Raw genomic sequence first — 109,810 nt, 5'->3', positions numbered from 1 at the left:
GCGGGTGGCGGCTCCGCTGCTGGCCCGCAGCCTGGTCAGAGCGCCATCGCTTGGGCGCGGCGCGTGACCTCCTTGCCCCGGTTGCCGTGCAGGGCGTCGATGGGGGTGCCGGGCAGGGTCTCGTCCTCGGTGAACAGCCACTCCAGGATCTCCTGGTCGCGGTACCCACCGTCGCGGAGCACGCTGATCAGGCCGGGCAGGCCCTTGAGCACCCGGCCCTCCTCCTCCAGGAAGATCTCCGGCACGCTCACCACGCCGTTGCGCCACACCGCGAACATCGCGCCGTCGCGGAGCAGCTGCTCCACGCTGGTGCGAGGTCGGTTGAGCTTCTTGGCCACGTCGGACAGCTGCAGGACCGGGACGTCAGGATCGAGGACGTCGTCCAGGTAGGGAATCGCGCTCACGACCACCACGGTAGCGGGCGGTGTCCGGCGGCTCGTCGGCCCGTCCGTCGCCGGTGCTGGGACGGGGCGCGTGGAACCGCTCGCAGGCAGGTCCGTCGCTACGATTGGCTCGCTCCCACCGGTCTACCCGGGACCCTCCCAGCACCACCCCGTGCCCCCTGACAGACCAGATTGAGGTGTTGACGAAGTGCGCAGCAGCGGCTCCGAACTGCTTGGCGTGCTGCTCGACGGGCGCTACCGCATCGACTCCCCGATCGCCCACGGTGGGATGTCCACGGTGTACCGCGGCGTCGACCTGCGGCTGGACCGCCCGGTGGCCATCAAGGTGATGGCCCCGCACTTCGCCGACGACCCCGCCTTCCTGGCCCGCTTCGAGCTGGAGGCCCGCTCGGTGGCCCGGCTCAGCCACGCGGGGCTGGTGGCGGTGTACGACCAGGGCCGCGACGACGGCCACGTGTTCCTGGTGATGGAGCTGGTGGAGGGCGGCACGCTGCGTGGCCTGCTGCAGCAGAACGGCGCGCTGTCGGTCCCGGTGGCCTTCGCGGTGATGGAGCCAGTGCTGGCTGCGCTGGCCACCGCCCACCGGGCCGGCCTGGTGCACCGCGACGTCAAGCCGGAGAACATCCTCATCGCCGAGGACGGGGCGGTGAAGGTGGCCGACTTCGGGCTGGTGCGCGCTGCGGCTGCCGCCGGGGTCACCGCCAACAACGGCGTCATCCTGGGCACCGCCGCCTACCTCTCGCCCGAGCAGGTCTCCCCCGGCACCGCCGACGCCCGCAGCGACGTCTACTCCACCGGGATCCTGCTCTACGAGATGCTCACCGGCACCCCGCCCTACACCGGCGACAGCGCGCTGTCGGTGGCCTACCAGCACGTCAACAACGACACGTCCGCCCCGAGCCTGCGGGTGCGTGGGCTGGCGCCGGAGCTGGACGACCTGGTGCTGCGGGCCACCCGGCGCGACCCTGCCGCCCGCTTCGTCGACGCCGGCCAGATGCTCGCCGAGGTGCTGGAGCTGCGTCGCTGGCTGCACGTCCCCTCGGTGCGGGTGCCGCTGCCCCAGCCGGTCAGCCCGCACGCGGTGGGCGTGCGTCCCCCGGTGCCTGCTGTCCCTGCCAACGGGACTGAGGGGGCACCCGACGAGCCCACCGTGCCCGCCCGGCGGACCACGGTGATGTCCGGCGCGATGCCAGGGGCCACGTCCACCCGCGGCTATCCGCGCACCGGCTCGGCGGCCATGGAGGTGCCGGTCAACGACAGCGAGTACTCCTTGCTGCGCCAGCGCGGCCGCCGGGTGGCGCTGGTGTGGGTGCTGGTGGTGCTGCTGCTGGCGGTGGCGGTCGGCGTCGGTGGGTGGTGGCTGGGCTCGGGCCGGTTCACCACGGTCCCCAACCTCACCGGCCTGTCCCACGGCGAGGCCCAGCAGGTGCTCGAGGACGTGGACCTCAAGGCCGAGGCACGCGACGGCTACGACAACACCGCCCCCATCAGCCAGGTGCTCGCCGCGCGACCGGCCCCGGGCGCCAAGGTCGCCAAGGGCTCCACCGTGGTGCTCACCGTGTCCCTGGGCCGGCCCGTGGTGCCCACCATCGTCAGCGGCACCATCTCGGCCGCGGTCAGCGAGCAGCTGCGCCAGCACGGGTTGCTGCCCGTGCTGGCTCCCGGCGCACACAGCGAGACCGTGGCCGAGGGCGGCCTGCTGCGGCTGAGCCCCGAGCCCGGCACGGTGCTCACCGTGGACGCGCCGGTGCAGGTGACCCTCAGCCTCGGCCCGCCGCCGGTGCGGGTGCCCGACGTCGCCGGTCGCAGCGCCGAGGAGGCCACCGCCGTGCTCGGCGACAGCGGACTCACGGTGGGCGGCACCATCCCGGTGTACAGCTCCGCGGTGCCGGCCGGGTCGGTGGTGGGCTCCGAGCCCGCCGCCGGTGCCGAGTCGCGACGCGGGTCGGCGGTCACCCTGCAGGTGTCCAACGCCCTCTCCGTCCCCGACGTCACCGGCACCTCCCCGGCCGAGGCCACCGCCCGGCTGAGCGCCGCCGGCTTCGCCCCCGTCATCGGCGCCACCGTGTTCGACCCCGCGGCCGACGCAGGCTCGGTCGCCTCCACCGTCCCGCCCGCGGGCACGCTGGTCGACCCGACGACGCCCCAGGTGCAGGTGCAGATCTCCGACGCCGTCACGGTGCCCGGCGTGCGCGGGCGCACGGTGGACAGCGCCCGGGCCGCGCTGGCGGAGCTGGGGCTGCGGGTGAAGGTGCAGCAGCTGGTGCCCTTCGACGGGTCACTGGTGGTGGGGCAGTCCGCCGAGGGCGGCAGCCGGGTGGCCCCGGGCGCCGAGGTCACCATCACCGCCCTGCCCTGAGCGGGAAACCCCGCCCTGAGCTGGCGCCCTGCCCGAGCTAGGCGGCCTTGCGGTCCCAGCTGTCCTCGAGCATGCGCGGCTTGCAGGCGACGTAGCCGCCCACCAGCAGCACCGCCACGGCGCAGCCGAGCATGCTGAACGGCAGCCCCCACCCGCCGGTGGCCTCGTGCAGCAGGCCGAACAGCAGCGGGCCCAGGCAGGCCACCGTGTAGCCCACGCCCTGGCTGAACCCGGAGAGCGCGGCCGAGCCGGCCGGGGTGCGGGTGCGCAGGTTGATGAGCGTGAGCGCCAGCGGGAAGGTGCTGGGGCCCAGACCCACCAGGCTCACCCAGAGCAGCGGCAGCTCCATCGGCGCCAGGTACAGGCCCACGTAGCCCACGGCGAAGAAGGCGGCGCAGAGCACCACGATGAAGTACGGGTTGGCCACCCGGGTGGCCAGCACCGGCATGGTCAGCGCACCCACCAGGCCCAGCGCGGAGAACAGTCCCACCATGTTGCCGCCCAGCTCGGCGCTGCCGCCGGCCTCGGTGAGGATCTTGGGGATCCAGGTGAACATGGCGTAGGTGTTGAGCGAGGTCATGCCGAACATCGCGGCCATCCCCAGGCCCACCGGTGAGCGCCAGGCCCGGCCCTCGGCCCGCACCACCGGCAGCCCGTCGTCCCCCGTGCCGTCACGCCCCCGCCTGCCGCGCTCCAGCAGCAGCACCGCCGTCCACGGCACCGCGGCGGCCAGCGCCACCAGGGTCCAGGAGCCGGTGGACACCCGCCAGTCGCTGGCGTTGGCCAGCGGCACTGCCACCAGCGCGGGCAGCACGGTGCCCAGCTGCAGCACGGTGATGTAGACGGTGCTCAGCCCGCCCACCCGGTCGGGGAAGTAGCGCTTGACCAGCGGCGGGATCACCACGTTGCCGATCCCCATGCCGCCCAGGGCCACCGCGGACAGCGCCAGCAGCACCAGGGTGTCGCCGGCCAACGAGCGGGTGAAGGTGCCGATCGCGGCCATCGCCATGGCCACCAGGGCCACCTGCTCCAGGCCGATGCGGTGCACCAGTGCCGGGGTCAGCAGGCCGAACACCGCGAAGGCCAGCGTGGGCAGCATGCCCAGCACCCCCGCCACCGACGGCCCGAAGCCGAGGTCGTCGCCGATCGGGTCCAGCAGCGGGGTGATCGAGGTGACCGCGGTGCGCAGGGTGAACGCCGCCAGCACGATGCCCAGCAGCACCAGGACGCGCCCCGCCCACAACGGCTTGGGGTGAGCGGCCGCCGGCCCACCTCCGGGTGTGCCCGGGCCCTGGGTGGCGCTCCCCTGCCCGACCGCTGTCATCACTGTTCTCCGCTTCTGCTGCTCGTGCTGCTCGTGCTGCTCGTCTGTGCTCGTCTGTGCTCGTCTGTGCTCGGCCACCTCTGGCGACGCGCCGGTCAGCTCCCCCACGCACGAGGGCACCGGCGCGCGTGCGCCGGTGCCCTCGTGGGTGCTGGTGACCAGGTGGGTCAGTCGCGCAGCATCTCCGCCACCAGGAAGGCCAGCTCCAGCGCCTGCTGGGTGTTCAGCCGCGGGTCGCAGGCGGTCTCGTACCGACCGGCCAGGTCAGCGTCGGAGATGTCCTGGGCGCCACCCATGCACTCGGTGACGTTCTCGCCGGTGATCTCCAGGTGGATGCCGCCGGGGTGGGTGCCCACCCTGCGGTGCACCTCGAAGAAGCCCTGCACCTCGTCCACGATCCGGTCGAAGTGCCGCGTCTTGTAGCCCGACGCCGACTCGTGGGTGTTGCCGTGCATCGGGTCGCACTGCCAGATCACCTGGTGGCCGGTGGCCTGCACCTTCTCGATGATCGGCGGCAGGAGCTCACGAACCTTGGTGTTGCCCATCCGGGAGATCAGCGTGAGCCGGCCCGGGGTGTTGTGCGGGTCGAGCCGCTCCACGTACTCCACGGCCATCTCCGGCGTGGTGGAGGGACCGATCTTCAGCCCGATCGGGTTGGCCACCAGCTCGGCGAAGGCGATGTGCGCCCCGTCCAGCTGCCGGGTGCGGTCGCCGATCCAGAGGAAGTGCGCCGACAGGTCGAACAGCCGCGCGTTGGCGTCCGGCTCCACGTCGCGCTCCAGGCGGAGCATGGCGCGCTCGTAGTCCAGCACCAGCGCCTCGTGGCTGGCGAAGATCTCGGCGGAGTGCAGCGACGGGTCGCTCACGCCGCAGGCGTCCATGAAGCGCAGGCCGCGGTCGATCTCCTCGGCCATCGCCTCGTAGCGGGCGCCGGCGGGGGAGTTCAGCACGAACTCGCGGTTCCAGTCGTGCACCTTGTGCAGGTCAGCCATCCCGGCCGCGGTCAGCGCCCGCACCATGTTCATGGCGGCGCTGGAGTTGGCGTAGGCGCGCACCAGCCGCGACGGGTCGTGGCCGCGGACAGCCTCGTCGGCCACCAGCGAGTTGATCATGTCGCCGCGGTAGGACTTCAGCCCCAGCGCGTCGATGTCGGACGAGCGCGGCTTGGCGTACTGGCCGGCGATGCGGGCCACCTTCACCACCGGCATGGAGGCGCCGTAGGTGAGCACCACCGCCATCTGCAGCAGGGTGCGGATGTTGCCGCGGATGTGCGGCTCGGTGTTGTCCGCAAAGGTCTCCGCGCAGTCACCTCCCTGCAGCAGGAACGCCTCGCCCCGGGCTACCTGCGCGAGGCGCTCGTGCAGGTTGTCCACCTCGCGGGAGACGGTGATGGGCGGCACGCTCTCGAGCACCTTGCGCATGGCCGCGGCCTGGTCGGCCGGCCAGCTGGGTTGCTGGGCAGCCGGGCGGGCCAAGGCGTCATCGAGCTTGGCACGCATGGCCTCCGACAACGGGGGAAGCTCGGGCAGCGTGTCGATCGGCACGTCGACGGTCCAGTTCACGCGGTCAATCCTAGGTGTTCGCCTGCGGCGCCTGCCGAGCGGTCAGGTACGCCTCGATCGCCCGGAAGCGCTGCAGGTTGTGCCGGGCGTCCGCGAGCGCGTCGTGGGCGTCGTCCGGGGCCTTGGGCAGCTCGGGGCTGCCGGAGTCCTCCCAGAGCTGGCGCAGCTCGCGGGTGAACCGCGGCAGCGCCCTCGGAAGGGCGGGCATGGCCCCCCACAGCTGGCACAGGGCCACGTGGTCGTAGGCGGCGATCCAGGCCCACAGCTCCGGGGAGTCCTCCGCGGTGAGGAAGGCCAGCAGCTCCTCGCGGATCTGGGCCCGGCTGCGCCACAGCGGCGAGGAGGGGTTGGGCAGCTTGGGCAGGACGTTGGCCCGCACCCACTTGCCGGCCTTGTCCGGGTTGAACTCGGTGGACACCGCGTAGTACTCGCGGCCGTCCTCCGCCGCCACCCCGATCGACACCAGGTCGATGGTGGTGCCGTCCTCGATGAACTCACAGTCGTAGAAGTAGCGCACCGCGACAGCCTAGGGCCGCTCGCTGGACCCGGGATCCACCTCGGGCACCAGCCCGGTGCCCGGGGCGTCCCCGGGGCGGGCTGACCGGACCGTGCTGGCGTAGACGTCCACGTACTCCTGGCCGGACAGCCGCTGCAGGGCCTGCATCACCTCGTCGGTGGCGGCCCGCAGCACGGCCGGGTCGGCGTGCCCGCCCGCGTGCGGCGAGAGGTCGATCGGCCGGCCCAGCGTCACCACCACCCGGGCCGGCCGCCACATCCGCGAGCCGATCGGGTTGACCCGATCGGTACCGGTCATGGCTACCGGGATCACCGGCACCCCGGCCTCCAGCGCCACCTGGGCCAGCCCGGCCTTGCCCCGGTAGAGGCGCCCGTCGGGTGAGCGGGTGCCCTCCGGGTAGATCCCCAGCACCGCGCCCCGGCGCAGCAGCTGCAGCGCGGTGGCCAGCGCCGGCTGCGCCGCGCGCAGGCTGGAGCGATCCACCGGCACGTGGCCGACGCCCAGGAAGAACCACCGTCTCAGCCGACCCACCAATCCCGGGGTGGTGAAGTACTCGCTCTTGGCCAGGAAGCTCACCCGCCGGGGTACCACCAGGGGCAGGAAGAAGGAGTCGGCGACCGCGAGGTGGTTGCTGGCCAGGATCACCGGGCCCTCCGCCGGCAGGTTCTCCAGACCCCGCACCTGGGGCTTGCAGGTCACCCGCAGCAAGGGCCCCAGCAGGACGTGCTTGGTGAGCCAGTACAGCATCGGCGACCCTCTTTCAGCTCCCGCCCGCGTGCTCCAACCCTAGCCAGGCACCACCCGTCCGAGGGGCGAGCCGCTGCGGCCAGCCCCTCGACCGCCGGTCGTGCCACCATGGTGAGGTGCCCCTCCCCCCCGGCGCCGAGCCGCTCGTCCCTGCTGGTCGCCCCAGCTCCGCGGTGGTGCCGTCGCGCCAAGGGTCCACCGTCACCATCGTCGACGTCGACCGCGCGCAGGAGGCGAGCCAGCGATGAGCACACCGGACTCCGCAGGAGGAGAGCGCGAGGAGCGCGACAAGGACGCCGCCGAGATCGACGCCGCGTTCGCCGAGCTGGTCGCGGGCTGGGACGCCGAGCCCAGCTGGGAGCAGGCCGAGCGGGAGGCGGGCGCCGCCACCGCCCGCTCGTCGACCGCCCCGAGCACCGACGAGCGCACCACCGACCCGGACGAGGACGACCCGCAGGGGCACGGCCCGGCGGGGGCCGAGCCGAGTCCGGCCGAGCCCGAGCAGCCCGGCGTCGCCACCACCGAGCCCCCGGTGAGCCGGCCGGCGCCGGTGGTCCGGCCCGACGAGCTGGACCTGGAGGAGGACGAGGGGCACTACGAGCCGCCGGAGCCGCCGCCCATCCCGCGCCCGCACGGGGCCGGGCTGGGAGCGTTGGTCCTGCTGGCCATCGGGGTGGTGCTGCTGTTCATCCCCGGCGTCATCGGCCTCACCGACTCGGTGGGCTTCCCGCTGGGGCTGCTGGCCATGGCGTCGTCGCTGTTCTGGATGTTCCTGCTGCTGCGCGACGGCCCGCCGGTGGACTCCGGCTGGGACGACGGGTCGCGGATCTAGCGCACTCCCTGGGTCAGCGCGCTCCGGGCACCGATGGGGTGACCACGGCACGCGCCAGCTCCGCGGCGCCCACCAGGCCCGCGGCGTGGCCGGTCTGGGCGGTGCGGATGCGGGCCGGCGGGCGGTGTCCGGCGCCGGTGACCCGCCGGGCGTAGTGCTCGCGAGCCGCGTCCAGGAACAGCGGCGCCGACACGCTGACGCCGCCACCGACCACCACCAGGTCAGGGTCGTAGACGTCGCCCACCACGGCCAGGCCCTCCCCCAGCCAGCGGGCCAGGTCGTCCACCGCGGCCACTGCCACCGGGTCCCCGTCGCGGGCGGCCATCATCACCCGACGCCCCGTCAGCGAGTCCGGCTCGGCGGCGGCCTCCCTGGCCAGCACCGACGACCGCTGGGGATCGGCCGCCAGCAGCTCCAGCGCGGTGGTGGCCAGGGCCGTGCCGCTGCAGTAGCGCTCCCAGCAGCCCCGCTTGCCGCACGGGCAGGGACGCCCGTCGGGCACCACCCGCAGGTGGCCCAGCTCCGGCGCCACCCCGTGCGCGCCCCGAAACAGCCGGCCGTCCAGCAGCAGGGCGGCCCCGATCCCGGTGCCCAGGGAGATCAGCAGCACCACCCGGCCGCCCCGGGCGGCGCCAAAGCGGTGCTCGGCCCAGGCAGCGGAGTTGGCGTCGTGCTCGAGCACCACCGGCAGCCCGAGGCGCTCGCTCATCCGGGCGGCGACGGGAGCGTCGCGCCAGGGCAGGTGCGGAGCGAACAGCACGGTGGCGTTGTCGGGGCTGATGAACCCGGCGACGGCCAGGCCCACGGCGTGCACCTCGTGGCGGGTGCGCAGCTCGGTGACGGAGCGGGCCAGCGCGGCCTCCAGCGCCGCGGACGAGGCGGGGGTGGGGGCGTCGACGCTGTCCAGCACCTGTCCGTGCACGTCCACCACACCGGCCCGGATGTTGGTGCCGCCCACGTCGATCCCCACGGTGAGCAGGCCCAGCTCCCCCACTCCAGCGCCACCCACGGTCAGCGCCACCGGCCGCTGTCGACCACCGGGATCTGCTGCACCCGCGGACGGGTGTCGGCCGTCGCCCCCGGGCCGGGCGCCTCGCTCGCCGGGGCGGGTTCGCCGGCGTGCTCGTGCTCCTCCACCAGCAACCGCACGGTGCTGAGCCAGGCCAGGCCCTGCTCGGACAACCGGCGCAGCAGGTCGGGGCGCTCCCCCCGCAGCGCAGCGGCTGCCGCGCACAGCGGGCACCACCCGCAGTCGGGGGCATCCGACTCTGCGGCCTCGGTGGTCTGCGCGCGCAGCCAGGGGCCGAGGCGGTCCAGCAGCGCCTCCAGCAGGGCGCGCAGCTCGGCGAGGGTCTCCTCGGCGTCCAGGTGGGGCGGGCTCACTCGAGGGGTCACTGCATCCACGTCTCTGGGTCGGGGCGGAACCGGACCAGCAGCCCGGTGGGAGTCAGGTCGGCGGCCACGGCCACGCAGCGGCGCAGCACCGGGGGCAGCGGCATCCGGCGGCGCTGCCCGGCCACGGTCACCAGCAGGTCGTCGTCGATGCGCCCGAGCTGCACCGAGGAGGCCTGCACCAGTGGGAGCGGCAGCTCCCAGCGGTACACCGAGTCCAGCCCGGAGCCGGACTCCCGGAGCACCTGCGGCGCCGCCACGGTGGCACTCGCGGAGTCGAGCACGTCGGTGTCGCGGTAGACCTCGGCCGCCAGCTCGGCCAGCTGCGGCAGGCCCACCGGCTCGCGGGCCTGGCAGGGCACCGCCTGCACGCCGGCGTCGGGCAGCTCGACCTCCAGCGCCGCCAGCACCGCCGCCTGCTCGGCGCAGCGGGTGCGCAGCCACTGCAGGGCGGGATCGGCGGCGACGTCGGCACCGGCAGCGCCCGTCGGTGCGGGCAGCACCTGGTTGGCCAGCACGCGGTCCACCCGCAGGCCGTGCAGCGCCAGCGACGTCACGGTGCGCCGGGTCTCGGCCAGCACCACGCGCTCGGGCGTGAGCACCAGCCGGACGGTGGTGCGCTCGGGGTCGGCCAGCAGGGCGCGCACCGTGCGGGTGGACTCCTCCAGGCGCTCCACCGCGTCCACCAGCCGGGCCATGCGCGCGCCACCGCGACCGCCGAACGCGCCGTAGGTGAGCCGGCGGTGGCGGGGCCACACCCGCTCCAGGTAGCCGCTCACCGCCTCGGGCAGGGCCAGCATCCGCAGCGTCTCGGCGGTGGGTCCGCAGTCGAGCACCACCACGTCCCACCTCCCGCTGTCGGCCTGGCGGCGCACCTCGGCCAGCGCGAGCAGCTCCTCCACGCCGGGCAGCACGCTCAGCTCCTCCGGCTCCAGGCCCGCCATGCCGGTGTCGGCGGGCAGCGCCGCGCCCACCAGGGCACCCAGCTCGGCGCGCAGCGTCACCCACTGCTGGTCGAGCAGCGCGTGCGCGTCCAGCTGCATGCCGGCCAGGGCGCCGTCCACCTCGGTGGGCTGGGAGCCCAGGGGCACGTCCAGCGCATCGGCCAGGGAGTGCGCGGGATCGCTGGAGACGACGAGGACCTTCAGCCCGGACTCGGCCAGGCGAACCGCGCTCGCCGCGGCCAGGGTCGTCTTGCCCACGCCGCCCTTGCCGGTGAACAGCAGTATCCGCACGTGACTCCCCCCAACCGGCGACGTGGCACCCGGCGCAGGTCCCAGCAGAAGCCCCGACCCTACCGGCCGGTGCCGGTTCAGCCCTCTACGCGCTTCTTGAGCTCCTTGAGAGCGGTGTCGGTGATGACCTTCTCCGCCTTGCGCTTGAACATGCCGATCATCGGGATGGCGAGGTCCACCGCCAGCGAGTAGGTCACCTCGGTGCTCTCGCCGCGCGGGCGCAGGGTGTAGGACCCCTCCTGCGCCTTCTGCATCTGACCCTTGACCAGCTTCCAGCTCACCGCGCAGCCGTCCGGCGCCCAGGTGTAGGTCAGCTCGTAGGTGTCCTTGACCATGCCGGCGTCCAGCTCGAAGCGGACGTGCGAGCCGCGGCCGTCGTCGCCACGCTCGAGCACCTCCACGACCTTCACCGCCTGGGCCCACTCGGGGTAGGCCTCGAAGTCGGCGATCACGGCCATGACCTGCGCCGGTGGCGCGTCGATGACGATGGACTGAGTTGTCTTGTCGGCCACGGCGCTGAGGCTACCGCTTCACCACGAGCGTGGGACCGCTCGGCTGGGCCGGGCCGGCGCTGCCCGCGGGCGCCTCACCTGCTGCTCGCCCCGCCTCCAGCTCGGCCTTGAGCTCGAAGGCCAGTGCCTTGGCCCGCCGCCGGCGCGCCTGCGCGGCCGCGAAGATCTCCTCCGGCGCGGCGTCGGGCACCTCCGCCCGCAGGAAGTAGTGCAGCACGGTGCCGTCCAGCACCGGCTCCAGCCACACCTCCATGCTGCCCTCGACGGCACCGCTGACCCGCCAGCGCAGCCCGGCCGGGCCGCGGTCGTCGTGCAGGTGCAGCGACAGCTCGGGCCACCAGCGTCGCCAGCGCTGCCGCGGAGCCAGCGCCGCAGCCACCTGAGCAGGGGCTACGGCCAGGAACGTCTCGTCCACCACGTCGAGGGCACTCACGCACACAGCGTCACACACCGACGCAAGAACCAGCCAGTCGCCAGACGCACACGATAGGTTGACCACACGATAGGTTGACCAGAGGTAACAGGCACTTGCCTGACTGAGCAGCCCAGCTCCACACCTGACCGGAGGCACTTCGTGCGTGAGTACAGCGTCCCTTCCAACTACTCCGTCGACGACAGCGCCAGCGTGGCCGCGATGGTGTTCTCCCACGCTGAGAGCTATCCAGACACGGTGATGTTCCAGCGCCGGGTCGGTGGCGAGTGGACCGACGTCACGGCAGCGGAGTTCGCGGTGCAGGTGACCGCGGTGGCCAAGGGACTGATGGCCTCGGGCGTGCAGAAGGGCGACCGGGTGGGACTGCTCTCGGCCACCCGCTACGAGTGGGAGCTCATCGACTTCGCCATCTGGACCGCCGGCGCGGTGACGGTGCCGATCTACGAGACCTCCTCCGCCGACCAGGTGCAGTGGATCCTCAGCGACTCCGCCGCCGTGGGCATCGTCTGCGAGAACGCCAAGCACCGCGCGATGCTCAACACCATCGAGGCCGAGTGCCCCGACCTCGCGCACACCTGGCAGATCGAGGGCACCGAGGCCCACGTCCTGGAGGGCTCCGGCTCGGCCGCCGTGGAGGCCCTCACCCAGGCCGGCGCCGGCATCACCGACGACGAGCTGCACGCGCGCCGCCGGGAGGTGGTCGCCGACGACATGGCCACCCTCATCTACACCTCCGGCACCACCGGCCGCCCCAAGGGCTGCATCCTCACCCACCGCAACCTGCTCGCGGAGTCCGACTCGGCCACCTCGGTGTTCGCCAAGCTGATGCACCCCGGCCAGCGCACCCTGCTGTTCCTGCCGCTGGCTCACGTCTTCGCCCGGGTCATCGCCGTGGCCAGCTTCGAGAAGCGCGTGGTGCTCGGCCACACCGCCGACGTGAAGAACCTGGTCAACGACCTCGGCGTGTTCAAGCCCGACTTCGTCCTCTCGGTGCCGCGCGTGTTCGAGAAGGTCTACAACACCGCCCGCCAGAAGGCGCACTCCGGCGGCAGCCTCAAGGGCAAGATCTTCGAGGCCGCCGACGCCACCGCGGTGGCCTACAGCGAGGCCCAGTACACCGGGGGCCCGAGCCTGGCCCTCACGGTCCGCCACGCCGTGTTCGACAAGCTGGTCTACGCCAAGCTCAAGGCCGCCCTCGGCGGGCGCTGCAACGCCGCCATCGTCGGTGGTGCACCGCTGGGTGCCCGGCTGGGCCACTTCTTCAGCGGTGTGGGCGTGCCGGTCTACGAGGGCTACGGGCTCACCGAGACCACCGCGGCCCTCACCGCCAACGGCCCCGGCGCCCAGAAGATGGGCACCGTCGGGCGCCCCATCCCCGGCTGCGCGGTGCGGGTGGCCGAGGACGAGGAGATCCTGGCCACCGGGGACGTGGTGTTCTCCGGCTACTGGCACAACGAGCAGGCCACCAAGGACACCTTCGTCGACGGCTGGTTCCGCACCGGCGACCTCGGCTCGCTGGACTCCGACGGCTACCTGACGATCACCGGCCGCAAGAAGGAGCTGATCGTCACCGCCGGCGGCAAGAACGTGGCGCCCGCCGTGCTGGAGGACAAGCTCCGCCAGCACCCGCTGATCAGCCAGTGCATGGTGGTGGGCGACCAGAAGCCGTTCATCGGTGCGCTCATCACCATCGACCCCGAGGCGTTCCCGGACTGGCTCAAGGCCCACGGCAAGCCCGCGGACACCGACGTCGCCAGCCTGGTGGAGGACGTGCAGCTGCTGGCCGACATCGAGGGCGCGGTGACCAACGCCAACAAGGCGGTCTCCCACGCCGAGGCCATCAAGAAGTTCCGCATCCTGCCGGTGGACTTCACCGAGGACACCGGTGAGCTGACCCCCACGCTCAAGCTCAAGCGCAACGTGGTGGCCAAGTCCTTCGCCACCGACATCGAGAGCATCTACACCACGTAGCTCGCCGCGGTCTGGCCGACAGCCCAGGCCGCCCCGCCGCCAGCACAGCGCCCCCGCGACCGACGTCGCGGGGGCGCTGTGCTGTGCCTGTCCCGGGGGCGCTGTGCTGTGCCTGTCCCGGGGCCGCTGTCCCCTGGCGCGGTGGGCTCAGCCGTCGATGAGGGTGCGCAGCCGCTGGGACAGCCGGTCCCAGCGCCAGTGCTCCGCCGCCCAGGTGCGCCCGGCCGCCCCCATCCGCGCGGCGAGGTCGGGGTCGGCCAGCAGTCCGCCGACGGCGCGGGCCAGCTCGTCCACGTCGCGCCCGTCCACCACCCGCCCGGTCTGTCCGTCCAGCACCGTCTCCGGGGCACCGCCGGAGCGTCCGGCCACCACCGGCAGCCCCGAGGCGGAGGCCTCCAGGTACACGATGCCCAGCCCCTCCACGTCCAGCCCCGCGCCGCGGGTGCGGCAGGGCATGGCGAAGACGTCGCCGAAGGTGTGGTGGGCGGCCAGCTCGTCGGCGGGCACTCCCCCGGTGAACACCACGTCCTGGGCCACCCCGGTGGCGGCGGCCAGCTTGTGCAGGGTGTCGGAGTAGGGGCCGCCGCCCACCAGCACCAGGGCGGCGCCGGGCACCTGCCGCTGGATCTGGGGCAGCGCGCGGATCAGCATGTCCTGCCCCTTGCGCGGCACCATCCGGGACACGCACACCACCACCGGGCGCTCCCCCAGCCCGTAGCGGGCGCGGAGCTCGGCGCGCGCGGCCGGGTCGGGCTGGAACACGGTGGTGTCCACGCCGGAGGGCAGGTGCTCCAGCGCGGCGCGGGGACCGAACGCCGAGGCGAAGCGCCCGCGGGTGTAGCGGCTGACGTAGGTGACGACGTCGGCGCTGTCGCCGATGCGGCGCAGGGCGCTGCGGGCAGCGGGCAGCATCGACCAGCCCACCTCGTGGCCGTGCGTGCTGGCCAGCACCCGCTCGGCGCCAGCCGAGCGCAGCGCCGGGCCGAGCAGCGCCAGCGGGGCCGCCGCGCCGAACCACACCGCCGAGCACTGCCGGTCCACCAGCAGCCGGCGAGCCCGAGCCAGCACGTCGGGGGTGGGCAGCATCAGCGTCCCGGGGTGGCGCACCACCTCGAAGGGCTGCTCGGCGTCGAAGCGCACGTGCGAGTCGCCCCGCCAGGACGGGGCGTAGACCACCAGCTCGTCGGCGGGCAGGTGCTGGGCGAAGGTGTGCAGGTAGGACTGGATGCCGCCCGGTCGTGGGGGAAAGTCGTTGGTCACCACGAGTGTCCGGCGCATCCTGAGCAGGCTAGTCCAGCGCCTGCTGCAGCCAGCGGCCCCACTCGACCAGCAGGGCGCCGAGCGAGACGCCGAGCACCGGCTGCACCGCGGCGTCGATCTCCGCGGTGGAGGGAGCGGGTAGTGCAGCGACGGCGAGGTACACCCCGCGCAGCGCGTCCTCGCCCCGGGTGGCGGCCAGGAACACCGCGAACGACCACGACAGCTGGTAGGCCAGCTCCACCTTGGCGCCGCTGGTGGTGGTGGCGAACTGGGTGTCCACGGGCAGGCTGTCCGGTGGGCCCGCCGAGCGCACCACCGCGGCCACGGCGGGTGCGCCGTCGGACAGCGAGACCCCACTGGCCCGGTAGCCGACGTAGTCGGCGAAGCCCTCGGCCAGCCACACCGGGGCCTGGGCGCTGGTGGCGGCCCGCGCGGCCACGTGGGTGAGCTCGTGGCGCAGCACCACCCGGCGCGACAGCGGGGTGAGCCGGCTCAGCGTGGCCGGGTTGAACACCACTCGCTGGCCACGGACGGTGCCCGCGGAGCGGTCGATGTTGTCCGCGATGGAGACTGCGGCAATCTCCCCCTCGGCGAAGTCCGGGCCCACCAGCGCGCGCAGCTCGTCCTGGTGGTCTGGCAGGAAGACCGCGGCGCGCTGCTGCCAGCCCGGCCCCCAGAAGTCGGTGACCGCGGCGACCGCCGGGCCGAGCTCCTTGGCCAGCAGGTCGAGGTCGGCGGCCCGGCTGGGGTGACCGAGCACCACTCCCTGGGGCACCACCCGGGCGATCACCGGGCCGAAGTCCCACAGCCCGCGCCAGGTGCTGCGGCCGTAGCGGTCGGCGGCGGTGTCGCTGACCAGCCGCCACACGTCCCCGCGGCGGGCCAGCACCACGCCCACCGGGCGGGTGGTGCTGGCGGCGTCCGCGCCGGCGATGGCGTAGCGCAGCACCACCGGTGGCGACCAGACCTCGTCGGCGCCCAGCCGCGCGGTCACTGCGGGGTCGACGGTGGGCACCGCCTCCTCGGTGATGTCGTAGCCCCAGTCGGCCAGCGGCACCTGGGTGAGGTTGGCGGCCCTGCGGGCCTCGGCGGCAGGGAAGCCGACGTCGGCACCCGTGTCGAACAGGGTGGCCAGCAGCGCGGAGTCGTTGCTGCGCACGGCGACGGCCCACTGGTCGAGCAGCTGTTGCACCGCCTTCTTGCGCGCGGCCTGGCTCGCCGCGGGCGGCACTGCGTTCTGCGAGGCGGTGGTGGTCAGCGGTGGGGCACCGGTGGTGCTGGGCCCGGACACTCCCGCGTCCCGCGACGTTGGGGTGTCCGACCGCAAGGCCACGACGGCCGCGGTGATCACCAGGACGAGCACGAGCGCCGCCAGCAGGACGCGCGGCAGCGCACGACTGCTCATCGGTCCAGCCTAGGACACCCCGTCGTCGTGGCGGGGTGTCCGTTCCGGTGGCCCGCGCGGATCAGTGCAGCGGAGTGATCAGTAGCGGCGAGCACCGGTGTAGGGCATGTTGCCCATCGGCGCGACCTTGACGGGCTGGCCCTCGGTGGGGGCGTGCACCATGTTGCCGCCGCCGGCGTAGATGCCCACGTGCGAGACCGGGCTGTAGAAGAACACCAGGTCGCCGGGCTGCAGCTGGTCGCGGGAGACCGGGGTGCCGCCGCCGGCCTGTGCTGCGGCGGTGCGCGGGATGGCGGTGCCGGCCTGGCGGAAGGCCCACTGGGTCAGCCCGGAGCAGTCGAAGGAGCCGGGGCCGGTGGCGCCGTAGACGTAGGGCGAGCCGAGCTTGCTCATCGCCGCCTGCAGGGCGGTGGCGCCACGACCCGAGCCGGCGGACCGGGTGCTGGCGACCGCGGGAGCGGCCGGGGCGACGGCCCCGCCGCGAACGGCCGCAGCGGGAGCCGCGGGCTGGCTGGCAGCCTCCGCGGGCGGCGTGACGGGGGTGGTGGGAACCGGGGAGACGAAGCCCGCCGGGACGATGGCACCGGCGTAGCGCACCCGCTCGGCCTCGGTGAGCGAGGCCAGCTTGGCGCGGACCGCGGTGGACCGGGTGCTCAGCTCGTCCTGCTTCTTGCGCAGGTCCGCCTGCACCAGGGCGGCGGCGTCGGCGGCGGCCTTGGCGGCGGCGTCAGCCGAGCGCGCGTCGGTGGCGGCGGTGGCGGCCTGGGCGGAGGCGGCGGAGAACTTCTGCACCCGGTCGTTGGTGTCCGCGGCCAGCACGTCCAGGCCCGACATCTGGTCGAGCAGGTCCTGGGGCGACTCGCTGATCATCAGCGCGGACAGCTTGTTCAGGCGTGCGCCCTGGTAGGAGGCGGAGGTGAGGGCGTCCACGGTGCCGCGGAACTGCTCCTGCTCCGACTGCGCCACCCGGAGGCTCTCCTGCGCGGAACCCAGCCGGGCCTCGGCGTCGACCCGCTGCGATTGCTTGGCGTCCAGGTCGACCTGCGCGCCCAGGAGCTGCTCGTTGACCACCTCGGCGTCGTGGCCCAGCCGGGCGAGCTCCTGCTCAGCCTGGGTCGCGTTGTCGGGGAGCACCGGGTCGGCGCTGGCCGGGGTGGCCGACATCGTGGCGATGGCCACCGCGGCCATTCCGGCGGCGAGGACGCCACGAACAGTGCGTGTGCGGGCCGTACGAGCTCGAGCTAGGGACGCCACAGGGCGAAGTCTCCTTGTATCCGTTAACCGCCTACCGAGTTAGCTGACGGGTTCGGACTGGACACAAACAGCCCTACAGCGCGGTCGCCCGTGACGGCGGCGAGCTGATTCACCCCGGAGAACTGGGTTCCCGGCTCGACTCCCCGACGGGTCGACTCGGCGGTGACCCCCAGTGCAATCCTCTTGAGACCGCTAACCCCTGGAAGGTCTCGGCCAGGTTACGGAATGGACATCCCCCGTGTCTACTGTGACCGTTTCGAGACGTGGGTGGCGTCGCTCAGCGGCTCGCCACGTCGAAGGTCATGCCGGCGCGGCGCAACCTGTCGAGCAGGGCGGTCCCCATGGCGCTGGCCGGGGTGAGCACGCCCGCCGCTGCAGGCAGCTGCGCGCGGTCCAGGGCCAGGCACAGCGCGCTCTCCCCCATCATCATCGCGGTCGCGGCGTAACCGGGATCACCCTGCGCGGCGACGGTGCACACGTACCGTCGACCGGTGGTGGTGCGGGTGTGCACCTCCATCCGGAAGTAGCCGTTGCGCTGCGCTCGCTCGGACGGGCCGCTGCCGGGGCTGGGCAGCACCCGGTCGAGCACCCAGCGGGCGGGGCCGAACATGAGCCCGGCCGCAGCACCCCAGGTGCCGCCGGCGATGGCCAGCGCAGCACCGGGTGAGACCACTGAGTCGCCGCAGCCGATCACCTCGCGGTAGCGGAGCGTGCGGCCGTAGGCCCAGCCCTGCAGCGCGTTGCTGCGCCGCACGATCCGGGTGTTGTACTGCGCCATGACGAACGGGGCCGTCCAGCCGCCCACCTCGGGGTCGCGGCGCACGAAGGCCTGGTCGGCCTCCTCGCCCAGCTGCGGCTCGGCGGCGCGGTCGGGGCTCATCGCGTAGGGGTCGGCCACGTGCTCGGCCAGGGACGGGTCGGTGCGCACCACGTCCACCTGGTTGCGCAGCGAGTCGATGGTGCCGCCGCTGAACCCGCCGCGGGCCGCCTTCACCACCAGCGTGGTGTCGGTGAGCTCGCCGGCGCCGTCCGCGCGGACCTGCTCGTGCAGGCTGAGCACACCGAGGTCGGAGGGGATGGAGTCGAAGCCGCAGGAGTGCACGATGCGGGCACCGGTGCGCGCCGCCACGTCGTGGGCGGCGGCCATGCTGTCGCGGACGAAGAGCACCTCGCCGGTGAGGTCGACGTAGTCGGTGCCCGCGGCGGCGCAGGCGCGCACCAGGGGCAGGCCGTACTTGGCGTAGGGCCCCACCGTGGTGGCGACCACCCGGGCGGCCTGGGCCACCCGGCCCACCGCGTCGGCGTCGGCCGCGTCGGCCACCACCAGCGGCCAGCTCTGCGCGGCCGGGCCCAGCCCCGCGCGAGCCGACTCCAGCCGCTGCAGGGAGCGACCGGCCAGGCCCACGCGCAGGTCCGCCGGGGCGTGCTCGGCCAGGTAGCGGGCCACGAGCTTGCCGACGAAGCCGGTGGCTCCGAACAGGACGACGTCGAGCTCCCGGTCCCCGGCGGGCTGCACCGGGGCTTCCGGCGCGGCCGGCTCGGTGGGTGCGGTCGGCTCGGTGGGTGCGGCCTGCTCGGACGGCTCAGTGGGCTCGAGGGGCTCGTGCTCGGTGTCTGCCATGCCGACCACCCTAGGGGGACAGGGCGAGCCGCCGCTGCCTCCACGAGGCGGCTCAGCCCGCGCGGCGGTCCGGCGCCGGCGGCGGGTCCTGGGGCACCAGCCGCAGGCGGGGCACCATGCCGGCCTCGGCCAGCACCTCCATGGCCCGCTGCTCCTCGGCCCCGATCTCCACCGCGCTGCGAGCGGGCAGCCCGGTGGTGGCCGTGGCCGGCGCAGGGAGCCCGGGGTGGCCCAGCAGCACGGAGATCACGCAGTCTCCGCACGCGAGGTCGCGCACCGCACACGTGTCGCAGTCGATCACCATGGTCCTGCTCCATCTCGCCGAGCGGTCGGGTGGCTCCTGACCGGCCTCGGCGCGGACGCTAGGGGCGGGCACCGACAAGAACCCGTGCTCAGCGGGCCAGCCACTCCAGGAGCACGTCCGAGGCGACGCTGTGCGCGCCCATCGCCCGCACCGACTCGGCCACCTCCCGGTCGGAGCTGGCCACCACCACCGGCCGGCCCTCCGGCTCGGCGGCGGTGAGCTCGCGGATGACGTCGTCGGCGATCACGCCGTCGGCGCTGAAGACCACCCGCACCCCGCGCGCCCACACGTGCCCGCCGCCGGAGACCACCGCCGCGCCGTCGAACACCACGGTGACTTCCGCCCGGGTCTGGGCGGCCAGCAGCGCCAGCGAGCGCACCAGCCGGTCGCGCTGGGCGATCAGCGTCAGCTGCGGGTACCCGGTCTTGCTCACGTTGTAGCCGTCCACCAGCAGGTGCACCTCCGGCAGCCGCAGCGCCCGGTCCAGCGCGCGCTCGTCGGGCAGCACCCGGCCGGGGGTGCGCGGCCGAGCGAGGGCGGCGGCCACCTGGTCGGCCGGCAGCACGCCGCGGGCGGTGGTCTGCGGGTAGATGCCCAGCTCGGAGCGCAGGCCCTTGCTCACCCCGGTGAGGGTGTCCAGCAGCAGCCGCAGCCGCACGTCGTCGGCGTTGCGGGCCTCCCCCGCCGCCAGCCGCGCCTGGTCGCGCTCGCGCTCGGCCCGCTCGGCCCTGGCCTGCTCGGCCGCCAGCCGCGCCTGGTCGCGGGCCCAGTCCGCGCGCACCTGCTCCAGCTCGGCCGCCACGCCCTGGGCGCGGCCCTGCTGGGTGGTCGAGGCGACCGCGGCGGCGTCCAGGGCCTCCCGCAGGCGCTGGCCCTGCTGGCGCAGCCGCGCGCGCAGCCGGGTCACCTCCTCCTCCAGCGCGGGGGCGGGGGCGGCGGCAGTCGCCTCCCGTGCCTGGGCCAGCTCGGCCGCCAGGCGCTCGTGGGTGCGCTCCGCCTTCAGCAGCCGCCCGCGCAGCACCGCCACCTCCGCCCGCAGCGCCCGCAGCTCGTCGATCTCGCCCGCCTCCGCCACCAGCTCGGCCGCCACCGGCTCGCCCAGCAGCAGGCTGCTGGCGGCGGCGGCCACCCGGTCGGCGGAGGCGGTGTCCAGCTGGTGGACCGTGCTGCCCCGCAGCTGCTCCACCACCGCCGCCCGGAAGCGGGGCTGGGTCCGCACCGCGGCCACCATCTGCCGCGAGCCCAGGCGTCGGCGCTTGGCCGGGGTGAACCGCAGCAGTGGTCGCAGCTCGGCGGGCACGTCGGCGGGGCGCATGGCGGGCAGCGCCGCGTCGACCAGGTCGGCCAGCCGGTCGAGCACCGCGGCGGGCAGCTCCTCCGGCCCGGCGTCGCGCAGGGTTTCGGTCACCGCTCAATGCTATTCACCGGGCAACGCCGCAGGTCGCGGCGCCGGCACAGGAAGTGTCGGTCGCCTGACCTAGCGTGCGCGCCCATGAGCTCTCCACAGCTGGTGCAGCCGAACCAGCGGCAGCTGACGTTCGACGAGCTGGGCACCCCGCTGAGCGAGGTCACCTTCGTGGTGGTGGACCTGGAGACCACCGGCGGCAAGGCCGGCGTGGACGCGATCACCGAGATCGGCGCGGTGAAGGTGCGCGGCGGTGAGGTGGTCGGCGAGCTGGCCACCCTGGTCGACCCCGAGCGCGGCATCCCGCCGCAGATCAGCCAGATCACCGGCATCACCTCGGCGATGGTGCACGACGCCCCGACCATCGCCGCCGTGCTGCCCGCGTTCCTGGAGTTCGCCGCCGGCGCGGTGCTGGTGGCCCACAACGCCCCCTTCGACACGGGCTTCCTCAAGGCGGCCTGCGAGCGGCTGGGGCTGCCCTGGCCCGCCCCGCGGGTGCTGTGCACGGTGAAGCTGGCCCGCCGGGTGCTCACCCGCGACGAGGCACCCTCGGTGCGGCTGTCCGCGCTGTCGGGGCTGTTCGGCACCGAGACGCTGCCCACCCACCGCGCCCTCGACGACGCCCGTGCCACCGTGGAGGTGATGCACCGGCTGTTCGAGCGGGTGGGCAACCTGGGGGTGCACAGCTACGAGGAGCTGGTCACCTTCCTGCCCGCGGTCACCCCGACCCAGCGGCGCAAGCGCAGCCTGGCCGAGCACCTGCCCAGCGAGCCGGGGGTATACCTCTTCCGCGGGCCGGGCGAGGAGGTGCTCTACGTGGGCACCGCCACCGACCTGCGGCGCCGGGTGCGCAGCTACTTCACCGGCTCGGAGACCCGCACCCGGATCAAGGAGATGGTGGCGCTGGCCACCCGGGTGGACTCGGTGAGCTGCGCGCACGCGCTGGAGGCCGGGGTGCGCGAGCTGCGGCTGCTGGCCCACCACGCCCCGCCCTACAACCGGCGCTCCAAGTTCCCGCACAAGGCGTGGTGGGTGACGCTCACCGACGAGGCCTTCCCGCGGCTGTCCGTGGTGCGCACCCCGCGGGACGGGGCCCTGGGGCCGTTCTCCCGCCGCTCGGCCGCGGTGGAGGCCGCCCAGGTGCTGGCCGACGCCAGCGCGGTGCGGCCCTGCTCGCAGCGCATCCCGCGGCGCTCTCCCAGCGCCACCCCGTGCGCGCTGCACGAGATGAACCGCTGCGCGGCGCCCTGCGCGGGGCTGCAGTCGGCCACCGACTACGCCCGCGGGCCGCGGCTGGTCGCCGAGGCGGTGGCCGGTCGCGACACCCAGGTGCTGCTCACGCTGGTGGCCGGGGTGGAGGAGCTCTCCACGCAGTGCCGGTTCGAGTCCGCGGCCCAGCGCCGCGACGAGGCCGCCGCGCTCATCGCCGCCACCCGGCGGGCCCAGCGGCTGGCCGCCCTGGCCGCGGTGGACGAGCTGGTGGCCGCGCGGCCGGACGGCAGCGGCGGCTGGGAGCTGGTGGTGGTGCGCTGCGGCCGGCTGGCCTCGGCGGGCACCGCCCCGCGCGGAGTGCACCCGGTACCGGTGGTGGACGTCCTGGTGGCCTCGGCCGAGACGGTGCTGCCCGGACCCGGACCGCTGCGCGGCGCCCCCGCCGAGGAGGTGGGGCTGGTGGCCCGGTGGCTGGAGCAGCCCGGGGTGCGCCTGGTGCGCGCCAGCACTCCCTACGCCGAGCCCGCCTGGGGTGCCGGACGCTGGACGGAGTGGGCGGTACGGGCCCGGACCGCGGCGCGGGAGCCGCTGCAGGCCCAGCACTGGTGAGCGGGGCGCCGGCCCCTAAACTCCGGGCACGGCCCTACCCAGGAGGATCTGTGCTCACAGCCATCGTTCTCGTGCACACCGCAGCTGACCGCATCCCGGAGGTGGCCCAGCAGATCGCCGACATCCCGGGCGTCACCGAGGTCTACTCGTGCGCCGGCGACGTGGACCTCATCGCGCTGCTGCGGGTGCGGGAGCACGAGCAGATCGCCGAGATCGTCACCGAGCACATCAGCAAGGTGCCGGGCGTGCAGCGCACCGGCACCCACATCGCCTTCCGGTCCTACTCCAGCCTGGACGCCGACTCCGGCTTCGAGATCGGCGCGAGCTAGCCGCTGGCCCGCCCTCAGCCGGCCAGCTGGGTGGACAGCACCGCCCACCGGCGCAGCAGGGTCGCCGCGGCACCGCTGTCGATCGACTCCGCCGCCCGCGGAAGCTGGGCTGCCACCGCCTCGGTCAGCCCACCCACCGGCACCCCGGCGTGCGCCGCCAGCGCACCGGCGGCGTTGAGCAGCACCGCGTCGCGCACGGGGCCGGTCTCGCCCTTCAGCACCGCGCGGGCCACCGCGGCGTTCTCGGCGGCGTCGCCGCCGCGCAGCGCCTCCACCGGCACCCGCGCCAGTCCGAGGTCGTGGGGGTCGAACGCCTCCTTGGTCACCGAGCCCTCGTGCACCACCCACACCGTGGACGTGGTGGTGGTGGTCAGCTCGTCCAGCCCGTCGTCGCCGCGGGCCACCAGCACCGAGGAGCCCCGCTTGGCGAAGACGTCGGCCAGCGGGCCGGTCATGTGCTCGTAGGCGCAGCCGATCAGCCCGGCCCGGGGCCGGCCCGGGTTGGTCAGGGGGCCCAGCACGTTGAACGCGGTGGGGATGCCGATCTCGCGGCGCGGGCCGGCGGCGTGGCGCAGCGCCGGGTGGTAGACCGGCGCGAAGCAGAAGCCGATGCCCAGCTCCTTGACCGTGGTGCTCACGCCGGTGGGCCCCAGCCCGATGGCCACCCCGAGCGCCTCCAGGACGTCGGCGGTGCCGCTCTTGGACGACGCGGCGCGGTTGCCGTGCTTGACCACCGCCACGCCGGCGCCGGCCACCACCAGCGCGGCCATGGTGGAGATGTTCACCGTGTTGGAGCGGTCGCCACCGGTGCCCACGACGTCCACCGCGTCGCGGTCCACCTCCACCAGCTTGGCGTGGCGCAGCATCGAGTCGGCCATGCCGGACACCTCGGCCCCGGTCTCCCCCTTGGCCCGCATGGCCACGCCGAGGGCGGCGATCTGCGCGGGAGTGGCGGCGCCGGTCATGATCTCGTCCATCGCCCAGGCGGTGTCGGCGGGCGTCAGGTCGCAGCCGTCCACGACACGACCGAGCAGGCTCGGCCAGGTGATGTCGGTCATCCGCGCACGACCGCCAGCCCGGAGCTGCGCAGCACCTCGGCCACGGTCTCGGCAGCGGTCAGCGGGTCCAGCGGGTGCACCAGCACGGCGTCGGCCTGCGACCAGGTGGCCAGCCAGCGGTCGTCCTGACGACGCACGGCCACCACCACCGGCGGGCAGTGGGTGATCTCGTGCTTGAGCTGGCGGCACAGGCCGATGCCCCCGGTGGGCTGTGCCTCGCCGTCGAGCACCGCCAGGTCCACCGTGCCCGCATCCAGGTGCTGGAGGACCTCGGCGATGGTGCCCGCCTCGACGTAGCTGATCCGGCCCAGGTCAGCGGCGGGACGACGGCCCACCGCGCTGATGATCGCCTCGCGCACCGGGGGGCGGTGGCTGAACACCAGGACGGTGCGGCTGGGGGCGTCCGCGTGGCTGCTCATCGGCACAAATCCTCCTGGTGGACGGGTGCCAGGCATGTTATCGGCCGACGGCGCCCAACGGTTGTGCGGGCGCTTGCAGCGCGTCCCAGCCCAGCACGTCGCCGCCGAGGCGCTGGGCCAGCCCGACCATCCGGGAGCGCTCCTGCGAGCAGTGCAGGGCGTCCAGCAGCTGCACCCGCTGCAGCACCAGCACGCCCGGCTCACCGGTCACCTCAGCCGCGGGCGCGTAGCCGTCCTGCGCGGCGATCGACACCGCCTCGGCCACCGCCCCGGCGGGCACCCGCAGGTGGTGGCGCAGCACCGCGGGCTCCTCCGCTCGCCACTGCGGCGACTCCGCCAGAGCCGTGGAGCAGGCCTGCACCTCGTCGAAGCCGCGCGCCACCACCAGCAGGTCGGCTCGGTCCGGATCAAGCTCCTGGCGCTGCGTGGCACCCCGGCCGAGGCCCACCGCCGCGGCCCACCGACGCACCCGTCCACCCACTGAGGCACCCATGCCGTCCACCCTGCCCTGCCGCCCGTGTGCAGGGCGAGCGGGACAGGCCACACGCCTGAGTCGCGACACCACCCGACCCCATGACGCCGCGGCCGCGCTGAGGCGGCATACTGCTGCTCGTGACGAGCTCAGTAGGGACCTCCGGGACCGCCATCACCCAACGCGTGCACTCGCTGAACCGACCCAACATGGTCAGCGTCGGCACGGTGGTCTGGCTGTCCAGCGAACTGATGTTCTTTGCCGGCCTGTTTGCCATGTACTTCACAGCACGTGCGCAGGCAGACCCGGCCATGGGTTGGCCGCCGGAGCCTACGGAGCTAGAGCTTCCGTACGCCCTGGTGTTCACGGTCATCCTGGTGGCTTCCTCCTTCACCTGCCAGATGGGCGTGTTCGCCGCCGAGCGCGGTGACGTGTTCGGCCTGCGCCGCTGGTACATGGTGACGCTGGTGCTGGGCCTCATCTTCGTGCTGGGCCAGGCCAACGAGTTCAAGAACCTGGTGCACCACGGCACGTCGATCTCCAGCAGCTCCTACGGCTCGGTCTTCTACCTCACCACCGGCTTCCACGGCCTGCACGTGATCGGCGGACTGGTCGCCTTCGTGTTCCTGATGATGCGCACCCGGATGAGCAAGTTCACGCCAGCTCAGGCCACCGCGGCCATCGTCGTGTCCTACTACTGGCACTTCGTCGACATCGTGTGGATCGGCCTGTTCGCCACGATCTACATCGTGCGCTGAGCCCGTGGCCGCTCTCCGCACCGCACCGCTCGTGTCCTGCCCGATGACCGCGACCCCAGCCGTCCCCGATCACAAGGGATCCCGATGAGCTCCTCACCGACCGCGACCAGCTCGCGAATACAACGCAAGAGCCGCAGCAAGCTGCGTCGCCGCGCCACCGGACTGGTGGTGCTGATGCTGGCCCTCGTCGGTGCCGGTGTCATCGCCTCGGTGGTCACCCCCACCCCGCAGGTGGCGGTCGCCCAGGACCAGACGGCGCAGGCTCGTGAGGGCAAGCAGCTCTACGACAACGCGTGCATCACCTGCCACGGCGCGAACCTGCAGGGTGTGCAGGACCGCGGCCCCAGCCTGATCGGCGTGGGCGAGGCGGCCGTGTACTTCCAGGTCTCCACCGGCCGCATGCCGGCAGTCCGCTCCGAGGCACAGGCCGCTCGCAAGCCCGCCAAGTACGACACCGCGCAGATCGACCAGCTCTCCGCCTACATCCAGGAGAACGGTGGCGGCCCGGAGGTCGTGCGCAACGCCGACGGCAGCATCGCGCAGGAGTCGCTGCGCGGCGAGGACGTCGCCCGCGGCGGCGAGCTCTTCCGCCTCAACTGCGCCTCGTGCCACAACTTCACCGGCCGCGGCGGGGCGCTGTCCTCCGGGCAGTACGCCCCCGCGCTGGACCCGGCCAACGAGCAGCAGATCTACACCGCGATGGTCTCCGGCCCGCAGAACATGCCGAAGTTCTCCGACCGGCAGCTCTCTGCCGAGGAGAAGGCCGACATCATCGCCTACGTCAAGTCGTCGACCGAGACGCCCGCACCGGGCGGCTACGGCCTCGGCGGCATCGGGCCGGTCTCTGAGGGACTGGCCATCTGGGTCATCGGAATCGGTGCGCTCGTGGGTGCCGCGATGTGGATCGGAGCACGGGCATGAGTGGCGGAGACAACCAGGGCAAGCCGCAGCCCACGGACGAAGAGCTCGCCGGCATGAGCCGCGACGAGCTGGTCACGCTGGGGCTGGCCGAGGACGACGTCGTCCTCGCCCACCGGCGTGACCGCTGGCCCGTCAAGGGCACCAAGGCGGAGAAGCGGGCCGAGCGGTCCGTCGCCAGCTGGTTCGCCCTGTCCGGCATCGCGGCGCTGGCGTTCGTCGCCGTGTACCTGTTCTGGCCGTGGGAGTACGCGCCGGCCGGCAGCGACAAGAACACCCTCTACACCCTGTACACCCCGATGCTCGGCCTCACCATGGGCGTCGCCATCCTCGCGCTCGGTGTCGGCGTCATCGCCTACGCCAAGAAGTTCGTCCCGGACGAGACCGCGATCCAGCAGCGGCACCTGGGCGGCTCCAGCGAGCTGGACAAGAAGACCACCGTGGCCCTGCTGCAGGACTCCACGGACACCATCGGCATCGGCCGTCGCAGCCTGATCAAGCGGAGCCTGGGCTTCGGCGCCGGCGCGCTGGGCATCATGGCGATCATGCCGCTGGGCGGGCTGGTCAAGAACCCCTGGAAGGGTGGCTCCGAGGCCGCGCTGTGGACCTCGGGCTGGACTCCCAAGGACGGCGAGACCATCTACCTGCGCCGCTCCACCGGTCACTCCGAGGACGTCTCGCTGGTCCGCGCCGGCGACCTCGACGCCGGCTCCATGGAGACGGTGTTCCCCTTCCGCGAGTCCGAGCGGGGTGACGAGGAGGCGCTGCTGCACGCACTGCGCGGCTCCGACAACCCGGTCATGCTCATCCGCCTGCGTCCCGAGGACGCCGCCAAGGTGGTCAAGCGCAAGGGCCAGGAGACCTACAACTACGGCGACTACTACGCCTACTCCAAGATCTGCACCCACCTCGGTTGCCCGACGTCGCTGTACGAGCAGCAGAACAACCTGATCCTGTGCCCGTGCCACCAGTCGCAGTTCGACGTGCTGGAGTACGCGAAGCCGATCTTCGGCCCGGCGGCACGCGCCCTGCCCCAGCTGCCCATCACGGTCAACAGCGAGGGCTACCTGGTCGCGAACGGTAACTTCAACGAAGCGGTCGGCCCGGCCTTCTGGGAGCGCAAGTCATGACAACCACCACTGCCCCCAAGGGCAAGCTCGCCGCCCTCGGTGAGGGCGCAGCCACCTGGTCGGACGACCGGTACCACATGGCTGCCGGCATGCGGCGCCAGATCAACAAGGTCTTCCCCACTCACTGGTCGTTCCTCTTCGGTGAGATGGCGCTGTACAGCTTCATCATCCTGCTGGTCTCGGGCGTCTACCTGACGCTGTTCTTCGACCCGTCGATGGCCGAGGTCACCTACGACGGTGTCTACGAGCCGCTGCGTGGCGTGGAGATGTCCCGGGCGTACGAGACCTCGCTGAACATCTCCTTCGAGGTGCGCGGCGGGCTGTTCATGCGCCAGATGCACCACTGGGCCGCGCTGCTGTTCGTGGCGTCCATGGTGGTCCACCTGCTCCGTGTGTTCTTCACCGGCGGGTACCGCAAGCCCCGCGAGGCCAACTGGACGATCGGCGGGATCCTCCTGCTGCTGGGCATCGTGGAGGGCTTCGCCGGCTACTCCCTGCCCGACGACCTGCTCTCCGGCACGGGCCTGCGGATCGCCTCGGCGATCATCCTGTCCCTCCCGGTGATCGGCACCTGGATGCACTGGCTGGTCTTTGCCGGCGAGTTCCCCGGCACCATCATCATCGACCGCTTCTACATCGCCCACGTGCTGCTCATCCCGGGCATCCTGCTGGCCCTCATCGCCGCCCACCTGGCACTGGTCTGGTACCAGAAGCACACCCAGTTCCCCGCGGCCGGCCGCACCGAGAAGAACGTCGTGGGCGTGCGGATCATGCCGCTGTTCGCGCTGAAGGCCGGTGGCTTCTTCGGCGTCACCATGGGTGTGCTGATCCTGATGAGCGGGCTCTTCCAGATCAACCCGATCTGGACCCTCGGGCCCTACGACCCCTCACAGGTCTCCGCCGGCTCGCAGCCCGACTGGTACATGGGCTTCACCGACGGCGCGGCACGCATCCTGCCCGCCTGGGAGCTGTACCTGGGCAACTACACGGTGTCGCAGCCGGTGTTCGTGGCCCTGCTGTGCGGTGCGGTGATCGGCGCGCTGTTCGCCTACCCCGCCATCGAGCGCAAGCTGACCAAGGACGACGCGCCGCACAACCTGCTGCAGCGACCGCGGGACGCCCCGATCCGCACCTCCCTGGGTGCCATGGCCATCGCGTTCTACGTGGTACTCACCCTGTCCGGTGGCAACGACATCATCGCGTTCCACTTCGACATCTCGCTCAACGCCATGACCTGGATCGGTCGCACCGCCATCCTGCTGGTTCCGCCGATCGTGTACTGGCTGACCTACCGCTACTGCATCGGCCTGCAGCGCGACGACCGCAAGGTCCTGGAGCACGGCGTGGAGACCGGCATGATCAAGCGTCTGCCGCACGGTGAGTTCGTCGAGGTGCACCAGCCCCTGGGTGGCGTCGACGCCCACGGCCACGCCATCCCGCTGGAGTACCAGGGCGCGACCGTGCCCAAGAAGATGAACTCCCTGGGTGCGGCCGGCGAGGCCGGCCGCGGCAGCTTCCTCTACGCCGACCCGGCCGACGAGGCCGCGGCGCTGGAGGCGGCGGAGCGCGAGGGGCTCGAGGAGCACCACCGCGCACTGTCGGGCAAGCCTCTCGACCCGAGGGACTGACCACCGCCCCACCCGCACGAGACAGCCCAGCGGCCCCGGACCACGAGCTTCACGGTCCGGGGTCGCTGGCTGTCTGTCGCCCCGCTCCCCCGACGCGGGCGGGTGACACGTTCGGCTAGGTGTCGCCGCCCCTGCTCGCCACCACGTCGGCCAGCACCTCCTCCACCGAGCGGCGAGCGGCGTCCTCCGGCGGCCGGGACAGGTAGAGGTCGGCGTAGTACCTCCCGCCGTCCTCCTGCCCCGCCGGGTCGTGCCCGTTGCGGACCACGGCACCCAGCGCGGCCTCTCGCTCGGCGTCGTTGGCGAACCGGCGCTGCGGGAACGGGCAGCCGCCCAGCACCTCGGTGACCAGCCCGCGCTGGGACAGCAGCTCCGCCACCCCGGCGTAGGAGTAGGTGCGCAGCACGAAGGCCGCCACCCACGGCAGCTGGCCGTCCGGTCGCGGCTGCACCACGCTGTCGAAGGTGCGGGCGGTGATGTAGCCGACTCCCCCGGTGGCCGTCACCAGGCTCACCTGCCCCAGGTGGTCGTTGAGCTCCGGCGAGGGCAGCTGCTCCTCCAGGTTCTCCGACCAGCCGTCGTCGAGCAGCCCCACTCGCCGGGCGTAGGCCACCGCGTTGCCGGCAAGGTCCAGCCCACCCACCCGCGGGGCTGCCGCCCGACGCCGCTCGGCGTAGAACGCGGTGTCGGCCTCGGCCAGCTCGTCGGTGGACACGTCGGCGAGCTCGGCGCCGGTGTAGCGGGCGAAGAGCTCGGCCAGCGTCACCTCGCAGCACAGCAGCGCGGCGTTGATGCCGTAGGAGCAGCACAGGTCGAGCACCCAGGGCGGATGCACGTCGTCGGCGTCGGGAGCCTCCTCCCGGGCAGCGAGCAGCTGGCGGAAGACCGGCTCGGCCTGCTGGGGGATCTCGTAGTCGTAGCGCGCCAGGGTCCGGAAGTACTCCCGCGGGTCGGGCTCGTCGTAGATGTGGTCGAAGTTCGCCTTGCCGTCGCCCGGTCCCCCGGAAGCTCCGCCTTCACCCATAGCCGCCCCTTTGTGACACATGTGTTGTGAGTCACAAAGGATAGGCAGTCTGCGGGGGTACGCAGAACGAAGCCGCAGGTCACCGCCCTGCGGCGGGTGGATCAGGGGTTGGCGGTGGCGGCCCTGCGCTCGGCGCCCAGCCGCACGAACTGGTCGATGAGTGACGGATCATCAACTGCCCCAAGGCTCAACGCGGTCCCCGGGTCGGCACCCTGCAGCACCCGCTTCACCGGAACCTCGAGCTTCTTGCCGGTGCGGGTGTGCGGGATGGCGGCCACCGGGATCAGCTCGCTGGGCACGTGCCGGGGCGAGGCGTCCCGGCGCAGCGCGGCCACGATGCGCGCGCGCAGGTCGTCGTCCAGGGTGGCGCCCTCGGCGAGCACCAGGAACATCGGCATCCAGTAGCTGCCGTCGGGCATCTCCGCCCCGATCACCAGTGCCTCGGCCACCTCCTCGAAGGCCTCCACCACCTCGTAGATGTCCGCGCTGCCCAGCCGCACCCCGTTGCGGTTGAGGGTGGAGTCCGAGCGCCCGTGCACCACCACGCTGCCGCGGTCGGTGAGGGTGATCCAGTCGCCGTGGCGCCACACCCCCGGGTAGGTGTCGAAGTACGCCGCCCGGTACCGCGAGCCGTCCTCGTCGTCCCAGAAGAACACCGGCATGGACGGCATCGGCTCGGTCACCACCAGCTCACCGACCTCCCCGCGCAGCGACTGCCCCTCCGGGCCGTAGGCGTCCAGCGCCACCCCGAGCGCGGCGGCCGGGATCTCGCCGGCGTGCACCGGCACCGTGGGGGCGCCACCGACGAAGGCGCAGGCCACGTCGGTGCCGCCGCTGGTGGACACCAGCTGCACCCGCTCGGCCACCGCGTCGTGCACGTAGCCGTAGGCCGACAGGTGCAGGGTGGAGCCGGTGCTGCCGATGGTGCGCAGCGCCGACAGGTCGTGCTGGCGGCCCGGCACCAGGCCCGCCTTCTCGCAGGCCAGCAGGTAGCCGGGGCTGAGCCCGAAGACGGTGACGCCCTCCCGCTCCACCACCTGCCAGAGGGTGTCCGGGCTCGGGAAGACAGGGCTGCCGTCGTGCAGCACCACCGCCGAGCCCACCAGCAGGCCGGCGACGGTGAGGTTCCACATCATCCAGTTGGTGTTGGTGTACCAGAAGAAGGTGTCGTCGGGCCCGAGGTCGAGCTGCAGGCCCAGCGCCGCCAGGTGCACCAGCAGCACCCCGCCGTGGCTGTGCACGATGCCCTTGGGCTTGCCGGTGGTGCCGGAGGAGAACAGCACCCACAGCGGGTGGTCGAACGCGACGTCCACGACGTCCAGCGGGTGCGGGTTGCCCTCGGCGTCGGTGGTGGCCAGGGCCTGCGCCCACGCCAGGGTGCGCACTTCCCCGGCCAGCGGGGCGGGCTCACCGGCGCCGACGTGGTCCACGTGCACCACCGCTCGCAGGGTGGGGAGCCCGGCGGCCAGCTCGGCGGCGGCGTCGCGGCGGTCGACGGTGGTGCCGCTGAACCGGTAGCCGTCGGCGGCGACGAGCACGGTGGGCTCCAGCTGGGCGAAGCGGTCGGTGGCGGCGGCGGGGCCGTAGTCCTGCCCGCAGGCCGACCAGGTGGCGCCGAGGGAGGCGGTGGCCAGGAAGGCGACCAGCGAGACCCGGGTGTTGGGCAGGTAGCCGACGACGCGGTCGCCCTGCTGCACCCCCAGCCCGCGCAGCGCCGCGGCCACGGCGGCGACCTCGCTGCGCAGCTGGCCGAGGGTGGTGGTGACCGAATCGCCGGCCTCGTTGGTCTCCACCACGGCCCGCGCCTCGGCCGGGCCGCGCAGCGCGTGCTCGACGTAGCTCAGCGTCGCGCCGGTGAACCAGTCGGCGCCGGGCATCTCCCGGCCGGAGAGCACCTGGGTGTACGGGGTGGCCGAGCGGACGTCGAAGTGCTGCCAGACCAGCTCCCAGAACTGCTCCAGCTCGGTGGTGGACCAGGCGAGCAGGTCGGCGTAGTCGGACAGGTCGCGCCCGGCGAGGTCACCGGCCTTGCGGGCGAACGCGGCGAGCTGGCTGTGCTCGGCCTCCGGGCCGGGCGACCAGATGGGCTCGGTGCTCTGCTGCATCGCGTGCTCGCTCTCCTGACGGAACCGGTGTGCCCTGCCAGTCCACCAAATCCTCGGCGGCGGTGCAGGAGCGGCCCGCCGGCACCGGGACTCAGCTGCTGATGGCGGGGGCGGCGCGCAGGAAGCGGCGGCTGTCCACCTGGTCGGCGGTGAACGTGGCGAGGTCGGCCTTGCTCACCTGCCAGCCGATGCGGTCGGTGCCGAAGAAGCCCACGTGCCGCACGCCGACGCCCGGGCCGCCGGTGGGCAGGATGACGCGCACGATGGTCCACTCCAGGGAGGTGCGCATGACGGCGTTGGACATGCCCACCACCTCGCGGTACGCCCGCGGCAGGAGGGTCCGGGTCAGCCAGGACACCACCCGGGTCTGCGTCGTGGGGCTCTCCCGCGGGTCGAGCACGCACGGCGTGGCGTTGCCGACGTAGCGGCGCACCCCGTGCCCCAGCATGGCCTCCACCACCAGCCGGGTGCCCTCCACCAGGGGCGGGCCCACCCGCCGGCGGTTGAGCGTCGGCCAGAGCGTGCTCACCACCGCCTCCGCCCCGGCCACCGCGGAGCCGACTGCCACGCGGTCGGTGATCTCCCCGACCACCACGTCCACGTCGGCGGACCAGCTCGCCGGCGGCAGCACCGCCTCGTGCACGTAGGCGCGCACGGAGTGGCCGTTGTCCAGCAGGACGCGCACCGCGAGCCGGCCCACGTCGCTGGTCGACCCGAAGACGGTGACCTTCACCGCCGGCACCCCGCAGGGGTCACGGCACGGTCCTGGGTCACGGCACAGTGCTGGGTCACGGCACGGTCCTCCTCACGGCACGGTCCTCCTCACGCGGTGTAGACCAGCTCGGCCCGGTCGCGCCGGACGTAGAGGTCCCAGTAGGCCTTGGCGATTTCGTCGGCCTCCGCGTCCGGTGGCCCGGAGCCGATCCCGGTGTTGATGGCGACGTGCGCGGCGTAGACACCCAGCTCGGCCGCCACCTGGTTGAGGTCGAGCACCCAGCTGCGCAGCGCTGCGGCCGCGGCGTTGACGTTGCCCATCCTGGGGTGCGGCGTCACCGAGCCGGCGCCAGTGGTGAACAACAGCGTCCCCACCTCGTCGTCGATCATCGGCGGCAGCACCTGCTGGGCGGCGGTGACCGCGCCGTACAGGTAGTACTCGATCTGCGGCCGCAGGTTGGCCACGGTGACCTCCAGCGGGTCGGCCACCGCCAGCTCCGGAGCAGGCCGGTACGGGGCCGGGGAGAACTCGAGCACGTCCACCGCGTCGAACCGGTCGGTAACCCCGTCGAAGGCCTCCACCAGCGAGGTGGGGTCGCGGACGTCGGCGGGGAAGGCCGCCGCCTCGATGCCGGCGGCGTCGAGCTGGGCCACGAGCCCGTCCAGGCGCTGCTGCGACCGGGAGATCAGCGCCACCTGAAAGTTCTGTGCGCCAAAGGTCTTGGCGAGGGAGAGCCCCAGCCCGGGGCCTGCTCCGACGATGGCGATGACCGGCATGGGGGACTCCTCTGCTGCAGGGCCTCCCCCGCCACGGTAGCCCGGGTCCGGCAGCGGGCTAGGCCACCGGCGGGTAGGCGGCGAGCTCCTCCAGGCTGACGTCCACGGCGATCTCCCCGCCCAGCTCGGCCCCACCCAGCAGGGGCAGGTCGTCGCCGCTCCAGAACCGGCCGGGGTCGTACCAGCTGGCCTTGCGGTCGTCGGGCAGCAGCCCCATCGCCTGGTAGGTCAGGGCCAGCACCTCCGCGCAGTAGGCCGTCTCCACCGCGCGGTGCTTGACCCGGTTGCGGCGCAGCGCCCGCCCGGTGAGCCACCGGCCCGCCATCGTGGCGGTGCTGGGAAACGGCGTGCCGTCCAGCCGGGCGATGGTGCGCAGCACCGCGCCCTCCTGCTCCTCGGTCACCGGGCTCAGCAGCTGGCGCAGCCAGGGGCGCTGGTCGTAGCGGCCGGCCCAGGTCAGCACCGCCTGGCGCATGTCGTGCAGCTGCACGCCGCGCTGGTGGTTGCCGGTCCAGGCGTCGGGCAGGGAGCGACCCAGCTCGGCGTGCCACATCAGCGGTGGCAGGTCGTCGATCACCACGGCCATGCCCACGTGGTTGACCGGGGCGTTGGTGAGGGCACGGATGGCGCGGTCGGCGCCGGAGCGGCCCCGGAAGAGCCAGACGTCGCCGGTGCGGGTCATCTCCAGCGCGTGGTCGAGGGTGACGCTGGTACCGGTCATCCCCGCAGCCTAGGTCCCCCGGAGGGCCGAGAAGGCTTGGCGCAGCGACGTAGCCTGGGCCGCATGCGATGGTGGAAAGTGCTGGGAGTAGCAGGACTAGCGGGTGTGGTGGCCACGGGCGGGGTGGTCGCGCGCAACCAGCGGCAGCGCCGCAGCTACACCCCGGAGGAGGTCAAGGACCGCCTGCACCAGCGGCTCGCCGAGGCCAGCGACGCCACCGGCACGCACTCCGACCGCAGCAAGCCCGGCGTGGCCACCGAGCGCCAGCGAGCACGATGAGCACGCCGCCTGATGCCCGCACCCCCTCCGCCGCGCTGCGCGCGCCGGGCATCGTGCTCGGCGTGGGCCTCGGTGGCTTCGTGGACGGCATCCTGCTGCACCAGATCCTGCAGTGGCACCACATGCTCACCAGCACCGACACCGACCGGGTGGGCGTCGCCTTCTACCCGCAGGACACCGTGCACGGACTGGAGATCAACACCCTCTGGGACGGCTTCTTCCACACCTTCACCTGGCTGGCGGTGCTGATCGGGCTGGCGCTGCTGTTCTCCCGGCTCAGCTCCGGCCAGGTGCACAGCTGGCGAGCCGCACCGCTGTGGGGCTGGATCCTGGTGGGCTGGGGCTTGTTCAACCTGGTGGAGGGCATCATTGACCACCACGTCCTGGGCATCCACCACGTGCGCAGCGGCCCCAACCAGACGTGGTGGGACCTCGGGTTCCTCGCCCTGGGAGCGGTGCTGGTGGTCGTCGGCTGGCTGCTCGCGCGACCGTCCTCCCGCCGCACCACCACCCCGGTCGCCACCGCCCCCCGCTGATGCTCGCGCACGACGCGCACACCCACGCCACCGGCACGGGCGCCAGTCCGGTGGTGCTCGCCGTGCTGGGCCTGTTCGCCGCGGCGTACCTGGTGGGGGCGCTGCGCACCGACCGCGACGGCCGCGGCTGGCAGCACTGGCGCACCGCCGCGTTCCTGGGTGGGCTGGCGCTGCTGGGCTGGGCGCTGGTGCCCGACGCGCTGCCGCTGCCCGCTGGCACCTTCCAGGCGCACATGGCCCAGCACCTGCTGCTGGCCATGCTGGCCCCGCTCGGGCTGGTGCTCGGCGCGCCCGTCACGCTGGTGCTGCGCAACGTCTCCGCCACCACGGGTCGGCGGCTGGTGGCGGTGCTGCGCAGCCGGCCGGTGGGCCTGGTCGCCAACCCCGTGGTGGCGCTGCTGCTCACCCTCGGCTCGCTGTACCTGCTGTACCTGACCCCGCTGTACGCGTGGAGCAGCAGCCACCCCCTGGCCCACCACCTGCTGCACCTGCACTTCCTGCTCGCCGGCTACCTCTTCGCCTGGGTGATCGCCGGCCCCGACCCGGGCCCGCACCGGCTGTCGGTCAGGGCGCGGCTGGTGGTGCTGGGGGTGGCCATCGCCGGGCACGCCATCCTGTCCCAGCTGATGTACGCCAACCTCTACGTGCGCATCCCGACCACCAGCGACGACCTGCAGGCCGGGGCCTCGCTGATGTACTTCGGTGGCGACATCGCCGAGCTGCTGCTGGCGCTGGCCATGCTGCTCACCTGGCGGGTGCCGCGGCGCGCCCGGGCAACGACCGCGGTCAGCGCACCCTAGCCGTGCCTCACTGCAGGTAGCCCTCCACGTCCTCGGTGGGACGGGGTACGGCGGTGTCCGGGTCCTCGCCGGCGTCGCGCCGGGCCCGGCGCTGGCGCAGCAGGTCCCAGCACTGGTCCAGCGCCTGCTCCCGAGCCTGCACGCGCCGGCTCTCCTCCTCCGGGGAGATCTCGCCCTGCTCCTCGGCAGTGCGCAGGGCGTGCTCGTCGCTGACCAGCTGCTGGATCTTCTGCAGGATCTCGGCGTCGTCCATCGCCCGCCCCTTCACACTCGACAGCGCGACCGGCTCGTCTCCAACGTACGTCCCGACGGCCCCCGCGGCCCGCTGCTCAGGGGCGCTCGGTGCAGAGCTGGCGCACGCGGGCGAGCACCTCGAAGGCGAGCTCGTCGTCCCGGCAGGCCTCGCGCAGCCGGTCGGCGAGGTCGGTGGCCGCGGCCTGCGCCTGCTCCGGGCTGGAGCCGGCGACGGTGGCCAGCTCGGCCGGTGGCTGGCCGAGGTGCGGCACCAGCGCCCGGTCCAGCGGAGACAGCGACTGCCAGATCTCGTCGGCGGCGTCGCGGGCCAGCACCCCGGCCTCGGGCCCGGGCAGGGTGGCCCCGGTGTCCACCGACGGCACCAGCACCGGCTTGGGCGCCTTGGCCGGGGGCAGCGGGAACCGGCGGCGCAGCACGGTCAGCAGCTTCCCGGCCGGTACCGGACCGCCCGCCGCGGTGAGGATGCCGTGCAGCACGGCGCGCACCAGGTCGGTGGTGGCGCTGGCCTGGTGGGTGGCGTGCGCGGCCGAGGCGATGTCATCGGCGCCGAGCACCGCCACGGCGGCGCGCTCCAGGTCGTCCACCTCGCCCTGCCAGGTGTCCTCGGGACCCCCGGCCAGCCCCACCAGCACGTCGCCGCCGGGGCTCACGCGGCGGGTGAAGCGGGCGTCCAGCGGCAGCAGCGACTCGGCCCGGCGCAGCTGCACCCCGGCCTGGGTCCAGGCGTGCGCCTGGTCGTCGAGCCGGTTGGTGATCGCGGTGCGAAACACCCGCTCCAGCGAGGCCTCGTCGTGCGCCTGGGCCCAGCAGGTGAGCAGGAAGCCGGCGTTGCGCCGGTCCAGCAGGCCGGCGAGCACCCGCTCCACCTCCGCGCTGGAGCTGGGGAGGGAGCTGTCGGCGGTCACGCCGGTGCGGGCAGCGGTCACCTCGCTCACCAGGCGGTGCAGCAGGGCAAGGGTCGCGGGGCCGCAGCGACCGGTCACGGTCAGCTCGTCATAGGCAGTCATCGGGCCACCACGGTACGCACCTTCCCGGCCGGGTGCGCGGCGTCCCGGGCGTGCTGGCCGCACGGCGTGGTGACCCGGCTGGTGGGGTCAGCGGTGCGAACCGCGACATACGATGCGTGTCATGAAGCTGCGCAACGCCAAGGACGTCTCCACCGCCCCGTTCACCGCTCTCGGCCTGCTCGGGGGCTACCTCGTGGCCCGGGAGACCGGCATCCGTCCGCTCGGCGGCGTGGTGCTCGGCCTGGCCGGGGTGTACTCCGGGCGCACCTGGCTGGCCAAGGGTGGCCCCAAGGAGACCGCGGCGCTGACCGCGCTCTACCTCGGCGGCTTCGGGGCCTCGCACCCGCTGGCCAAGAAGGTCGGTGCCTGGCCCGCCGTGCTCGGGGTGGCGGCGGCCAGCGCGGCCGCGTCGCACCTGCTCGTCGACCGCCGCTAGACGTCTCCCGCCGGGGGCGGGTGGTCGATCTCCCGGCCTGGTGGTCGCGCGGCGGGAGCCGGACAGGGACGCTGGAGGGCAGACGCCGCCGCCACGGACCCTCGGAGGACGCTATGGCCACCTGGACCCAGGACCAGCTTGTCGGCATCGGCACTCCGGAGGAGGTGACCATCTCCTCGCTGCGCCGCGACGGCACGCTGCGCTCCCCCCGGACGGTGTGGGTGGTCCGCGACGGCGACGACCTCTACGTGCGGTCGGTGTACGGGCCGGGCTCGGCGTGGTACCGCGGCACCCGCGCCCGCCACGAGGGCCGGGTGCAGGCTGGGGGGATGGCCCAGGACGTCACCTTCGTGGACGCCAACGCCGACGTCGACGCCACGCTGAACAACAGCATCGACGCCGACTACCGCCGCAAGTACGCCCAGTACGCGGCGAACATCCTCGACTCGATCACCAGCGACGAGGCCCGCTCCACCACGCTGCGCCTGGTCCCGCGCTAGCGGCGTGATCCGCCGGGCCCGCGCCGCGGAGCTGGGGTTGCTGCGCGAGGTGGAGCGCGCGGCCGGCCGCTGCTTCGCCGAGCTGGGGATGCACCGCGTCGCCGACGACGAGCCGCTCCCGGTGCCAGCGCTGGCGGCCTACCAGCGGCAGGGCCGCGCCTGGGTGTGGGCCGACGGCGCAGGCGACGGCGACGACCGACCGGTGGCGTACCTGCTCGCCTCGCTGGTGGACGGGCAGGCGCACGTGGACCAAGTCTCGGTGCACCCGGACCACGCCGGCCGCGGCCTCGGGGCGGACCTGCTGCAGCACCTGGAGGGCTGGGCGCGAGCGCACGGGTGCGCCGCCCTCACGCTGACCACCTTCACCGACGTGCCCTGGAACGGCCCGTACTACCAGCGCCTGGGCTTTCGCCACCTCAGCAGGGAGGAGGAGACGCCGGGGCTGCGGCGCATCCGCACCGCCGAGGCCGCCGAGGGCCTGGACCGCTGGCCGCGCGCGTGCATGCGGCGGGAGATCGGAGCACGCGGCGGGCAACCTTGACACCCTTGGACCACAAGAGCAGCGTCTGACCTCACGAACACCTCACCTCTCAGCCCGGGCGGTACGGCGAGGAGCACGGCATGACTGAACAGCCTGCGCCCTACCCCGTCCGCGTGGACGCGACGCTGGATCCGAAGCTCTCCCGCGGCCTGTGGATCATCAAGTGGCTGCTGCTCATCCCGCACTACATCGTGCTGTTCTTCCTGTGGGTGGCCTTCGTGGTCCTCAGCGTGGTCGCGTTCTTCGCCATCCTGTTCACCGGCCGCTACCCACGATCGCTGTTCGACTTCAACGTCGGGGTGCTGCGCTGGTCCTGGCGGGTGCACTACTACGGCTACGCCGCCCTGGGCACCGACCGCTACCCGCCGTTCAGCCTGGAGGAGAAGCGGGACTACCCCGCGCACCTGCACATCCCCTACCCCGAGCAGCTTTCCCGGGGCCTGGTGCTGGTCAAGTGGTGGCTGCTCGCCATCCCGCACTACCTCGTCGTCGGCGTGTTCGCCGGCGGCGGGGTGTCGTTCGGACGTGGTGGCGACAACGACGACTGGGACGACAACGCGGGCGCGGGGATGAGCCTGGTGACCCTGCTGGTGCTAATCGCAGCAATCGCCCTGCTGTTCACCGGCCGGTACCTGCGCACGATCTACGACTTCGTGCTCGGGATGGACCGCTGGGTGCTGCGCGTGGCCGCCTACGCGGCGCTGATGACCGACCACTACCCACCCTTCCGGCTCGACCAGGGCGGAACCGAGCCCGCCGTGGCGCTCGCCAAGCCACCTGCGTCACACCCTGACCCCCAACGCAGCGATCCGCCGGACCCCAGCACGGCGTGATCGCCGGTCAGGGACGCAACCACACGGTGGTGTCGGTGGGCAGCACGTCAGTCACCGGCTCCGCGGCGCTGCACACCAGCACCTGCGCGCCGGCAGGCAGCGGCACCGGGGGGCCGCCGACGTTGGCCAGCACCCGCACCCGCCCGGTGGCGGTGCGCACGTCGAAGGCCAGCAGGTGCTGGTGGTCGGTCGGCACCCAGGTCAGCGTCCCCCGGCCCAGCGCCAGCTCCTTGCGGGTGCGCAGCAGCGTCCGGTAGAGCTCCAGCGTCGAGCCCACCACCCCACTCTGCTGGCACACGGCCAGGGCGGCGTACTCCGGCGGCTGCGGCAGCCACGACCGCCCCGTCGGGCTGAAGCCGCACGCCGGGGCGTCGGCCACCCACGGCATGGGCACGCGGCACCCGTCCCGGCCGGGGTTGGTGTCGCCGGAGCGGAACCAGGTGGGGTCCTGGCGCACCTCGTCGGGCAGCCGGGTCGCCTCGGGCAGGCCCAGCTCCTCGCCCTGGTACAGGTAGGCCGAGCCGGGCAGCGCCAGCATCACCGTGGTGGCCGCCCGGGCCCGTCGCAGGCCCAGCTGCGCGTCGGGCTGCGGGTCGCCGGGGCCGATGCCCGCGATGCGCGCCGGGCCCGGGTGCTGCGGGTAGCCCAGCCGGGAGGCGTGCCGCACCACGTCGTGGTTGGACAGCACCCAGGTCTGCGGGGCGTCATAGGGCGCCACCGCAGCCAGCGCGTCGGTGATGGTGCTGCGCTGCGCCTCGGCCAGCCACGGCGTCATCAGGTACGGGAAGTTGAACGACTGGTGCATCTCGTCGGGTCGCACGTAGCGGGCCAGGGCGGCGCTGGGGCTCACCCACGCCTCGGCGACCAGGATGCGGGCTGAGTCTTCTCCCGCCGGCTGCCCGCCCGGCACGTCCCCGCCGGCCCCGGCAGCCCCGCCGTAGGAGTCGGCGAGCTTGCGCCAGCTGCGGTAGATCTCGTGCACCCCGGGCTGGTCCCACATCGGCTGGTCCGCGGTCGGTCCCAGCAGCTCGTGCCGGCCCGACGGTGCGTCCGGCAGCCCGGCCGCCTTCACCAGCCCGTGCGCGACGTCCACCCGGAAGCCGTCCACGCCGCGGTCCAGCCAGAACCGCAGCACCCGCTCGAGCTCGGTGGCCACCTCCGGGTTGGTCCAGTCGAAGTCGGGCTGGGTGACGTCGAACAGGTGCAGGTACCACTGCCCCGGGGTGCCGTCGGCCTCGGTCACCCGCTCCCACGCCGAGCCGCCGAAGGTGCTCTGCCAGTTGTTCGGCGGCTGCGCACCGTCCGGTCCCCTGCCGTTCCGGAAGAGGTAGCGCGCCCGCTGCGGGCTGCCCGGCGGCGACGCCAGCGCCTGCTGGAACCACGGGTGCTCGCTGGAGGAGTGGTTGGGCACCACGTCGACGATCACCCGCAGCCCCAGCGCGTGCGCCTGGGTGAGCAGCGCGTCGGCGTCGGCCAGGGTGCCGAAGCGCGGGTCGACGCCGTAGTAGTCGGCCACGTCGTAGCCGGCGTCGTGCTGCGGCGAGGGGTAGAACGGCGAGAGCCAGAGCGCGTCGACGCCCAGCTCGACCAGGTGCGGCAGGTGGGCGGTGATGCCGGGCAGGTCCCCCAGCCCGTCACCGTCGGAGTCGGCCCAGGAGCGCGGGTACACCTGGTAGATCACGGCGTCGCGCCACCACGAGTGCGCGGGTGTCGGCTCAGTCATGGGGCTCCCTCTGCGCACGCGGGCAATTCGCCGCGAGGTTACGGGCGCAGCGGCACGGCTGCACGCGCCTGGCCCGCTCCCCGCTCGCGCGGTGCCATGATGAGCCGGTGCTGCACCTGCGACTGCGTGTTCCCGCCGACCTGGTCGACGAGGTGCTGGCCGACCTGGAGCAGGACGACACGGTCACCAACGTGGCGGTGGTTCCCGGCGGCTTCCGCAAGCCCGCGGGGACGCTGCTGCTGGCCGACGTCGCCAGGGAGAGCGCCACCGCGGTGATCGGGCGTCTGCGCACGCTGAAGGTGCAGCACCGGGGCTCGATCAGCATCGAGCAGCTGGACACCGTGCTCTCGGACGACGCGACCAGGGCGGAGGCGGCGGCCCCCGGCGCACCTGATGACGCGGTGGTGTGGGAGTCGGTGGAGCAGCGGCTGCGGGACAGCTCCCGGTTGTCGTGGGTGTTCATCGCCTTCATGACCATCGCCGCCGCCCTCGCCGGCGTCGGCCGCATCACTGACCAGCCGATCCTGATCGTGGGCGCGATGGTGGTGGGCCCGGAGTTCGCGCCCATCGCTGCGCTGTGCTTCGGCTTCGCCCGGCCCCGGCTCAGCATGGTGCCCCTGGCCGTGCGCGCGCTGGTGGTGGGTTTCGCCATCGCCACCATGATCGCCACCATCTTCTGGTGGGTGCTGTTCCAGCTGGGCGGGTTCACCCGGGAGCAGGCCACCAGCGGCCCGCTCACCGACTTCATCGTCAGCCCGGACGGGTGGTCGTTCGTGGTGGGGATCCTGGCTGGGGTGGCCGGCATGCTCTCCCTGACCACCGCGAAGTCGGAGGTGCTGGTGGGTGTGTTCATCTCGGTGACGACCATCCCGGCGCTGGGCACCGTGGCCGTGTGCCTGGCCTGCGGCGCCTGGGGCGACGTGGTCTCCGCCGCCGCTCAGCTGGGCCTGAACCTGGTGGCGATCGTCCTGGCCGGTACCTGCACCCTGCTGCTGCAACGGCTCATCTGGCAGCGCATCACCCCCACTCGGTTGCACATCGGTCGATGAGGACCGTGCGGGTCGGCGGCGTGGGTCCGCGTCCCGCTGGGGGTGGGCGTCAGCGTGGGCCGGTGGACGCCGCCACGGGTGAGCGTGCGGTGCAGTTGACCCGCTGCGGGGGCGGTGACCCCTGCACCGGGTGAGCCGGCGCGGGTGGTGGCTCGGAAGTGGACCTGGGCACCACCGGGCGGCTCACAGTGGGCCTCTGGGCGCCGGCTGACTGACAGCTCAGCGGGTGGCGACGGCTTCGAGGCGCTCCAGCGTCCGTGCCATCCCGGCCCGCAGGTGCTCGCGGCGGTCGGTGACGCCGGCCAGACGCTGGATCACCCGCACTGGCAGAGCCTGGCGCGGCACCTTGGTCATCGTCTCAGTGACTTCGGTGCCGCCGTCCACCGCCCGCAGCTGGTAGCGCCAGGTGGTGCGCGACGGCCACACCACGTGGAAGGCGAAGGAGCTGCCGGGCTGGTTCTCGATCACCCGGCACAGCGTGGCCCAGCGGTACACCGGGCCGATGCGGTTGCCGGCGATGAAGCGTTCGCCCTTGGTCAGCCAGCGGGCGCCCGTGGTCTCCGGGCTCAGCTCCCCCATGCGGGTGATGTCGCTGAGCACGGCGTGCAGCTGCTGTGGGCTGGCGGGGATCACCCGGCTGACGCGGAGGGCCAGCGCGGCGGTGCCGTCGACGTCGGCCACCAGACGTTCGGCCAGCGGGCGGGCCGAGGCCGGGTTCTGCCCGGTGTACAGGTTGCGGTCGATGACCAGGAACGGCCACAGCGGCGTGGCGCCCCGCAGGTAGTGCGCGCCAGCCTCGGTGAGGCGGTCCTGCAGCAGCCACGGCGCCGTGCGGGCGAGGCCGTTGAGCGTCTCCTCGCGGTTGGACAGGCCCGTCATCCGGTAGCCGGCGAAGGGCCACACCCTGTCGGGTTGGGTGGCGGCCAGGGTGGCGGCGGGGCCGTGGCAGACCAGGGCCAGCGGCTTGCCGGAGGCGAGGCGGCGGCGCAGCAGCTCGCCGGAGGTCGTGTCCGTGGCGAGGTCCGCCATCGGCCCGTGCCCGCCGACGTAGAAAACAACGTCGTAGGCGTCCGGGTCGACGTCGGCCAGGTCCAGCGGATGCTCGAGCGTTGCGCCCAGTGCGGCGAGGTAGCGCCGGTGCTTGCGGGCGGTGGACGGTAGCCCGCCCGCGAGCCCGAGGCTCTTGGGGTCAGCCACCGGCGGCCTGCCGCATGGGGTCGCGATGTCGACGGTCCAGCCTGCCGCGGTGAAGATGCGGTGCGGCTCGACCAGCTCCCCGGCCCAGTACCCGGTGGGGTGCCGGGTTCCGTCGCGCAGCGTCCAGTGGTCGGCGGCGGAGACCACGAGCAGGGCGGTTGTCATGGCGCACAGCCTGCCCGAGCGTGGCGATCCCGCGCAGCGCGGGTGATCGCGGCTCGCTCCTCGGGCACCGCATCCGTCCGTAGCGTGGCGACATCGAGCCTCGTCGGCAAGAACGAGAGAAGGAGACGCCATGAAGCTCACGCCCAGCGGCGGCCAGACCGCGGTGGGCCCCACGGACTGGTTCAGCGGCACGGTCTACCTCGACGGCATCCAGAACCCGGACGAGCAGTCCGCCGTCGGGTGCGCCCAACGTGCGGTTCACCCCGGGCGCCCGGACGGCCAGGTGGTGACCTGGCTCTAAGACGTACTTTAGTCATCCACATGAGACAGCTCCTCGCTTGAGCTGGGCGAACGGAGGAAACCCGCGTGATCGACCCTGGCGCTCTCGACGAGGCCGTCGAGCGCATCGCTGCCCGGCACGGCAAGCAGCACGTCGGGCTGGTGGTGGGGGCGGTGACGTCCGCCGGCGCGCGGTCCGTCGTGCCTAAGGGGGGCATCCGCGCGCCTAACGGCCCCGCGCCCCGCGCCGACAGCCTGTTCGAGATCGGCTCGGTCACCAAGGTGTTCACCGCGTTGCTGCTCGCCGAGGCCGTGACGCGCGGCGAGCTGTCCCTCGACACTCCGGTCGGCGACCTGCTGCCAGAAGTCGCCGTCCCGACCCGCGACGGCGTCGCGATCACCGTCGAGCACCTGGCGACGCACACCGCGGGGCTGCCCAACAACCCGATGCCGCTTCGGGCCGCGATCTGGGCTGCGTGGAAGGCTCGTGCCGGCGACCCGTGGAAGGAGATCGACCGCGCCGCGCTGCTGACCGCGCTGGGCGAGACCGAGTTGCGCCACACGCCCGGCACCGGCCGAATCGCCTACTCGAACCTCGGTGCGGGCGTGCTGGGCCACGCGCTGGTCGCCGCCGCTGCGCGCCATGACTTCGGTGAGTTGGTGCAGTCACGGATCTGCGAGCCGCTCGGAATGGTCGACACCGTGCTCCTCCCCAACCGGGAGCAGGCGCAGCGGGAGGCCGACGGCCACCGCCGGCGCCGGCGTACCACCGGCCACTGGGAGGTCGCCGGCCTGCCCGGCGCGGGTGCGCTGCGCTCCACAGCCACCGACATGCTCACCTTCCTGCACGCCCAGCTCCGCCCGGACGCCACCCCGCTGGGACCGGCGATCGCACTCACCCACCCGGAGCGCCGGCCCGGCAAGAGACTCGGCATCGGGCTCGGCTGGCTGCGAGTGCCGATCAGCGGCGACCACATCATGCTCTGGCACAACGGCGGCACCGGCGGCTTCCGAGCGTTCGCTGGGTTCGTGCCGGCCGCCGGGATGGGTGTGGTCGTGTTGGCGAACGACTTGCGCAGCGTCGACCGCGTCGGCCTCGAGCTGCTCACTGCACTCAGCACATAGCCGGCAGCTCTTGCGGCTCCGGGCAGCGCGGCCATAAGGGGACGGTGCCCTCCTGACGTCGCTCAGTGCACGCCCGATGATGTCCGGTTCGCCACCAGGGTTGCACTCCACGGCACCGGCCCCTGGCTCTGGCAATGGGGCCGCCCCGGCCGCGCGAGGCGGCCGGGGCGGCTGAGAGGAGCTACTTGCCAAGTTCAGACGAGTTGCCGAGCTTGGCAAGAAATATCACCGCTAGCCGCAATGACATTCCGGCGAGCCCGCCGGGACATCCCGCGAGAAACCGCAGGACATCCCGGCAAGCCTCGCCCTCAGCTGCAGCCGCTGGTGGAGCCGCAGCCCTCGCAGACGTAGCAGGAGCCGGCCGGGCGCATCTTGGTGCCGCAGGTGAAGCACAGCGGCGCGTCGGTGGCCATGCCCATCACCAGCTCCAGCAGCTCGGCCGAGCTGCCGACACCACCCGGCGCGGGCGTGGCCACGGCCACCTCATCCGGGTCGACGGTGGGCTCGGTGCCCACGCCGGAACGCAGACCCTCCACGTCCACCTCGGCCGGGGCACCGGTGCCGTAGTCGGTGGCCGCCACCTTGGCCGAGCGCTCCTCCGCGGAGTAGATGCCCAGCTCGGCGCGCTTCTCCGCCGGCAGGTGGTCCAGCGCCAGGCGACGGAACAGGTAGTCCACCACCGAGGTCGCGATGCGCACGTCCGGGTCGTCGGTCATGCCCGACGGCTCGAAGCGCATGTTCACGAACTTGGACACGTAGGTCTCCAGCGGCACGCCGTACTGCAGCGCGATGGAGATGGCCATCGAGAAGGCGTCCATCACACCGGAGAGGGTGGAGCCCTGCTTGCTCATCTTGACGAAGATCTCGCCCACGTGGCCGTCGGGGTAGTTGCCCGCCGTCACGTAGCCCTCGGCGCCACCGACGGCGAAGGACACCGTCTGGCCGTTGCGCTTCTTGGGCAGGCGCTTGCGGGTGGGCGCGGCCTCCACGATCTCGGTCACCACGGTCTTGTTGGAGCTGGCCGAGCCCGAGCTGCCGGCGGACAGCGGCTGGCCCACCTTGCAGTTGTCGCGGTAGATGGCCAGCGCCTTGATGCCCAGCTTCCAGCTGTCGAAGTAGATGCCCTCGACCTCCTCGACGGTGGCCGTCTCCGGCATGTTCACCGTCTTGGAGATGGCACCGGACAGGAACGGCTGGGCCGCTGCCATCATCCGGACATGGCCCATCGGGGCGATGGCCCGGGCACCCATGGCGCAGTCGAACACCTCGTAGTGCTCCGGACGGAGGCCGGGAGCGTCGATGACGTGACCCTTGGCCGCGATGTGCTCGACGATGGCCTCGACCTGCTCGGGCTGGTAGCCCAGCGAGGTCAGCGCGCGCGGCACCGTCTGGTTGACGATCTGCATGGAGCCGCCGCCGACCAGCTTCTTGAACTTGACCAGCGAGAAGTCCGGCTCGATGCCGGTGGTGTCGCAGTCCATCATGAAACCGATGGTGCCGGTGGGCGCCAGGACGCTGGCCTGGGCGTTGCGCCAGCCGTTGGCGGCACCGATCTTGAGGCCCTCCTGCCACACCGCGGTGGCCGCCTTGTGCACGGCAGCGTCGGTGCGGTGCAGGGTGCGCACCTGGTCGTTGGCCGCGGCGTGCTTGCGCATGACGCGCTGGTGCGCCTCGGCGTTGCGGGCGTAGCCCTCGTACGGGCCGACCACGCCGGCCATCTCGGCGGAGCGCTTGTAGGCGGCACCGGTCATCAGCGAGGTGATGGACGCGGCGAGCGCCCGGCCACCCTCGGAGTCGTAGGCGTGGCCGGTGGCCATGAGCAGCGCGCCCAGGTTGGCGTAGCCGATGCCCAGCTGACGGAACTTGCGGGTGGTGTCCCCGATGGGCTCGGTGGGGAAGTCGGCGAAGCAGATGGAGATGTCCATCGCGGTGATGATGATCTCGACGGCCTTGGCGAAGGTGGCCGCGTCGAAGCCGCCGTCGTCGGTCAGGAACTTCATCAGGTTCAGCGACGCCAGGTTGCAGCTGGAGTTGTCCAGGTGCATGTACTCGCTGCAGGGGTTGGAGGCGCTGATGCGACCCGACTCGGGGCAGGTGTGCCAGTCGTTGATGGTGTCGTCGTACTGGATGCCCGGGTCGGCACACTCCCACGCGGCGGTGGCGATGGAGCGGAACAGCGTCTTGGCGTCCACCGTCTCGATGACGTCGCCGGTGTCGCGGGCACGCAGGCCGAACTCGCTGCTGTTCTCCACCGCACGCATGAACTCGTCGCTGACGCGCACCGAGTTGTTGGCGTTCTGGTACTGCACGCTGGTGATGTCGGCGCCACCGAGGTCCATGTCGTAACCGGCGTCGCGGAGGACGCGGATCTTGTTCTCCTCCTTGGCCTTGGTCTCGACGAACTCCTGGATGTCGGGGTGGTCGACGTCGAGGACGACCATCTTGGCCGCGCGGCGGGTGGCGCCACCGGACTTGATGGTGCCGGCGGAGGCGTCGGCACCACGCATGAAGCTGACCGGGCCGGAGGCGGTGCCGCCGGAGGACAGCAGCTCCTTGGAGGAGCGGATGCGGGAGAGGTTCAGGCCGGCGCCGGAGCCGCCCTTGAAGATCATCCCCTCTTCCTTGTACCAGTTCAGGATCGAGTCCATGGTGTCGTCCACCGCGAGGATGAAGCAGGCGCTGACCTGCTGCGGCGAGGCGGTGCCGACGTTGAACCACACCGGGGAGTTGAAGCTGAAGACCTGGTTGAGCAGCATCCAGGTGAGCTCGTGGGAGAAGATCTCCGCGTCCTCGTCGGAGGCGAAGTAGCCGTGCTCCAGGCCGGCCTTGGTGTAGGTGTCCACCACGCGGTTGAGCAGCTGGCGCAGGCTGCGCTCGCGGGTGTCCGAGCCGGCCGCCCCGCGGAAGTACTTGCTGGTGACGATGTTGACGGCGTTGAGCGACCAGCTCTCGGGGAACTCCACCCCGCGCTGCTCGAAGTTCACCGTGCCGTCGCGCCAGTTGGTCATGACCACGTCGCGCTGGGCCCAGGTGACCTCGTCGTAGGGGTGCACGCCCGCAGTGGTGTAGACCCGCTCCATCCGAACGCCGGCCTTGCGGTTCTGCTTGCCGCCCTTGGCCGAGCGGCTGCTCGAACCGGATGTGTGGGCTCCGACGGTCTCCGTCATGGGATGGGCCTCTCTCTCACTGCTGCTGCTCTGGTCTGGCGTTGCTGAATGGGGTGGGAAACCGGCACGAGTGCCGGTGGGGTGCTGTGGGGTGACCGCCTGCGCCGCAGACGGTGCGGGACTACTCGGAGACGCCGTCCGCGTGCCGCGCGTGCTGGCGCAGCGCGCGGATCTCCTTCTCGAAGTCGTCGGCGGAGGTGAAGGAGCGGTAGACGGAGGCGAACCGCAGGTAGGCGACCTCGTCGAGCTCGCGCAGCGGACCGAGGATGGCCAGGCCGACCTCGTGGCTGGGGATCTCGGCCGATCCCCCGGCCCGCACCTGGTCCTCCACCTGCTGGGCCAGCAGGCTGAGCGCGTCGTCGTTGACGGGTCGGCCCTGGCAGGCGCGACGCACGCCCACCATCACCTTGTCGCGGCTGAAGGGCTCGGTGACGCCGCTGCGCTTGACCACCGACAGCACCGCGTTCTCCACCGTGGTGAAGCGCCGCCCGCACTCCGGGCACGCGCGACGGCGGCGGATGGCCTGGCCGTCCTCGACCTCGCGCGAGTCGACCACGCGAGAGTCGGAGTGACGACAGAACGGACAGTGCACGACATCCCCTTCTCGGACGACAAGCCCCGCTGCCCGCAGGCCGTCGGAGCACGCCAAGCTAGGGCGTGGGTGTGGACGGATCCGTGGACAACCTGTGGATCCCCCTACACAGTGGGACCCCAACCTGTGGACTAACCACATCTATGTAACTACTAGATGTTGTGGTCATGACCGTAATCCCCACTAGGCCCCGATGCAAGCCATCGGCAACGGATTTTGCGTCTCCCCAGCCCGGTCGGCGTGTCCGCCTCGCGGAGACGGTGTGCCACCAGCAGTCCGGCGGGGTCGACGGCGCCAGCACGTGTCCAGCGTCATCCGCCGACGGGCACGACCAGCGACTGGCCGGGGCGCACGGCGACCGTGTCCAGGGCGTTGAGATCGACGATGCGCTGCACCATGGCCGCCGCGGGCACCCCCGGGGCCGAGCGCACCGCCACCGCGGACAGGCTCTCCCCGGCGCGCACCTGGGTGACGGCCGTCTGCGTGGGCATGGGGGCGTCGCCGCCTCCCCCCAGGGTCACCACGGCGAGCACGCCGAGCGCGAGCGCGCCGGCGAGCACGGCGCCGGTGACCACCAGGCGCAGGCGCACCTGAGCCGGGGACGGTCGAGTGACCCGTGGCGTGCAGGCTGCCCGGCGGAGTGGGGCGGTGCCGTACTCGACCAGGCGCCCAGCCGGGCGGCGGCGGGCGACCTCGCGGGGACGGCGGGTGCGCCGGGGCGCCTCCACGGTGCGCGCCGCCCCAGCGTCCCCGGCCCGCAGGGAGCCCAGCGAGCGCAGCTCGCGCTCGAGCTCGAACAGGTCGGCGCGGCGTCGCGGGTCAACCAGCAGGGAGTCAGTGAGACGTGGCCCAGCGAGACGTGAGTGTGCGTTGCGAACGCCCGCGCGGTGCAGGGTGGAGCGGCGATCAGCCAGATCGAGCATGTCAACCTCCCGTGTCGAACAGGCGTTCGATTCGAACGTCTGGTCGATGTCTACCAGGGGCGACCGACAAAATCGAGAGCTGTCGGCGTGTTGATCGAACAGGTGTTTGAATGTGACCTGCTGCAGGACTAAGTTCGAATCACCAGAACACCACCGCACTTTGGCGAAGTTCCGCAGGTGGACGCACACCCGCGCGGCCTCGTCGCAGAGCACCGGACCACTCGCGGTTCCCCACAGGAGGCATCACACGATGAGCAGCCACACTCCCGGCGCCCCGACCACGGCGGGTGCCGCTCCGGGTGCCACCGCCGAGGAGACCGCCGACCTGTCGGCCGCCGCCGCCGGCCTCACGCCGCGCCAGCGCAAGGTGCTCGAGGTGATCCGGGACTCGGTCGAGGTGCGGGGCTACCCGCCCAGCGTCCGCGAGATCGGCGAGGCCGTCGGCCTGACCTCCACCTCATCGGTGTCCCACCAGCTCAAGGCGCTGGAGCGCAAGGGGTTCCTCCGACGCGACCCCAACCGCCCGCGGGCGGTGGACGTGCGGATGCCCGAAGACCTGGCCAACCAGGCGGCTGCGGCCACCACCGGTGAGGGCGGCAGCGTGCTGCAGCAGATGCCCACCCCCACCTTCGTGCCGGTGCTGGGCCGCATCGCCGCCGGTGGCCCCATCCTGGCCGAGCAGGCGGTGGAAGAGGTCTTCCCCCTCCCCCGCGAGCTGGTGGGCGACGGCACCCTGTTCATGCTCCGCGTGGTCGGCGAGTCGATGATCGACGCGGCGATCTGCGACGGCGACTGGGTGGTGGTGCGCCAGCAGAACGTCGCCGAGAACGGTGACGTCGTGGCCGCCATGATCGACGGCGAGGCCACCGTCAAGACGTTCAAGCGCCGAGACGGCGAGGTGTGGCTGATACCGCACAACGCCGCCTTCGAGCCCATCCCCGGCAACGAGGCCACCGTGCTCGGCAAGGTGGTCTCGGTGATGCGCAAGCTCTAGGCAGGCACCTGCGGGCTGGCGAACTCCACCAGCGCCGCTCCAAGGTCGGCACGCACCCGCGCCCGCAGGTGCGTGCCCTCGGGCTGGTGGGTCTCCTCGAGCACCTCCCCCTCCGAGTGCACCCGCGCGACCAGCTCACCGCGGGTGAAGGGCACGAGCACGTCCACCTCCACCTCCGGGTGCGGCATCAGCTCGACCAGCCGCTGCCGCAGCTCGTCCATGCCCTCCCCGGTGTGGGCGGAAACGAAGACCGCGTCCGGCATCAGGTTGCGCAGCTGGGCCAGCACCACCGGGTCGGCCACGTCCACCTTGTTCACCACGATCAGCTCCGGCGGCAGCCCGGTCTTGCGCTCGTCGGCCACCTCCACCAGCACCTGGCGCACCGCGGCCACCTGCTGGGTGGGCTGCGGGTCCGACCCGTCCACCACGTGCAGCAGCAGGTCGGCGTCGGCGACCTCCTCCAGGGTGGAGCGGAACGCCTCGATCAGCTGGGTGGGCAGGTGCCGCACGAACCCCACCGTGTCGGTGAGCACGTACTCGCGACCGTCGGCCAGCTCGGACCGGCGCGTGGTCGGGTCGAGGGTGGCGAACAGCGCGTTCTGCACCAGCACCCCGGCACCGGTGAGGGCGTTGAGCAGGCTGGACTTGCCGGCGTTGGTGTAGCCGGCGATGGCCACGCTGGGCACCTCGTTGCGGCGGCGGCTGTCGCGCTTGGTGTCGCGCGCCTGCTTCATGCCCTTGATCTCCCGACGCAGCTTGGCCATCCGCTCGCGGATGCGTCGCCGGTCGGTCTCGATCTTGGTCTCACCAGGTCCACGCAGACCCACCCCGCCGGCACTGCCGCCGGCACCGCCGGCCTGCCGGGACATCGACTCACCCCAGCCGCGCAGGCGGGGAAGCATGTACTGCATCTGGGCCAGCGCCACCTGCGCCTTGCCCTCGCGGGACGTGGCGTGCTGGGCGAAGATGTCCAGGATCAGCGCGGTGCGGTCCACCACCTTGACCTTGACCACCTTCTCCAGCGCGTTCAGCTGCGCCGGGGTCAGCTCGCCGTCGCAGATCACGGTGTCCGCGCCGGTGGCCACCACGATGTCGCGCAGCTCGGCAGCCTTGCCGGAGCCGATGTAGGTGGCCGGGTCGGGCTTGTCGCGCCGCTGGACCAGGCCCTCGAGCACCTCCGAGCCGGCGGTCTCGGCCAGCGCGGCCAGCTCGGCCAGGCTCAGCTCGGCGTCCTCGGCGGTGCTGCCCTGCATCCAGACACCGACGAGCACGACGCGCTCCAGGCGGAGCTGGCGGTACTCGACCTCGGTGACGTCGGTGAGCTCGGTGGACAGCCCGGCGACGCGGCGCAACGAGGTGCGCTCCTGCAGCTGCATCTCGCCGACCGAGGGGTCGTGGTCGGGGCCCGGGGAGAAGGTGTCTCCGGAGGCGCCGTCCGGGGACTCGGCCTCGCCGAGGGGAACCTCGTCGAAGGGGGCACCGTCCGCGGCAGCGGCGTCGATGGGGGCATCTGTGTCGTGGTCGTCCCACGTGGATGAGTTCGTCATACAACGCCCATGGTCCCACGGAACGCGATGATTGCCCACTGAGATATGCCCAGGGCAGAACCTATGCCGGGGCGGCCCACCAGTGCGGGTCGATGCTGCCGTGCGCCAGCAGCACGGACGGGCCGCGCAGGTGGCTGGTGTGCTCGGAGATGCTCACCCGCACCTGTCCGCCCAGCACGTTCACCGCCACGTCCCCGGTGCTCGCCCCCGCGACCTTGAGGGCCGCGACCGCAGCGGCGACGGTGCCGGTGCCGCAGGAGCGGGTCTCCCCCACCCCGCGCTCGTGCACCCGCATGTGCACCTCGCCCCCGGCCAGCGGGCTGACGAGCTCGATGTTCACCCCGTGCGGGAAGAGCGTGGCATCGAAGCCGGGCTGGGTGCTCAGGTCGAAGGTGCTGAGGTCGCGGTCGGTGACGCAGGCCAGGTGCGGGTTGCCCAGGTCCACGGCCACACCGCCGAAGAGCTCCCCGGCCAGGGCGGCGGTGCCGCCGCCGAGCACCCGGGCAGGGCCCATGTCCACGGTCACCTCGCCGAACGCGCCGTCGCCGGCGTGCACCACCACCGGCCGGGCGCCGGCTCGGGTGCCCACCACGAACTCGTCGCGCGGCTCCAGGCCGGTTGCCCGCAGGTAGTGCGCGAACACCCGGACGCCGTTGCCGCACATCTCCGCGATGGAGCCGTCGGCGTTGCGGTAGTCCATGAACCAGTCGTCGGCGCACACCCCCTCGGCGAGGGGCTCCTCCAGCGCGCCGGCGCGCACCACCCGCAGCACCCCGTCGGCGCCCAGGCCGCGGCGCCGGTCGCACAGCGCGGTCACCTGCTTGGCGGTGAGGTCGAGCATCCCGTCCACGTCGGGCAGCACCACGAAGTCGTTCTGGGTGCCGTGCCCCTTGGCGAAGTCCACGGCGCTCATCCTAGGTTCGTACCCCGACCATCGCTGCTGTTGCGCAGGTCACAGGCCAGTCCTACCGTCGTGATGCATCAGCGGCTCGATTCCGTCCTGCGGAGTGCGGAGGAACGCCATGGCCACCGCACCACCCACCGGCATCGAGGTCCGTGGCGAGCGCCAGGACGGCTTCGACTGCGTGCTCACCGACGAGGCGCTGGGCCTGCTGGCCGACCTGCACCGCCGGTTCAACCCCCGACGGCGCGAGCTGCTCGAGGCCCGCCAGCGCCGCCAGGCCGGCCTGGACGCCGGTGGCACGCTGGACTTCCTGCCCGAGACCGCCGACGTCCGCAGCGACGACAGCTGGTCGGTGGCGCCGCCGGCGCCGGGGCTGGTGGACCGGCGGGCCGAGATCACCGGCCCCACCGACGCCAAGATGACCATCAACGCGCTGAACTCCGGCGCCAAGGTGTGGCTGGCCGACTTCGAGGACGCCAACACCCCGCTGTGGCCGAACATGGTGCAGGGCCAGCTGAACCTGCGGGCGGCGCTGGACCGCACCATCGACTTCACCGCCGAGGGCGGCAAGAGCTACGCGCTGCGCCCGGCGGAGGAGCTGGCCACCATCGTGGTGCGTCCGCGCGGGTGGCACCTGCCGGAGAAGCACGTGCTGGTGGACGGGGAGGAGGTCTCCGGCTCGCTGTTCGACTTCACGCTGTACCTGGTGACCAGTGGCCGCAAGCAGGTCGAGCTGGGCCAGGGCCCCTACTACTACCTGCCCAAGATGGAGAGCCACCTCGAGGCTCGGCTGTGGAACGACGTCTTCCTGCACGCCCAGCAGGCCCTCGGCATCCCGCGCGGCACCATCCGCGCCACCGTGCTCATCGAGACGCTGCCCGCGGCGTTCGAGATGGAGGAGATCCTGCACGAGCTGCGCGAGCACTCCGCCGGGTGCAACGCCGGACGCTGGGACTACCTGTTCAGCACCATCAAGTGCTTCGCCCACCGCGGCGCCGACTTCGTGCTGCCCGACCGCAACTCCGTGACCATGACCGCGCCGTTCATGCGGGCCTACACCGAGCTGCTGGTGCGCACCTGCCACAAGCGCGGCGCGCACGCCATCGGCGGCATGGCCGCGTTCATCCCCTCCCGCCGCGACGAGGAGGTCAACGCCAACGCCACCAGGAAGGTCACCGAGGACAAGACCCGGGAGGCTCGGGCGGGCTTCGACGGCTCCTGGGTGGCACACCCGGACATGGTGGGGCTGTGCACCGAGGTGTTCACCGAGGTCCTCGGCGAGCGGCCCCACCAGCTGGACAACACGCGGGAGGACGTGCACGTCACCGCCGACCAGCTGCTGGACGTGCGCTCCACCCCGGGCGAGGCCACCGAGGAGGGGCTGCGCAACGACATCAGCGTGGGCATCCAGTACCTCTCGGCGTGGCTGCGAGGGCAGGGCGCGGTGGGGATCTTCAACCTGATGGAGGACGCCGCCACCGCGGAGATCGCCCGCACCCAGGTGTGGCAGTGGCTGCACAACGACGTGGTGCTCTCCAGCGGCGCCAAGGTGACCACCGAGCTGGTGCAGCAGCTGGTGGACGAGGAGCTGGCCAAGATCGAGCAGGCCGTGGGCGAGGACGCCTACCAGCAGGGCGGCTACGAGCAGGGCCGCGCGCTGTTCACCGAGATGGCGCTGAGCAGCGACCTCTCGGAGTTCCTCACCCTGCCCGCCTACGCCCGGATGCCGTGAGCAGCCATGACCACCGAGGTGGAGCAGGCACCGGTGCCGCCCGAGCACGCGCCGGTGGACGTGGACGTGCTGGCGCAGCGGCTGCGCGCGGGCCTGGGCGAGAAGGGCGTGCTCACCGACCCCACCCGGCTGAGCACCTACCAGTGCGACGGGCTGGCGCACTACCGCGTCACCCCGGCGGTGGTGGCGCTGCCGACCGACGCCGCCCAGGTGCAGCACTGCGTGCGGGTGTGCGTGGAGCTGGGCGTGCCGTTCGTGGCCCGGGGCTCGGGCACCGGGCTCTCCGGCGGGGCGCTGCCGCGGGCTGACGGGGTTCTCATCGTCACCTCGCAGATGCGCCGCATCCTGGAGATCGACGTGGACAACGAGCTGGCCGTGGTGGAGCCCGGGGTGATCAACCTCGACGTCAGCCGAGCCACCGGTCCGCTGGGCTGGTACTTCGCCCCTGATCCGTCCAGCCAGCAGGTGTGCTCGGTGGGCGGCAACGTGGCGGAGAACTCCGGCGGGGCGCACTGCCTGAAGTACGGCTTCACCACCAACCACGTGCTCGGGGTGGAGGTGGTCACCCCGGACGGCGAGCTGCTCATGCTCGGCGGGCGCAGCCGCGACTGCCCCGGCTACGACCTGCGCGGGGTGTTCGTCGGCAGCGAGGGCACCCTCGGCATCGCCACCAAGGTGGTGGTGCGGCTGCTGCGGACGCCGGAGACGGTCCGCACCCTGCTGGCGGGATTTCCCTCCACCGACGCCGCCGGGGCCGCGGTGTCGGCGATCATCAGCGCCGGGGTGGTGCCCGCGGCGATCGAGATGATGGACGCCCTCGCCATCGAGGCCGCCGAGGCGGCGGTGCACTGCCGCTACCCCGACGGTGCGGGTGCGGTGCTGGTGGTGGAGCTGGACGGTCCGGCCGCGGAGGTCGAGCACACCTTCGCCGCGGTGCAGCAGCACTGCCAGGACAACGGGTCGTTCGAGATCCGGGTGGCCGCCGACGACGTCGAGCGCGCCCTCATCTGGCGGGGCCGCAAGTCTGCCTTCGCCGCGGTGGGTCGCATCAGCCCCGACTACATCGTGCAGGACGGCGTCATCCCCCGGACCGCGCTGGCGGAGGTGCTCACCGCCATGCGCGAGCTGGCCGAGGGTGCCGGCGTGCGGGTGGCCAACGTCTTCCACGCCGGCGACGGCAACCTGCACCCGCTGGTGCTCTTCGACGCCGCCAAGCCCGGCGAGGCCGAGCGTGCCGAGGAGGTCAGCGGCGGCATCCTGGACCTCTGCCTGCACCACGGCGGGTCGATCACCGGCGAGCACGGAGTGGGCGCCGACAAGGCCAAGCACATGCCCAAGATGTTCACCGCCGCCGACCTGGACACCATGCAGCGGGTGCGGTGCGCCTTCGACCCGCAGGCGCTGAGCAACCCGGGCAAGGTCTTTCCCACCCCCCGGCTGTGCGGGGAGGTGCCCGGGCGCCGCACGCGGGCGCACCCGTTGGTGGAGGCAGGGATCGCCGATGTCTTCTAGCGACGTCTCCAGCGCCGGCCCCTCGGCCACCACCGACACCGAGCGGCTGGCCGAGGCACTGGTCGCCGCGGTGGGCGCGGAGCACGTGCGCCCCGGCGGAGCGCTCGGCCACGGGCTGACCGCGCGCCCGGCCGACACCGACGAGGTGGCCGCGGTGCTGCGCGCCGCCGGGCAGGCCCACGCCACCGTGCTGCCGGTGGGTGGGGCCAGCACCGTGGACTGGCTGCCGGGCCCACCGGTGGACGTGCACCTGGAGCTGGGCCGGATGGACGCCGTGCTCGAGCACGCCGCCGGCGACCTGGTGGTGCACGTGCAGGCCGGCGCGCGGCTGGCCGACCTGCAGGCCGCCCTGGCCCCGCACGGACAGCGGCTGGCGGTGAGCTCACCGCTGCCCACCAGCGCCATCGGCGGGCTGGTGGCCGCCGACCTCTCCGGCCCGGAGCGCTACCAGCACGGCACCGTCCGCGACCTGATGCTGGGCACCACCACCGTGGCCGGGGACGCCACCGTCGCCCGCTCCGGCGGCAAGGTGGTCAAGAACGTCGCCGGCTACGACCTGGGCAAGCTCTACACCGGCTCCCGCGGCACCCTCGGCGTGCTCACCGACGCCTGGTTCCGGCTGCGCCCGCTGCCCGAGGCGGTGTGCTGGGTGAGCACCCCGGCGCCGGGCAGCATCGCCGCGGCGGCCGCGCTGGCCGCGGTGCGCGGCTCGCAGGTCAGCCCCACCGCGCTGCAGCTGCACCGCGACCCCGACGGCGCCACCACCGTGGCGGTGCAGCTGGAGGGGGTGGCCGCAGGGCTGGCCGCCCGCGCCGAGACCGTCGCCCAGCTGCTCGGCGTCCGCTCCGTCGTCGCCGACACCCCTCCCCCGGGCTGGGGCGCCCTGCCGGACGGTGAGGTGCTGCTCAAGCTGGCCCACCCGCCCACCGCCCTGCCCGCCGTGCTCGACGCCCTGGCCGCGCCGGGACTGGCCCACCACGTGCGCGGGTCGGTCGGGGTGGGGGTGCTCCAGGTGGGCTGCACGGGGGCCGACGCACCGGTGCTGCTGGACGCCGCCCGCGCGTCGTGCACCGCCGTGGAGGGCTCCGCCCTGGTGCTGCGCGCGCCAGCCGGGCACCAGCTGGACGTGTGGGGCCCGCTGGAGCCGGCGCTGCTGCGGCTGATGCACCGGGTGAAGAACGAGCTCGACCCCAGCCACACCCTCGCGCCCGGTCGGGGACCAGGAGGTACCTGATGGCCGAGAACGTGTCCCTCGGTGTGCCGGTGGTGGGCTACCAGCCCACCAGCCCGCCCCAGGACGCCCAGCCCACCTCCGCCTTCGACGGCCACCACCCGCCCTCGGAGGCGCTCGTCGGCGACTGCGTGCACTGCGGCTTCTGCCTGCCCTCCTGCCCCACGTACACCCTCTGGGGCGAGGAGATGGACTCCCCGCGCGGCCGCATCCACCTGATGAAGACCGGGCTGGAGAGCGAGCCGATGACCCCGGCGCGGGTGCAGCACTTCGACGCCTGCCTGGGCTGCATGGCCTGCGTCAGCGCGTGCCCCTCCGGGGTGCAGTACGACAAGCTGATCGGGGCGGTCCGTCCGCAGGTGGAGCGGCGGCACACCCGGCCGTGGCGGGACCGGCTGCTGCGCGGGCTGATCTTCCGCACCTTCCCCTACCCGCGCCGGCTGCGGCTGCTGCGCGGGCCGCTGCGCGCCTACCAGCGCAGCGGGCTGTCCCCGGTGCTGCGCCGCTCCGGGCTGCTGGACCGGGTCTCGCCGTCGCTGCGGGTGATGGAGTCGCTGGCCCCACCCCTGGCCCCGATGGAGCGGATTCCGGAGGTGACCCCCGCAGTGGGACCGCGGCGGGCGGTGGTCGGCATGCTCACCGGCTGCGTGCAGAGCGTGTTCTTCCCCGACGTCAACGCCGCCACCGCCCGGGTGCTGGCCGCAGAGGGGTGCGAGGTGCACACGCCCGCCCGGCAGAAGTGCTGCGGAGCGCTGAGCGAGCACCTGGGCCGGGAGGAGGAGGGCCTGCGGTTCGCCCGCGCGCTCATCGAGACGTTCCTGGCCGCAGAGGTGACCCACGTGGTGGTCAACGCCGCAGGCTGCGGCTCGCAGATGAAGGACTACGCCCACCTGCTGCGCGACGACCCCCGCTACGCCGAGCGGGCCGCGCTGCTCAGCGACCAGGTCCGCGACGTCTCCGAGCTGCTCGCGGAGCTGGGCACCGTGGCTCCGCGCCACCGCCTGGACCTGTCGGTGGCCTACCACGACGCCTGCCACCTGGCCCACGCCCAGGGCGTCCGCGCGCAGCCCCGCACGCTGCTGCGCGAGATCCCGGGGGTGGAGGTCCGCGAGATCGCCGACGGCACCACCTGCTGCGGCTCCGCCGGCGTCTACAACGTCCTCCACCCGGCCACGGCCGACGAGCTCGGCGACCGCAAGGCCGCCACCGTCCTCGCCACCGGGGCGCAGCTGCTGGTGACGGCCAACCCCGGCTGCCTCATGCAGATCGCCACCGCCGCCGAGCGGGCCGGGCACTCGCTGGCGGTGGCGCACACCGTGCAGGTGCTCGACGCCGCCATCCGCGGGCTGCCCGCCGCCACGCTCACCCAGCGCCAGCCCCAGCACCTGAGCTGCCCTGAAAAGTGACTTTCCCTGTTGGCAAGCAAACCGTAGACTTGCCGACATGGAAAACGACTTCGCCCCGGCGGGAGCACTCACGCCAGCCCAGGCACGCCAGGCGCTGGATGGCCTGGACGTGGACGGCGCCCGGCTGGCCGAGCAGATGGTGACGCCCTGGTGGTACCACCCCAGCCTCGGCCTCATCGTGGCGCTCATCGTCGGCGCGCAGGCACTGCCAGGATCAGCAGCCGTCGTGCTGGTGGCCCTCGGCGTCATCGCGATCCCGGTCCTCACCACGACGTACCGGCGGCGCTACGGCATCTCCACCACCCAGCCTGCCGGCCCGCGCAGCCGTCGCCTGCTGTTCCTGACGGCCGGGATCTTCCTGCTGGCCATGGTGGCCTCCACCTTCGGCAAGCTCGCCGGCCTCGCCTCAGGGTGGGCGCTGCTGCCCGCCGTCCTGGCCCTCGTCACCACCGTGGTGCTCGGGCGCCGCTACGACGACGTCCTCCGCAGCGAGCTGGCCCGCACCACTGCCGAGCGGGCATGAGCGACCGCACCTCCCCCGCGTTCAACGAGGTCATCCACTCGCCCGCACGCCTGCGGGTCTGTGGCCTGCTGCGGTGGGTGTCCGAGCTGGAGTTCGCCGTCGTCCGGGACACCCTCGGGCTCAGTGACGCCACCCTGTCCAAGAACCTCAGGGTGCTCGCCGAGGCGGGATTCGTGACGATGCGCAAGGAGCGCTCCCCCGTGCGCGCGGACTCCCGCAGGCTCACCTGGGTGGCGCTGACGCCCGCCGGACGCAGTGCCCTCGAGGCCCACCTGGCCGCGCTCGCGCAGATCGCCGACGGCCTGTCCTAGGGGTGGAGCCGCTCCGGCCGCAGCAGCTGCAGCGCCAGCTCGGGCAGGGCCGGGTCGGCGGCGTCGAGCCAGTGCACCCGCTGGTCGCGGCGGAACCACGAGCGCTGCCGGCGCACGAAGCGGCGGGTGCCGGCGGCGGTGGCCCGCTGCGCCTCGGCCAGGTCGTGCTCGCCGTCCAGGGCGGCCAGCACCTGGGAGTAGCCCAGCGCCCGGCGCGCGGTGACGCCCTCGCGCAGCCCGTGCTCCAGCAGCTGGTGCACCTCCGCCACCAGCCCCTGGGTGAACATGGTCGCGGTGCGCGCCTCGATGCGGGCGTCCAGCTCGGCGGTGTCGCGGTCCAGACCGATCAGCACGGTGTTCCAGCGCGGGGTGCCCACCTCCGGCCGGGAGGCGCTGAAGGGCTGTCCGGTCAGCTCCACCACCTCCAGCGCCCGCACGATGCGCCGACCGTCGGAGGGCAGCAGCTTGCGGGCCGCCTCGGCGTCCACCCGGGCCAGCTCCTGGTGCAGCTCCAGCGGTCCGCGCACCGCCAGCTCGGCCTCCCAGCGGGCACGCACCGCCGGGTCGGTGGCGGGGAAGGTGAGCTCGTCCAGCAGCGCCTGCACGTACAGTCCCGAGCCGCCGACGATCACCGGCACGGCACCGCGTCCTTGGATCGCCTCCACGTCGGCGCGCGCGGTGCGCTGGTAGTGCGCGACGCTGGCGGTCTCGGTCACCTCCAGCACGTCCAGCTGGTGGTGGATGATGCCGCGGCGCTGCTCCGGCGGGGTCTTGGCGGTGCCGATGTCCATGCCGCGGTACAGCTGCAGGGCGTCGGCGTTGACCACCTCCCCGCCGAGCTCCTCGGCCAGCTGCAGGGCCAGCTCGGACTTGCCGGTGGCGGTGGGCCCCACGATGGCCACCGGCCGGGGCACCGCCGAGCCCGGGCTCAGCGCTGCCACGTCGCCACCTGGTAGCCCACGCCGTAGGGCGCCCCGCGGTAGAGGGTCTCGGTGCGCCAGCCGTCCCCGGCGGCCGCGGCCGCGGCTGCGGCGACCTGCCAGGGCACCCGACCACTCGCGCCGAGCTCCGCGCACAGCTGCGCGTCCAGCGCGGCGAGGGCGCCGCAGTCGGCGGTGGCCAGCGCGTGGTCGAGCTCGGCCTGCAGGGCGGCGGCGCGCTCGTCGAGCGCACCCGGCGCCTTCTCGGTGAGGGTGGTGCAGCCGTCGCCGAGCACCAGCAGTCCCTGCGGGCGCGGGTCCTGGGCCAGCTCGGCGGCCAGTGCCCGGCCCTGCTCGGCGCACTCCTGCGGCGAGGCGTCCGCGGCGGTCAGGCGCACGTCCACGCTGGCCTCTGCCGCCACCTGTCCGCGCAGCCAGCCGGCCACCAGCACGGGCAGCGGGAGGTCGCCGGGAAGCTCTGTCGACGAGGTCTCAGTGCCTGCGCCGAGGGCCACGGTCACGTCCGCGCCGTAGCCGTGCCACGAGCCGGTCGTCGGGGGACCCAGCCGACACGAGGTGTCGTGCACGCCAACGGAAGTCCACGGCGAGGCCAGGTCGGTGAGCACCCGGGCGGCGCGGAGGCAGGCCGTGCGAAGGTCGTCGGTCTCGGCCGCGGCGGCGCCGGCCAGCTCGGGAACCAGCAGCGGAGGAACAGGCACGAGCACCACTGCGGTCAGCACGGGGGCCGAGGGTAGTGCACCGTCAGGGCGCTGCTTGGTTCTCACCGGGGCCATTACCTGTTTCAATGGCCACAGCACTCGGCGAACCGGCCGGGTGCACGAGCACGTGGGCAGCCGTGACGCGCGGCAGGACGAGGCAGGCCAATGACCGAGAACCCAGCATCCCCCGAGCAGGCGACCACCCCCGGCGACTCTCCCCGCCCCGCCGGCCCCAAGCCCGGGATGCCCAAGCCGGGCGGTCCGCGCCCGGGTCCCCGGCCCTCCGCCGCCCCCGCCCCGACCACGCCGGCCACGCCGCGCGCGGTCGCTCCCGCTGCCAGCGCCAGCCGCTTCGGCCGGGTGGACGACGACGGTGGGGTGTGGCTGCGCACCAAGGACGGCGAGCGACAGGTCGGGTCCTGGCAGGCCGGTGAGCCCGCCGAGGGCCTGGCCCACTTCGCCCGCCGCTTCGACGACCTCGCCACCGAGGTGGTGCTGCTGGAGAAGCGGCTGGAGGCCGGCACCGGCGACGCCAAGCACACCCAGCAGGCGGTGCGGGCACTGCTGGAGACCCTGCCCACCGCCGCGGTGGTCGGCGACGTCGAGAGCCTGCAGGCCCGCCTGGAGGCGCTGCTGACGGTGACCGACGAGAAGGCCGCCGCGGACCGCAGCCGCAAGGAGGCCGCCCGCGCCGCCCAGGCCGCGCGCAAGGAGGCCCTGGCCGCCGAGGCCGAGCAGATCGGGGCGGAGAGCACCCAGTGGAAGGCGAGCGGCGACCGGCTGCGCGCCATCCTCGAGGAGTGGAAGACCATCCGCGGGCTCGACCGCAAGTCCGACGACGCGCTGTGGAAGCGCTACTCCAAGGCCCGGGAGGCGTTCAACCGCCGGCGCGGCGCGCACTTCGCCGAGCTCGACCGCGACCGCGCGGGTGCCCGCTCCCGCAAGGAGGAGCTGGTGGTGGAGGCCGAGTCGCTGTCCGGCTCCACCGACTGGGGCCCCACCGCGGGCCGCTTCCGCGACCTGATGGCGGAGTGGAAGGGCACCGGCCGCGCTCCCCGCGAGGCCGAGGATGCGCTGTGGCAGCGGTTCAAGGCCGCGCAGGACGTGTTCTTCGCCGCCCGCAACGCCGCCGCGGCCGAGCGCGACGAGGAGTTCACCGCCAACGCGGTGGCCAAGGAAGAGCTGTTGGTCGCGGCGGAGCAGCTCGACCCGGCCACCGACCTGGAGGGGGCGCGCAACGCGCTGCGCTCGCTGCAGGAGCGCTGGGACGACATCGGCAAGGTGCCGCGCGACCGCATGCAGGAGCTCGAGGGCCGGATGCGCGCGGTGGAGCAGCGCGTGCGGGAGGCCACCGACAAGCAGTGGCAGCGCACCGACCCCGAGGCCCAGGCCCGGGCGGCGCAGTTCCACGAGCGGGCCACCCACCTGGAGGAGCAGGCCGCCAAGGCCCGCGCCGCGGGCAAGGTCAAGCGGGCCGAGGAGGCCGAGGCGCAGGCGGCGCAGTGGCGCGAGTGGGCGCAGACCGCGGAGCAGGCGCTCCAGTAACCAGCACGGAGCAGGCGCTCCAGTAACCAGTAACCAGCACCACAGCACGGGAGCCGGTCACCGCATCGCGGTGACCGGCTCCCGTGGTTCTGCCGACTAGTTGTTGGGGATGGGCCGTCCGTGGGTGAGCTCCACCCGGGTCCAGACGATGCGCAGCCACTGGAAGGTCAGCACCACCACTGCGGCCCAGGCCAGGAACAGCCCCACGCCGGGTCCGCCACCGGTGCTGTCCACCGCCAGCGTCTGGCGGGACCACACCGCGAGCAGGCCCAGGAAGGACACGAAGCCGCTGCCCAGGGTGGCCACCCAGGCCAGCACCCAGCGCCGGGCCAGCAGCGCCGCGGCGGAGGCGATCACCACGAAGACCAGGCCGCCGGCGAACAGCCGCAGCGGCAGGATCACGCCCTCGGCCACCGCGGTGTCGTCGTGCACCAGCACGTCCCAGCCGGTGGCGGTGCCCGCCTGCGGCAGGATCATCGACAGGATCCCGGCGAGCACCGCGACCGCGATGACGATGCCGCGCAGGCCCGGCTCGATGGTGCCGGTCACCCGCCGCTCCACCGAGTCGACCTCGTCCCGGATGCCGAGCAGCTCCTCGTCGGTGAGCTCTCGGCGACGGTTGTCGTCCACACTTCCTCCAGAGATCAGCGCAGGGCAGCGCAGAAGATCAGCGCAGACCAGTGTCCTCGTCCGGTCAGACGCGTGCAGCCCTGGGTACCGGCAGGCCCAGCAGGACGCCGGGGGTCGCGGTGCCGGGGGTCTGCGGCGCCCGCGCGGCCGCGGCGTTGTCCCCGGCCCGGGTCCGCCGGTGCGACAACGGGTCACCGTCGGCCACCAGGTGGAACGGGGCGGCGTAGGTCACCACCGTCTCCACCACGTCGCCGGGGCGGATCTCGGCCCCACCGGTGGCGAAGTGCACGAGCCGACCGTCGCGGGCCCGGCCGCTGAGCCGGGCGGTGCTGGCGTCCTTGCGGCCCTCGCCCGAGGCCACCAGCAGCTCCACGCGAGTACCGATGAGGTCACGGTTGGCCTGCAGCGAGATCTCCTCCTGCAGCGCGGTCAGCCGGCCGTAGCGCTCGGTCACCACCTCCTTGGGCACCTGCTCGCCCATGGTGGCCGCCGGGGTCCCCGGACGCGGGGAGTACTGGAAGGTGAAGGCGCTGGCGAACCGGGAGCGGCGCACCACCTCCAGGGTGTCCTGGAAGTCCTGCTCGGTCTCGCCGGGGAAACCCACGATGATGTCGGTGGTGATGGCCGCGTGCGGCATCAGCTCCCGCACCCGGTCGATGATGCCCAGGTAGCGCTCGCTGCGGTAGGAGCGGCGCATGGCCTTGAGGATGCGGTCGGAGCCGGACTGCAGCGGCATGTGCAGCTGTGGGCACACGTTCGGCGTCTCGGCCATCGCGTGGATGACGTCCTCGGTGAAGTCGCGGGGGTGCGGGGAGGTGAAGCGCACCCGCTCCAGGCCGTCGACCTGCCCGCAGGCTCGCAGCAGGTCGGCGAAGGCGCTGCGCTCGCCGAAGGACACCCCGTAGGCGTTGACGTTCTGCCCGAGCAGGGTGACCTCCAGCACCCCCTGCTCCACCAGGGCGCGCACCTCGGCGAGCACGTCGCCGGGACGGCGGTCCACCTCGGTGCCGCGCAGCGAGGGCACGATGCAGAAGGTGCAGGTGTTGTTGCAGCCCACCGAGATGGACACCCAGCCGGAATAGGCGGAGTCCCGCTTGGCCGGCAGCGCGGACGGGAAGACGTCGAGGGACTCCAGGATCTCCACCTGGGCCTGCTCGTTGTGCCGAGCGCGCTCCAGCAGGGCGGGCAGCGAGCCGATGTTGTGGGTGCCGAACACCACGTCCACCCAGGGCGCGCGGTTGACGATGCCCTCGCGGTCCTTCTGGGCCAGGCAGCCGCCGACGGCGATCTGCATGCCCGGGTGCGCGGCCTTGGTGGAGGCGAGGTGGCCGAGGTTGCCGTAGAGCTTGTTGTCGGCGTTCTCCCGCACCGCGCACGTGTTGAGCACCACTACGTCAGCCTGCTCACCCGGGTCGGCGGCGGTGTAGCCGGCGGCCTCCAGCATCCCGGCGAGGCGCTCGGAGTCGTGCACGTTCATCTGGCAGCCGTAGGTGCGCACCTGGTAGCTGCGCCCCTGCCCCTGGGCCGGCATCGATTGTGCCGCTGGCGCTTCCATGGACAGCGCTGAGTGCGCGGCTGACCCGGCCGATCCTGTCACTGCGTGTTCCACACCGGCCAGGCTACGGCCCGCGGTGGCGTGCACCGCGCGGGCGGCGACCCCCTCGTGCTCGTGTGAACGTTGCATAACGCCTTACCTGACACAGCGGCGGTGGGCGACTCGGCGCCTCCTGCTGCGGTACCTTCCCCGCCATGACCAACGCGCACGCCACCCAGGACGCGTCCAGCGATCAGAGCGGCACCGCTGTGCCTCTCGGCAAGTCGTCGGACCAGCCCGCCCGCCGCGGGTCCACCGGGGCGCCGCTGGTGGTGATGAGCGAGGTCAACAAGCACTTCGGCGACCTGCACGTGCTCAAGGACGTCAACCTCACCGTGCACACCGGTGAGGTTGTGGTGGTGATCGGCCCGTCCGGTTCAGGCAAGTCCACCTTGTGCCGCACCATCAACCGGCTGGAGACCATCGACAGCGGCACCATCACCGTCGATGGCGTGCCGCTGCCCGACGAGGGCAAGGCGCTCGCCGCCCTGCGCTCCGACGTCGGCATGGTGTTCCAGTCGTTCAACCTCTTCGCCCACAAGACGGTCCTGGACAACGTCACGCTCGGGCCGATCAAGGTGCGCAAGCTGAGCAAGCAGAAGGCCAACGAGCGGGGCCGCGAGCTGCTCGCCCGGGTGGGCATCGCCGAGCAGGCCGACAAGATGCCCGCGCAGCTCTCCGGTGGTCAGCAGCAGCGAGTGGCCATCGCCCGGGCCCTGGCCATGGACCCCAAGGTGATCCTGTTCGACGAGCCGACCTCGGCGCTGGACCCGGAGATGATCAACGAGGTCCTCGACGTGATGACGTCGCTGGCCAGGGACGGGATGACGATGGTGGTGGTGACCCACGAGATGGGCTTCGCCCGTCGGGCCGCCGACCGCGTGCTGTTCATGGCCGACGGCCAGGTGGTGGAGGACGCCGCTCCCGACGTCTTCTTCGACTCCCCCAGCTCCGACCGCGCCAAGGACTTCCTGAGCAAGATCATCAGCCACTGACCGAAGGCCCAGCCGGCCTCCGCACCCCAGACCGCCACCAGGACCCCTGGCGAGCGACACCCACCGCGAATCGCGGACGAGCAGAAACGGGAACACCATGCGACGTCGAGTGATCAAGGCAGCGGCAGGTGCCACGCTGCTCACCCTGGTGATGACTGCCTGCGGCAGCAGCAGCAGTGACGAGAGCGCGGCGCCGGTGGCCGACAAGCCCACCTTCGCCGAGGGCACCACCATGGCGAGCGTGGCCAGCTCGGGCAAGCTGCGGGTCGGCATCAAGTTCGACCAGCCCGGCTTCGGCAAGCAGGGGCTGTCGGGCAAGTACGAGGGCTTCGACGTGCAGATGGCGCAGATCGTCGCCGCCGGGCTGGGCCTGCAGCCCGACGCCATCGAGTTCACCGAGGCTCCGTCGGCCCGCCGCGAGGAGCTCATCGAGACCAAGAAGGTCGACATGGTGGTGGCCACGTACACCATCAACGACAAGCGCAAGGAGCGCGTCTCCTTCGCGGGCCCGTACTACGTCGCCGGCCAGCAGCTGATGGTGGACAAGGACGACACCACGATCATCGGCCCGGACTCGCTGAAGACCAACCCCGACGCCAAGGTTTGCTCGGTCACCGGCTCCACCCCTGGCGAGAACATCAAGAAGTACGTGGCCAACCCCAACCAGGTGGTCCTCTTCGACGTGTACTCCAAGTGCGCCGACGCTCTCCGCACCGGCCAGGTGCAGGCTGTCACCACCGACAACGTCATCCTGCTGGGCTTCGTCGCCGGCGCCAAGGACGACTTCAAGCTCACCGGTGAGCAGTTCACCCAGGAGCCGTACGGCATCGGCATCGCCAAGGGCGACGTCCCGTTCTGCCAGTTCATCCACGAGCAGCTGACCAAGGCCAAGGAGTCCGGCGCCTACGAGAAGGCGTGGAAGGACACCGCCGGCGAGGTCGAGGGCGCCCAGACCCCCGAGCTGCCCGCGCTGGCCGCCTGCAGCTAGCTGGTCGTCTCGGTGCGGGCCGCTCGCACGTGGCCCGCACCGAGGCTCTCCCCCTGCTCCTGATGACCAGCTCCGCACCGCCTGGAGGCACCCGCGCGTGAACGCGATCACCGACAACCTCGACCTGTACTGGTCGGGGCTGCAGAAGTCGTTCCTGATCTGCATGCTCGCCATGGTCGGCTCGTTGGTGCTCGGCACCGTGCTGGCGTCCTTCCGGGTCTCCCCGGTTCCCACGCTGCGCTGGTTCGGCACCGCCTACGTCACCATCTTCCGCAACACCCCGCTGACCGTGGTGCTGTTCTTCATCGCCTTCGGCATGCCCGAGCTGGGCGTGAACGCCAGCTACTTCACCTTCGGCCTCATCGGCCTGGTGCTCTACACCTCGGCGTTCGTCTGCGAGGCGGTGCGCAGCGGGGTGAACTCCGTTCCGCCGGGGCAGGCCGAGGCTGCCCGCTCCATCGGGCTGGGCTTCAGCCAGGTGCTGGCGCTGGTGGTGCTGCCCCAGGCGCTGCGCAGCGTGGTGCCTCCGCTGGGCAGCGTCATCATCGCGATGTTCAAGAACTCGGCCGTGGTCGGTGCCCTCGGCGTCGCCGGTGACCTGTGGAGCGTGGGCGCCAGCCTGACCAGCGCCCAGGGTTACGCGGCGCTGCCGGTGTTCGTCGGTGTCGCCATCGGCTACCTCATCATCACCATTCCCTCCGGCGTGCTGCTGCAGGTCCTCGAGCGCAAGGTGGCGATCGCCCGATGAGCAAACTCCTGAGTCGTACCGCGCCCACCGGCAGCGCGGTCCTCTTCGACGTCCCCGGGCCCCGCACCCGGCGCCGCGTGCTGATCTTCAGCGTGCTGGCCGCCGTCGCCATCGCGGCGCTGCTGGCGCTGGCGGGGCTGCGGCTGGCCGACAACGGCCAGTTCGAGTCCGACAAGTGGGCCCCGCTGCTCGACCCCACCAACGCCGACTTCCCCGACGTGTGGAACTTGCTCGGCCAGGGCCTGGCCAACACCCTCAAGGCCGCCGCGCTGGCCATCGTGCTGTCGCTGGTGGTGGGCACCATCATCGGCGTGGCCCGGCTGTCAGCCGGCAAGGTCACCCGCATCCCGCTGATCGCGCTGGTGGAGCTGTTCCGCGGCCTGCCGGTGATCATCACGATCTACCTCACCTCCAAGCTGCTGCCCGAGATCGGCCTGGACGTGTCCTCCTGGCCCGGCGGTGAGCTGCTGTGGTTCCTGGTGATCGGCCTGACGGCCTACAACGCGGTGATCTTCGCCGAGATCATCCGCTCCGGCGTGGTGTCGCTGCCCAAGGGCCAGCGCGAGGCGGCCGAGGCGATCGGGCTGACCAACGGCCAGACGCTGCGACTGGTGCTGCTGCCCCAGGCGTTCCGGGTGATGCTGCCGGCGCTGATCAGCCAGGTGGTGGTGGTGCTCAAGGACACCTCGCTCATCGCGGTGCTGGGCGGCTACATCGAGCTGCTCAAGCAGGGCGGGCTGCTGATCCAGAACCTGAACAACCCGCTGCAGACCTACCTGGTCATCGGCGTCATGTTCATCCTCATCAACTACGCGCTGAGCAAGCTGGCCGAGCTGGTGCAGCGCCGGGTGTCCCGCACCACCAGCACCACCCCCGAGGCCGCACCCGCCGGCGCCGACGCCTGACCCTGGCTCAGCGGGCAGGCTGCCGGCATGGCAGACGGTGAGTGGTTGGAGCCCGGGGAGCCGTTCCAGCCCGGGGAGCCGTTCGAGCACGGGGAGCTGTACGAGCACAGCGTGCGGCTGCTGGCGCGGGGACGGGCGGACGACCGTGCGCCAGACGCCCGTCCGGCGGGTCCTGATCGCGACTGGGTCGCCGTGGCCCTGACCACCGCCGGCGACCTGGCGGTCACGGTCTTCGTGACAGGTGGTGCCACCGGGGCGCTGCAGCGCCAGGTCCAGGTGCTGCGGCGAGCAGACCCACAGTGGGTGCCGCTGGCCGCGCACCACGCGGCTGCCTCCGCCGACACGCTGGCCGAGCGCCCCCCGACCGACGTGCTGGGCGGTCCCGTGGTGGTGGTCGAGTCGGGTGCCGTGGCCGCGGGACGAGGGCGGCGGGTGCGGTGGGCGCTGCTGCGGGCCGCGCGCGAGGTGCGCACCGTGGTGGTCGACGACCGGGCGGTGCCGGTGCCGTGGCACGGGCACCTGGTGCTCGGCTGGCGCGGACGGCGGCACCCGAAGGTCCTGGCGCCCACCGGGAGCACCACCGCCGAGCTCGCGGTGGTGCGGCTACAGCTGGGCGGCCTCGGACGCTCCACCGGCAGGTAGCCGCAGGGGGGTGTGGCTGGTAGCCGCTCAGCGCCGCGCCGGGGCATCAGCGTGGCGCGGCGCACCGGACACGTCGGCGGTTGGCTCCACGGCTGCAGCCAGCTGGCCAGTGGTGGGAACCGCCCGCACCCAGGCCCGGGTGAGGGCCGCGGCGGCGATGATCAGCAGCGGTCCCAGCAGCCAGCCGGCGAGCACGTCGGCCACCCAGTGGAAGTCACGCACCACCAACGACACCCCGACCAGCGCCGGCACTCCGACGGCGAGCGCCCACGCCGACCGTCGCCAGCGCGGGGCGAGCAGGCACGCGACGACGCCGTAGACCACGGTGGCGGTGGTGGTGTGCCCGGAGGGCCAGAGCACGCCCGACTCCCCGTCGAGGCCGGGGCGCCCGACCAGGTGCTTGAGCGAGAGCACGGCCACCACCAGCAGCAACGATGCGCTGCACGCGAAGATCATCGGCACCCAGTACTGGCGTCGCCCGCAGAGCACGGCGACTCCGAGCAGCAGCAGGAAGATGGCCACCGGTGGGTCGCCCAGGTGGGTGATGACCTGCGCCAGCTCAGCCCACAGGGTGTTCTGCCGGGTGGCGAAGTGGCGCTGCACCGCCTCGTCCAGGGTGATGATCGGGCCACCCCACACCACCTGGACCCACAGGACCAGCAGACCCAGCACCAGGACCGGCGGCACCCACCGCGGGACCCTGACGTCGGGGAGCTTGTCGGTGTTGGTCGTCGGTTGCCCCATGGGCAAAAGCCTACGGACTGTCCTCGGTGTACTCGTCCGTGGCTGCGCCTGCCGCGGTGAGCTCGTCGGAGACCACCCGGAACGCCAGCCCCTGGCTGTACCCGCGGCGGGCGAGCATGCCCACCAGCTTGCGGGTGGCCGCAGCGGTGTCGTCCACCGTGAGCGTGCGCAGCCGCTTGCGCACCAGCTCGCGCGCCCGCAGCTCCTCGGACTCCTCGTCGACGTGGCTCAGCGCCTCCGCGGCGACGGAGTCCGCCACACCCTTGAGCCGCAGCTCGGCGGCCAGCGCACGCTTGCCCTTGCCGGAGTACTCGTGCCGCGACTGCACCCAGGTGCGGGCGAACGCCTGGTCGTCGATCAGCTCGACCTCGGTGAGCTTGTCCAGCACCGGTGCGATCTGGTCGTCCTCGAAGCCCTTGCGACGCAGCCGCTGCTCGAGCTCGGCGCGGCTGCGCTGCCGGACGGTGAGCAGCTGTAGGCACGCCTCGCGGACGTCCTCCTCAGTGCTCACCGTGCTCAGAAGTCGACCGGTGCGGGGGCGACCTCGTCGGTGACCACGGCGCCGATGCCGAGCTTCTCCTTGACCCTCTTCTCGATGTCGTTGCCGACGTCGGGGTTCTCCAGCAGGAACTTGCGGGCGTTCTCCTTGCCCTGACCCAGCTGGTCACCCTCGTAGGTGTACCAAGCACCCGACTTGCGGACGATGCCGTGCTCGACGCCCATGTCGACGAGCGAGCCCTCCCGGCTGATGCCGTGGCCGTAGAGGATGTCGAACTCCGCCTGCTTGAAGGGCGGGGCCACCTTGTTCTTGACCACCTTGACGCGGGTGCGGTTGCCCACGGCGTCGGTGCCGTCCTTCAGGGTCTCGATGCGCCGGATGTCCATGCGGACCGAGGCGTAGAACTTGAGCGCCTTGCCACCGGTGGTGGTCTCCGGCGAGCCGAACATGACGCCGATCTTCTCGCGCAGCTGGTTGATGAAGATCACCGTGGTGCCGGAGTTGCTCATCGCGCCGGTCATCTTGCGCAGGGCCTGGCTCATCAGCCGGGCCTGCAGGCCGACGTGGCTGTCCCCCATCTCGCCCTCGATCTCGGCGCGGGGCACCAGGGCCGCCACGGAGTCGATGACCAGGATGTCCAGCGCACCGGAGCGGATCAGCATGTCCGCGATCTCCAGGGCCTGCTCCCCGGTGTCGGGCTGGGAGACCAGCAGCGCGTCGGTGTCCACGCCCAGCTTCTGCGCGTAGTCGGGGTCGAGCGCGTGCTCGGCGTCGACGAAGGCGGCGATGCCGCCGGCCTTCTGCGCCTGGGCCACGGCGTGCAGGGCGACGGTGGTCTTGCCGGAGGACTCCGGGCCGTAGATCTCGATGACCCGGCCACGGGGCAGGCCGCCGATGCCGAGCGCGACGTCCAGCGCGAGGGAGCCGGTGGGGATGACGGCGATGGGCACGCGGGCCTCGTCACCGAGACGCATCACCGAGCCCTTGCCGAAGTTCTTGTCGATCTGCGCCAGGGCCAGGTCGAGCGCCTTGTTGCGGTCGGGTGCTTGAGCCATCGGGGTCTCCTCGTTGGTGCTCTGTTCGGGTCGGCGTGAACGGTAGGACCGGGCACCGACGGTTTTGGTGGATCGTCCGCGGCTGTGGACGAGCCCCGTCGCTGGGGACAACCTCAACCGAACGTGCCCCAGCGTAGACGAACAGGTGTTCGAGTGTGGTACCTGGTTTTCGACACGCCGGACGAGGCGCGTCGGGAAGGAGCTACGGGTGCTCGACCCCAGCAGCAGCCTGCGCACCCTCCGGCGCCTGCGCCGCGCGGTGCTGTGCTGGCACTGGCTGACCTGCGGCACCGGGACTTCCGTCCTCGGCGCGGGCCAGGGTGTGCAGCGCCGTCGTCGCCGCCACGCCCATCACCAGGATGGAGATCGCCATCGGCACGGCGGTGTCCGGCCCGGCGATGCCGACCAGCGGAGACACGGCCGCGCCCACGGTGAACTGCAGCGCCCCCATCACCGCGGAGCCGGTCCCGGCTGCCCGCGGCACCTGGGCCTGGGCCAGGGCGGTGGCGTTGCCGAAGATGAAGCCGATGCTGGCAGTGACGCAGAACATCGCCCCCAGCAGCGCCCACTGGGCCGACCCACCCACGGTCACCACGGCCAGCAGCAGCACCCCGGCCGCGGTCAGCGCGGCGACGCCACCGGTGAGCAGCCGCCGCGGCGACACCCTGCCGATCAGCCGGGTGTTGAGGATGTTGGCCCCCACCAGGCCGGCGGCGTTGCAGGCGAACACCACCGAGAACATGCCCGGCGACAGTCCGAGCAGGTCCTGCACCACGAACGTGGACTGCGAGATGTAGGAGAACAAGGCCCCGAAGCCGCTGGCGAACACCAGCGTGTAGCCCAGGAAGCGGCGGTTGGTGAGCACGTAGCGGGCGTTGCGGGCGAGGGCGGCAAACCCGGCGCCGTGCCGGCGGTCGGCGGGCAGGGTCTCCGGCACCAGGAGCAGCACGCCGACCAGCATCACCACCGCCAGCCCGGTCAGCACCCAGAACACCCCGCGCCACCCGATCGGCCCGATCAGCGCACCCCCGGCCAGCGGGGCCATCACCGGGGCGACGCCGCCGATGATCATCATGACGCTGAACAGCTTGGCCGCCGCGGTGCCGCTGGCCCGGTCGGCGATCACCGCGCGGGCCAGCACGATGCCGGCCGCGCCGGAGAAGCCCTGCAGGAAGCGGGTGGCTACCAGCACCTCCACCGTGGGTGCCGTGGCGCAGAGCACCCCTGCCACCGCGCAGAGGGCGGTACCGCCGATGAGCAGCCGCCGTCGGCCGATGCCGTCGGAGAGCGGGCCGATCACCAGCTGCCCGATGGCCAGACCCGCGAGGAACGTGGTGATGGTCAGCTGCACGCTGCTGGCGGTCGCCCCGAGGTCGTCGGAGACCTCCGGCAGCCCGGGCAGGTACATGTCCGTGGCCAGCGGCGCCACCGCGGACAACAGCGCCAGCACGCACAGCATGGGAACGGAGATGGCCCGCTCCCGGACGTTCTTCTTCGGCACGCACGCTCCTCGAGATCCCGGTCAGCTGACCGCAGCACCCTACGGGCCGCCACGGTCGTCGAGATCACCAGCGCTCGGGCGGGACGTCCATCTCCGCGCACAGCGCGCGCCACACCTCACGGGGATCCGTCCCCGCCTCGATGGCCTGGTCAGCGGTGCGGCCACCGAGGGCGCCCAGGACGTGGTCGGCCACCAGCATGTCGCCGCGCTGCGGCCCGAACTCCAGGGCGACCAGCTCGCGGAACTCTGTCAGTCGCATCCGGTCACCGTAGAAGTCGACAGCCGCCCGGCGCACCCCGGGCTCAGCGGCCGCACGCCGCGGCCTCCCGGCAGACGGTGACGGCGTCGGCGCGCACCTCGTCGAGGCTGCGGGCGGCCCGCTGCGCGGCGGCGGCGTGGGCGGGCTCGGTCAGCACCTGCTGCACGGCGGCAGCCAGGCGCTCGGGCGTCAGCGGACGGACGATGACGGCGCTGCCCTGCCTGGCCGCCCGGTTGGCCAGCTCCCACTGGTCGCCCCCACCGGGCACCAGCACCGTGGGCACGCCCGCGGCCAGCGCCTTGGCCAGCATGCCGTGCCCGCCGCCGATCACCGCCACGCTCGCCGCGGCCAGCAGGGTGTCCTGCCGGCCAGTGCCCACGCTCGCCCAGCCGGGCACCTCCAGCGTCGGGTCCGGGTCCAGGACCGTGGCCACCACGCGCACTCCGCTCAGCCCGGCCAGCGCCGCCTCGAGCACGCCCAGGGTGCCGCCCTCGGCGGTGGACGGGGAGAGGAACACCAGCGGGTCGGACCCCGGCGGCAGCGCCAGCTCAGCCTCCTGCGGGTCCCACTGCAGCGGGCCCACCACGTGGGTGCGCTCCGGCCAGTCGGGCCGGGGCACCTCCAGCGCAGGCAGCGTGGCCACCAGCCGCGCCGTCGGACCGGGATCGCGCACGGGCAGGCCCACCGAGGCCCGGGCCGCGGCACGCTGGCGCTGGCCCTTCCGGGTGGAGCGGGCGGCCATCGCGCGCAGCAGGGCGTCGCGCGCCCGGCCGCCGACGCCGGTGCCCACCGCCAGGCCGCTGCCCACCGGCGGCAGCCCGCACGAGGGCAGGTACAGCGGGTGCGGGCAGAGCTCCACCCACGGCAGGCCGAGACGTTCCGCGGCCAGCCCGCCCGCCGCGGTGAGCACGTCACCCACCACCAGGTCCGGGCGCAGCGCGTGCAGCTCGGGCACCAGCACGGTGGACATGTACGCCGCCCGGCCGTGCATCCGCTGGCCGGGATCGGCGTCGTCGTCGCCGGGGCGGGGCGCCAGGCCGGGCAGGCGCCGCCACGGCACGCCGGCGTGGGCGGCGGCGTCCTGCCAGCGGGGGCTGGTGAACAGCACCGGCTCGTCCCCGGCGGCCTGCAGGCGCAGGCAAAGCGCCATGGCCGGGAACGCGTGCCCCGGGTCGGGGCCGGCCACCACCGCTACGCGCACGGGGCTGAGTGTGTCAGGCGGGGTGGGTGGGGCCGCCGTCGGTCAGCGCTGCCCGCCGTTGACGTGCAGCGTCTGCCCGCTCACGTAGCCGGCCTCCTCGCTGGCGAAGAACGCCACCACGGCGGCGATGTCGTCCGGTGTCCCCACGCGGCGCACCGGGATCTGCTCGGCGGCCAGCTTCTGGTGCTCCTCGGGGTCCATGCCCAGCCGCCGCGCGGTGGTCGCGGTCATGTCGGTGGCGATGTAGCCCGGGGCCACCGCGTTGACGGTGATCCCGAAGGGGCCGAGCTCGAGAGCGGCGGTGGCGGTGAAGGCGATGACTCCGGCCTTGGCCGAGGCGTAGTTGGCCTGGCCTCGGTTGCCCAGCGCCGAGCGGCTGGACAGGTTCACGATGCGGCCGTAGCGCTGCTCCACCAGGTGGCGCTGGGCGGCCTTGGTGAGCAGGAAGGTGCCGCGCAGGTGCACCGCCAGCACCAGGTCGAAGTCCTCCACGCTCATCTTGAACAGCATGTTGTCGCGGGTGATGCCGGCGTTGTTCACCACGATGTCCAGCCCGCCCAGCTCGCGGACCACCTGGTCGACGGCGGCGTTGACGCCCTCCTCGGAGGTGACGTCGGCGCCGATGCCCACCGCCGTGCCGCCGGCGAGGGTGATGGCCTCCGCCGAGGAGCTGGCGGCGTCGGCGTTGAGGTCGAGCACCCCCACCGCGGCCCCCTCCGACGCCAGGCGGGCGGCGATGCCAGCTCCGATGCCCTGACCCGCGCCGCTCACGATCGCCACTCGTCCGTCGAACCGTCCCATTGCTGCCCCAGCCCCTCTGCGTGTCCAGTCGCCTTGCGCTGCGGCCAACCTAACACCGTTAGGTGGTCGGCGGAAGGTGCGCTCCCGGACCATGGAGAAGGTGACCACCAGCTCCGACGTCGCCCGGCTGCGCGCCACCGCGTGGCACGAGAACGCCTGGTACACGGCGCTGCACTCGGTGTGGCGCTTCCCGCGGCGGCACCGCACCGTGCTGCGCCAGGCCGTCGGCGCGGTGCTCACCTACGGCATCGTGGCGGCGATCTTCTGGGCCATCGTCACCGAGCTGTCCGCGGAGGCCGACAACAGCGCGAGCCTCGACCTGATCCAGGCCTGGCACGTGGTGGCGCTGGTGAGTCTGGGGCTGGTGCTCCTGCTGTCCAACGCCCCTGCCCTGATGATCGCCCTGCCCGGGCAGACCCTGCGCCAGGCCGTCATCGCCAACACCGCGGGCACGGCGGTGTCCAACACCCTGCCCGAGGGCGGTGCGGTGGCCACCGGCCTCACCTTCGCCATGACGCGCTCCTGGGGCTTCCGGCTGGCCGAGATCGCCCGCAGCGTGCTGGTGGTGGACGTGGGGAACAGCCTGGTCCGCTACACCCTCGGGGGCATCGCGCTCGCGGTGCTCGCCACCCAGCCCGGCTCGCCGCAGGTGTTCGCCGTCGTGGCTGCGGCGGTCCTCGTGGTCGTCGCACTGGCCGTGGTGGTGCTGGCGCAGGTGCTGCGCAGCGAGTCCTTCGCCCGCCGGGTCGGATCGCTGGTGGGCACGGTCGTCAACGCCGTGCTCCGCCGGCTGCACCGGCAGCAGCACCCGGACCTGCCCGGTCGCGTCGCCGAGCTGCGGGTCGGCTCCGCCGAGCTGGTGCGGCAGCGGTGGCTCGCCCTCACCGTCGCCATCGCCTCCGTCCAGCTGATCAACTGCCTGGCCCTGGGTGCCGCGCTGCACCTGCAGGGGGTGGTGGAGGTGTCCTGGGCGCGCGTCGTGGTCGCCTACGCCGGCACCGCCCTCATCTCGTTGCTGATGCCCAGCCCTGGCGGCCTCGGGGTGGCCGAGGGGTCGCTGCTGACGATCCTGGGCAACGGCTTCGGCACCGTCTCCTCGACGCCGGAGCTGGTGTCGGCGGTGCTGCTCTACCGGATGGCGACCTGGTTGCTGCCCACGGTCGTCGGCCTGTTCACCTACCTCTACTGGCGGCGCACCCAGCACGCGCGCGGCCGCCGGTCCACGCAGGTCAGCCAACCTGCCGCCGAAGGCTGACGGACCCCCGCGCCATGATGGGTGCGTGACCAACCCGGTGAACGACGCGAGGGCCGCCCTGCAGGGCTTCTCCCCGGCCACCCGCGCCTGGTTCACCGGCGCCTTCGACGCACCGACCGACGCGCAGGCCGGCGCCTGGGCCGCCGCCCAGGCCGGCCAGCACGCCCTGGTGGTCGCGCCCACCGGATCCGGCAAGACCCTCGCCGCGTTCCTGTGGGCGCTGGACCGGCTGGCCGCCGAGCCGCCGCCGGAGGACCCCAGGCTGCGCTGCCGGGTGCTCTACGTGTCACCGCTGAAGGCGCTGGCGGTGGACGTGCAGCGCAACCTGCGCTCCCCGCTCACCGGCATCCGCCAGGAGGCCCAGCGGCTCGGGCTGCCGGTGCCCGACCTCACCGTCGGAACCCGCAGCGGCGACACCCCCGCCAGCGAGCGGCGCACGTTCAACCGCACCCCGCCGGACATCCTGGTGACCACCCCGGAGTCGCTGTTCCTGCTGCTCACCTCCGCGGCGCGGGACTCGCTGCGCGGGGTGCAGACGGTGATCATCGACGAGGTGCACTCGGTGGCCGCCACCAAGCGCGGCGCCCACCTCGCCCTGTCCCTGGAGCGCCTGGACGAGCTGCTGGAGACCCCGGCTCAGCGCATCGGACTCTCCGCGACGGTGCGCCCGGTGGAGGAGGTCGCAGCCTTCCTCGGCGGTGGCCGGCCGGTGCAGGTGGTGCAGCCGCGCACGCCCAAGACCGTGGAGGTGCGCGTCGAGGTGCCGGTGGAGGACCTCGCCAACCTCGGTGAGCTCACCGGGGAGGTGGAGGGGTCGGCGGCCGGGACGGAGCGGCGCACCTCCATCTGGCCGGCGGTGGAGGCCCGGGTGCTCGAGCTGGTGCAGGCACACCGCTCCACCATCGTCTTCTGCAACTCCCGGCGGCTGGCCGAGCGGCTGACGTCCAAGCTCAACGAGCTGGCCGCCGAGCAGCTGGAGGTCACCGACGCGGTCGCTGCGGCGCTGCTGGGCGACGAGGCGCCCGCCCCGGCCCAGCACTTTCCCGCCGAGGCCCCGGGGGCCTCCGGCACCACCGACGGGGCACCGGTGGTGATCGCCCGGGCCCACCACGGCTCCATGTCGCGGGAGCAGCGCACCCTGGTGGAGGAGGACCTCAAGGCCGGACGGCTGCCCTGCGTGGTGGCCACCTCCTCGTTGGAGCTGGGCATCGACATGGGCGCGGTCGACCTGGTGGTCCAGGTGGAGGCACCGCCCAGCGTGGCCTCGGGCCTGCAGCGGGTCGGTCGCGCCGGGCACCAGGTGGGTGCGGTGTCCTCCGGCGTCATGTTCCCCAAGTTCCGCGGCGACCTGGTCTCCTGCGCGGTGGTGGCCGAGCGGATGGCGGCCGGGCAGATCGAGGCGATCAGCTACCCGCGCAACCCCCTGGACGTGCTGGCGCAGCAGGTGGTGGCCATGGTGGCGCTGGAGCCGTGGACGGTGGCCGGGCTGGCCGCGGTGGTGCGCCGGGCGGCGCCCTTCGCCGCGCTGCCCGACTCCGCGCTGCAGGCCGTGCTGGACATGCTCTCCGGGCGCTACCCCAGCGAGCAGTTCGGCGAGCTGCGGGCCCGCATCACCTGGGACCGGGTGACCGACGAGCTGCGCGGACGCCCCGGCGCCCAGCGCCTGGCCGTCACCTCCGGCGGCACCATCCCCGACCGCGGGTTGTTCACCGTGATGACGCCGGGCGGCGCGGAGGGCGAGTCGGGCACCCGGGTGGGCGAGCTGGACGAGGAGATGGTCTACGAGTCGCGGGTGGGTGACACCTTCCTGCTCGGCTCCACCGCGTGGCGGGTGCAGGACATCACCCACGACCGGGTGATCGCCGTGCCCGCCCCCGGCCAGCCGGCCCGGATGCCGTTCTGGCGCGGGGAGTCCATCGGCCGCCCGCTGGAGCTGGGTCGGGCCCTGGGCGCGTTCGTCCGCGAGATCGTGGCCGCCGACGCCGAGCCCGCCCGTGCCCGCGCCCGCCAGGCCGGCCTGGACGAGTGGGCCGTGGACAACCTGCTGGCCTACCTGGCGGAGCAGCGGGAGTCCACCGGCGGGGTGCCCGACGACCGCACCATCGTGCTGGAGCGCTTCCGCGACGAGCTGGGCGACTGGCAGGTGGCGGTGCACTCGCCGTTCGGCGCGCAGGTCAACGGGCCGTGGGCGCTGGCCGTGGCGGCCCGGCTGCGGGAGCGGCGCGGGGTGGACGCGCGGGTGGCCAGTGCCGACGACGGTATCGTGCTGCGCCTGCCGGAGGCCTTCGACGACTCCGGCGGGGACCCGCTCGTCACCGCCGAGGACGTGCTGCTCGACCCGGACGAGGTGGAGCAGCTGGTGATCGCCGAGGTGGGCTCCTCCGCGCTGTTCGCCGCCCGGTTCCGCGAGTGCGCGGCCCGGTCGCTGCTGCTGCCGCGGCGCAACCCCGGCCGCCGCAGCCCGCTGTGGCAGCAGCGCCAGCGCTCCGCCCAGCTGCTGGAGGTGGCCAGCGCCTACGAGTCGTTCCCGGTGGTGCTGGAGGCGATGCGCGAGTGCGTGCAGGACGTCTACGACCTGGCCGGGCTGCGCGAGCTGATGGCCGACGTCGCCGCCCGCAAGGTGCGCGTCCTGGAGGTCACCACCCCGGCGCCGTCGCCGTTCGCCCGCAGCCTGCTGTTCGGCTACGTGGGCACCTTCCTCTACGAGCTGGACGCGCCGCTGGCCGAGCGCCGGGCCGCCGCGCTCAGCCTGGACTCCACCCTGCTCGGCGAGCTGCTCGGCTCGGAGTCGGTGCGCGAGCTGCTCGACCCCGAGGCGCTGGCCGAGATCGAGGCGCAGCTGCAGCGCACCGACCCCGACCGCCACGCCCGCGACGTGGAGGGCGCCGCGGACCTGCTGCGCTTCGTCGGCGACCTGTCGGTGGCCGACGGGCTGGCGCGCGGGGTGGCGCCGCAGTGGCTGGAGCAGCTGGAGCAGGACCGGCGGGCGCTGCTGGTGCGCATCGCCGGCGAGCAGCGCTACATCGCCATCGAGGACGCCGGGCGGTACCGGGACGCGCTCGGCACCGCGCTGCCGGTGGGGGTGCCCGAGGTGTTCACCGAGCCCACCCCCGACCCGCTGGCCGAGCTGACCGCCCGCTACGCCCGCACCCACGGCCCGTTCGCCCCGGCCACCCTGGCGCAGCGCTACGGCTTGGGCACCGCCGTCGTCGTCGGGGTGCTCGACCGCCTCACCGGCACCGGGCGGCTGGTGCGGGGCGAGCTGCGCCCGGACGGCGCGGGTACGGAGTACTGCGACGCCGAGGTGCTGCGCCGCATCCGCCGCACCTCGCTGGCCCGGCTGCGCGCGGAGGTGGAGCCGGTGGAGCCGGCGGCGCTGGGCCGCTTCCTGCCGCTGTGGCACGGCATCGGCGCGGCCCCGCGGCGCCGGGCGCCCACCGCCGACGACCTGCTGGGCGTGGTGGAGCAGCTCGCCGGGGCGCCGCTGCCCGCCAGCGCGCTGGAGTCGCTGATCCTGCCGGCGCGGCTGCCCGGCTACTCCCCCGCCCTGCTGGACGAGCTCACCGCCTCTGGCGAGGTCACCTGGACCGGCTGCGGCAGCCTGCCCGGCGGCGACGGCTGGATCGCCCTGGCGCCCACCGACGTGGCCGACCTGCTGCTGCCCGAGGTGGACGAGCAGGCACCCGACTCACCGCTGCACCGCCACCTGCTGCAGGCACTCGACGGCGGGGCCCTGTTCTTCCGGCAGCTCACCGACCGGGTGGGGGCCGCGCTGGTGGAGGCCGGTGAGCCGCTGCCGGTGGACAGCGAGGTGGTCACCGCGCTGTGGGACCTGGTGTGGGCCGGGCTGGCCACCAACGACACCCTCGCCCCGGTGCGCGCGCAGGTGGGCGCCGGCGGCACCCACAAGGCGCGGCGCTCCGCCCCGCGCAGCCGCTACGCCCGGATGCGCGCGGGACGGCCGGCCATGCCCTCGCGCACCGGTCCCCCGACGGTGGCCGGTCGCTGGTCGGCAGCGGTGCCGCGGGAAGCGGATCCCACCCGGCGTGCGCACGCCCGAGCCGAGGCCTACCTGGAGCGCCACGGCGTGCTCACTCGCGGTTCGGTGGACACCGAGCGCATCACCGGCGGCTTCTCCGGGGTCTACAAGGTGCTGCGGGCCATGGAGGACTCCGGGCGGTGCCGGCGCGGCTACGTGGTGGAGGGACTGGGCGGGGCGCAGTTCGCGGTGCCCGGCGCCATCGACCGGCTGCGCTCGGTGGCCTCCGCCGACCGTGACGCCCGCGCTGAGCCCACCGTCACCCTGCTGGCCGCCACCGACCCGGCCCAGCCGTGGGGGGCGGCGCTGGAGTGGCCCCCGGCCGTGCTCGCCGAGCAGGCGCCCGACCCCCGCGCACCCGGAGACGGCGCCGCCGCGCGCAACCGGCACCGCCCCGGCCGCAAGGCGGGCGCGCTGGTGGTGCTGGTGGACGGAGTGCCGGCGCTGTACCTGGAGCGAGGCGGCAAGTCGTTGCTCAGCTTCACCGCCGATGCCGCCACCCTGGACCGGGCCGCTCGTGAGCTCGCCGCGGCCGTGCACGACGGGCGGCTGCGCTCGGTGGCAGTGGAGCGCACCGACGGGGTGGACGCGCTGGGCTCGGCGCTGGGCACGGTGCTGGGCAACGCCGGCTTCCACGCCACCCCGCGGGGCATGCGCCTGCGAGCCTGAGCGCGGCCGATCCCGGCGACTACCGGATGCTGCGCTGGTTGTTGCCCTTGATGGCGGCGTAGGCCGCGGTGCCGACGAACAGCAGCCCGCCGATGACGGCGAGCCAGAACAGCCCCTTCACGATCGCGCCGATCAGCGTCACCGCCAGCCAGACGATGATCAGGACCCCGAGAACTTTCCAGATCATGCGTTGTCCTCACCTCGACGAAGCCCGCCGCCATGACGGGTGTGTTGAGCTTCAGCCTCTCATCATGGGCGGCGATGTCCCAAGCGTCGAGGCTTGCCACCGCAAAGTTCTCGCCGGGCACCGACAAATCTTCGGTTGCGCACGGCAAAACCTGGGAAATGACTCTTCCCAAAGCGTCCGAGCCGTGAGTAAGGTTAGGGATACCTAAACTTCGGTGGAAGGACCTCCACGCCCATGTTCGTCTGCATCTGCCACGCGGTCACTGAGACCGACGTCGAGCTGGTCATCGAGAACGGGGCGAGCACCGAGGAAGAGGTCGGGGAGCGCTGCTACGCGGGGACTGGTTGTGGCAGCTGCCTCGATCGCATCTGCGACCTCATCGATGCTGGGACCCGGCGTGAAAGAATGCTGCTGAAGCTGGCGGGCTGACGCCCCCGAGCCTCGCTACCGGCAGGTCGCCGGCACGCATGTGCGATGTCCCAGTGGAGGCGTAGATGAAGGGTGACCCCAAGGTCATCGAGTTCCTCAACAAGCAGCTGACGGGGGAGCTCACCGCGATCAACCAGTACTTCCTGCACGCCAAGATGCAGGACTCGCGTGGCTGGTCGAAGCTCGCGGAGTACACCCGCGCCGAGTCGATCGACGAGATGAAGCACGCCGAGGTGCTCACCGACCGCATCCTGATGCTGGACGGTCTCCCCAACTACCAGCGCCTGGAGCCCCTGCGCATCGGCCAGAACATCACCGAGATGTTCGAGTCCGACCTGCAGGTGGAGGTGGACGCCGTCACGGTGCTCCGCGAGGGCATCGAGTACATGCGCTCCGTCAACGACACCACGTCGGCGCGCCTGTTCGAGACCATCCTCGAGGACGAGGAGGGCCACGTGGACTACCTGGAGACCCAGCTCGACCTCATCAAGACCCTGGGTGAGCAGCTCTACCTGGCCAAGCAGGTGGCGCCGGTCTCCGAGGCCTGAGCCTCGCCAACCGGGCCTGCAGGCCGACCCCGGCGCTAGGCGCTCCCGATCACGATGGCGGGGCGCGCGCCGGGGTCGAGCCATCTCAGCAGGTTCACCAGGTCGTCCCGGTGCACCGCCACGCAGCCCGCCGTGGGCTGGCCGTTGCTGACGTGCAGGAAGAAGGCCGAGCCCGCTCCGCGCACCCGGGCGGCGTTGTAGCCGATGGTCACGGCGTAGTCGTAGACCGCCCCCGCCCCGAAGAGGTTCTCCGATGCTCCCCCGGGGCTGTTCTGCTGCACCACGTGGGTGTTGTAGGTGGGGCTGTTGACGTTGGAGTCCCACCAGTCCCACCACCCGGTGGTGAAGTAGGGCAGTCGAGTGCCGGGGTTGGCCTGCCGGCCGAACGCCTGGGTCAGCGGGTACGCACCCTCCGGGGTGAGGTTGGTGTACTCCGAGGCCTGGCCGATGCCGTTGGGCCCGATGTTCGCCGGCACCGGGCCGTACACCTGCGTCCACCCCGTCGGCGTGCGGTTCCAGGCGGTGACGGTCGCGGTGCTCGCGCCGCGCCAGGGCGCCACCACGGTGATCACCTGGTCGGCGTTGCCCTGGTAGGGCAGCGGCATCGTGGCCGGCGGCGGCGGGAACAGGCACGCCCACACCTGTTGGAACAGCCCCACCAGGAAGCTCCACACGGTGGCCCAGTCGAAGCCCGCCGCCTGGGCACGCACCGGGGCCGCGGCTGCGGTCGGGGCGCTGACGGCCGTCCGGGTCACCGGCGCGAGCGGAACGGCCGCCGCCACCGGTGCCACGCTCACGCTGACCGGCACCGGCGTCGCGGCCGCTGCCACCGCCTGGCCGCCGCCCACGCCGGTGAGCGCGATACCCAGCAGGACGCTCACCGCCACCGCCCGTGTCCCGAGCAACCGTCTCATCGCGCCTCGTCTCCGTCTGAGCTGCGGGGCGCTGCGGGGCCTCAACGCACCGAGAGAGCCGGAAAAAGGGCGATGAGGGACCTGACCGCCCCGTAGCAGGGGGCGCGTGCACCCCCCGAACACTGTGGACACACCGTAGAGCACGGGGTGGCAGGGCCCGGCCGCTTCAGCAAAGCCACGCGTGCGGCGGCCACGGCACCGGGTGCGATCATGGGGACGTGCCTGAGGGAGACACCGTGTGGCTGGCTGGCCGCCGGATGCGTGCCGCGCTGGTGGGCGAGCAGCTGGTGCGCGGCGAGCTGCGCCACCCCCAGCTGTCCACTGTGGATCTCACCGGTCGCACGGTGACCGCGGTGGAGTCGGTGGGCAAGCACCTGCTCATCCGCTTTGACGACGGGCGCACCCTGCACACGCACTTCCTGATGGACGGCTCGTGGCACCTGTACTCCCCCGGCCGTCGCTGGCAGGGCCCGGACCACCAGGTGCGCGCGGTGCTGGCGACACCGGCCAAGGTGGCGGTGGGCTTCCGGCTGCACCAGATGGCGCTGGTGCCCACCGCCGAGGAGGACCGGCTGGTCGGCCACCTGGGCCCCGACCTGCTCGGTGAGCACTGGGACGCCGCTCAGGAGGCGGAAGCCGTCGCCCGGCTCAGCGCCGAACCTGGCCGCGAGCTGGGGCAGGCGCTGCTGGACCAGCGGGTGCTCGCCGGCGTGGGCAACCTCTACAAGGCCGAGGTCTGCTTCCTGCTGGGCGTCTCACCGTGGAGCCCGGTGTCCGCCGTTGACCCGGTGCGCTGCGTGCGGCTGTGCCGGGACCTGTTGCTGCGCAACGCCAACCGCCCTCAGCAGTCCACCACCGGCCTGCTCGGCCGCGACCGTGAGCACTGGGTGTTCGAGCGCACCGGGCTGCCGTGTCGCCGCTGCGGCACCACGGTGGGCCTGGCCAACCAGGGCGAGCCGCCGCAGCAGCGCCTGACCTACCTGTGCCCCACCTGCCAGCCGGGCCCGCACCCCCCGCTGGCCACCCGGCCCGCCCGAGCCAAGCGCGTGCAGAAGGCCTGAGCGGGCCTACCACTCGCGGGTGGGCAGCTCCGCTCGCCAGGACCGCTCGGCGGTGTGCAGCCCGGCCAGCTCGTCCAGCGCGGCCGTGAGTGCATCGATGCGCTCGGCGGTCTCGGTCAGCGCCGGCCGGTGGTGGTCGGTGTGCCGCGAGGTGGTGGCCACCGCGCGGGCGGCCGCGGCCACCACCTGCTCGTACTCGGCGACGCCGGTCTGCAGCCGCCGTACCGCCTCGCCCACCACCGGCTCCAGCTCGGTGGCGGCCACTGGGCTGGAGTCCCGGGCGCGCTCCAGCGCACCGAGGGCACCGGCCTCGTGGCGCAGCACCGCGGCAGCGGCGGCCGCGGAGGCGCGAGCCTCCTGCACCTCCCCGGGGGGTACCGCGGCGTCGGCCTCCAGCAACCCGAAGAGGTTGTGCAGGCTGGACTCCGCCGCGGCCAGCCCGCGCAGCGGCGCCAGGGCGGCCGAGGCCCGCGGCAGGCGGGGGTCCACCGAGCGGCCCGGGGGCAGCGGAACGCGCCGCAGCCGGCGCAGCCGCACCGCGAAGGCCGTGGTGGGTACTGCGGCCGCCGCAGCCAGCCCGCAGCCGGCGGCCACCACCAGCGACGGCGCGTCAAAGACCGCGAGCCCGGCGGTGCCCGCGGTGAAGGCACCGGTGGCGCTGCCGAAGCCGACGGTGCTGGCCGTCGCCGCACGGCGCTTGCGCAGCGCCCGCCGGCGCGGGTCCTGCCAACGGGTGACGGCGTTGCCCACTCCCCGCGCCGCCTCCTGGGCAGAGGCGAAGGCGGTGGAGAGGTCGAAGCGCGGGCTGCTCATGTCGTGCGGACGGCCGCTCAAGCCTGGCGCTCGCCCTGCGCGGGCGGGTCGGTCGCCGGCTGGGCGGCGCTGGACTGGGCGGCGCTGGACTGGGCGGCACTGGACTGGCCGGGCGCCGCCTTGGTGGTGTCGACGGCGGGTCGGGCAGTGTCTTGGCCTGCGCCCGCACCGAGGGACTGCTGTCCCGGCGCTGCGCTGAGCGCCCCGGCCCCGGAGTCCATGGAGGCGCGGATCTGCTCCAGCCGGGTGCGTCCGGCCAGCTGGTGGGTGGACTGCTGCACCTCGAGCATCCGGCCCTCCACCGAGTCCTTGGACAGCTCGGCCGAGCCGAGGGCAGTGGCGTAGCGGCGCTCGATCTTCTCCCGCACGTCGTCCAGGGACGGGGTGGTGCCCGGGGCGGAGAGCTCGTTGACCGAGCGCAGCGAGCTGCTCACCTGCTCCTGCATCTTGGCCTGCTCCAGCTGGCTGAGCAGCTTGGTTCGCTCGGCGAGCTTCTGCTGCAGCAGCATCGCGTTCTGCTCCACCGCCTGCTTGGCCTGCCCGGCCGCCTGCAGCGACTGGTCGTGCAGGCTCTTGAGGTCCTCCACCGCCTGCTCGGCGGTCACCAGCTGCGCCGCGAAGGCTTCCGCGGTGCTCTCGTACTGGCCGGCCCGGGCGTCGTCGCCCTTGCCGCGGGCGTCGTCGGCGAGCATCAGCGCCTGCCGGGTGCTGGTGGACAGCTTCTCCACCTCACCCAGCTGGCGGTTCAGCTTCATCTCCAGCTGGCGCTGGTTGCCGATGACGGCGGCGGCCTGGTGCGACAGCGCCTGGTGCTGGCGCTGGGCCTCCTCGACGGCCTGCTGGATCTGCACCCTGGGGTCGGCGTGCTCGTCGATCTTGCTGGAGAACAGCGCCATCGAGTACTTCCACGCCTTGACGAACGGGTTGGCCATCGTCAGCCTGCCTCCCAACCATCTGCGCCCCCGCGAAGCGCGGCGGCGGCCGCCTGCGGCGACGGCGCACGACTCTCGTGCGTCAGACCGGGATGCGTCACCCCGGCCCCAGGACCCCATCCTCTCAGCCGCGGCCGCACCGTTGCACACCTCACGGCCGCGCGCCGCCCGCGCTCAGGCGGCGCGGGCGGTGACGTGCAGGCCCCGCGGGGCGGAGATGACCACCCGTGTTCCGTCCGCGATCTCGGCGCTGTGACCGGGCGGGAGGCTGACCGCAGCGGTGTCGCGCGACTGCGCCCCCTCGCCGGAGGCCAGCGCCTGGCTCACGTCGGTGAAGACCTGGGACAGCGGAACGTCGAGGGCGTCGCAGATGGCGGCGAGCAGCTCGCTCGAGGCCTCCTTGCGGCCGCGCTCGACCTCGGACAGGTAGCCGAGGCTCACCCGCGCGCTCCCGGAGACCTCACGCAGGGTGCGGCTCTGGGCTGTCCGCGCCCGTCGCAAGCTGTCCCCGATTGCCTCTCGCAGCAGCAGTGCCATGGTGCCGCCCTTCATTGGTCGAGTGCCGTCATGACGTACAACGTCGCGGCACCCGCAGTCAGTTCCCGACCACCCGATCCTTCCGGACAAGTGGGACTGGCGCCACTGGGTGTTGGTCCCGGCGCCGGGGGTGCGGGCACTGGGTGGTCAGGACGTCCGGGCCGCGGCCTGCTTCATGCGAATTCCCTTGGCGCGCAGTCGCAGAGCCCGTACCACGTAGTCGGCGCCGGTGAGCACGGTGAGCAGCACCGCCAGCACCATGAGGGCCTGGCTGAACGGCTGCACCCCGTCGGGCAGCGGCAGCACGTACAGCCCGATCGCCAGGGTCTGCACCAGCGTCTTGAGCTTGCCGCCGCGGCTGGCGGGGATCACGCCGTGGCGGATCACCCAGAACCGCAGCGCGGTCACGCCGATCTCGCGGACGGCGATGATCGCGGTCACCCACCAGGTGAGCTCACCGAGCACGCTCAGCCCGATCAGCGCGCCGCCGATCAGGGCCTTGTCGGCGATGGGGTCGATGATCCGGCCGAAGTCGGTGACCAGGCCGTACTTGCGGGCCACCTCCCCGTCGATGCGGTCGGTGATGCTGGCCACGGCGAACACCACGAAGGCCGCCACCCGCCACCCGCTGGACTCCCCCGACTCCGCGAAGAGCGCCAGCAGGAACACCGGCACCAGAGCCAGCCGGAGCATGGTGAGCATGTTGGCCGCGTTCAGGATCGGCGGCGGGTCGGGCAGCGGCCTGGTGCTCACCCGGCGCTCCGCGCGGCCCCGGTGGCGGCCAGCTGCCCGCCGAGCTCCGGTGACTGCACGGTCTCCTCCTGCACGGTCTCCTCCTGCACGGGCTGCTCCGGGGGGATGACCTCCAGGGCCTCCACGACCAGGTCGACGCCGTCGCTGCCCACCACCCGGGCGCGGACCAGCTCACCGACCTCCACGCTGCCGACCTCGGTGAAGACGCACTCGCCGTCCACCTCGGGGGCCTGGTGCTCGGCGCGGCCCGACGCCAGGCCGACCTCGCCCTCGCCCATCTCGGCGAGGTCCTCGGTGCCGTCACGCTCGACGAGCACCACCACCTCGGTTCCGATGCGGTCCTCGGCCCGCTGCGAGGTGAGCTCGTCCACCAGCGAGGAGATGCGCTGCACGCGCACGTTCACCTCGGCCGGGTCGACGTGGCCGTCCAGGTCCACCGCCTCGGTGCCGTCCTCGTCGGAGTAGCCGAACACGCCGACGGCGTCCAGGCGAGCACCGATGAGGAACTGCTCCAGCTCCACCAGGTCCTCCTCGGTCTCCCCAGGGAAGCCGACGATGACGTTGGTGCGGATGCCGGCCTCGGGGGCCAGCGCCCGGATCTGCGCACAGAGCTCCAGGAAGCTCTCCCGGTCGCCGAAGCGGCGCATCCGGCGCAGCACCGGGCCGGAGGCGTGCTGGAAGGAGAGGTCGAAGTAGCGGGCCACGCCGGGCGTGGTGGCGACCGCGCGCAGCAGCGCGGGCCGGGTCTCGGCGGGCTGCAGGTAGCTCAGCCGGACACGGTCGATCCCGGGGATGGCCGCCAGCTCGCCGAGCAGGGCCTCCAGGATGGTGGTGTCACCGAGGTCCTTGCCGTACGAGGTGGAGTTCTCGCTCACCAGGTACAGCTCGCGCACGCCGTGCTCGGCCAGCCAGCGGCCCTCGGCCAGCACCTCGGCGGGGCCGCGGGAGACGAAGGAGCCGCGGAAGGAGGGGATGGCGCAGAACGAGCAGCGCCGGTCGCAGCCCGAGGCCAGCTTCAGCGGCGCCACCGGGGCGTCGTCGAGGCGGCGGCGGACCACTCGCGAGGCCGGTCCCCACGCGTGGCCGGGCACGGCCACCTCGGCCGCGGCCTTGGGGCGCTCCACCGGGGAGATGGGCAGCAGCAGCCGCCGGTCGGCCGGGGTGTGCGAGGCGATGGGGGTGCCGGCCATGACCTCCTGCAGACGGTCGGCCAGCTCCGGGTAGTGGTCGAAGCCCAGCACCGCGTCGGCCTCGGGCAGGTCCTTGGCCAGCTCCGCGCCGTAGCGCTCGGCCAGGCAGCCCACCGCGACCACCTTGGCGCCGGTGTCGGAGGCGGCCAGCAGCGTGTCGATGGAGTCCTTCTTCGCCTGCTCGATGAAGCCGCAGGTGTTCACCACCACGAGGTCGGCCGGGTCACCGTCGGCGACCAGCTCGAAACCCCCCTCGGCCAGCCGGCCGGCCATCTCCTCGGTGTCCACCTCGTTGCGGGCGCAGCCCATGGTCAGGAGGGCGACGCGAGCCGGCGGGTGCGCAGAGCCGGGAGCGGAGGCGGTGGACGGGGGGGAGGAAAGTACAGACACGCTACGTAGCCTATCCGGCCGGCCGTACTAGCCTGCGCATCATGACCTCAGGCGGAGACGTGCTCGTGCGTCGGGCGCGCACCTCCGACGTCCCGGCCATCAAGAACCTCGTCGACCGCTACGCCGGCCGCATCCTGCTCTCCAAGCCGCTGGTCACCCTCTACGAGTCGGTGCAGGAGTTCTGGGTTGCCGAGTGCGGCAACACCGTCGTGGGGTGTGGGGCGCTGCACGTGCTGTGGTCGGACCTCGGCGAGGTGCGCACCGTGGCGGTCGACCCGCCGTACCTGGGCCACGGCATCGGCCACCGCATCGTGGCGAAGCTGCTGGAGGTGGCCCGCGACCTGGAGCTCAGCAGGGTGTTCGTGCTCACCTTCGAGGTGCGCTTCTTCGCCCAGCACGGCTTCGTCGAGATCGAGGGCACCCCGGTGGACGCCGAGGTCTACGCCCAGATGCTGCGCTCCTACGACTCCGGCGTCGCGGAGTTCCTCGACCTGAGCACGGTCAAGCCGAACACCCTGGGCAACACTCGGATGCTGCTCACCCTCTAGCGCGTCTCGCTACAGTCGCCTGCCATGAGCAGCTTCGTGGCACCGCCGTTCGGGACGTTCGCCACCGCGCAGCCGGCGCTGGAGGTGGCCGCGACGCTGGCCCCGGCGGTGGCCGAGGCGCTGCGCAGCTGGGACGCCGCCGCCACGGTGCTCTACGTGGACACCGACCCGGACAAGGCCGACACCGCGGTGTTCTGCGCCGCCTACGACGTGCCACTGCAGGCGTCGGCGAACTGCGTGGTGGTCGCCGCCCGCCGCGGCGGCGAGGTGAGCCTGGCCGCCTGCCTGGCGCTGTCGGACACCCGGGTGGACGTCAACCGCACGGTCCGCCAGCACCTCGGTGCCCGCAAGGCCTCGTTCGCGGCGATGGACACCGCGGTGGCCGAGACCGGGATGGAGCACGGGGGCATCACCCCGGTGGGGCTGCCGCCGTCGTGGCCGCTGCTGGTGGACGCCGCCGTCGTGGCCGCCCCGCACGTGCTGGTGGGCAGCGGTCGTCGCCGAGGCAAGCTGATCCTGCCCGGCAGCGCCGTCGCCCAGCTTCCCGGCGTGCAGGTGCTCACCGGGCTGGCCGCTGAGCTGGTCGGTGTCGGCGGTCCTGGTCGGTGTCGGCGGTCCTAGTCGGTGTCGGCGGTGGCCCCGGCGGGATCGCCGCCGCGCACCGACCACAGCAGCCCGTCCAGCTCCTCCGGCTTGACCAGCACGTCGCGCGCCTTGGAACCCTCGCTGGGTCCCACCACGCCGCGGGTCTCCATCAGGTCCATCAGCCGCCCGGCCTTGGCGAAGCCCACCCGCAGCTTGCGCTGCAGCATCGAGGTGGAGCCGAACTGGCTGGTCACCACCAGCTCGATGGCCTGCAGCAGCACGTCCATGTCCTCGCCGATGTCGGGATCGACGTCCTTGGCCGCGGCCGTCTTCTGCACGGTCACCCCGTCGGTGTACTCCGGCTCCGCCTGCGTCTTGGTGTACTCGACGACGGCGCTGATCTCCTCGTCGGTGATGAACGCACCCTGCAGGCGGACCGGGCGCCCGGCGCCCATGGGCAGGAACAGCGCGTCACCCATGCCGATGAGCTTCTCCGCGCCCGGCTGGTCCAGGATGACCCGGCTGTCGGTGAGCGAGGACGTGGCGAAGGCCAGCCGGGACGGCACGTTGGTCTTGATCAGACCGGTGACCACGTCCACCGAGGGGCGCTGGGTGGCCAGCACCAGGTGGATGCCCGCTGCACGGGCCTTCTGGGTGATGCGGACGATGGCGTCCTCCACGTCCCGCGGGGCCGTCATCATCAGGTCCGCGAGCTCGTCCACGATGGCCAGGATGTAGGGGTAGGGGCGGTAGACCCGCTCGCTGCCCAGCGGCGCGGTGATCTCCCCGGAGCGCACCTTGGTGTTGAAGTCGTCGATGTGGCGCACCCGGTTGACCTGCATGTCCTGGTAGCGCTGCTCCATCTCCTCCACCAACCACGCCAGCGCGGAGGCCGCCTTCTTGGGCTGGGTGATGATGGGCGTGATCAGGTGCGGGATCCCCTCGTACGGGGTGAGCTCCACCATCTTGGGGTCGATGAGGATGAGCCGCACCTCGTCGGGGGTGGCCCGCGACAGCAGCGAGACCAGCATGGAGTTGACGAAGGACGACTTTCCGGAACCGGTGGAGCCGGCCACCAGCAGGTGCGGCATCTTGGCCAGGTTGGCGTTGACGAAGTTGCCCTCGATGTCCTTGCCGAGGCCGATGACCAGCGGGTGCTGGTCCTTGCGGGTGTTGGGCGCCAGCAGCACGTCGGCCAGCCGGACCATCTCGCGGTCGGTGTTGGGCACCTCGATGCCCACCGCGGACTTGCCGGGGATGGGCGCCAGCAGGCGCACGTTGTCGGTGGCCACCGCGTAGGCGATGTTGCGGGCCAGCGCGGTGATCTTCTCGACCTTGACGCCCGGGCCCAGCTCCACCTCGTAGCGGGTGACCGTGGGGCCGCGGGTGAAGCCGGTGACCGCGGCGTCGATGTTGAACTGCTCCAGCACGCTGGTGATCGCCTCGATCATGGCGTCGTTGGCGCTGGAGCGGGTCTTGGGCGGGTCGCCGACGGTCAGCAGGTCCACCGGCGGCAGCGTGTAGTCGCCCTCGATCACCCGCTGCACCGACAGCTGCTCGGTGTCCTCCACCGGCGCCGGCACGACGGCGGGAACCGCGGCGGCACTCACCTTCGTGGTCTTGGCCTGCGGCGAGGAGTGTCCCGGGCTGGGCCGCTTGGGCGCCACCGGCTCCACGGGGGCGTCCCACGGCAGCTCGTCCTGGTCGCCGCTGCCGCGCACCCCCGCCGGGGTGTCGGCGGCGTCGGTGCTCGCGGCGGCCTGGCGCCGGCGGGACGGGCGACGCAGCTTCTCGGTGGGCTGGGCAGCCAGCTCGTCGTCGGTGGGCCAGCCGTGGCCGGGCAGGTCCGCACCGTCGGACTCCGCGCCGACGAGCTCGTCCTCGGCACCCAGCTCGTCGTCGAACCGGTCCGCCCCGAGCAGCCGGCGCAACCGGTGGGGCACCTCGCGGGCAGTGGTGCCGGTGAGCACCAGCAGGCCGAACAGGGCCACCAGCACCAGCAGGGGCACCGCCAGCCACTCGGTGACTCCGGCACTGAGCGGGCCACCGGCGGCGAAGCCGACTGCTCCACCAGCACGTCGGCGCTCGTCCATGGTCTCCGGCAGGCCGCCGATGACGTGCCACACGCCCAGCACGGCCACGATGAGCAGCAACCACCCGGTGACCAGCCGCGGCCGGGCCTCGGGCTCGGGCTCGGTGCGCATCAGTGTGATGGCGGCGGCCAGCAGCAGCAGCGGAGCCAGCCAGGCCCCAGCGCCCATGATGGTGCGCACCCCGGTGTCCACCGCCGAGCCGACCGGTCCCCCGGCCTGCAGCCACACCCCGGCGGCCAGCACCACGCCGACGGCGATGAGGCACAGCGCCAGGCCGTCGCGGCGGTGGGCGTGCTCCAGCTCGCGGGTGCGGCCGATCGCTCGGGCACCAGCGCCCACGCCCTTGGCCATCGCGCCGAACGCGGTGCCCACTCCCCGCATCGCGGTGGCACCCGCGGAGGGGCCGGTGCGCGGGGTGGAGCGAGTACGGGTGGTGCGCGAGGCGGGCTTGCGCGCGGGTGCCGTGCGGGTGCTCGCGGTGGTCTTGCGGGTGCTCGCGGTGGTCTTGCGGCTGGCCGGTGGCTTGCGCGCGCGGGTCGTGGTCTTGCTCCGCGACGCGCCCGTGCGCGCGGTGGAACGGGTGCGTGCCTTGCCTGCCATGCGCCCTACGGTAGTCCCACGCGACTCATCTGCCGCCCCTGCAACACCACTGCCACCGGGCGAGTCACCTCACAGCCCGGGCACCCTCGACGGCGTTCAGGGCCCTCGACGGCGTCAGGGCCCTCCTCGCCCTGTGCGGAACCCACACGGGACGACGAGGGCCCTGAACGACCGGGACCGGTGGGTGCGGCTACGCCTGCGGGTTGGCGGCGGAGCGGGCGGTGGCCACCGGGATGATGGTCGGGATGATCATCGGCCGGCGACGGTAGGTGTCCGCCACCCAGCGGCCCACCACGCGGCGCACCGCCTGGGCGATGCGGTGGCTATCGGTGATGCCCTCGGCCTCCTGGCGCGCCAGCTCGGACTCCACCACCTCGATGCAGCTCTCCAGCGCCTTGGGGTCGTCGGAGAAGCCACGCCCGGACAGCTCCGGCCGGCTCACCGCCCGTCCGGTGGTGGAGTCGATGGCCACGGAGATGGCGATGAAGCCACCCTCCCCCAGCACCAGGCGGTCCGACAGCGTGGACTCGCCCACGTCGCCGACCGACAGACCGTCCACGTAGACGTGACCCACCGGAACCTGGCCGACGATCTCGGCCATGCCGTCCACCAGGTCGACCACCACGCCGTCCTCGGCGAGCATGATGCGGTCCTCGGCCACCCCGGTGGCCTTGGCCAGCGCGGCGTTGGCGCGCAGGTGGCGCCACTCGCCGTGCACCGGCATCACGTTGGTGGGTCGCACCGCGTTGTAGAGGTACAGCAGCTCACCGGCGGAGGCGTGCCCGGAGACGTGCACCTTGGCGTTCTGCTGGGTGATCACCTTGGCGCCACGCTTGGCCAGGCCGTTGACCACGGCGAACACGGAGTTCTCGTTGCCGGGGATCAGCGAGGATGCCAGCACCACGAGGTCGTTGGCGCGGATGTTGATCTGGCGGTGCTCGCCGCGGGCCATCCGCGACAGCGCCGACAGCGGCTCGCCCTGCGAGCCCGTGGAGACCAGCACCAGGCGGTCGTCGGGCAGCTTGGTCGCCTGGTCCAGGCTCACCACCAGGCCGTCGGGCACGTCCAGCACGCCCAGCTCGGAGGCGATCTCCATGTTGCGCACCATGGAGCGGCCCACGAACGTGACCTTGCGGTTGTAGCGGTGCGCCACCTCCAGCACCTGCTGGATGCGGTGCACGTGGCTGGCGAAGGACGCCACGATCACCCGCTGGTTGGCCTTGCCGATGACGGTGTCGAGCACGCCACCGATCTCGCGCTCGGGGGTGACGAAGCCGGGGACCTCCGCGTTGGTGGAGTCCACCAGGAACAGGTCCACGCCCTCGTCGCCCAGGCGGGAGAAGCCGGCCAGGTCGGTGAGGCGTCCGTCCAGCGGCAGCTGGTCCAGCTTGATGTCACCGGTGTGCAGCACCACGCCCGCGGGGGTGCGGATGGCCACGGCCAGCGCGTCCGGGATGGAGTGGTTGACCGCGAAGTACTCGCACTCGAAGGGTCCGTTGGTGGTGCGCTCGCCCTCGGTGACCTCGACCAGCTTGGGCTTGAGCCGGTGCTCGCGGCACTTGGCCGACAGCAGCGCCAGGGTGAACCGGGAGCCGATGACGGGGATGTCCTGGCGCAGGCGCAGCAGGAACGGCACGGCACCGATGTGGTCCTCGTGGCCGTGCGTGAGCACGATGGCCTCGACGTCGTTGATCCGGTCCTCGATGGGGCCGAAGTCCGGCAGGATCAGGTCGACACCAGGCTGGGCGTCCTCGGGGAACAGCACGCCGCAGTCCACGATCAGCAGCTTGCCGCCGAACTCGAAGACCGTCATGTTGCGGCCGATCTCGCCGATGCCACCCAGCGCCACGATCCGCAGGCCGTTGCGCGGCAGCTTGGGCGGCAGGCCCAGGCGCTCGGTCGGGTCCACCCGGGGCTTGCCGTCGGGACGCTGGTTGCCGCCGCCCCGGTTGCCGCCCTGGCCGCGCCCGCCCTGGTTCTGGCCGCCCTGGTTCTGGCCGCCCTGGTTCTGGTTGGACTCGCCCTGGTTCCCGCCGTTGCCGCCACCGCGGCGGCCGCGGCCGCCCCGGCTCATGCGGCACCGCCGACGAGCAGGCCGCTGCGACGCATCTCGGCGGAGAGCAGCTCGAGCTGAGCGGCACTGGGAGCGATCTGCGGCAGGCGCGGCACGCCCACGTCCACACCGGTCACGCGCAGCGCGGCCTTGGAGAAGCTGACGCCCCCGAGCTGGCTCATGATGCGAACCAGCGGAAGGGTCTGGGCGTTGAGCTGCCGGGCGCGCACCACGTCACCGGACTCGTAGGCATCGAGCATCTGACGCAGCGGGCCAGCCATCACGTGGCTGATCACGCTGACGAAGCCTACGGCTCCAACTGAGAGCCAGGGCAAGTTCAACGGGTCGTCTCCTGAGTAGTAGGCAAGCTCCGTCTGGCTGATCACCTCAGCACCCCCGCGCAGGTCGCCCTTGGCGTCCTTGACCGCGAGGATGTTCGGGTGCTCAGCCAGCCGGAGCATGGTGTCGTTCTCGATGGGCACGATGGAGCGAGCAGGGATGTCGTAGAGCATCACCGGCAGGTCCGTCGCGCTGGCCACGGCACCGAAGTGCGCGACCAAACCCTCCTGTGAGGGCCGGGAGTAGTAGGGAGTGACCACGAGCAGCCCGTGCGCACCCGACTCGGCCGCGGCGCGGGCGAGCTCGATGGTGTGCGCGGTGTCGTTGGTGCCGACTCCAGCGATGACGCCGACGTCCGGGCCCACCGCGGACAGCACGGCCCGCAGCACCTCGTTCTGCTCGGCGTCGGTGGTGGTGGGCGACTCACCGGTGGTTCCGCACACCACGAGGCCGTCGCAGCCCTGCTTGACCAGGCTGACGGCCAGCGCCGCAGTGGCATCGAGATCGAGGGCCCCGTCAGGGGTGAACGGCGTCACCATGGCAGTGAGCACACGGCCGAAAGGGCGCCCGGCAGCAGCAGAGGGAACACCGGAGGTCATGGGTGGTCACGCTACCCGTTGGCCTGGGTAGCGCTGCACACGCACGTCCCGTTCAGCCACGGGTGTGGCGGCGGGCGCGACCGACTAGAAGGCTCGGTCCAGTCCCAGCACCGCCTGGACGTCGACGTCGGCCCCGGTGGTCTCCAGCTGCACCGCGTCCCGGCCGAAGGCGTGCAGCACCAGCTCGCTGGGCTCCCCGCACAGGGTGACCGTGCGCGGTCCGCCCTTGACGGTGATGGTGGCCCCGCCCGGGCGCTGCAGCACCACTCCCACCGGGCTCTTGCGGTAGCCGACCCGGCCGACCAGCGTGAGCCGTTTCCACAGCTCGTCCTCGGTGGCCGCCGCGAGCTGGCGCGGCTTCCAGTCACCCTCGGCCCGACGGACGTCCTCGTGGTGGACGAAGAACTCCAGGCCGTTGACCTGGGCGTCGAGCAGGCGGTACGGCGACAGCAGCGGAGGACCGGTGCGCACCTGCTCCACCAGGGTGGGCCAGTGCCGGTTGGCGATGCCGGCCTGCACGTGGTCGGTGTAGCCGGCCAGCAGCGGCACCAGGATGCCCGGTGCGGCGTCGGGGCGGCGCTCGCGCAGCACCAGGTGCGCGGCCAGGTCGCGGGTGCGCCACCCCCCGCACAGCGTCGGGGCGTCGGGGCCCACCTCCAGCAGCAGCGCCGACAGCGCGGCCCGTTCGTCCTGTGCAGTGCTCATGCCTGCCCTTCGCTGGGTGGGTGGTCGTCGGTTCGCGGCGCCGTCAGCCCTCGTTGACGAAGGGGCTGGTGGCGATCTCGCTGCCGTCGCTCATGGTGGCAATCTGGAAGTCCTGGAACACGCTAGCGGCTGCGCCCTGCAGCTGCCGAAGACACTCGACGGCCAGCCGGCGCATCTCCAGGTCGGCGTGCTCGGTGGCGCGCATGCCGATGAAGTGCCGCCAGGTGCGGTAGTTGCCGGTGACCACCATGCGGGTCTCGGTGGCGCTGGGCAGCACGGCGCGGGCGGCCTGGCGGGCCTGCTTGCGGCGCAGGCTGGCGCTGGGCACGTCCACCAGCTTCTCCTCCAGCGCGGCGAGCAGGTCGGCGTAGGCCGTGCGGCTCTGCTCGGCGGCGTCCAGCAGCAGCTTCTCCAGCTCGGGGTCACCGGCCACCGACGGGGGCGCGACCACCCGGTTGTCGTCCTCGGGGACGTAGCGCTGGGACAGCTGGGAGAAGGAGAAGTGCCGGTGGCGCACCAGCTCGTGGGTGAGGGAGCGCGAGACCCCGGTGAGGTAGAAGCTGGCGGTGCCGTGCTCGAGCACCGCGAGGTGGCCCACCTCCAGGATGTGCGCCAGGTAGTCGGCGTTGGTGGCGGTGGCCTGGTTGGGCTTGGACCAGCTCTCGTAGCAGGCGCGGCCGGCGAACTCCGCCAGCGCGGCACCCCCGTCGGCGTCGGTGGACCAGGGGACGTCGGCGGGCGGGAGGAACTCGGTCCTGGCGACCAGCTGCACCTTCAGCGGCACGATCCGGGGCACAGCTGCTCCTCCTCCGATCACGGGCACGGCGCCGACGGCCGCGTGCACAGACGATAGTCGGGGCTACTCCACGCGCCGGGCCCCGGCGGAGGGCACCACCACGAACGCGGTGGGCGCGGGATGGCCGGCGGCCCGGCTGGCGTCAGCCACCGCGGCCCGCACGGCCGGCACGTGGTGGTCGTCCACCAGCGCGAGCGCGCTGCCACCGAAGCCACCGCCCACCATCCGTGCCCCGTGCGCCCCGGCCTGCACCGCCGCGTCCACGCAGACGTCCAGCGCCGGGGTGGACACCGCGAAGTCCTCGCGCAGGGAGCGGTGCCCGGCGGTGAGCAGCGGCCCCACCGCCCGCGGGTCGCCGCCGGAGCGCAGCACCTCCAGCACCGCCAGCACCCGGGCGTTCTCGGTGACCACGTGCCGAGCCCGGCGGCGCAGCGGCTCGGGCAGGGCCTGCACCGCAGCGGGGTCGCTCACCTCGCGCAGGCTGGGGACGCCCAGCGCGGCGGCGGCCTCGGCGCACTCCTGGCGGCGGCGCGCGTAGCTGTCGGGGCCCCCACCGGTGGCCAGCTGGTGCGGCGCACCGGTGTCCAGCACCAGCAGCGCCAACCCGGCGGCGGCGAGGTCCAGCGGCACCTGGGTGGTGCTGCGGTCACGGGTGTCCAGCAGCAGCGCGTGCCCGGCGGTGCACAGCAGTGACGCCGAGTGGTCCAGCACCCCGGTGGGGGCGCCGGCGAAGTCGTTCTCCGCCGCCCGGGCCACGTCCACCAGCTCCGCGCGGCGCAGTGGCAGGGCGAACAAGTCTCGCAGGGCCAGCGCCACCGAGCAGGTCAGCGCCGCCGACGAGGACAGGCCCGCCCCCGCCGGCACCTGCCCGTCCACCAGCACCTGCAGCCCGCTGAGGGGGTGGCCCTGCCGCCGCAGCTGGTGCACCACCCCCGCCGGGTAGGCCGCCCAGCCGTCGGGTGCGCCGGGCGCCAGCGCGTCCAGCGCCACCCGCACCGGCTGGTCCGGGTACTGCACCGACGCCAGCACCAGCTCCGGCTCGGCGGTGCGGGCCACCGCCGCGACGGTGCTGTGCGGCAGGGCCACCGGCAGGACGTAGCCGTCGTTGTAGTCGGTGTGCTCGCCGATGAGGTTGACCCGTCCCGGCGCGGCCCACACCCCTTCCGGCGGTCGGCCGAACCGGGCGGCGAACGCCGCCGCCGGGTCCACGCCAGCGGGCACGCTCACGGCAGCACCACCGCGCGCAGCTGCGCGGCCACGGTCTCCGGGTTGGTGTCGCTGACGAACACGCCCATGCCCGACTCCGAGCCGGCCAGGTACTTCAGCTTCTCCGCCGTGCGGCGGAAGGAGAACAGCTGCAGGTGCAGCCACCAGCGCTGCCGCCCGGCTCCTGGTCCTGCTCCTGGGCCTGGTCCCGCAGCGTCCCAGCCCCGGCCGGTGGGCGCCTGGTTCCACGCCGCGACGTAGGGCATGGGCGTGTCGAAGCGGTGCGCGAACCGACCCAGCGCGTCCAGGTACACCGGCACCAGGGCGTCGCGCTCGGCGTCGGTGAGGGCGGGCAGGTCGGGCACCTGGCGGTGCGGGAACAGCTGCACCTCGTGCGGCCAGCGGGCGGCGGCGGGCACGAACGCGGTCCAGTGCTCGTTGGCCGCGACCACCCGCGGCCCCGCTCGCTCCGCGGCGAGGACGTCGGCGAAGAGGTTGCGCCCGGTGGACTCCTCGTGGTGGCGGGCCTGCTCCAGCACGGTGCGCACCCGCGGCGGCACGAACGGGTAGGCGTAGACCTGTCCGTGCGGGTGGTGCAGCGTCACTCCGATCTCCTCGCCGTGGTTCTCGAAGCAGAACACCTGGGCGACGTCCGCGCGGGCCCCGAGCTCGGCGGTGCGCTGCGCCCAGGCGTCCACCACCAGCCGGACGCGCCGCGGGTCCAGCTCGGCGAACGTGAGCCGGTGCTCGCTGGTGAAGCAGACCACCTCGCAGCGGCCGACTCCCGGGCGCAGGTCGGCGTCGGGCGCAGCCCCCGGGGCCGGCACAGCGTCCGGGGCAGGCACGGCGGCCGAGGTACCCAGGGAGGCGAAGCGGTTCTCCAGGGCCACCACCTGGTAGCTGGGCTCGGGCACCTCGGTGGGGCGGCCGGGCGCGGACGGACACAGCGGACAGAGGTCGGCCGCGGGCAGGTAGGTGCGGTCCTGGCGGTGCGCGGCAATCACCACCCACTCCCCCGTCAGCGGGTCGCGCCGGCACTGCGAGTCGGTGACCACCGCGGGCAGGTCCCGGCGGTCGGTGGCGGTACGGGTGATGGGGACCGCCCGGCTGACCGTAGTGGCGGGGTCGTCGAAGTAGATGATCTCGCGGCCGTCGGCGAGCTGACGGCGGGTGACGATCATGGGCTCGGACGCTAGCACCGCCGAGACGGGCTGCGACGGTGGCTGCGAGACGGGGCTGGCCAAGGCGAAGGACGGATCGTGCCTGGTTGTTAGGCTCTGCGACCTGTGACCCGGATCTCCCCTGGTGCGGTCCGGAGCGCGTCCCACTCGAGCGAGGACAAAGGAGTCCGTCCATGGCCATCAGCGGTAGCGACGAGATCGACATCAAGGCGAGCCCGGCGGCGGTGATGGCCACCTTGGAGGACTTCGCCAGCTACCCCGAGTGGTCGTCGGCGCACAAGAAGGCCAGCGTGGAGACCACCGACGACGCGGGACGCCCCCAGCGCGTGCGGATGACCATGCAGATGGTGGGCATCACCGACGAGCAGGTCGTGGACTACAGCTTCGACGGCAACGAGAAGATGAGCTGGTCGCTGGTGGAGAGCAGCCAGCAGAAGTCGCAGGAGGGCACCTACACCCTCACCGACAACGGCGACGGCACCACGCACGTCACCTTCGAGCTGGCGCTGGACATCAAGATCAAGGTGCCCGGCTTCCTGCTGAACAAGGCGAAGAAGGGTGCCCTGGAGACGGCCACCAAGTCGCTGAAGAAGCGGGTGGAGTCCCAGGCCTGAGCCGTCGGTCGTGGCCGACGTCGCCGAGTGGTGCCACCATGGCGTCATGGACCTCAGCCACCACACCGCCGCGCTGGCCGACGACCTGACCGCCGCCGCCGCGCTCGGCGACGAGCAGACCCAGCGCACCGCCGCCGCCCTGGCCAGCGCGCTGGAACCTGCTGCCCGGCTCATGTTGCTCTCCGCCCTGTCGGAGCTGGCCGCCGAGGTGACCGCGGCGCTCGGCGACCGGGTGGTGGAGGTGCGCCTGGACGGGCGCGACGTCCGCGTGGTCACCAGCGGCGCTCCCGTCGCGTCGCCGGCCGGCCCGACCACCGGCGCGGCGACACCCGGCGCCCGCACGTTCGGCCGGGAGGACCTGGGCGGCGACGTGAGCCGGGTGACGCTGCGGCTGGTGGAGCAGCTCAAGGCCCGCGCCGAGCAGGCCGCCAGCAAGGACGGCATCTCGCTGAACACCTGGCTGTCGCAGGCCGTGCAGGGGGCGCTGTGCGACCCCGGGGTGCCGCCCGCGGTGTCCGACTCCGGCCAGACGCTGCGCGGCTGGGTGCGCGGATGAGCGAGCCCGCGCCCGTCGCCCGCACCGAGCACTTCCCGGCGGGCGAGGGCCCGGTGGAGCTGGACGTGCAGGTGGGCACCGGCTCGGTGCGCATCGAGCTGGTCCGCGAGCTGGGCGTGGTCGAGGTCTCCGTGGCGGTGGGCCAGGGTGCGTGGTGGCACCAGGGGCTCAGCGGCGTGCTGTCGCTGCTGGGCGCGGGCGGTCCCGACCGGCCCGAGCCCCAGCCCGGTGCCGCCGACGCCGAGGCGCTGGCCAGCACCGAGGTGGACTTCTCCCCGCAGCGCTCCCGCCTGACGGTGCGGGCACCACGCACGGTCGGGACGCGTGCGGTCGCGCTGGACGTGCACGTGCGCGCCCCCAGCCTGGCCCGGGTGCTGGTGCGCACCAGCTCGGCCCGGGTGGACGTCACCGGGGTGGCGCAGCGGGTGGACATCGGCACCGGCTCGGGCGAGGTGGACGTCCAGGACGTGCTCGACGGCGCGGACGTGCGCACCGGCTCCGGGCAGGTGCGCCTGGCGGTGCTGCCCCGCGGTGGGCGGGTGCGCACCGGCTCCGGCGACGTCACCGTGGCCAGCACCGCCGACGACCTGGAGGTGATCAGCGGGACGGGTGACCTCCGCGTCGGCATCGCCAGTGGCGTCACGGCCCAGGTCGACCTCAGCTCGGGCTCGGGCGCGGTGCGCAGCGACCTGGAGGTGCTGGCGGTGGAGCCACCGGAGACCCAGGCACACCTGCGGGCGCGCAGCGGGTCGGGCACCGTGCTGGTGCACTCCGCACGCTGACTCCCTCCCCCGCCGCTGGGTAGCGGCTACAGACGCCGCGGGGCGCGCTTGGTGGTACTTGCAGACGCCCCAAGAGCGGCGGAGAGATCGCCTCGCGGCTCCACGGCCACCCGCTGCAGCCCGAGCCAGTCCGCCATCTCCGCCAGCGCCTCCGCCAGGGCGGCCGCCACCTCGCCGGTGTGGTGCCCGGGCTCGGCGAACGCGCCCAGCACCCGCAGCGTGCCGGCGTCGCGCTCGGCCTTGAGGTCCACCCGGGCCACCAGGTGCTCGCCCAGCAGGAACGGGTACACGTAGTAGCCGTGCACCCGCTTGGCCGCCGGGGTGTAGATCTCCAGGCGGTAGCGGAAGCCGAACAGCCGCTCCGTGCGCGGCCGGTGGAACACCAGCGAGTCGAACGGGCTCAGCAGCGTGGCCCGCTGCACCGCCCGCGGGGTGCGGGCCTCGCGGTGGCGGTAGGCCGGCGCCGTCCAGCCCTGCACCGCCACCGGTTCCAGCACGCCGTCGGCCACCAGCTCGGCCACCGCGGTGCTCGACTGGCGCGGGCTCAGCCGGAAGTAGTCGCGCAGGTCAGGCTCGGTGGCCACGCCCAGCGCCCGCGCGGAGCGCTCCACCAGCGCCCGCACCGCGTCGGGCTCGCCGATCTCGGTGGCCAGCAGCTCCGGCGGCAGCACGTCCCGGGTCAGCGCGTAGTGGCGCTGGAAGCCGACCCGCGTGGTGGTGCTCAGCTCGCCGATGGCGAACAGCCACTCGCAGATGATCTTGGTGTCGGTGCGGTCCCACCACGGCCCCCGCCCGCCGGCCACGGCCACGTCCAGCTGCGCCTCCACCTGCCCGGCGGTGGCCCCGCCCAGCTCGGCAACGGCGGCGAGCACCCGGTCGGGCAGCCCCGGGCTGCGCTGCAGCACCCGGTCCACCCGTGGTGAGCCGGCCTTCTCCCGCGCCCGCATCCGCCAGCGCAGCAGCGGCCAGTCCTGCACCGACAGCAGCGCCGCCTCGTGCGCCCAGTACTCGGTGAGCAGGCGGGGCTTGCGCCGGGTGTCGCTCCACGCCGCGGTGTCCAGCAGTCCCCGGTCGTAGGCGCCCAGCCGGGAGAACATCGGCATGTAGTGCGCCCGCACGGCCACCGACACCGAGTCCAGCTGCAGCAGCTGCACCCGGTCGACCACCCGGGTCAGGTGTCGACGGGTGGGCGCGCCGGTGGGCAGCGGGTCGGTGAATCCCTGCGCGGCGAGCGCTGTGCGCCGCGCCGCCGAGGCCGTCATCTCCTGCACGCGCACCACCCTGCCACGCCGCACCGACGACCTACCCTGGCCAGATGGCCCTCGCCGCTGTTCGCCCCGCCCAACCCGCCGACTGCGCCGCCATGGCGACCGTCCAGCTGGCCGTGTGGCGCGGCCCCTACGCGGCGTTCCTGCCCCCGGCCGTCATCGCCGAGCTGGACCCCGACACCGCCGCGCTGGCCTGGCACCGCGCCGTCACCGGCAGCGGTGACGCGCAGGTGCTGGTGGCCACCGAGGGTGAGGAGGTGGTCGGGTTCACCGCCGGAGCCGGCGACGAGGTGAGCACCCTGCTGGTCGAGCCGCGCTGGACCAGGCGTGGCCACGGGGGTCGCCTGCTGGGCAGCCTGGCCGGCCGGCTGCGCACCACCGGTGCGCTGCAGGGGCAGGTGTGGGTGGTGGACGCCGACACCGCCGGCCGGGCGTTCTACCCGCGGCACAGCTGGCTGCCCGACGGCACCGTGCGCACCTCCCAGCACGGCCCCCACGCGCTTCGCGAGCTGCGCCACGTCGGCTCGCTCACCGCCCGCTGGGAGTGACCCGCCGACCCTCAGGCCCGGGTGAGACCCAGCGCCTCGGCGAGGGCGGTGTAGCCGGGCACCGGGTCCTGGCCCTCGGCGGTGAGCAGCTGCAGCACCGCCTGGTCGGCCCCGGCGTCCAGGTGCGCGGTGAGTCCACGGGCCACGGTCTCGGCGTCGCCGTGGATGGCCAGGGCGTCGATCAGCCGGTCGCTGCCGCCATCGGCGATGTCGGCGTCGGTGTAGCCGAGCGTGCGCAGGTTGTTGGTGTAGTTCACCAGGCCCAGGTACGGGTTGGCCACCGGCGGGCGACCGATGGCGCGGGCGGCCTCCGGGTCGGTCTCCAGCACCACCTTCTGCTCCGGGGCCAGCAGCACGCCCTCGCCGAGGATCTCCCGGGCCCGGCGGGTGTGCTCGGGGGTGACCAGGTACGGGTGGGCACCGCGGGAGCGCGCGGCCGACAGCCGCAGCACCTTGGGGCCCAGCGCGGCCAGCACCCGCCGGTTGGTGGGCACGCCCTCGGCGTCGAGGACGTCCAGGTACTCCACCAGGGCGGTGTAGGGCTTGGCGTAGCGGTCGCCGATGGCCTCGGGGTGGCCGACGCCGATGCCGAGCAGGAAGCGGTCGGGGTGCTTGGCCTCCAGCCGGTGGTAGGACTTCGCCACCTCCTGCGCCCCGTCGGTCCAGATGTTCACGATCCCGGTGGCCACGGTGATCGTGGTGGTGGCGTCGAGCACGTCCTCGGCCACCTGCAGCTCCGCCGGCGGCGAGCCACCGATCCAGAGGGTGCCGTAGCCCAGCGACTCCACGGTTGCGGCCAGCTCCGGAGTCAGCTGCCGCTCCGGGCGCCACACCCCGATCCGGCCGAGGCTGCTGTTGGTCGCGTCGTCAATCACGTGTGCTCCACTCGCTCGGGGGTGTGGCCTTCCCTGGGTCGAACCCCGGTTCCGCCGCTGCTGTTCCCTCCGCCACAGTCAGGCCATCAGCGACGCGGCCAGCGTCCCGCCCAGCTCGTAGCCGGCCTCGCGGGCGGCGGCGTCGGGCGCACCGGACAGCTCCAGCGGTGCGGCCACCTGCTCCAGCCCCATCCCACCGGTGAGCTTGAGCACCGAGCGCACCGCACCGGCGGTGTCGTCGCTGCCGTGCACCCACAGCCCGAACGGGCGGCCGGCGACGGTGCCCAGGCACGGGTAGTAGACGGTGTCGAAGAAGTGCTTGAGCGCACCGGACATGTAGCCGAAGTTGGCCGGGGTGCCGAAGAGGTACCCGTCAGCGCCCAGCACGTCGGGCACCGTGGCGGCGAGGGCGGCGACCTCGCGCACCTGCACCCCGGTGACCTCCGGGTCGCGGGTGCCCGCGAGCACCGCCTCCACCAGCTCGCGCATGCCCGGGGACGGGGTGTGGTGCACCACGAGCAGCGTGCTCACTGCTGGCCCTGGCGCTTCTCCTGCTCCGCCAGCTCCAGGGCCCGCTTCATGGTGGTGCGCGCACGGCCACGGTCACCGGCGGCGTCGTAGGCCACCGCCAGCCGGTAGCTGGTGCGCCAGTTCTCCGGGTCGGCCTCGTACTCCGTCCGTCGCTCGGCGAAGTAGGCGTCGGCGGCGTCGCGCTCGAACCGTCCGGACGGGCGCCGCGGGATGCTGGAGGTGTCGGGCAGCCCGCCCTCCTCGTGCAGCCGACGAGCCAGCTCCTGGTTGCGCATGCCGTTGCGCACCGTCGCCCACACCAGCCACACCCCCAGCGGCACCATCATCAGGGCGGCGATGCCCATGGCCACCGCGGCCACGCCGCCGGCGAGCACCAGCAGGATGCCGAAGTACCCGACCAGGCCGACGTAGAACAGCGTGGCGAAGATGATCAGCCACGCCAGGCGCTTCTCCTTCACAGCTGCCCCGTCACAGGTCGAGGAAGTGTTCCAGGCCCACGGTGAGGCCTGGGTGGGTGCTGATCTGACGCACGCCCAGCAGCACGCCGGGCATGAACGAGCTGCGGTCCAGCGAGTCGTGCCGGATGGTGAGGGTCTCCCCCTCGGTCCCCATCAGCACCTCCTGGTGGGCGATGAGCCCGCGCAGGCGCACCGAGTGCACCCGCACTCCCCCGACGTCGGCGCCCCGTGCCCCGTCCAGCTCGCTGGTGGTGGCGTCCGGCATGGGCGCCATGCCGGCCTCGGCCCGCGCCGCGGCGACCAGCTCGGCGGTGCGAGCGGCCGTGCCCGAGGGCGCGTCGGCCTTGTTCGGGTGGTGCAGCTCCACCACCTCGACGGAGTCGTAGAACCGGGCGGCCATGCTGGCGAAGCGCATGGACAGCACCGCGCCGATGGCGAAGTTGGGAGCCACCAGCACGCCCAGCTCGGGCTTGGGCTCCAGCCAGGTGCGCACCTGGTCGAGCTTGTCGGCGTCAAAGCCGGTGGTGCCCACCACGGCGTGGATGCCCTGATCGATGCAGAAGCGGATGTTGTCCATCACCACGTCGGGGTGGGTGAAGTCCACCACCACCTGCGCCCCGGCGTCGGAGACGTTGAACAGCCAGTCGCCGGCGTCCACCGCGGCGACCAGGTCGAGGTCCTCCGCGGCGTCCACGGCCTTGCAGACCTGTTCGCCGACGCGGCCCCGCGCGCCGAGCACTCCGACCCGAGTGGGTTCCTGCATCTGTCCTGCTCCGTTCATCGGCATGCGGCACGTACCTGGTGGGGAAGCTCGTCAGCGTGAGCGTACGGGCCGACCACAGCCACCCCGACAGGACGCCGCAGCACGTCCGCCGCCACGGCGGCGACGTCGGCGCAGGTGACTGCGTCGATGCGGGCCAGGGTCTCCTCGACGTCGAGGTGCTCGGCGTAGTTGACCTCGCTGCGGCCCAGCCGGCTCATCCGGGACGGGGTGTCCTCCAGGCCGAGCACCAGCGCACCGCGCAGCTGCCCCTTGCCGCGGGCCAGCTCGGCCTCGGTGATGCCGTCGGCGGCGACGGTGGCCAGCACCTCGTCGATCACGGCCACCACCTCGCCGAGGTTCTCCGGCTGGCAGCCCGCGTACACCGAGAACGCCCCGGTGTCGGCGTAGGTGTCCACGCTGGAGTAGATCGAGTACGCCAGGCCGCGCTGCTCGCGGACCTGCTGGAACAGCCGCGAGCTCATGCCGCCGCCCACGGCGGCGCTGAGCACCGACAGCGCCCAGCGGGCCTCGTCGTGGCGGCCCAGCCCCCGGCTGCCCAGCACCACGTGGGCCTGCTCGCTGTCCCGCTCGGTGACGCTGGTGCCGGGCCGGCCGGCCAGCTCGGCGACCCCGCCGCGGACGGCGACCGGGGCCGCCGCGGGGTGGCTGCCGAGGGTGGCGGTGACCTGCGCCAGCACGGCGTCGTGGTCCACGTTGCCGGCGGCGGCGAGCACCAGCCGCGGCGGAGTGTAGCGGCGGGTGTGGAAGGTGCGCAGCTGCTCCGGCGTCATCGCCTCCACCGACTCCACGCTGCCGATGATCGGCCGGCCGAGCGGGTGCGCGCCGAAGAGCACCTCGGCGAACGCCTCGTGCACCAGGTCCTCGGGGTCGTCGTCGCGCATGGCGATCTCCTCGAGCACCACGTTGCGCTCGGTCTCCACGTCAGCCTCCGCGCACACCCCGCGCAGCACCACGTCGCTGACCAGCTCGATCGCCATCGGCAGGTCGGCGTCCAGGACGTGCGCGTAGAAGCAGGTGTACTCCTTGGCGGTGAAGGCGTTGAGCTCACCACCGACGGCGTCCATGGCCTGGGCGATGTCCAGCGCGGAGCGGCTCGGGGTCCCCTTGAACAGCAGGTGCTCCAGGTAGTGCGCCGCCCCGGCCACGCTGGGGTCCTCGTCCCGCGAGCCCACCGCCACCCACAGCCCGACCGCGGCGGAGTGCACCCCGGGCACGTGCTCGGTGACCACCCGCAGGCCGCTGGGCAGCACGCTGCGCCGCGCGCCGCCGATCAGCTCGGTGGTGTGGGTGCTGGCGCTGACCCCGGACACGCCGCCGCGGCGGTCACGGGTGCTGGGTGCACCCGCGACCGCCGCGGTGGTTGCTCGGTCTGCTGCGCTCAGGACGCAGAACCCTGAGACGCAGAACCCTGAGGCGCAGAGCCCTCGGCTGCCGGAGCCTCGGCTGCGTCCTCGACGGGAACCAGGCTGATCTTGCCCCGGTTGTCGATGTCGGCGATCTCCACGCGGAGCTTGCTGCCGATGCTGACGACGTCCTCGACCTTGTCGATGCGCTTGCCGTTGCCCAGCTTGGAGATGTGCACCAGGCCGTCACGGCCGGGCAGCAGGGAGACGAAGGCGCCGAAGGCGGTGGTCTTGACGACCGTGCCCAGGAACCGCTCGCCCACCTTGGGCAGCTGGGGGTTGGCGATGGCGTTGATCATGTCGATCGCTGCCTGCGCGGACGGGCCGTCGGCCGCCCCCACGTACACGGTGCCGTCATCCTCGATGGAGATGTTGGCGCCGGTCTGCTCCGTGATGGAGTTGATCATCTTGCCCTTGGGGCCGATGACCTCGCCGATCTTGTCCGTGGGCACCTTGATGGCGGTGACCCGCGGGGCGAAGGGGCTCATCTCGTCGGGCTCGTCGATGGCCTCGGCCATCACCTCGAGGATGGTGATGCGCGCGTCGCGGGCCTGGGTCAGGGCCGCGGCGAGCACCTCCGAGGGGATGCCGTCGAGCTTGGTGTCCAGCTGTAGCGCCGTCACGAAGTCCTTGGTGCCGGCGACCTTGAAGTCCATGTCACCGAAGGCGTCCTCCGCACCGAGGATGTCGGTGATGGCGACGTACTCGGTCTTGCCGTCGACCTGGTCGGAGATCAGGCCCATGGCGATGCCGGCGACGGGCGCCTTCAGCGGCACACCGGCGTTGAGCAGCGACATGGTGGAGGCACACACCGAGCCCATGGAGGTGGAGCCGTTGGAGCTCAGCGCCTCGGAGACCTGCCGGATGGCGTAGGGGAACTCCTCCTGGCTGGGCAGCACGGGCATCAGGGCCCGCTCCGCCAGCGCGCCGTGGCCGATCTCGCGGCGCTTGGGCGAGCCCACGCGACCGGTCTCACCGGTGGAGTACGGCGGGAAGTTGTAGTGGTGCATGTAGCGCTTCTTGGTCTCCGGGCCCAGCGAGTCGATCTGCTGCGCCATCTTGACCATGTCCAGCGTGGTGACGCCCAGGATCTGGGTCTCGCCGCGCTCGAACAGCGCCGAGCCGTGGGCGCGCGGGATGAGCGCGACCTCGGCCGAGAGGGAACGGATGTCGGTGAGGCCGCGACCGTCGATGCGCACCTTGTCGCGCAGCACCCGCTGGCGGACCAGCTTCTTGGTCAGCGCGCGGAACGCCGCACCGATCTCCTTCTCGCGACCGGCGAACTCGTCGCCGATGGAGGTGAGCACGCGGTCCTTGACCTCGTCCAGGCGGTCCTCGCGCTCGGACTTGCCGGCGATGGTGAGGGCCTTGCCCAGGTCGATCGACGCCGAGCCCTCGACCGCGGCGAACACGTCGTCGCCGTAGGCCGGGAAGATCGGGAACTCACCAGTGGGCTTGGCGGCCTTGCTGGCCAGCTCCTGCTGGGCGGTGCACAGCGCGGCGATGAACGGCTTGGCCGCCTCGAGGCCGGCGGCCACGATCGACTCGGTGGGCGCCTGCGCGCCGTCCGCGATCTTGGCGACCACGGTGTCGGTGGCCTCGGCCTCCACCATCATGATGGCGACGTCGGCGTCAGCGCCGGAGCCGGACACGATGCGGCCGGCGACCACCATGTTGAAGGTGGCGCGCTCGAGCTGCTCGACGGTCGGGAAGCCGATCCACTGGCCGTCGACCATGGCGACGCGCACGCCACCGACGGGGCCGGAGAAGGGCAGCCCGGCGATCTGGGTGGACGCGGACGCGGCGTTGATGGCCACCACGTCGTACAGGTCGTTGGGGTTCAGG

The 109,810-nt window shown here is 72.9% G+C and carries 110 protein-coding genes and 1 riboswitch (2 of these 111 cut by a window edge); of the genes, 45 read left to right on the top strand and 65 right to left on the bottom strand.

The window, feature by feature from the left end; genetic code table 11:
* A protein-coding gene (locus tag AC3YO9_RS16640; RefSeq protein ID WP_489984092.1) for a phytoene/squalene synthase family protein crosses the window boundary here: on the top strand, positions 1-67 show its 3' end. It extends 866 nt beyond the left edge of the window; 67 of the gene's 933 nt are visible here — the last part of the coding sequence; its start codon lies beyond the left edge, outside the window; the stop codon is at positions 65-67.
* Here the strand turns inward: AC3YO9_RS16640 and AC3YO9_RS16635 are convergent.
* Positions 36-404, bottom strand: coding sequence for an Rv2175c family DNA-binding protein (locus AC3YO9_RS16635; RefSeq protein ID WP_127782478.1), 369 nt, complete (start codon positions 402-404; stop codon positions 36-38). The two genes, AC3YO9_RS16640 and AC3YO9_RS16635, sit on opposite strands and share 32 nt — an antisense overlap.
* A gap of 187 nt (positions 405-591) precedes the next feature.
* Between AC3YO9_RS16635 and pknB the strand changes: the two genes are divergently transcribed.
* Entirely contained in the window at positions 592-2,763 is a 2,172-nt protein-coding gene (pknB, locus tag AC3YO9_RS16630; RefSeq protein ID WP_489983945.1) for a Stk1 family PASTA domain-containing Ser/Thr kinase, read from the top strand.
* Between the two features lie 37 nt (positions 2,764-2,800).
* Here pknB and AC3YO9_RS16625 read toward each other — a convergent pair whose 3' ends face one another.
* The 4 genes from AC3YO9_RS16625 to AC3YO9_RS16610 all read right to left on the bottom strand — a co-directional run bounded on the left by AC3YO9_RS16625 (position 2,801) and on the right by AC3YO9_RS16610 (position 6,913).
* Positions 2,801-4,087, bottom strand: a complete 1,287-nt coding sequence (locus tag AC3YO9_RS16625; RefSeq protein WP_127782476.1) for a CynX/NimT family MFS transporter — start codon at positions 4,085-4,087, stop codon at positions 2,801-2,803.
* A 167-nt stretch (positions 4,088-4,254) separates the two neighbouring features.
* A complete protein-coding gene (locus AC3YO9_RS16620) occupies positions 4,255-5,649 on the bottom strand; it encodes a class II 3-deoxy-7-phosphoheptulonate synthase (RefSeq protein WP_127782475.1) in 1,395 nt (464 codons plus the stop codon).
* A 10-nt stretch (positions 5,650-5,659) separates the two neighbouring features.
* Positions 5,660-6,166 carry a polyadenylate-specific 3'-exoribonuclease AS gene (locus tag AC3YO9_RS16615; RefSeq protein ID WP_127782474.1) on the bottom strand — a complete coding sequence of 169 codons (507 nt, stop codon included), beginning with the start codon at positions 6,164-6,166 and terminating at the stop codon, positions 5,660-5,662.
* 9 nt (positions 6,167-6,175) lie between these two features.
* Entirely contained in the window at positions 6,176-6,913 is a 738-nt protein-coding gene (locus AC3YO9_RS16610; RefSeq protein WP_489983944.1) for a lysophospholipid acyltransferase family protein, read from the bottom strand.
* Between the two features lie 116 nt (positions 6,914-7,029).
* On the opposite strand from AC3YO9_RS16610, the gene AC3YO9_RS16605 reads away from it, so the two are divergent.
* A complete protein-coding gene (locus AC3YO9_RS16605; RefSeq protein ID WP_277601718.1) occupies positions 7,030-7,161 on the top strand; it encodes a hypothetical protein in 132 nt (43 codons plus the stop codon).
* The gene (locus AC3YO9_RS16600; protein WP_489983943.1) at positions 7,158-7,745 is read left to right on the top strand and encodes a hypothetical protein; all 588 of its coding nucleotides are present in this window, start codon (positions 7,158-7,160) and stop codon (positions 7,743-7,745) included. The genes AC3YO9_RS16605 and AC3YO9_RS16600 overlap by 4 nt, the downstream gene beginning before the upstream one ends.
* Before the next feature lie 13 nt (positions 7,746-7,758).
* Here the strand turns inward: AC3YO9_RS16600 and AC3YO9_RS16595 are convergent, their stop codons facing one another.
* The 5 genes from AC3YO9_RS16595 to AC3YO9_RS16575 all read right to left on the bottom strand — a co-directional run bounded on the left by AC3YO9_RS16595 (position 7,759) and on the right by AC3YO9_RS16575 (position 11,317).
* On the bottom strand, positions 7,759-8,760 hold the full coding sequence (locus AC3YO9_RS16595; RefSeq protein WP_489984091.1) for an ROK family glucokinase: 1,002 nt from the start codon (positions 8,758-8,760) through the stop codon (positions 7,759-7,761).
* A complete protein-coding gene (locus tag AC3YO9_RS16590; protein ID WP_489983942.1) occupies positions 8,757-9,128 on the bottom strand; it encodes a hypothetical protein in 372 nt (123 codons plus the stop codon). Before AC3YO9_RS16590 ends, AC3YO9_RS16595 begins: the two co-directional genes overlap by 4 nt.
* 8 nt (positions 9,129-9,136) lie before the next feature.
* The gene (locus tag AC3YO9_RS16585) at positions 9,137-10,372 is read right to left on the bottom strand and encodes an ArsA family ATPase (RefSeq protein ID WP_489983941.1); all 1,236 of its coding nucleotides are present in this window, start codon (positions 10,370-10,372) and stop codon (positions 9,137-9,139) included.
* Between the two features lie 77 nt (positions 10,373-10,449).
* Entirely contained in the window at positions 10,450-10,884 is a 435-nt protein-coding gene (locus tag AC3YO9_RS16580; protein ID WP_127782469.1) for an SRPBCC family protein, read from the bottom strand.
* 10 nt (positions 10,885-10,894) lie between these two features.
* Positions 10,895-11,317, bottom strand: coding sequence for a polyketide cyclase / dehydrase and lipid transport (locus AC3YO9_RS16575; RefSeq protein ID WP_127782468.1), 423 nt, complete (start codon positions 11,315-11,317; stop codon positions 10,895-10,897).
* A gap of 141 nt (positions 11,318-11,458) precedes the next feature.
* Between AC3YO9_RS16575 and AC3YO9_RS16570 the strand changes: the two genes are divergently transcribed.
* Positions 11,459-13,288, top strand: coding sequence for an AMP-dependent synthetase/ligase (locus tag AC3YO9_RS16570; RefSeq protein WP_127782467.1), 1,830 nt, complete (start codon positions 11,459-11,461; stop codon positions 13,286-13,288).
* A 147-nt stretch (positions 13,289-13,435) separates the two neighbouring features.
* Here AC3YO9_RS16570 and AC3YO9_RS16565 read toward each other — a convergent pair whose 3' ends face one another.
* From AC3YO9_RS16565 to AC3YO9_RS16540, 6 genes are all read right to left on the bottom strand, one after another.
* Positions 13,436-14,566, bottom strand: a complete 1,131-nt coding sequence (locus tag AC3YO9_RS16565) for a glycosyltransferase family 4 protein (RefSeq protein WP_489983940.1) — start codon at positions 14,564-14,566, stop codon at positions 13,436-13,438.
* 10 nt (positions 14,567-14,576) lie between these two features.
* Positions 14,577-15,953: a hypothetical protein gene (locus AC3YO9_RS16560; protein ID WP_489983939.1), complete on the bottom strand. Its 1,377-nt coding sequence runs from the start codon at positions 15,951-15,953 to the stop codon at positions 14,577-14,579.
* Positions 15,954-16,031: 78 nt separating this feature from the next.
* Positions 16,032-17,132 carry an NlpC/P60 family protein gene (locus tag AC3YO9_RS16555; protein WP_489983938.1) on the bottom strand — a complete coding sequence of 367 codons (1,101 nt, stop codon included), beginning with the start codon at positions 17,130-17,132 and terminating at the stop codon, positions 16,032-16,034.
* A gap of 88 nt (positions 17,133-17,220) precedes the next feature.
* A riboswitch (cyclic di-AMP (ydaO/yuaA leader) is annotated at positions 17,221-17,379 on the bottom strand.
* Positions 17,380-17,484: 105 nt separating this feature from the next.
* Entirely contained in the window at positions 17,485-18,828 is a 1,344-nt protein-coding gene (locus AC3YO9_RS16550) for a saccharopine dehydrogenase family protein (protein WP_489983937.1), read from the bottom strand.
* Positions 18,829-18,880: 52 nt separating this feature from the next.
* The gene (locus tag AC3YO9_RS16545; protein ID WP_127782463.1) at positions 18,881-19,132 is read right to left on the bottom strand and encodes a hypothetical protein; all 252 of its coding nucleotides are present in this window, start codon (positions 19,130-19,132) and stop codon (positions 18,881-18,883) included.
* 88 nt (positions 19,133-19,220) lie between these two features.
* The gene (locus tag AC3YO9_RS16540; protein ID WP_489983936.1) at positions 19,221-20,540 is read right to left on the bottom strand and encodes an NYN domain-containing protein; all 1,320 of its coding nucleotides are present in this window, start codon (positions 20,538-20,540) and stop codon (positions 19,221-19,223) included.
* An 84-nt stretch (positions 20,541-20,624) separates the two neighbouring features.
* Here AC3YO9_RS16540 and AC3YO9_RS16535 point away from each other — a divergent pair, with 84 nt between their 5' ends.
* Both AC3YO9_RS16535 and AC3YO9_RS16530 read left to right on the top strand, forming a co-directional pair.
* Positions 20,625-22,358: a DEDD exonuclease domain-containing protein gene (locus tag AC3YO9_RS16535; protein WP_489983935.1), complete on the top strand. Its 1,734-nt coding sequence runs from the start codon at positions 20,625-20,627 to the stop codon at positions 22,356-22,358.
* Between the two features lie 50 nt (positions 22,359-22,408).
* The gene (locus tag AC3YO9_RS16530) at positions 22,409-22,687 is read left to right on the top strand and encodes an Lrp/AsnC family transcriptional regulator (protein ID WP_127782461.1); all 279 of its coding nucleotides are present in this window, start codon (positions 22,409-22,411) and stop codon (positions 22,685-22,687) included.
* 14 nt (positions 22,688-22,701) lie between these two features.
* Here AC3YO9_RS16530 and trpD read toward each other — a convergent pair whose 3' ends face one another.
* The 3 genes from trpD to AC3YO9_RS16515 are packed head-to-tail and all read right to left on the bottom strand — an operon-like array spanning position 22,702 to position 24,657.
* A complete protein-coding gene (gene trpD, locus AC3YO9_RS16525) occupies positions 22,702-23,745 on the bottom strand; it encodes an anthranilate phosphoribosyltransferase (protein WP_489983934.1) in 1,044 nt (347 codons plus the stop codon).
* A complete protein-coding gene (locus AC3YO9_RS16520; protein ID WP_127782459.1) occupies positions 23,742-24,164 on the bottom strand; it encodes a response regulator in 423 nt (140 codons plus the stop codon). The genes trpD and AC3YO9_RS16520 overlap by 4 nt, the downstream gene beginning before the upstream one ends.
* A gap of 37 nt (positions 24,165-24,201) precedes the next feature.
* Positions 24,202-24,657 carry a hypothetical protein gene (locus tag AC3YO9_RS16515; protein ID WP_489983933.1) on the bottom strand — a complete coding sequence of 152 codons (456 nt, stop codon included), beginning with the start codon at positions 24,655-24,657 and terminating at the stop codon, positions 24,202-24,204.
* A gap of 119 nt (positions 24,658-24,776) precedes the next feature.
* Between AC3YO9_RS16515 and ctaE the strand changes: the two genes are divergently transcribed.
* From ctaE to qcrB, 4 genes are all read left to right on the top strand, one after another.
* Entirely contained in the window at positions 24,777-25,394 is a 618-nt protein-coding gene (ctaE, locus tag AC3YO9_RS16510) for an aa3-type cytochrome oxidase subunit III (protein WP_127782458.1), read from the top strand.
* Positions 25,395-25,478: 84 nt separating this feature from the next.
* On the top strand, positions 25,479-26,315 hold the full coding sequence (gene qcrC, locus AC3YO9_RS16505; RefSeq protein WP_127782457.1) for a cytochrome bc1 complex diheme cytochrome c subunit: 837 nt from the start codon (positions 25,479-25,481) through the stop codon (positions 26,313-26,315).
* Positions 26,312-27,442 (top strand): cytochrome bc1 complex Rieske iron-sulfur subunit, encoded by a 1,131-nt coding sequence (qcrA, locus tag AC3YO9_RS16500; RefSeq protein ID WP_489983932.1) that lies wholly within the window; start codon positions 26,312-26,314, stop codon positions 27,440-27,442. Before qcrC ends, qcrA begins: the two co-directional genes overlap by 4 nt.
* Positions 27,439-29,070, top strand: a complete 1,632-nt coding sequence (gene qcrB / locus AC3YO9_RS16495) for a cytochrome bc1 complex cytochrome b subunit (RefSeq protein WP_489983931.1) — start codon at positions 27,439-27,441, stop codon at positions 29,068-29,070. Before qcrA ends, qcrB begins: the two co-directional genes overlap by 4 nt.
* A 115-nt stretch (positions 29,071-29,185) precedes the next feature.
* Here qcrB and AC3YO9_RS16490 read toward each other — a convergent pair whose 3' ends face one another.
* The 5 genes from AC3YO9_RS16490 to AC3YO9_RS16470 form a co-directional block, all read right to left on the bottom strand.
* On the bottom strand, positions 29,186-30,094 hold the full coding sequence (locus tag AC3YO9_RS16490; RefSeq protein WP_489983930.1) for a class I SAM-dependent methyltransferase: 909 nt from the start codon (positions 30,092-30,094) through the stop codon (positions 29,186-29,188).
* Positions 30,095-30,195: 101 nt separating this feature from the next.
* The gene (locus AC3YO9_RS16485) at positions 30,196-32,199 is read right to left on the bottom strand and encodes an acetoacetate--CoA ligase (RefSeq protein ID WP_489983929.1); all 2,004 of its coding nucleotides are present in this window, start codon (positions 32,197-32,199) and stop codon (positions 30,196-30,198) included.
* A gap of 91 nt (positions 32,200-32,290) precedes the next feature.
* Positions 32,291-32,932, bottom strand: a complete 642-nt coding sequence (locus AC3YO9_RS16480; protein ID WP_489983928.1) for an NAD(P)-dependent oxidoreductase — start codon at positions 32,930-32,932, stop codon at positions 32,291-32,293.
* An 89-nt stretch (positions 32,933-33,021) separates the two neighbouring features.
* Positions 33,022-33,690, bottom strand: a complete 669-nt coding sequence (locus AC3YO9_RS16475) for an SDR family NAD(P)-dependent oxidoreductase (RefSeq protein ID WP_489983927.1) — start codon at positions 33,688-33,690, stop codon at positions 33,022-33,024.
* A gap of 58 nt (positions 33,691-33,748) precedes the next feature.
* Positions 33,749-34,411: a hypothetical protein gene (locus tag AC3YO9_RS16470; protein WP_127782450.1), complete on the bottom strand. Its 663-nt coding sequence runs from the start codon at positions 34,409-34,411 to the stop codon at positions 33,749-33,751.
* 63 nt (positions 34,412-34,474) lie between these two features.
* On the opposite strand from AC3YO9_RS16470, the gene AC3YO9_RS16465 reads away from it, so the two are divergent.
* Genes AC3YO9_RS16465 through AC3YO9_RS16455 form a run of 3 tightly spaced genes read left to right on the top strand, consistent with a single transcriptional unit; the run spans position 34,475 to position 36,026 of the window.
* Positions 34,475-34,690 (top strand): hypothetical protein, encoded by a 216-nt coding sequence (locus tag AC3YO9_RS16465; protein ID WP_127782449.1) that lies wholly within the window; start codon positions 34,475-34,477, stop codon positions 34,688-34,690.
* Positions 34,687-35,226, top strand: a complete 540-nt coding sequence (locus AC3YO9_RS16460) for a DUF2243 domain-containing protein (RefSeq protein ID WP_489983926.1) — start codon at positions 34,687-34,689, stop codon at positions 35,224-35,226. The genes AC3YO9_RS16465 and AC3YO9_RS16460 overlap by 4 nt, the downstream gene beginning before the upstream one ends.
* A complete protein-coding gene (locus AC3YO9_RS16455; protein WP_489983925.1) occupies positions 35,226-36,026 on the top strand; it encodes a cytochrome c oxidase assembly protein in 801 nt (266 codons plus the stop codon). Before AC3YO9_RS16460 ends, AC3YO9_RS16455 begins: the two co-directional genes overlap by 1 nt.
* A gap of 7 nt (positions 36,027-36,033) precedes the next feature.
* Here the strand turns inward: AC3YO9_RS16455 and AC3YO9_RS16450 are convergent, their stop codons facing one another.
* Both AC3YO9_RS16450 and AC3YO9_RS16445 read right to left on the bottom strand, forming a co-directional pair.
* Entirely contained in the window at positions 36,034-36,279 is a 246-nt protein-coding gene (locus tag AC3YO9_RS16450; protein ID WP_489983924.1) for a DUF2630 family protein, read from the bottom strand.
* Positions 36,280-36,355: 76 nt separating this feature from the next.
* Complete coding sequence (locus AC3YO9_RS16445) at positions 36,356-37,288, bottom strand: hypothetical protein (RefSeq protein ID WP_127782446.1); 933 nt, start codon at positions 37,286-37,288, stop codon at positions 36,356-36,358.
* A gap of 112 nt (positions 37,289-37,400) precedes the next feature.
* Here AC3YO9_RS16445 and AC3YO9_RS16440 point away from each other — a divergent pair, with 112 nt between their 5' ends.
* The 4 genes from AC3YO9_RS16440 to AC3YO9_RS16425 all read left to right on the top strand — a co-directional run bounded on the left by AC3YO9_RS16440 (position 37,401) and on the right by AC3YO9_RS16425 (position 39,598).
* Positions 37,401-37,724, top strand: coding sequence for a hypothetical protein (locus AC3YO9_RS16440; protein WP_489983923.1), 324 nt, complete (start codon positions 37,401-37,403; stop codon positions 37,722-37,724).
* Between the two features lie 113 nt (positions 37,725-37,837).
* Positions 37,838-38,224 (top strand): DUF2255 family protein, encoded by a 387-nt coding sequence (locus AC3YO9_RS16435; RefSeq protein ID WP_489983922.1) that lies wholly within the window; start codon positions 37,838-37,840, stop codon positions 38,222-38,224.
* Positions 38,225-38,228: 4 nt separating this feature from the next.
* On the top strand, positions 38,229-38,765 hold the full coding sequence (locus AC3YO9_RS16430) for a GNAT family N-acetyltransferase (RefSeq protein WP_489983921.1): 537 nt from the start codon (positions 38,229-38,231) through the stop codon (positions 38,763-38,765).
* An 80-nt stretch (positions 38,766-38,845) separates the two neighbouring features.
* The gene (locus AC3YO9_RS16425) at positions 38,846-39,598 is read left to right on the top strand and encodes a DUF4389 domain-containing protein (protein ID WP_489983920.1); all 753 of its coding nucleotides are present in this window, start codon (positions 38,846-38,848) and stop codon (positions 39,596-39,598) included.
* A 7-nt stretch (positions 39,599-39,605) separates the two neighbouring features.
* On the opposite strand, the gene AC3YO9_RS16420 is transcribed toward AC3YO9_RS16425, so the two are convergent.
* The gene (locus AC3YO9_RS16420) at positions 39,606-41,321 is read right to left on the bottom strand and encodes a glycoside hydrolase family 13 protein (protein WP_489983919.1); all 1,716 of its coding nucleotides are present in this window, start codon (positions 41,319-41,321) and stop codon (positions 39,606-39,608) included.
* Between the two features lie 107 nt (positions 41,322-41,428).
* On the opposite strand from AC3YO9_RS16420, the gene AC3YO9_RS16415 reads away from it, so the two are divergent.
* Entirely contained in the window at positions 41,429-42,370 is a 942-nt protein-coding gene (locus tag AC3YO9_RS16415) for a DUF389 domain-containing protein (RefSeq protein ID WP_489983918.1), read from the top strand.
* Between the two features lie 219 nt (positions 42,371-42,589).
* Here the strand turns inward: AC3YO9_RS16415 and AC3YO9_RS16410 are convergent, their stop codons facing one another.
* Entirely contained in the window at positions 42,590-43,732 is a 1,143-nt protein-coding gene (locus AC3YO9_RS16410; RefSeq protein WP_489983917.1) for a DJ-1/PfpI family protein, read from the bottom strand.
* 130 nt (positions 43,733-43,862) lie between these two features.
* Here AC3YO9_RS16410 and AC3YO9_RS16405 point away from each other — a divergent pair, with 130 nt between their 5' ends.
* Positions 43,863-44,033, top strand: coding sequence for a hypothetical protein (locus tag AC3YO9_RS16405; RefSeq protein ID WP_206518110.1), 171 nt, complete (start codon positions 43,863-43,865; stop codon positions 44,031-44,033).
* Positions 44,034-44,098: 65 nt separating this feature from the next.
* Positions 44,099-45,136: a serine hydrolase domain-containing protein gene (locus AC3YO9_RS16400; protein ID WP_489983916.1), complete on the top strand. Its 1,038-nt coding sequence runs from the start codon at positions 44,099-44,101 to the stop codon at positions 45,134-45,136.
* 308 nt (positions 45,137-45,444) lie between these two features.
* On the opposite strand, the gene AC3YO9_RS16395 is transcribed toward AC3YO9_RS16400, so the two are convergent.
* The 3 genes from AC3YO9_RS16395 to AC3YO9_RS16385 all read right to left on the bottom strand — a co-directional run bounded on the left by AC3YO9_RS16395 (position 45,445) and on the right by AC3YO9_RS16385 (position 49,818).
* The gene (locus AC3YO9_RS16395) at positions 45,445-48,303 is read right to left on the bottom strand and encodes a vitamin B12-dependent ribonucleotide reductase (protein ID WP_489983915.1); all 2,859 of its coding nucleotides are present in this window, start codon (positions 48,301-48,303) and stop codon (positions 45,445-45,447) included.
* Between the two features lie 121 nt (positions 48,304-48,424).
* Positions 48,425-48,895, bottom strand: coding sequence for a transcriptional regulator NrdR (gene nrdR, locus AC3YO9_RS16390; RefSeq protein WP_489983914.1), 471 nt, complete (start codon positions 48,893-48,895; stop codon positions 48,425-48,427).
* A 311-nt stretch (positions 48,896-49,206) separates the two neighbouring features.
* The gene (locus AC3YO9_RS16385) at positions 49,207-49,818 is read right to left on the bottom strand and encodes a LysM peptidoglycan-binding domain-containing protein (RefSeq protein WP_489983913.1); all 612 of its coding nucleotides are present in this window, start codon (positions 49,816-49,818) and stop codon (positions 49,207-49,209) included.
* A 325-nt stretch (positions 49,819-50,143) separates the two neighbouring features.
* Here AC3YO9_RS16385 and lexA point away from each other — a divergent pair, with 325 nt between their 5' ends.
* Positions 50,144-50,812, top strand: a complete 669-nt coding sequence (gene lexA / locus AC3YO9_RS16380; protein WP_489984090.1) for a transcriptional repressor LexA — start codon at positions 50,144-50,146, stop codon at positions 50,810-50,812.
* Here lexA and hflX read toward each other — a convergent pair.
* Together hflX and dapF are read right to left on the bottom strand one after the other, a co-directional pair.
* Positions 50,809-52,188, bottom strand: a complete 1,380-nt coding sequence (hflX, locus tag AC3YO9_RS16375) for a GTPase HflX (RefSeq protein WP_241249863.1) — start codon at positions 52,186-52,188, stop codon at positions 50,809-50,811. The genes lexA and hflX overlap by 4 nt on opposite strands.
* 232 nt (positions 52,189-52,420) lie before the next feature.
* Positions 52,421-53,263 carry a diaminopimelate epimerase gene (gene dapF, locus AC3YO9_RS16370; protein WP_127782433.1) on the bottom strand — a complete coding sequence of 281 codons (843 nt, stop codon included), beginning with the start codon at positions 53,261-53,263 and terminating at the stop codon, positions 52,421-52,423.
* A gap of 118 nt (positions 53,264-53,381) precedes the next feature.
* Between dapF and aceB the strand changes: the two genes are divergently transcribed.
* Genes aceB through AC3YO9_RS16340 form a run of 6 tightly spaced genes read left to right on the top strand, consistent with a single transcriptional unit; the run spans position 53,382 to position 59,978 of the window.
* On the top strand, positions 53,382-54,995 hold the full coding sequence (aceB, locus tag AC3YO9_RS16365) for a malate synthase A (protein WP_489983912.1): 1,614 nt from the start codon (positions 53,382-53,384) through the stop codon (positions 54,993-54,995).
* A 6-nt stretch (positions 54,996-55,001) separates the two neighbouring features.
* On the top strand, positions 55,002-56,507 hold the full coding sequence (locus AC3YO9_RS16360) for an FAD-linked oxidase C-terminal domain-containing protein (protein ID WP_489983911.1): 1,506 nt from the start codon (positions 55,002-55,004) through the stop codon (positions 56,505-56,507).
* The gene (locus AC3YO9_RS16355; protein WP_489983910.1) at positions 56,497-57,741 is read left to right on the top strand and encodes an FAD-binding oxidoreductase; all 1,245 of its coding nucleotides are present in this window, start codon (positions 56,497-56,499) and stop codon (positions 57,739-57,741) included. The genes AC3YO9_RS16360 and AC3YO9_RS16355 overlap by 11 nt, the downstream gene beginning before the upstream one ends.
* A complete protein-coding gene (locus tag AC3YO9_RS16350) occupies positions 57,741-59,144 on the top strand; it encodes a (Fe-S)-binding protein (RefSeq protein WP_489983909.1) in 1,404 nt (467 codons plus the stop codon). Before AC3YO9_RS16355 ends, AC3YO9_RS16350 begins: the two co-directional genes overlap by 1 nt.
* Positions 59,145-59,181: 37 nt before the next feature.
* Positions 59,182-59,667 carry a hypothetical protein gene (locus AC3YO9_RS16345; RefSeq protein WP_489983908.1) on the top strand — a complete coding sequence of 162 codons (486 nt, stop codon included), beginning with the start codon at positions 59,182-59,184 and terminating at the stop codon, positions 59,665-59,667.
* Positions 59,664-59,978, top strand: a complete 315-nt coding sequence (locus AC3YO9_RS16340) for a transcriptional regulator (protein WP_127782427.1) — start codon at positions 59,664-59,666, stop codon at positions 59,976-59,978. The genes AC3YO9_RS16345 and AC3YO9_RS16340 overlap by 4 nt, the downstream gene beginning before the upstream one ends.
* Here AC3YO9_RS16340 and miaA read toward each other — a convergent pair.
* On the bottom strand, positions 59,975-60,919 hold the full coding sequence (gene miaA, locus AC3YO9_RS16335) for a tRNA (adenosine(37)-N6)-dimethylallyltransferase MiaA (protein WP_489983907.1): 945 nt from the start codon (positions 60,917-60,919) through the stop codon (positions 59,975-59,977). The two genes, AC3YO9_RS16340 and miaA, sit on opposite strands and share 4 nt — an antisense overlap.
* Positions 60,907-61,638, bottom strand: a complete 732-nt coding sequence (locus AC3YO9_RS16330) for a class III extradiol ring-cleavage dioxygenase family protein (RefSeq protein ID WP_489983906.1) — start codon at positions 61,636-61,638, stop codon at positions 60,907-60,909. Before AC3YO9_RS16330 ends, miaA begins: the two co-directional genes overlap by 13 nt.
* A gap of 144 nt (positions 61,639-61,782) precedes the next feature.
* Here AC3YO9_RS16330 and AC3YO9_RS16325 point away from each other — a divergent pair, with 144 nt between their 5' ends.
* Positions 61,783-63,162 (top strand): DUF349 domain-containing protein, encoded by a 1,380-nt coding sequence (locus tag AC3YO9_RS16325; RefSeq protein WP_127782425.1) that lies wholly within the window; start codon positions 61,783-61,785, stop codon positions 63,160-63,162.
* 96 nt (positions 63,163-63,258) lie between these two features.
* Here the strand turns inward: AC3YO9_RS16325 and AC3YO9_RS16320 are convergent, their stop codons facing one another.
* Both AC3YO9_RS16320 and miaB read right to left on the bottom strand, forming a co-directional pair.
* The gene (locus tag AC3YO9_RS16320; RefSeq protein WP_489983905.1) at positions 63,259-63,792 is read right to left on the bottom strand and encodes an Rv2732c family membrane protein; all 534 of its coding nucleotides are present in this window, start codon (positions 63,790-63,792) and stop codon (positions 63,259-63,261) included.
* Between the two features lie 64 nt (positions 63,793-63,856).
* On the bottom strand, positions 63,857-65,323 hold the full coding sequence (gene miaB, locus AC3YO9_RS16315; RefSeq protein WP_241249793.1) for a tRNA (N6-isopentenyl adenosine(37)-C2)-methylthiotransferase MiaB: 1,467 nt from the start codon (positions 65,321-65,323) through the stop codon (positions 63,857-63,859).
* Positions 65,324-65,661: 338 nt separating this feature from the next.
* Here miaB and AC3YO9_RS16310 point away from each other — a divergent pair, with 338 nt between their 5' ends.
* From AC3YO9_RS16310 to AC3YO9_RS16290, 5 genes are all read left to right on the top strand, one after another.
* Positions 65,662-66,381, top strand: coding sequence for an amino acid ABC transporter ATP-binding protein (locus tag AC3YO9_RS16310; RefSeq protein WP_164860699.1), 720 nt, complete (start codon positions 65,662-65,664; stop codon positions 66,379-66,381).
* Positions 66,382-66,478: 97 nt separating this feature from the next.
* Positions 66,479-67,369, top strand: a complete 891-nt coding sequence (locus AC3YO9_RS16305) for a glutamate ABC transporter substrate-binding protein (RefSeq protein WP_489983904.1) — start codon at positions 66,479-66,481, stop codon at positions 67,367-67,369.
* A gap of 97 nt (positions 67,370-67,466) precedes the next feature.
* A complete protein-coding gene (locus AC3YO9_RS16300; protein ID WP_127782420.1) occupies positions 67,467-68,117 on the top strand; it encodes an amino acid ABC transporter permease in 651 nt (216 codons plus the stop codon).
* Positions 68,114-69,022, top strand: a complete 909-nt coding sequence (locus AC3YO9_RS16295) for an amino acid ABC transporter permease (RefSeq protein ID WP_127782419.1) — start codon at positions 68,114-68,116, stop codon at positions 69,020-69,022. The genes AC3YO9_RS16300 and AC3YO9_RS16295 overlap by 4 nt, the downstream gene beginning before the upstream one ends.
* Before the next feature lie 27 nt (positions 69,023-69,049).
* A complete protein-coding gene (locus AC3YO9_RS16290) occupies positions 69,050-69,664 on the top strand; it encodes a hypothetical protein (RefSeq protein ID WP_489983903.1) in 615 nt (204 codons plus the stop codon).
* A 27-nt stretch (positions 69,665-69,691) separates the two neighbouring features.
* Here AC3YO9_RS16290 and AC3YO9_RS16285 read toward each other — a convergent pair whose 3' ends face one another.
* The 7 genes from AC3YO9_RS16285 to fabG form a co-directional block, all read right to left on the bottom strand.
* Positions 69,692-70,408, bottom strand: coding sequence for a phosphatase PAP2 family protein (locus AC3YO9_RS16285; RefSeq protein ID WP_489983902.1), 717 nt, complete (start codon positions 70,406-70,408; stop codon positions 69,692-69,694).
* A gap of 10 nt (positions 70,409-70,418) precedes the next feature.
* Positions 70,419-70,919, bottom strand: a complete 501-nt coding sequence (locus AC3YO9_RS16280; protein WP_489983901.1) for a regulatory protein RecX — start codon at positions 70,917-70,919, stop codon at positions 70,419-70,421.
* A 5-nt stretch (positions 70,920-70,924) separates the two neighbouring features.
* Positions 70,925-71,962 carry a recombinase RecA gene (recA, locus tag AC3YO9_RS16275; protein WP_127782415.1) on the bottom strand — a complete coding sequence of 346 codons (1,038 nt, stop codon included), beginning with the start codon at positions 71,960-71,962 and terminating at the stop codon, positions 70,925-70,927.
* Between the two features lie 202 nt (positions 71,963-72,164).
* Positions 72,165-73,421: a multidrug effflux MFS transporter gene (locus AC3YO9_RS16270; protein ID WP_489984089.1), complete on the bottom strand. Its 1,257-nt coding sequence runs from the start codon at positions 73,419-73,421 to the stop codon at positions 72,165-72,167.
* A gap of 106 nt (positions 73,422-73,527) precedes the next feature.
* A complete protein-coding gene (locus tag AC3YO9_RS16265) occupies positions 73,528-73,722 on the bottom strand; it encodes a DUF3046 domain-containing protein (RefSeq protein WP_127782414.1) in 195 nt (64 codons plus the stop codon).
* Between the two features lie 43 nt (positions 73,723-73,765).
* Positions 73,766-74,923, bottom strand: a complete 1,158-nt coding sequence (locus AC3YO9_RS16260; RefSeq protein ID WP_489983900.1) for a glycosyltransferase — start codon at positions 74,921-74,923, stop codon at positions 73,766-73,768.
* 42 nt (positions 74,924-74,965) lie between these two features.
* Positions 74,966-75,724 carry a 3-oxoacyl-ACP reductase FabG gene (gene fabG, locus AC3YO9_RS16255; protein WP_489983899.1) on the bottom strand — a complete coding sequence of 253 codons (759 nt, stop codon included), beginning with the start codon at positions 75,722-75,724 and terminating at the stop codon, positions 74,966-74,968.
* A 91-nt stretch (positions 75,725-75,815) separates the two neighbouring features.
* Between fabG and AC3YO9_RS16250 the strand changes: the two genes are divergently transcribed.
* Both AC3YO9_RS16250 and AC3YO9_RS16245 read left to right on the top strand, forming a co-directional pair.
* Positions 75,816-76,979: a lysylphosphatidylglycerol synthase transmembrane domain-containing protein gene (locus AC3YO9_RS16250; protein WP_489983898.1), complete on the top strand. Its 1,164-nt coding sequence runs from the start codon at positions 75,816-75,818 to the stop codon at positions 76,977-76,979.
* A gap of 37 nt (positions 76,980-77,016) precedes the next feature.
* Entirely contained in the window at positions 77,017-81,687 is a 4,671-nt protein-coding gene (locus tag AC3YO9_RS16245) for an ATP-dependent helicase (RefSeq protein WP_489984088.1), read from the top strand.
* A 19-nt stretch (positions 81,688-81,706) separates the two neighbouring features.
* On the opposite strand, the gene AC3YO9_RS16240 is transcribed toward AC3YO9_RS16245, so the two are convergent.
* Entirely contained in the window at positions 81,707-81,874 is a 168-nt protein-coding gene (locus AC3YO9_RS16240; RefSeq protein ID WP_164860584.1) for a hypothetical protein, read from the bottom strand.
* Between the two features lie 234 nt (positions 81,875-82,108).
* Between AC3YO9_RS16240 and AC3YO9_RS16235 the strand changes: the two genes are divergently transcribed.
* The gene (locus tag AC3YO9_RS16235) at positions 82,109-82,303 is read left to right on the top strand and encodes a (2Fe-2S)-binding protein (RefSeq protein ID WP_127782409.1); all 195 of its coding nucleotides are present in this window, start codon (positions 82,109-82,111) and stop codon (positions 82,301-82,303) included.
* Between the two features lie 65 nt (positions 82,304-82,368).
* Positions 82,369-82,851, top strand: a complete 483-nt coding sequence (bfr, locus tag AC3YO9_RS16230) for a bacterioferritin (RefSeq protein WP_127782408.1) — start codon at positions 82,369-82,371, stop codon at positions 82,849-82,851.
* Positions 82,852-82,886: 35 nt separating this feature from the next.
* Here the strand turns inward: bfr and AC3YO9_RS16225 are convergent, their stop codons facing one another.
* Positions 82,887-83,765, bottom strand: coding sequence for a L,D-transpeptidase family protein (locus AC3YO9_RS16225; protein ID WP_489983897.1), 879 nt, complete (start codon positions 83,763-83,765; stop codon positions 82,887-82,889).
* A gap of 218 nt (positions 83,766-83,983) precedes the next feature.
* Here AC3YO9_RS16225 and AC3YO9_RS16220 point away from each other — a divergent pair, with 218 nt between their 5' ends.
* Positions 83,984-84,826, top strand: coding sequence for a DNA-formamidopyrimidine glycosylase family protein (locus AC3YO9_RS16220; protein WP_489983896.1), 843 nt, complete (start codon positions 83,984-83,986; stop codon positions 84,824-84,826).
* Positions 84,827-84,832: 6 nt separating this feature from the next.
* Here the strand turns inward: AC3YO9_RS16220 and pspM are convergent, their stop codons facing one another.
* From pspM to rimO, 5 genes are all read right to left on the bottom strand, one after another.
* Positions 84,833-85,639 carry a phage shock envelope stress response protein PspM gene (pspM, locus tag AC3YO9_RS16215; protein ID WP_489983895.1) on the bottom strand — a complete coding sequence of 269 codons (807 nt, stop codon included), beginning with the start codon at positions 85,637-85,639 and terminating at the stop codon, positions 84,833-84,835.
* A gap of 17 nt (positions 85,640-85,656) precedes the next feature.
* Positions 85,657-86,571: a PspA/IM30 family protein gene (locus AC3YO9_RS16210; RefSeq protein WP_489983894.1), complete on the bottom strand. Its 915-nt coding sequence runs from the start codon at positions 86,569-86,571 to the stop codon at positions 85,657-85,659.
* Positions 86,572-86,745: 174 nt separating this feature from the next.
* Positions 86,746-87,108, bottom strand: coding sequence for a helix-turn-helix domain-containing protein (locus tag AC3YO9_RS16205; protein WP_127782404.1), 363 nt, complete (start codon positions 87,106-87,108; stop codon positions 86,746-86,748).
* 147 nt (positions 87,109-87,255) lie between these two features.
* Complete coding sequence (gene pgsA / locus AC3YO9_RS16200) at positions 87,256-87,810, bottom strand: CDP-diacylglycerol--glycerol-3-phosphate 3-phosphatidyltransferase (protein WP_127784688.1); 555 nt, start codon at positions 87,808-87,810, stop codon at positions 87,256-87,258.
* A gap of 47 nt (positions 87,811-87,857) precedes the next feature.
* The gene (gene rimO, locus AC3YO9_RS16195) at positions 87,858-89,441 is read right to left on the bottom strand and encodes a 30S ribosomal protein S12 methylthiotransferase RimO (RefSeq protein WP_489983893.1); all 1,584 of its coding nucleotides are present in this window, start codon (positions 89,439-89,441) and stop codon (positions 87,858-87,860) included.
* Between the two features lie 41 nt (positions 89,442-89,482).
* Here rimO and AC3YO9_RS16190 point away from each other — a divergent pair, with 41 nt between their 5' ends.
* Together AC3YO9_RS16190 and AC3YO9_RS16185 are read left to right on the top strand one after the other, a co-directional pair.
* Positions 89,483-89,989, top strand: coding sequence for an amino-acid N-acetyltransferase (locus AC3YO9_RS16190; protein ID WP_206518109.1), 507 nt, complete (start codon positions 89,483-89,485; stop codon positions 89,987-89,989).
* 24 nt (positions 89,990-90,013) lie between these two features.
* Positions 90,014-90,610, top strand: coding sequence for a YbaK/EbsC family protein (locus tag AC3YO9_RS16185; RefSeq protein ID WP_489983892.1), 597 nt, complete (start codon positions 90,014-90,016; stop codon positions 90,608-90,610).
* Here the strand turns inward: AC3YO9_RS16185 and AC3YO9_RS16180 are convergent.
* The 7 genes from AC3YO9_RS16180 to galT all read right to left on the bottom strand — a co-directional run bounded on the left by AC3YO9_RS16180 (position 90,607) and on the right by galT (position 100,146).
* Complete coding sequence (locus AC3YO9_RS16180; RefSeq protein ID WP_489983891.1) at positions 90,607-93,267, bottom strand: DNA translocase FtsK; 2,661 nt, start codon at positions 93,265-93,267, stop codon at positions 90,607-90,609. The two genes, AC3YO9_RS16185 and AC3YO9_RS16180, sit on opposite strands and share 4 nt — an antisense overlap.
* Positions 93,268-93,457: 190 nt before the next feature.
* Positions 93,458-95,341, bottom strand: coding sequence for a ribonuclease J (locus AC3YO9_RS16175; RefSeq protein WP_489983890.1), 1,884 nt, complete (start codon positions 95,339-95,341; stop codon positions 93,458-93,460).
* Positions 95,338-96,258: a 4-hydroxy-tetrahydrodipicolinate synthase gene (gene dapA, locus AC3YO9_RS16170; RefSeq protein ID WP_127782400.1), complete on the bottom strand. Its 921-nt coding sequence runs from the start codon at positions 96,256-96,258 to the stop codon at positions 95,338-95,340. Before dapA ends, AC3YO9_RS16175 begins: the two co-directional genes overlap by 4 nt.
* A gap of 84 nt (positions 96,259-96,342) precedes the next feature.
* Complete coding sequence (locus tag AC3YO9_RS16165; protein ID WP_489983889.1) at positions 96,343-96,963, bottom strand: TIGR03085 family metal-binding protein; 621 nt, start codon at positions 96,961-96,963, stop codon at positions 96,343-96,345.
* Positions 96,964-97,006: 43 nt separating this feature from the next.
* A complete protein-coding gene (gene thyX / locus AC3YO9_RS16160) occupies positions 97,007-97,759 on the bottom strand; it encodes an FAD-dependent thymidylate synthase (RefSeq protein ID WP_489983888.1) in 753 nt (250 codons plus the stop codon).
* 63 nt (positions 97,760-97,822) lie between these two features.
* Complete coding sequence (galK, locus tag AC3YO9_RS16155; RefSeq protein WP_489983887.1) at positions 97,823-98,986, bottom strand: galactokinase; 1,164 nt, start codon at positions 98,984-98,986, stop codon at positions 97,823-97,825.
* Complete coding sequence (galT, locus tag AC3YO9_RS16150; RefSeq protein WP_489983886.1) at positions 98,983-100,146, bottom strand: galactose-1-phosphate uridylyltransferase; 1,164 nt, start codon at positions 100,144-100,146, stop codon at positions 98,983-98,985. Before galT ends, galK begins: the two co-directional genes overlap by 4 nt.
* Positions 100,147-100,319: 173 nt before the next feature.
* Here galT and AC3YO9_RS16145 point away from each other — a divergent pair, with 173 nt between their 5' ends.
* Genes AC3YO9_RS16145 through AC3YO9_RS16135 form a run of 3 tightly spaced genes read left to right on the top strand, consistent with a single transcriptional unit; the run spans position 100,320 to position 102,098 of the window.
* A complete protein-coding gene (locus AC3YO9_RS16145) occupies positions 100,320-100,760 on the top strand; it encodes an SRPBCC family protein (protein ID WP_489983885.1) in 441 nt (146 codons plus the stop codon).
* A 46-nt stretch (positions 100,761-100,806) separates the two neighbouring features.
* Positions 100,807-101,316: a toxin-antitoxin system HicB family antitoxin gene (locus AC3YO9_RS16140; RefSeq protein ID WP_489983884.1), complete on the top strand. Its 510-nt coding sequence runs from the start codon at positions 100,807-100,809 to the stop codon at positions 101,314-101,316.
* The gene (locus tag AC3YO9_RS16135; protein ID WP_489983883.1) at positions 101,313-102,098 is read left to right on the top strand and encodes a DUF4097 family beta strand repeat-containing protein; all 786 of its coding nucleotides are present in this window, start codon (positions 101,313-101,315) and stop codon (positions 102,096-102,098) included. The genes AC3YO9_RS16140 and AC3YO9_RS16135 overlap by 4 nt, the downstream gene beginning before the upstream one ends.
* 26 nt (positions 102,099-102,124) lie before the next feature.
* On the opposite strand, the gene AC3YO9_RS16130 is transcribed toward AC3YO9_RS16135, so the two are convergent.
* Positions 102,125-103,360: a winged helix-turn-helix domain-containing protein gene (locus AC3YO9_RS16130; RefSeq protein WP_489984087.1), complete on the bottom strand. Its 1,236-nt coding sequence runs from the start codon at positions 103,358-103,360 to the stop codon at positions 102,125-102,127.
* Between the two features lie 53 nt (positions 103,361-103,413).
* On the opposite strand from AC3YO9_RS16130, the gene AC3YO9_RS16125 reads away from it, so the two are divergent.
* Complete coding sequence (locus AC3YO9_RS16125; protein ID WP_489983882.1) at positions 103,414-103,914, top strand: GNAT family N-acetyltransferase; 501 nt, start codon at positions 103,414-103,416, stop codon at positions 103,912-103,914.
* Positions 103,915-103,925: 11 nt separating this feature from the next.
* Here the strand turns inward: AC3YO9_RS16125 and AC3YO9_RS16120 are convergent, their stop codons facing one another.
* The 6 genes from AC3YO9_RS16120 to AC3YO9_RS16095 all read right to left on the bottom strand — a co-directional run.
* Complete coding sequence (locus AC3YO9_RS16120) at positions 103,926-104,789, bottom strand: LLM class F420-dependent oxidoreductase (protein ID WP_127782391.1); 864 nt, start codon at positions 104,787-104,789, stop codon at positions 103,926-103,928.
* Positions 104,790-104,867: 78 nt separating this feature from the next.
* On the bottom strand, positions 104,868-105,278 hold the full coding sequence (locus tag AC3YO9_RS16115) for a flavodoxin family protein (protein ID WP_127784684.1): 411 nt from the start codon (positions 105,276-105,278) through the stop codon (positions 104,868-104,870).
* Positions 105,279-105,316: 38 nt separating this feature from the next.
* A complete protein-coding gene (locus AC3YO9_RS16110; protein WP_489983881.1) occupies positions 105,317-105,778 on the bottom strand; it encodes a hypothetical protein in 462 nt (153 codons plus the stop codon).
* A 10-nt stretch (positions 105,779-105,788) separates the two neighbouring features.
* A complete protein-coding gene (gene dapB, locus AC3YO9_RS16105) occupies positions 105,789-106,541 on the bottom strand; it encodes a 4-hydroxy-tetrahydrodipicolinate reductase (RefSeq protein ID WP_127782389.1) in 753 nt (250 codons plus the stop codon).
* Between the two features lie 14 nt (positions 106,542-106,555).
* A complete protein-coding gene (locus AC3YO9_RS16100; RefSeq protein ID WP_489984086.1) occupies positions 106,556-107,944 on the bottom strand; it encodes a M16 family metallopeptidase in 1,389 nt (462 codons plus the stop codon).
* Positions 107,941-109,810, bottom strand: partial view of a polyribonucleotide nucleotidyltransferase gene (locus AC3YO9_RS16095; RefSeq protein WP_489983880.1) — the 3' portion only. Its footprint extends 410 nt past the window's final position; the window shows 1,870 of its 2,280 coding nt (coding positions 411-2,280); the start codon falls outside the window, past its right edge; its stop codon occupies positions 107,941-107,943. Before AC3YO9_RS16095 ends, AC3YO9_RS16100 begins: the two co-directional genes overlap by 4 nt.

The organism is Rhodococcus sp. Z6_132 (assembly GCF_058133635.1).
This window is presented reverse-complemented; position numbering and strand designations above follow the sequence as displayed.

Excerpts from the sequence above, each read along its gene's own strand:
- AC3YO9_RS16115 (WP_127784684.1), bottom strand. The coding sequence starts at position 105,278 with ATGCGCGAGCTGGTGGAGGCGGTGCTCGCGGGCACCCGCGACCCGGAG.
- AC3YO9_RS16250 (WP_489983898.1), top strand. The coding sequence starts at position 75,816 with ATGGAGAAGGTGACCACCAGCTCCGACGTCGCCCGGCTGCGCGCCACC.
- AC3YO9_RS16395 (WP_489983915.1), bottom strand. The coding sequence starts at position 48,303 with ATGACGGAGACCGTCGGAGCCCACACATCCGGTTCGAGCAGCCGCTCG.
- AC3YO9_RS16485 (WP_489983929.1), bottom strand. The coding sequence starts at position 32,199 with ATGCAGCAGAGCACCGAGCCCATCTGGTCGCCCGGCCCGGAGGCCGAG.
- AC3YO9_RS16310 (WP_164860699.1), top strand. The coding sequence starts at position 65,662 with ATGAGCGAGGTCAACAAGCACTTCGGCGACCTGCACGTGCTCAAGGAC.
- AC3YO9_RS16350 (WP_489983909.1), top strand. The coding sequence starts at position 57,741 with ATGGCCGAGAACGTGTCCCTCGGTGTGCCGGTGGTGGGCTACCAGCCC.
- AC3YO9_RS16205 (WP_127782404.1), bottom strand. The coding sequence starts at position 87,108 with ATGGCACTGCTGCTGCGAGAGGCAATCGGGGACAGCTTGCGACGGGCG.
- hflX (WP_241249863.1), bottom strand. The coding sequence starts at position 52,188 with ATGCAGCTGCAGGAGCGCACCTCGTTGCGCCGCGTCGCCGGGCTGTCC.
- AC3YO9_RS16165 (WP_489983889.1), bottom strand. The coding sequence starts at position 96,963 with ATGAGCACTGCACAGGACGAACGGGCCGCGCTGTCGGCGCTGCTGCTG.
- AC3YO9_RS16240 (WP_164860584.1), bottom strand. The coding sequence starts at position 81,874 with ATGATCTGGAAAGTTCTCGGGGTCCTGATCATCGTCTGGCTGGCGGTG.
- AC3YO9_RS16340 (WP_127782427.1), top strand. The coding sequence starts at position 59,664 with ATGAGCGACCGCACCTCCCCCGCGTTCAACGAGGTCATCCACTCGCCC.
- AC3YO9_RS16515 (WP_489983933.1), bottom strand. The coding sequence starts at position 24,657 with ATGGGTGCCTCAGTGGGTGGACGGGTGCGTCGGTGGGCCGCGGCGGTG.
- AC3YO9_RS16345 (WP_489983908.1), top strand. The coding sequence starts at position 59,182 with ATGGAAAACGACTTCGCCCCGGCGGGAGCACTCACGCCAGCCCAGGCA.
- AC3YO9_RS16360 (WP_489983911.1), top strand. The coding sequence starts at position 55,002 with ATGACCACCGAGGTGGAGCAGGCACCGGTGCCGCCCGAGCACGCGCCG.
- AC3YO9_RS16185 (WP_489983892.1), top strand. The coding sequence starts at position 90,014 with ATGAGCAGCTTCGTGGCACCGCCGTTCGGGACGTTCGCCACCGCGCAG.
- recA (WP_127782415.1), bottom strand. The coding sequence starts at position 71,962 with ATGGCTCAAGCACCCGACCGCAACAAGGCGCTCGACCTGGCCCTGGCG.
- miaB (WP_241249793.1), bottom strand. The coding sequence starts at position 65,323 with ATGCCGGCCCAGGGGCAGGGGCGCAGCTACCAGGTGCGCACCTACGGC.
- aceB (WP_489983912.1), top strand. The coding sequence starts at position 53,382 with ATGGCCACCGCACCACCCACCGGCATCGAGGTCCGTGGCGAGCGCCAG.
- AC3YO9_RS16420 (WP_489983919.1), bottom strand. The coding sequence starts at position 41,321 with ATGACTGAGCCGACACCCGCGCACTCGTGGTGGCGCGACGCCGTGATC.
- AC3YO9_RS16235 (WP_127782409.1), top strand. The coding sequence starts at position 82,109 with ATGTTCGTCTGCATCTGCCACGCGGTCACTGAGACCGACGTCGAGCTG.
- AC3YO9_RS16550 (WP_489983937.1), bottom strand. The coding sequence starts at position 18,828 with ATGGCAGACACCGAGCACGAGCCCCTCGAGCCCACTGAGCCGTCCGAG.
- AC3YO9_RS16535 (WP_489983935.1), top strand. The coding sequence starts at position 20,625 with ATGAGCTCTCCACAGCTGGTGCAGCCGAACCAGCGGCAGCTGACGTTC.
- pspM (WP_489983895.1), bottom strand. The coding sequence starts at position 85,639 with ATGAGCAGCCCGCGCTTCGACCTCTCCACCGCCTTCGCCTCTGCCCAG.
- AC3YO9_RS16460 (WP_489983926.1), top strand. The coding sequence starts at position 34,687 with ATGAGCACGCCGCCTGATGCCCGCACCCCCTCCGCCGCGCTGCGCGCG.
- AC3YO9_RS16225 (WP_489983897.1), bottom strand. The coding sequence starts at position 83,765 with ATGAGACGGTTGCTCGGGACACGGGCGGTGGCGGTGAGCGTCCTGCTG.
- AC3YO9_RS16385 (WP_489983913.1), bottom strand. The coding sequence starts at position 49,818 with ATGCTCGATCTGGCTGATCGCCGCTCCACCCTGCACCGCGCGGGCGTT.
- AC3YO9_RS16285 (WP_489983902.1), bottom strand. The coding sequence starts at position 70,408 with ATGGGGCAACCGACGACCAACACCGACAAGCTCCCCGACGTCAGGGTC.
- AC3YO9_RS16270 (WP_489984089.1), bottom strand. The coding sequence starts at position 73,421 with ATGCTGTGCGTGCTGGCGCTGTTGTCCGCGGTGGCGCCGCTGGCCACG.
- AC3YO9_RS16265 (WP_127782414.1), bottom strand. The coding sequence starts at position 73,722 with ATGCGACTGACAGAGTTCCGCGAGCTGGTCGCCCTGGAGTTCGGGCCG.
- AC3YO9_RS16490 (WP_489983930.1), bottom strand. The coding sequence starts at position 30,094 with ATGGGTGAAGGCGGAGCTTCCGGGGGACCGGGCGACGGCAAGGCGAAC.
- dapB (WP_127782389.1), bottom strand. The coding sequence starts at position 106,541 with ATGCAGGAACCCACTCGGGTCGGAGTGCTCGGCGCGCGGGGCCGCGTC.
- AC3YO9_RS16140 (WP_489983884.1), top strand. The coding sequence starts at position 100,807 with ATGGACCTCAGCCACCACACCGCCGCGCTGGCCGACGACCTGACCGCC.
- AC3YO9_RS16405 (WP_206518110.1), top strand. The coding sequence starts at position 43,863 with ATGAAGCTCACGCCCAGCGGCGGCCAGACCGCGGTGGGCCCCACGGAC.
- galT (WP_489983886.1), bottom strand. The coding sequence starts at position 100,146 with ATGATCGTCACCCGCCGTCAGCTCGCCGACGGCCGCGAGATCATCTAC.
- AC3YO9_RS16445 (WP_127782446.1), bottom strand. The coding sequence starts at position 37,288 with ATGACTGCCTATGACGAGCTGACCGTGACCGGTCGCTGCGGCCCCGCG.
- AC3YO9_RS16625 (WP_127782476.1), bottom strand. The coding sequence starts at position 4,087 with ATGACAGCGGTCGGGCAGGGGAGCGCCACCCAGGGCCCGGGCACACCC.
- dapA (WP_127782400.1), bottom strand. The coding sequence starts at position 96,258 with ATGACCTCCGGTGTTCCCTCTGCTGCTGCCGGGCGCCCTTTCGGCCGT.
- AC3YO9_RS16130 (WP_489984087.1), bottom strand. The coding sequence starts at position 103,360 with ATGACGGCCTCGGCGGCGCGGCGCACAGCGCTCGCCGCGCAGGGATTC.
- AC3YO9_RS16440 (WP_489983923.1), top strand. The coding sequence starts at position 37,401 with ATGCGTGTCATGAAGCTGCGCAACGCCAAGGACGTCTCCACCGCCCCG.
- AC3YO9_RS16450 (WP_489983924.1), bottom strand. The coding sequence starts at position 36,279 with ATGGACGACGCCGAGATCCTGCAGAAGATCCAGCAGCTGGTCAGCGAC.
- AC3YO9_RS16145 (WP_489983885.1), top strand. The coding sequence starts at position 100,320 with ATGGCCATCAGCGGTAGCGACGAGATCGACATCAAGGCGAGCCCGGCG.
- bfr (WP_127782408.1), top strand. The coding sequence starts at position 82,369 with ATGAAGGGTGACCCCAAGGTCATCGAGTTCCTCAACAAGCAGCTGACG.
- AC3YO9_RS16210 (WP_489983894.1), bottom strand. The coding sequence starts at position 86,571 with ATGGCCAACCCGTTCGTCAAGGCGTGGAAGTACTCGATGGCGCTGTTC.
- AC3YO9_RS16180 (WP_489983891.1), bottom strand. The coding sequence starts at position 93,267 with ATGGCAGGCAAGGCACGCACCCGTTCCACCGCGCGCACGGGCGCGTCG.
- AC3YO9_RS16305 (WP_489983904.1), top strand. The coding sequence starts at position 66,479 with ATGCGACGTCGAGTGATCAAGGCAGCGGCAGGTGCCACGCTGCTCACC.
- AC3YO9_RS16475 (WP_489983927.1), bottom strand. The coding sequence starts at position 33,690 with ATGCCGGTCATCGCCATCGTCGGAGCAGGCCCCGGGCTGGGGCTCTCC.
- pgsA (WP_127784688.1), bottom strand. The coding sequence starts at position 87,810 with ATGCTCACCATGCTCCGGCTGGCTCTGGTGCCGGTGTTCCTGCTGGCG.
- AC3YO9_RS16290 (WP_489983903.1), top strand. The coding sequence starts at position 69,050 with ATGGCAGACGGTGAGTGGTTGGAGCCCGGGGAGCCGTTCCAGCCCGGG.
- AC3YO9_RS16355 (WP_489983910.1), top strand. The coding sequence starts at position 56,497 with ATGTCTTCTAGCGACGTCTCCAGCGCCGGCCCCTCGGCCACCACCGAC.
- qcrA (WP_489983932.1), top strand. The coding sequence starts at position 26,312 with ATGAGTGGCGGAGACAACCAGGGCAAGCCGCAGCCCACGGACGAAGAG.
- AC3YO9_RS16455 (WP_489983925.1), top strand. The coding sequence starts at position 35,226 with ATGCTCGCGCACGACGCGCACACCCACGCCACCGGCACGGGCGCCAGT.
- AC3YO9_RS16135 (WP_489983883.1), top strand. The coding sequence starts at position 101,313 with ATGAGCGAGCCCGCGCCCGTCGCCCGCACCGAGCACTTCCCGGCGGGC.
- AC3YO9_RS16410 (WP_489983917.1), bottom strand. The coding sequence starts at position 43,732 with ATGACAACCGCCCTGCTCGTGGTCTCCGCCGCCGACCACTGGACGCTG.
- AC3YO9_RS16425 (WP_489983920.1), top strand. The coding sequence starts at position 38,846 with ATGACTGAACAGCCTGCGCCCTACCCCGTCCGCGTGGACGCGACGCTG.
- AC3YO9_RS16325 (WP_127782425.1), top strand. The coding sequence starts at position 61,783 with ATGACCGAGAACCCAGCATCCCCCGAGCAGGCGACCACCCCCGGCGAC.
- AC3YO9_RS16465 (WP_127782449.1), top strand. The coding sequence starts at position 34,475 with ATGCGATGGTGGAAAGTGCTGGGAGTAGCAGGACTAGCGGGTGTGGTG.
- AC3YO9_RS16295 (WP_127782419.1), top strand. The coding sequence starts at position 68,114 with ATGAGCAAACTCCTGAGTCGTACCGCGCCCACCGGCAGCGCGGTCCTC.
- AC3YO9_RS16125 (WP_489983882.1), top strand. The coding sequence starts at position 103,414 with ATGGCCCTCGCCGCTGTTCGCCCCGCCCAACCCGCCGACTGCGCCGCC.
- AC3YO9_RS16190 (WP_206518109.1), top strand. The coding sequence starts at position 89,483 with ATGACCTCAGGCGGAGACGTGCTCGTGCGTCGGGCGCGCACCTCCGAC.
- fabG (WP_489983899.1), bottom strand. The coding sequence starts at position 75,724 with ATGGGACGGTTCGACGGACGAGTGGCGATCGTGAGCGGCGCGGGTCAG.
- AC3YO9_RS16610 (WP_489983944.1), bottom strand. The coding sequence starts at position 6,913 with ATGCTGTACTGGCTCACCAAGCACGTCCTGCTGGGGCCCTTGCTGCGG.
- AC3YO9_RS16560 (WP_489983939.1), bottom strand. The coding sequence starts at position 15,953 with ATGAGCAGTCGTGCGCTGCCGCGCGTCCTGCTGGCGGCGCTCGTGCTC.
- AC3YO9_RS16565 (WP_489983940.1), bottom strand. The coding sequence starts at position 14,566 with ATGCGCCGGACACTCGTGGTGACCAACGACTTTCCCCCACGACCGGGC.
- trpD (WP_489983934.1), bottom strand. The coding sequence starts at position 23,745 with ATGACCGACATCACCTGGCCGAGCCTGCTCGGTCGTGTCGTGGACGGC.
- AC3YO9_RS16520 (WP_127782459.1), bottom strand. The coding sequence starts at position 24,164 with ATGAGCAGCCACGCGGACGCCCCCAGCCGCACCGTCCTGGTGTTCAGC.
- AC3YO9_RS16600 (WP_489983943.1), top strand. The coding sequence starts at position 7,158 with ATGAGCACACCGGACTCCGCAGGAGGAGAGCGCGAGGAGCGCGACAAG.
- qcrC (WP_127782457.1), top strand. The coding sequence starts at position 25,479 with ATGAGCTCCTCACCGACCGCGACCAGCTCGCGAATACAACGCAAGAGC.
- AC3YO9_RS16435 (WP_489983922.1), top strand. The coding sequence starts at position 37,838 with ATGGCCACCTGGACCCAGGACCAGCTTGTCGGCATCGGCACTCCGGAG.
- qcrB (WP_489983931.1), top strand. The coding sequence starts at position 27,439 with ATGACAACCACCACTGCCCCCAAGGGCAAGCTCGCCGCCCTCGGTGAG.
- AC3YO9_RS16470 (WP_127782450.1), bottom strand. The coding sequence starts at position 34,411 with ATGACCGGTACCAGCGTCACCCTCGACCACGCGCTGGAGATGACCCGC.
- AC3YO9_RS16545 (WP_127782463.1), bottom strand. The coding sequence starts at position 19,132 with ATGGTGATCGACTGCGACACGTGTGCGGTGCGCGACCTCGCGTGCGGA.
- AC3YO9_RS16175 (WP_489983890.1), bottom strand. The coding sequence starts at position 95,341 with ATGAGCCGGGGCGGCCGCGGCCGCCGCGGTGGCGGCAACGGCGGGAAC.